The sequence below is a fragment of the Caulobacter sp. 602-1 genome, from assembly GCF_003931565.1.
In the GTDB taxonomy this organism is placed as follows: domain Bacteria; phylum Pseudomonadota; class Alphaproteobacteria; order Caulobacterales; family Caulobacteraceae; genus Caulobacter.
In genome coordinates this window covers 224,929-336,328 of sequence record NZ_RRYI01000006.1, presented here as the reverse complement: position 1 = coordinate 336,328, position 111,400 = coordinate 224,929, and the positions used below count along the sequence as shown (strand labels likewise).

General features: G+C 67.3%; 109 protein-coding genes and 3 tRNA genes (2 of these 112 running past the window's edge). 77 read left to right on the top strand and 35 right to left on the bottom strand.

All coding sequences use genetic code 11. The features are described from left to right. From lon to EIK80_RS18975, 4 genes are all read left to right on the top strand, one after another. Positions 1-662: the final stretch of an endopeptidase La gene (lon, locus tag EIK80_RS18995; RefSeq protein ID WP_125158574.1), read on the top strand. 1,738 nt of this gene lie to the left of the window's left edge; 662 of the gene's 2,400 nt are visible here — the last part of the coding sequence; its start codon lies beyond the left edge, outside the window; its stop codon occupies positions 660-662. A 142-nt stretch (positions 663-804) separates the two neighbouring features. Further along, positions 805-1,083 (top strand): HU family DNA-binding protein, encoded by a 279-nt coding sequence (locus EIK80_RS18990; protein WP_125158573.1) that lies wholly within the window; start codon positions 805-807, stop codon positions 1,081-1,083. Positions 1,084-1,190: 107 nt separating this feature from the next. Beyond that, positions 1,191-1,265: transfer RNA gene (locus EIK80_RS18985), tRNA-Val, on the top strand. 273 nt (positions 1,266-1,538) lie between these two features. Then, positions 1,539-2,750, top strand: a complete 1,212-nt coding sequence (locus EIK80_RS18975) for a glycosyltransferase family 4 protein (protein WP_370450241.1) — start codon at positions 1,539-1,541, stop codon at positions 2,748-2,750. Here the strand turns inward: EIK80_RS18975 and EIK80_RS18970 are convergent. From EIK80_RS18970 to EIK80_RS18960, 3 genes are all read right to left on the bottom strand, one after another. Beyond that, positions 2,747-3,739 carry an LLM class flavin-dependent oxidoreductase gene (locus EIK80_RS18970; protein WP_125158570.1) on the bottom strand — a complete coding sequence of 331 codons (993 nt, stop codon included), beginning with the start codon at positions 3,737-3,739 and terminating at the stop codon, positions 2,747-2,749. The genes EIK80_RS18975 and EIK80_RS18970 overlap by 4 nt on opposite strands. Positions 3,740-3,821: 82 nt before the next feature. Beyond that, positions 3,822-3,898 (bottom strand) — tRNA-Asp (locus EIK80_RS18965). A gap of 71 nt (positions 3,899-3,969) precedes the next feature. After that, a tRNA-Asp gene (locus tag EIK80_RS18960) sits at positions 3,970-4,046 on the bottom strand. A gap of 313 nt (positions 4,047-4,359) precedes the next feature. On the opposite strand from EIK80_RS18960, the gene EIK80_RS18955 reads away from it, so the two are divergent. From EIK80_RS18955 to EIK80_RS18800, 31 genes are all read left to right on the top strand, one after another. Further along, positions 4,360-4,737, top strand: a complete 378-nt coding sequence (locus EIK80_RS18955) for an NADH-quinone oxidoreductase subunit A (protein ID WP_125158569.1) — start codon at positions 4,360-4,362, stop codon at positions 4,735-4,737. Then, positions 4,707-5,309 (top strand): NADH-quinone oxidoreductase subunit B family protein, encoded by a 603-nt coding sequence (locus EIK80_RS18950; RefSeq protein ID WP_125158568.1) that lies wholly within the window; start codon positions 4,707-4,709, stop codon positions 5,307-5,309. Before EIK80_RS18955 ends, EIK80_RS18950 begins: the two co-directional genes overlap by 31 nt. Beyond that, positions 5,306-5,917: an NADH-quinone oxidoreductase subunit C gene (locus tag EIK80_RS18945; protein ID WP_125158567.1), complete on the top strand. Its 612-nt coding sequence runs from the start codon at positions 5,306-5,308 to the stop codon at positions 5,915-5,917. The genes EIK80_RS18950 and EIK80_RS18945 overlap by 4 nt, the downstream gene beginning before the upstream one ends. Positions 5,918-5,920: 3 nt before the next feature. Continuing rightward, on the top strand, positions 5,921-7,171 hold the full coding sequence (locus EIK80_RS18940; protein ID WP_125158566.1) for an NADH-quinone oxidoreductase subunit D: 1,251 nt from the start codon (positions 5,921-5,923) through the stop codon (positions 7,169-7,171). Further along, positions 7,168-7,500, top strand: coding sequence for a nuclear transport factor 2 family protein (locus EIK80_RS18935; RefSeq protein ID WP_125158565.1), 333 nt, complete (start codon positions 7,168-7,170; stop codon positions 7,498-7,500). The genes EIK80_RS18940 and EIK80_RS18935 overlap by 4 nt, the downstream gene beginning before the upstream one ends. Beyond that, positions 7,497-8,186 carry an NADH-quinone oxidoreductase subunit NuoE gene (gene nuoE / locus EIK80_RS18930; RefSeq protein ID WP_125158564.1) on the top strand — a complete coding sequence of 230 codons (690 nt, stop codon included), beginning with the start codon at positions 7,497-7,499 and terminating at the stop codon, positions 8,184-8,186. The genes EIK80_RS18935 and nuoE overlap by 4 nt, the downstream gene beginning before the upstream one ends. Before the next feature lies 1 nt (position 8,187). Then, positions 8,188-8,412 (top strand): hypothetical protein, encoded by a 225-nt coding sequence (locus EIK80_RS18925; RefSeq protein WP_125158563.1) that lies wholly within the window; start codon positions 8,188-8,190, stop codon positions 8,410-8,412. Further along, positions 8,409-8,675: a hypothetical protein gene (locus EIK80_RS18920; RefSeq protein WP_125158562.1), complete on the top strand. Its 267-nt coding sequence runs from the start codon at positions 8,409-8,411 to the stop codon at positions 8,673-8,675. The genes EIK80_RS18925 and EIK80_RS18920 overlap by 4 nt, the downstream gene beginning before the upstream one ends. A gap of 3 nt (positions 8,676-8,678) precedes the next feature. Further along, positions 8,679-9,998, top strand: a complete 1,320-nt coding sequence (gene nuoF / locus EIK80_RS18915) for an NADH-quinone oxidoreductase subunit NuoF (protein ID WP_125158561.1) — start codon at positions 8,679-8,681, stop codon at positions 9,996-9,998. A 6-nt stretch (positions 9,999-10,004) separates the two neighbouring features. Next, entirely contained in the window at positions 10,005-12,065 is a 2,061-nt protein-coding gene (gene nuoG, locus EIK80_RS18910; RefSeq protein WP_125158560.1) for an NADH-quinone oxidoreductase subunit NuoG, read from the top strand. Between the two features lie 3 nt (positions 12,066-12,068). Then, positions 12,069-13,127, top strand: a complete 1,059-nt coding sequence (gene nuoH / locus EIK80_RS18905) for an NADH-quinone oxidoreductase subunit NuoH (protein ID WP_233586884.1) — start codon at positions 12,069-12,071, stop codon at positions 13,125-13,127. Beyond that, positions 13,127-13,366 carry a hypothetical protein gene (locus EIK80_RS18900; RefSeq protein WP_125158558.1) on the top strand — a complete coding sequence of 80 codons (240 nt, stop codon included), beginning with the start codon at positions 13,127-13,129 and terminating at the stop codon, positions 13,364-13,366. The genes nuoH and EIK80_RS18900 overlap by 1 nt, the downstream gene beginning before the upstream one ends. A gap of 72 nt (positions 13,367-13,438) precedes the next feature. After that, on the top strand, positions 13,439-13,930 hold the full coding sequence (gene nuoI / locus EIK80_RS18895) for an NADH-quinone oxidoreductase subunit NuoI (RefSeq protein WP_125158557.1): 492 nt from the start codon (positions 13,439-13,441) through the stop codon (positions 13,928-13,930). Between the two features lie 82 nt (positions 13,931-14,012). Beyond that, positions 14,013-14,630, top strand: coding sequence for an NADH-quinone oxidoreductase subunit J (locus tag EIK80_RS18890; protein WP_125158556.1), 618 nt, complete (start codon positions 14,013-14,015; stop codon positions 14,628-14,630). Next, entirely contained in the window at positions 14,627-14,932 is a 306-nt protein-coding gene (gene nuoK / locus EIK80_RS18885) for an NADH-quinone oxidoreductase subunit NuoK (RefSeq protein ID WP_099577602.1), read from the top strand. The genes EIK80_RS18890 and nuoK overlap by 4 nt, the downstream gene beginning before the upstream one ends. A gap of 8 nt (positions 14,933-14,940) precedes the next feature. After that, positions 14,941-17,010: an NADH-quinone oxidoreductase subunit L gene (gene nuoL / locus EIK80_RS18880; RefSeq protein WP_125158555.1), complete on the top strand. Its 2,070-nt coding sequence runs from the start codon at positions 14,941-14,943 to the stop codon at positions 17,008-17,010. After that, positions 17,007-18,509, top strand: coding sequence for an NADH-quinone oxidoreductase subunit M (locus tag EIK80_RS18875; protein WP_199743540.1), 1,503 nt, complete (start codon positions 17,007-17,009; stop codon positions 18,507-18,509). The genes nuoL and EIK80_RS18875 overlap by 4 nt, the downstream gene beginning before the upstream one ends. Before the next feature lie 7 nt (positions 18,510-18,516). Continuing rightward, on the top strand, positions 18,517-19,962 hold the full coding sequence (gene nuoN, locus EIK80_RS18870) for an NADH-quinone oxidoreductase subunit NuoN (protein WP_125158553.1): 1,446 nt from the start codon (positions 18,517-18,519) through the stop codon (positions 19,960-19,962). Between the two features lies 1 nt (position 19,963). Then, positions 19,964-20,719 (top strand): biotin--[acetyl-CoA-carboxylase] ligase, encoded by a 756-nt coding sequence (locus EIK80_RS18865; RefSeq protein ID WP_125158606.1) that lies wholly within the window; start codon positions 19,964-19,966, stop codon positions 20,717-20,719. Further along, on the top strand, positions 20,716-21,501 hold the full coding sequence (locus EIK80_RS18860; RefSeq protein ID WP_125158552.1) for a type III pantothenate kinase: 786 nt from the start codon (positions 20,716-20,718) through the stop codon (positions 21,499-21,501). The genes EIK80_RS18865 and EIK80_RS18860 overlap by 4 nt, the downstream gene beginning before the upstream one ends. Then, a complete protein-coding gene (locus EIK80_RS18855; RefSeq protein WP_125158551.1) occupies positions 21,501-23,180 on the top strand; it encodes a ribonuclease J in 1,680 nt (559 codons plus the stop codon). Before EIK80_RS18860 ends, EIK80_RS18855 begins: the two co-directional genes overlap by 1 nt. Continuing rightward, a complete protein-coding gene (locus EIK80_RS18850; RefSeq protein ID WP_125158550.1) occupies positions 23,177-24,421 on the top strand; it encodes a radical SAM/SPASM domain-containing protein in 1,245 nt (414 codons plus the stop codon). Before EIK80_RS18855 ends, EIK80_RS18850 begins: the two co-directional genes overlap by 4 nt. Before the next feature lie 10 nt (positions 24,422-24,431). Next, a complete protein-coding gene (gene mce, locus EIK80_RS18845; RefSeq protein ID WP_125158549.1) occupies positions 24,432-24,848 on the top strand; it encodes a methylmalonyl-CoA epimerase in 417 nt (138 codons plus the stop codon). Position 24,849: 1 nt separating this feature from the next. After that, the gene (locus tag EIK80_RS18840) at positions 24,850-25,110 is read left to right on the top strand and encodes a DUF1467 family protein (RefSeq protein WP_125158548.1); all 261 of its coding nucleotides are present in this window, start codon (positions 24,850-24,852) and stop codon (positions 25,108-25,110) included. A 450-nt stretch (positions 25,111-25,560) separates the two neighbouring features. Next, a complete protein-coding gene (gene proS, locus EIK80_RS18830) occupies positions 25,561-26,889 on the top strand; it encodes a proline--tRNA ligase (RefSeq protein WP_125158547.1) in 1,329 nt (442 codons plus the stop codon). Continuing rightward, positions 26,889-28,169, top strand: a complete 1,281-nt coding sequence (locus EIK80_RS18825; RefSeq protein WP_125158546.1) for a lipoprotein-releasing ABC transporter permease subunit — start codon at positions 26,889-26,891, stop codon at positions 28,167-28,169. Before proS ends, EIK80_RS18825 begins: the two co-directional genes overlap by 1 nt. After that, positions 28,162-28,848: an ABC transporter ATP-binding protein gene (locus EIK80_RS18820; protein WP_125158545.1), complete on the top strand. Its 687-nt coding sequence runs from the start codon at positions 28,162-28,164 to the stop codon at positions 28,846-28,848. The genes EIK80_RS18825 and EIK80_RS18820 overlap by 8 nt, the downstream gene beginning before the upstream one ends. 276 nt (positions 28,849-29,124) lie before the next feature. Next, positions 29,125-29,214 carry a cell division inhibitor SidA gene (gene sidA / locus EIK80_RS18815; RefSeq protein WP_099577629.1) on the top strand — a complete coding sequence of 30 codons (90 nt, stop codon included), beginning with the start codon at positions 29,125-29,127 and terminating at the stop codon, positions 29,212-29,214. 35 nt (positions 29,215-29,249) lie between these two features. Beyond that, positions 29,250-32,681, top strand: a complete 3,432-nt coding sequence (gene dnaE, locus EIK80_RS18810; protein WP_125158544.1) for a DNA polymerase III subunit alpha — start codon at positions 29,250-29,252, stop codon at positions 32,679-32,681. A 111-nt stretch (positions 32,682-32,792) separates the two neighbouring features. Beyond that, entirely contained in the window at positions 32,793-33,143 is a 351-nt protein-coding gene (locus tag EIK80_RS18805) for a GFA family protein (RefSeq protein WP_125158543.1), read from the top strand. Positions 33,144-33,410: 267 nt separating this feature from the next. Next, positions 33,411-34,463: an MBL fold metallo-hydrolase gene (locus tag EIK80_RS18800; protein ID WP_125158542.1), complete on the top strand. Its 1,053-nt coding sequence runs from the start codon at positions 33,411-33,413 to the stop codon at positions 34,461-34,463. Between the two features lie 117 nt (positions 34,464-34,580). Here the strand turns inward: EIK80_RS18800 and EIK80_RS18795 are convergent, their stop codons facing one another. Further along, a complete protein-coding gene (locus EIK80_RS18795; RefSeq protein WP_125158541.1) occupies positions 34,581-35,231 on the bottom strand; it encodes a haloacid dehalogenase-like hydrolase in 651 nt (216 codons plus the stop codon). Positions 35,232-35,588: 357 nt separating this feature from the next. Here EIK80_RS18795 and rpsB point away from each other — a divergent pair, with 357 nt between their 5' ends. The 15 genes from rpsB to lpxB all read left to right on the top strand — a co-directional run bounded on the left by rpsB (position 35,589) and on the right by lpxB (position 50,463). Further along, entirely contained in the window at positions 35,589-36,440 is an 852-nt protein-coding gene (rpsB, locus tag EIK80_RS18790; protein WP_125158540.1) for a 30S ribosomal protein S2, read from the top strand. A 111-nt stretch (positions 36,441-36,551) separates the two neighbouring features. Continuing rightward, a complete protein-coding gene (tsf, locus tag EIK80_RS18785; protein ID WP_125158539.1) occupies positions 36,552-37,490 on the top strand; it encodes a translation elongation factor Ts in 939 nt (312 codons plus the stop codon). 190 nt (positions 37,491-37,680) lie between these two features. Next, entirely contained in the window at positions 37,681-38,421 is a 741-nt protein-coding gene (gene pyrH / locus EIK80_RS18780) for a UMP kinase (RefSeq protein WP_125158538.1), read from the top strand. A 27-nt stretch (positions 38,422-38,448) separates the two neighbouring features. After that, positions 38,449-39,015 carry a ribosome recycling factor gene (gene frr, locus EIK80_RS18775; RefSeq protein WP_125158537.1) on the top strand — a complete coding sequence of 189 codons (567 nt, stop codon included), beginning with the start codon at positions 38,449-38,451 and terminating at the stop codon, positions 39,013-39,015. A 51-nt stretch (positions 39,016-39,066) separates the two neighbouring features. Further along, positions 39,067-39,846 carry a polyprenyl diphosphate synthase gene (gene uppS, locus EIK80_RS18770; protein ID WP_125158536.1) on the top strand — a complete coding sequence of 260 codons (780 nt, stop codon included), beginning with the start codon at positions 39,067-39,069 and terminating at the stop codon, positions 39,844-39,846. Next, a complete protein-coding gene (locus tag EIK80_RS18765) occupies positions 39,824-40,651 on the top strand; it encodes a phosphatidate cytidylyltransferase (protein WP_125158535.1) in 828 nt (275 codons plus the stop codon). Before uppS ends, EIK80_RS18765 begins: the two co-directional genes overlap by 23 nt. After that, on the top strand, positions 40,639-41,838 hold the full coding sequence (gene dxr, locus EIK80_RS18760; RefSeq protein ID WP_125158534.1) for a 1-deoxy-D-xylulose-5-phosphate reductoisomerase: 1,200 nt from the start codon (positions 40,639-40,641) through the stop codon (positions 41,836-41,838). Before EIK80_RS18765 ends, dxr begins: the two co-directional genes overlap by 13 nt. Before the next feature lie 21 nt (positions 41,839-41,859). Beyond that, positions 41,860-43,056 (top strand): RIP metalloprotease, encoded by a 1,197-nt coding sequence (locus tag EIK80_RS18755; protein ID WP_125158533.1) that lies wholly within the window; start codon positions 41,860-41,862, stop codon positions 43,054-43,056. Between the two features lie 17 nt (positions 43,057-43,073). Then, positions 43,074-45,437: an outer membrane protein assembly factor BamA gene (gene bamA, locus EIK80_RS18750; protein ID WP_125158532.1), complete on the top strand. Its 2,364-nt coding sequence runs from the start codon at positions 43,074-43,076 to the stop codon at positions 45,435-45,437. Positions 45,438-45,439: 2 nt separating this feature from the next. Continuing rightward, positions 45,440-46,081 (top strand): OmpH family outer membrane protein, encoded by a 642-nt coding sequence (locus tag EIK80_RS18745; protein WP_125158531.1) that lies wholly within the window; start codon positions 45,440-45,442, stop codon positions 46,079-46,081. Positions 46,082-46,131: 50 nt separating this feature from the next. Then, complete coding sequence (gene lpxD / locus EIK80_RS18740; RefSeq protein WP_125158530.1) at positions 46,132-47,157, top strand: UDP-3-O-(3-hydroxymyristoyl)glucosamine N-acyltransferase; 1,026 nt, start codon at positions 46,132-46,134, stop codon at positions 47,155-47,157. Beyond that, entirely contained in the window at positions 47,154-47,633 is a 480-nt protein-coding gene (gene fabZ / locus EIK80_RS18735; protein ID WP_125158529.1) for a 3-hydroxyacyl-ACP dehydratase FabZ, read from the top strand. Before lpxD ends, fabZ begins: the two co-directional genes overlap by 4 nt. Further along, a complete protein-coding gene (gene lpxA, locus EIK80_RS18730) occupies positions 47,630-48,421 on the top strand; it encodes an acyl-ACP--UDP-N-acetylglucosamine O-acyltransferase (RefSeq protein ID WP_125158528.1) in 792 nt (263 codons plus the stop codon). The genes fabZ and lpxA overlap by 4 nt, the downstream gene beginning before the upstream one ends. Before the next feature lie 9 nt (positions 48,422-48,430). Then, entirely contained in the window at positions 48,431-49,273 is an 843-nt protein-coding gene (locus EIK80_RS18725) for an LpxI family protein (protein WP_125158527.1), read from the top strand. Beyond that, positions 49,273-50,463: a lipid-A-disaccharide synthase gene (gene lpxB, locus EIK80_RS18720; RefSeq protein WP_125158526.1), complete on the top strand. Its 1,191-nt coding sequence runs from the start codon at positions 49,273-49,275 to the stop codon at positions 50,461-50,463. The genes EIK80_RS18725 and lpxB overlap by 1 nt, the downstream gene beginning before the upstream one ends. Here lpxB and EIK80_RS18715 read toward each other — a convergent pair. Then, entirely contained in the window at positions 50,422-52,089 is a 1,668-nt protein-coding gene (locus EIK80_RS18715) for an ATP-binding protein (protein WP_125158605.1), read from the bottom strand. The two genes, lpxB and EIK80_RS18715, sit on opposite strands and share 42 nt — an antisense overlap. Before the next feature lie 194 nt (positions 52,090-52,283). Between EIK80_RS18715 and EIK80_RS18710 the strand changes: the two genes are divergently transcribed. Together EIK80_RS18710 and EIK80_RS18705 are read left to right on the top strand one after the other, a co-directional pair. Further along, the gene (locus EIK80_RS18710; RefSeq protein ID WP_125158525.1) at positions 52,284-54,029 is read left to right on the top strand and encodes a flagellar hook-length control protein FliK; all 1,746 of its coding nucleotides are present in this window, start codon (positions 52,284-52,286) and stop codon (positions 54,027-54,029) included. Further along, the gene (locus EIK80_RS18705; RefSeq protein WP_099577655.1) at positions 54,026-54,289 is read left to right on the top strand and encodes an EscU/YscU/HrcU family type III secretion system export apparatus switch protein; all 264 of its coding nucleotides are present in this window, start codon (positions 54,026-54,028) and stop codon (positions 54,287-54,289) included. The genes EIK80_RS18710 and EIK80_RS18705 overlap by 4 nt, the downstream gene beginning before the upstream one ends. Before the next feature lie 57 nt (positions 54,290-54,346). Here EIK80_RS18705 and gltA read toward each other — a convergent pair whose 3' ends face one another. Both gltA and gltX read right to left on the bottom strand, forming a co-directional pair. Next, complete coding sequence (gene gltA, locus EIK80_RS18700) at positions 54,347-55,627, bottom strand: citrate synthase (protein ID WP_125158524.1); 1,281 nt, start codon at positions 55,625-55,627, stop codon at positions 54,347-54,349. Between the two features lie 67 nt (positions 55,628-55,694). Next, the gene (gene gltX / locus EIK80_RS18695; protein WP_125158523.1) at positions 55,695-57,122 is read right to left on the bottom strand and encodes a glutamate--tRNA ligase; all 1,428 of its coding nucleotides are present in this window, start codon (positions 57,120-57,122) and stop codon (positions 55,695-55,697) included. Positions 57,123-57,320: 198 nt separating this feature from the next. Here gltX and EIK80_RS18690 point away from each other — a divergent pair, with 198 nt between their 5' ends. From EIK80_RS18690 to EIK80_RS18680, 3 genes are all read left to right on the top strand, one after another. Next, a complete protein-coding gene (locus tag EIK80_RS18690) occupies positions 57,321-59,468 on the top strand; it encodes a ComEC/Rec2 family competence protein (RefSeq protein ID WP_233586883.1) in 2,148 nt (715 codons plus the stop codon). 31 nt (positions 59,469-59,499) lie between these two features. Next, a complete protein-coding gene (locus tag EIK80_RS18685) occupies positions 59,500-60,255 on the top strand; it encodes an isocitrate lyase/phosphoenolpyruvate mutase family protein (RefSeq protein ID WP_125158521.1) in 756 nt (251 codons plus the stop codon). A gap of 171 nt (positions 60,256-60,426) precedes the next feature. After that, a complete protein-coding gene (locus EIK80_RS18680) occupies positions 60,427-61,341 on the top strand; it encodes a retropepsin-like aspartic protease (protein WP_125158520.1) in 915 nt (304 codons plus the stop codon). A gap of 89 nt (positions 61,342-61,430) precedes the next feature. On the opposite strand, the gene lexA is transcribed toward EIK80_RS18680, so the two are convergent. Next, positions 61,431-62,135: a transcriptional repressor LexA gene (lexA, locus tag EIK80_RS18675; protein ID WP_125158519.1), complete on the bottom strand. Its 705-nt coding sequence runs from the start codon at positions 62,133-62,135 to the stop codon at positions 61,431-61,433. A 218-nt stretch (positions 62,136-62,353) separates the two neighbouring features. Here lexA and EIK80_RS26455 point away from each other — a divergent pair, with 218 nt between their 5' ends. Next, positions 62,354-64,192, top strand: a complete 1,839-nt coding sequence (locus tag EIK80_RS26455) for a hypothetical protein (RefSeq protein ID WP_199743539.1) — start codon at positions 62,354-62,356, stop codon at positions 64,190-64,192. Here EIK80_RS26455 and EIK80_RS18665 read toward each other — a convergent pair. The 5 genes from EIK80_RS18665 to EIK80_RS18645 all read right to left on the bottom strand — a co-directional run bounded on the left by EIK80_RS18665 (position 64,189) and on the right by EIK80_RS18645 (position 68,165). Next, on the bottom strand, positions 64,189-64,995 hold the full coding sequence (locus tag EIK80_RS18665; RefSeq protein ID WP_125158518.1) for a class I SAM-dependent methyltransferase: 807 nt from the start codon (positions 64,993-64,995) through the stop codon (positions 64,189-64,191). The genes EIK80_RS26455 and EIK80_RS18665 overlap by 4 nt on opposite strands. A 77-nt stretch (positions 64,996-65,072) precedes the next feature. Beyond that, the gene (locus EIK80_RS18660; protein ID WP_125158517.1) at positions 65,073-65,639 is read right to left on the bottom strand and encodes a lysophospholipid acyltransferase family protein; all 567 of its coding nucleotides are present in this window, start codon (positions 65,637-65,639) and stop codon (positions 65,073-65,075) included. Between the two features lie 108 nt (positions 65,640-65,747). Further along, the gene (gene trpC / locus EIK80_RS18655; protein ID WP_125158516.1) at positions 65,748-66,536 is read right to left on the bottom strand and encodes an indole-3-glycerol phosphate synthase TrpC; all 789 of its coding nucleotides are present in this window, start codon (positions 66,534-66,536) and stop codon (positions 65,748-65,750) included. Further along, the gene (gene trpD / locus EIK80_RS18650) at positions 66,533-67,558 is read right to left on the bottom strand and encodes an anthranilate phosphoribosyltransferase (RefSeq protein ID WP_125158515.1); all 1,026 of its coding nucleotides are present in this window, start codon (positions 67,556-67,558) and stop codon (positions 66,533-66,535) included. Before trpD ends, trpC begins: the two co-directional genes overlap by 4 nt. A 10-nt stretch (positions 67,559-67,568) precedes the next feature. Beyond that, positions 67,569-68,165: an aminodeoxychorismate/anthranilate synthase component II gene (locus EIK80_RS18645; protein ID WP_125158514.1), complete on the bottom strand. Its 597-nt coding sequence runs from the start codon at positions 68,163-68,165 to the stop codon at positions 67,569-67,571. A 115-nt stretch (positions 68,166-68,280) separates the two neighbouring features. Here EIK80_RS18645 and EIK80_RS18640 point away from each other — a divergent pair, with 115 nt between their 5' ends. Then, on the top strand, positions 68,281-68,490 hold the full coding sequence (locus EIK80_RS18640) for a hypothetical protein (RefSeq protein ID WP_125158513.1): 210 nt from the start codon (positions 68,281-68,283) through the stop codon (positions 68,488-68,490). A 24-nt stretch (positions 68,491-68,514) separates the two neighbouring features. On the opposite strand, the gene trpE is transcribed toward EIK80_RS18640, so the two are convergent. Together trpE and EIK80_RS18630 are read right to left on the bottom strand one after the other, a co-directional pair. Further along, entirely contained in the window at positions 68,515-70,050 is a 1,536-nt protein-coding gene (gene trpE, locus EIK80_RS18635) for an anthranilate synthase component I (RefSeq protein WP_125158512.1), read from the bottom strand. Next, positions 70,050-72,011, bottom strand: a complete 1,962-nt coding sequence (locus EIK80_RS18630) for a peptidylprolyl isomerase (protein WP_125158511.1) — start codon at positions 72,009-72,011, stop codon at positions 70,050-70,052. Before EIK80_RS18630 ends, trpE begins: the two co-directional genes overlap by 1 nt. 139 nt (positions 72,012-72,150) lie before the next feature. Between EIK80_RS18630 and tpiA the strand changes: the two genes are divergently transcribed. Beyond that, complete coding sequence (tpiA, locus tag EIK80_RS18625) at positions 72,151-72,912, top strand: triose-phosphate isomerase (protein WP_125158510.1); 762 nt, start codon at positions 72,151-72,153, stop codon at positions 72,910-72,912. A 132-nt stretch (positions 72,913-73,044) separates the two neighbouring features. Next, positions 73,045-74,883: an aspartate--tRNA ligase gene (gene aspS, locus EIK80_RS18620; RefSeq protein ID WP_199743538.1), complete on the top strand. Its 1,839-nt coding sequence runs from the start codon at positions 73,045-73,047 to the stop codon at positions 74,881-74,883. 87 nt (positions 74,884-74,970) lie between these two features. Here the strand turns inward: aspS and EIK80_RS18615 are convergent, their stop codons facing one another. The 3 genes from EIK80_RS18615 to EIK80_RS18605 form a co-directional block, all read right to left on the bottom strand. Then, entirely contained in the window at positions 74,971-75,843 is an 873-nt protein-coding gene (locus EIK80_RS18615) for a pentapeptide repeat-containing protein (protein WP_125158509.1), read from the bottom strand. A 94-nt stretch (positions 75,844-75,937) separates the two neighbouring features. Next, the gene (locus tag EIK80_RS18610) at positions 75,938-76,429 is read right to left on the bottom strand and encodes a pentapeptide repeat-containing protein (RefSeq protein ID WP_125158508.1); all 492 of its coding nucleotides are present in this window, start codon (positions 76,427-76,429) and stop codon (positions 75,938-75,940) included. 71 nt (positions 76,430-76,500) lie between these two features. Continuing rightward, positions 76,501-79,218 (bottom strand): ribonucleotide reductase, encoded by a 2,718-nt coding sequence (locus tag EIK80_RS18605; protein WP_125158507.1) that lies wholly within the window; start codon positions 79,216-79,218, stop codon positions 76,501-76,503. Between the two features lie 278 nt (positions 79,219-79,496). Here EIK80_RS18605 and EIK80_RS18600 point away from each other — a divergent pair, with 278 nt between their 5' ends. Then, positions 79,497-79,892: an NADH:ubiquinone oxidoreductase subunit NDUFA12 gene (locus EIK80_RS18600; protein WP_125158506.1), complete on the top strand. Its 396-nt coding sequence runs from the start codon at positions 79,497-79,499 to the stop codon at positions 79,890-79,892. Between the two features lie 5 nt (positions 79,893-79,897). Beyond that, positions 79,898-80,575 carry a DUF2155 domain-containing protein gene (locus tag EIK80_RS18595; protein WP_125158505.1) on the top strand — a complete coding sequence of 226 codons (678 nt, stop codon included), beginning with the start codon at positions 79,898-79,900 and terminating at the stop codon, positions 80,573-80,575. Here the strand turns inward: EIK80_RS18595 and aat are convergent. Genes aat through aroQ form a run of 4 tightly spaced genes read right to left on the bottom strand, consistent with a single transcriptional unit; the run spans position 80,512 to position 83,538 of the window. Beyond that, the gene (aat, locus tag EIK80_RS18590; protein WP_125158504.1) at positions 80,512-81,165 is read right to left on the bottom strand and encodes a leucyl/phenylalanyl-tRNA--protein transferase; all 654 of its coding nucleotides are present in this window, start codon (positions 81,163-81,165) and stop codon (positions 80,512-80,514) included. The genes EIK80_RS18595 and aat overlap by 64 nt on opposite strands. 13 nt (positions 81,166-81,178) lie before the next feature. Further along, positions 81,179-82,525 carry an acetyl-CoA carboxylase biotin carboxylase subunit gene (accC, locus tag EIK80_RS18585; RefSeq protein ID WP_125158503.1) on the bottom strand — a complete coding sequence of 449 codons (1,347 nt, stop codon included), beginning with the start codon at positions 82,523-82,525 and terminating at the stop codon, positions 81,179-81,181. Positions 82,526-82,530: 5 nt separating this feature from the next. Further along, positions 82,531-83,037, bottom strand: coding sequence for an acetyl-CoA carboxylase biotin carboxyl carrier protein (gene accB / locus EIK80_RS18580; protein WP_125158502.1), 507 nt, complete (start codon positions 83,035-83,037; stop codon positions 82,531-82,533). Positions 83,038-83,097: 60 nt separating this feature from the next. Next, positions 83,098-83,538: a type II 3-dehydroquinate dehydratase gene (aroQ, locus tag EIK80_RS18575; protein ID WP_125158501.1), complete on the bottom strand. Its 441-nt coding sequence runs from the start codon at positions 83,536-83,538 to the stop codon at positions 83,098-83,100. A 78-nt stretch (positions 83,539-83,616) separates the two neighbouring features. Between aroQ and thiS the strand changes: the two genes are divergently transcribed. Together thiS and EIK80_RS18570 are read left to right on the top strand one after the other, a co-directional pair. After that, on the top strand, positions 83,617-83,817 hold the full coding sequence (gene thiS / locus EIK80_RS26450; protein ID WP_199743537.1) for a sulfur carrier protein ThiS: 201 nt from the start codon (positions 83,617-83,619) through the stop codon (positions 83,815-83,817). A 45-nt stretch (positions 83,818-83,862) separates the two neighbouring features. Continuing rightward, positions 83,863-84,672, top strand: coding sequence for a thiazole synthase (locus EIK80_RS18570; RefSeq protein WP_199743536.1), 810 nt, complete (start codon positions 83,863-83,865; stop codon positions 84,670-84,672). 81 nt (positions 84,673-84,753) lie between these two features. Here EIK80_RS18570 and EIK80_RS18565 read toward each other — a convergent pair whose 3' ends face one another. The 4 genes from EIK80_RS18565 to EIK80_RS18550 form a co-directional block, all read right to left on the bottom strand. Further along, positions 84,754-85,497 carry a DsbA family protein gene (locus tag EIK80_RS18565; protein WP_125158500.1) on the bottom strand — a complete coding sequence of 248 codons (744 nt, stop codon included), beginning with the start codon at positions 85,495-85,497 and terminating at the stop codon, positions 84,754-84,756. Between the two features lie 48 nt (positions 85,498-85,545). Beyond that, positions 85,546-86,961, bottom strand: a complete 1,416-nt coding sequence (locus EIK80_RS18560; protein ID WP_125158499.1) for a M48 family metallopeptidase — start codon at positions 86,959-86,961, stop codon at positions 85,546-85,548. A gap of 142 nt (positions 86,962-87,103) precedes the next feature. Continuing rightward, complete coding sequence (locus tag EIK80_RS18555; protein WP_125158498.1) at positions 87,104-89,833, bottom strand: ribonuclease E/G; 2,730 nt, start codon at positions 89,831-89,833, stop codon at positions 87,104-87,106. Next, positions 89,757-89,975 carry a hypothetical protein gene (locus tag EIK80_RS18550; RefSeq protein WP_125158497.1) on the bottom strand — a complete coding sequence of 73 codons (219 nt, stop codon included), beginning with the start codon at positions 89,973-89,975 and terminating at the stop codon, positions 89,757-89,759. The genes EIK80_RS18555 and EIK80_RS18550 overlap by 77 nt, the downstream gene beginning before the upstream one ends. 439 nt (positions 89,976-90,414) lie before the next feature. Here EIK80_RS18550 and EIK80_RS18545 point away from each other — a divergent pair, with 439 nt between their 5' ends. From EIK80_RS18545 to prfB, 3 genes are all read left to right on the top strand, one after another. Then, positions 90,415-91,611: an N-acetylmuramoyl-L-alanine amidase gene (locus EIK80_RS18545; protein ID WP_125158496.1), complete on the top strand. Its 1,197-nt coding sequence runs from the start codon at positions 90,415-90,417 to the stop codon at positions 91,609-91,611. 171 nt (positions 91,612-91,782) lie between these two features. Further along, the gene (locus EIK80_RS18540) at positions 91,783-94,149 is read left to right on the top strand and encodes a penicillin-binding protein 1A (protein ID WP_199743535.1); all 2,367 of its coding nucleotides are present in this window, start codon (positions 91,783-91,785) and stop codon (positions 94,147-94,149) included. An 83-nt stretch (positions 94,150-94,232) separates the two neighbouring features. Next, positions 94,233-95,355 (top strand): peptide chain release factor 2 gene (gene prfB / locus EIK80_RS18535; RefSeq protein ID WP_125158495.1). Its coding sequence is split into 2 segments (ribosomal slippage): positions 94,233-94,301 and positions 94,303-95,355, totalling 1,122 coding nucleotides; the frame shifts between segments, so codons are not numbered across the junction. Between the two features lie 75 nt (positions 95,356-95,430). Here the strand turns inward: prfB and EIK80_RS18530 are convergent. The 5 genes from EIK80_RS18530 to EIK80_RS26445 all read right to left on the bottom strand — a co-directional run bounded on the left by EIK80_RS18530 (position 95,431) and on the right by EIK80_RS26445 (position 99,313). Then, complete coding sequence (locus EIK80_RS18530; protein ID WP_125158494.1) at positions 95,431-95,919, bottom strand: polymer-forming cytoskeletal protein; 489 nt, start codon at positions 95,917-95,919, stop codon at positions 95,431-95,433. Next, positions 95,900-97,051 (bottom strand): peptidoglycan DD-metalloendopeptidase family protein, encoded by a 1,152-nt coding sequence (locus tag EIK80_RS18525; protein ID WP_125158493.1) that lies wholly within the window; start codon positions 97,049-97,051, stop codon positions 95,900-95,902. Before EIK80_RS18525 ends, EIK80_RS18530 begins: the two co-directional genes overlap by 20 nt. 242 nt (positions 97,052-97,293) lie before the next feature. Then, positions 97,294-97,755: a peroxiredoxin gene (locus tag EIK80_RS18520; protein WP_125158492.1), complete on the bottom strand. Its 462-nt coding sequence runs from the start codon at positions 97,753-97,755 to the stop codon at positions 97,294-97,296. A gap of 76 nt (positions 97,756-97,831) precedes the next feature. Further along, a complete protein-coding gene (tyrS, locus tag EIK80_RS18515) occupies positions 97,832-99,169 on the bottom strand; it encodes a tyrosine--tRNA ligase (protein WP_199743534.1) in 1,338 nt (445 codons plus the stop codon). A 93-nt stretch (positions 99,170-99,262) separates the two neighbouring features. Further along, on the bottom strand, positions 99,263-99,313 hold the full coding sequence (locus EIK80_RS26445) for a hypothetical protein (RefSeq protein ID WP_024265744.1): 51 nt from the start codon (positions 99,311-99,313) through the stop codon (positions 99,263-99,265). 42 nt (positions 99,314-99,355) lie between these two features. On the opposite strand from EIK80_RS26445, the gene EIK80_RS18510 reads away from it, so the two are divergent. Continuing rightward, on the top strand, positions 99,356-100,462 hold the full coding sequence (locus EIK80_RS18510; RefSeq protein WP_125158490.1) for an anhydro-N-acetylmuramic acid kinase: 1,107 nt from the start codon (positions 99,356-99,358) through the stop codon (positions 100,460-100,462). 4 nt (positions 100,463-100,466) lie between these two features. Here the strand turns inward: EIK80_RS18510 and EIK80_RS18505 are convergent, their stop codons facing one another. Beyond that, on the bottom strand, positions 100,467-101,747 hold the full coding sequence (locus tag EIK80_RS18505) for an NAD(P)/FAD-dependent oxidoreductase (RefSeq protein ID WP_125158489.1): 1,281 nt from the start codon (positions 101,745-101,747) through the stop codon (positions 100,467-100,469). Between the two features lie 137 nt (positions 101,748-101,884). Then, a complete protein-coding gene (locus EIK80_RS18500; protein ID WP_125158488.1) occupies positions 101,885-102,535 on the bottom strand; it encodes an alpha/beta hydrolase in 651 nt (216 codons plus the stop codon). 181 nt (positions 102,536-102,716) lie between these two features. Here EIK80_RS18500 and EIK80_RS18495 point away from each other — a divergent pair, with 181 nt between their 5' ends. Genes EIK80_RS18495 through EIK80_RS18455 form a run of 9 tightly spaced genes read left to right on the top strand, consistent with a single transcriptional unit; the run spans position 102,717 to position 109,787 of the window. Then, positions 102,717-103,193, top strand: coding sequence for an Rrf2 family transcriptional regulator (locus EIK80_RS18495; RefSeq protein ID WP_125158487.1), 477 nt, complete (start codon positions 102,717-102,719; stop codon positions 103,191-103,193). Then, positions 103,190-104,329, top strand: coding sequence for a cysteine desulfurase family protein (locus EIK80_RS18490; protein WP_125158486.1), 1,140 nt, complete (start codon positions 103,190-103,192; stop codon positions 104,327-104,329). Before EIK80_RS18495 ends, EIK80_RS18490 begins: the two co-directional genes overlap by 4 nt. After that, entirely contained in the window at positions 104,329-105,798 is a 1,470-nt protein-coding gene (gene sufB / locus EIK80_RS18485) for a Fe-S cluster assembly protein SufB (protein ID WP_125158485.1), read from the top strand. The genes EIK80_RS18490 and sufB overlap by 1 nt, the downstream gene beginning before the upstream one ends. 2 nt (positions 105,799-105,800) lie before the next feature. Next, positions 105,801-106,550 carry a Fe-S cluster assembly ATPase SufC gene (sufC, locus tag EIK80_RS18480; protein WP_125158484.1) on the top strand — a complete coding sequence of 250 codons (750 nt, stop codon included), beginning with the start codon at positions 105,801-105,803 and terminating at the stop codon, positions 106,548-106,550. Beyond that, positions 106,547-107,575, top strand: a complete 1,029-nt coding sequence (sufD, locus tag EIK80_RS18475; RefSeq protein ID WP_125158483.1) for a Fe-S cluster assembly protein SufD — start codon at positions 106,547-106,549, stop codon at positions 107,573-107,575. Before sufC ends, sufD begins: the two co-directional genes overlap by 4 nt. Further along, positions 107,575-108,801 (top strand): aminotransferase class V-fold PLP-dependent enzyme, encoded by a 1,227-nt coding sequence (locus tag EIK80_RS18470; RefSeq protein ID WP_125158482.1) that lies wholly within the window; start codon positions 107,575-107,577, stop codon positions 108,799-108,801. Before sufD ends, EIK80_RS18470 begins: the two co-directional genes overlap by 1 nt. A gap of 7 nt (positions 108,802-108,808) precedes the next feature. Continuing rightward, positions 108,809-109,180, top strand: coding sequence for an SUF system Fe-S cluster assembly protein (locus EIK80_RS18465; RefSeq protein ID WP_125158481.1), 372 nt, complete (start codon positions 108,809-108,811; stop codon positions 109,178-109,180). Positions 109,181-109,194: 14 nt separating this feature from the next. After that, a complete protein-coding gene (locus EIK80_RS18460; protein ID WP_125158480.1) occupies positions 109,195-109,587 on the top strand; it encodes an iron-sulfur cluster assembly accessory protein in 393 nt (130 codons plus the stop codon). After that, positions 109,587-109,787 carry a hypothetical protein gene (locus tag EIK80_RS18455; protein ID WP_125158479.1) on the top strand — a complete coding sequence of 67 codons (201 nt, stop codon included), beginning with the start codon at positions 109,587-109,589 and terminating at the stop codon, positions 109,785-109,787. The genes EIK80_RS18460 and EIK80_RS18455 overlap by 1 nt, the downstream gene beginning before the upstream one ends. Here the strand turns inward: EIK80_RS18455 and EIK80_RS18450 are convergent. Both EIK80_RS18450 and EIK80_RS18445 read right to left on the bottom strand, forming a co-directional pair. Further along, positions 109,784-110,578: a 1-acyl-sn-glycerol-3-phosphate acyltransferase gene (locus tag EIK80_RS18450; RefSeq protein WP_125158478.1), complete on the bottom strand. Its 795-nt coding sequence runs from the start codon at positions 110,576-110,578 to the stop codon at positions 109,784-109,786. The genes EIK80_RS18455 and EIK80_RS18450 overlap by 4 nt on opposite strands. Positions 110,579-110,591: 13 nt before the next feature. Then, complete coding sequence (locus EIK80_RS18445) at positions 110,592-111,152, bottom strand: TetR/AcrR family transcriptional regulator (protein WP_125158477.1); 561 nt, start codon at positions 111,150-111,152, stop codon at positions 110,592-110,594. Positions 111,153-111,252: 100 nt separating this feature from the next. On the opposite strand from EIK80_RS18445, the gene EIK80_RS18440 reads away from it, so the two are divergent. Continuing rightward, positions 111,253-111,400, top strand: partial view of a glycosyltransferase family 9 protein gene (locus EIK80_RS18440; protein ID WP_125158476.1) — the 5' end (the start) only. Its footprint extends 827 nt past the window's final position; 148 of the gene's 975 nt are visible here — the first part of the coding sequence; the start codon lies at positions 111,253-111,255; its stop codon lies beyond the right edge, outside the window.

The window sequence follows — 111,400 nt, the reverse complement described above, 5'->3', positions numbered from 1 at the left end:
GTTACGGCGAGACCGACGAAGTCGACCAGGTCGGCATCGTCACCGGTTTGGCCTGGACGGAATTCGGCGGCGACATCCTGACCATCGAAGCCGTGAAGATGCCGGGCAAGGGTCGCATGCAGATCACCGGCAACCTCAAGGACGTGATGAAGGAGTCGATCTCGGCGGCGAACAGCTATGTCCGCTCGCGGGCGACGCAGTTCGGCATCAAGCCGCCGATCTTCGAGAAGACCGACGTGCACATCCACGTGCCGGATGGCGCCACGCCCAAGGACGGTCCGTCCGCCGGCGCCGCCATGGGTCTGGCCATCGTCTCGGTGCTGACCGGCATCCCGATCCGCAAGGACATCGCCATGACCGGCGAGATCACCCTGCGCGGCCGGGTCACCGCCATCGGCGGCCTGAAGGAGAAGCTGCTGGCGGCCCTGCGCTCCGGCGTTAAGACCGTGCTGATCCCGCAGGAAAACGAGAAGGACCTCGTGGATGTGCCCCAGAGCGTCAAGGACGGCCTGGAAATCATCCCGGTCTCGACCATGGACGAGGTGCTCAAGCACGGTCTCACGGGGCCGCTGACGCCGATCGAATGGAGCGAGGCCGACGAGCCGATTGCTGCGACCGCGAAGAAGGATGAGGGCGACAGCGACGCTGTCCTTACCCACTAAACGCAACTAATCGTTGATAACTTAGGCGGCGCGGGAGATTCCCGCGCCGCTCTCGTTTGACGGGGCTTTTTCAGCCGCCATAATCCCCGCTGAGCCAAGCGCCGTAAGCAATAAACGGGGCTGCTCAGGCTGGGAGAAAAACATGACCACTAAAGCCGAGCTCGTTACGGCGATCGCCGAGAAGGCGGGCATCAACAAGAACCAGGCCAAGGACGCTCTGGAAGCCTTTATCGACGCCGTCACCGACTCGCTGAAGTCGGGCTCCGACGTTCGCCTGGTCGGCTTTGGCACCTTCAAGGCCGTGACGCGCGCCGCCGGCACTGCCCGCAATCCGCGCACGGGCGAGACGGTGAACCGTCCCGCGTCGAAGACCGCGCGCTTCCAGGTCGGCGAAGGCTTGAAGTCCTCGCTGAACGGCTAAAACCAGTTTCTCCGCTTAAGAGGGGCGGGGCGTCGGAGACTGGCGCTCCGCCCCTTCGTTTTGCGCTATGCGTAGGCCTCGGCTCCGGCTAAAAGCGCCGGCCCAGAGGGCAGTTAGCTCAGCGGTAGAGCGTCTCGTTTACACCGAGAGGGTCGGGGGTTCGATCCCCTCACTGCCCACCACCTTGTCTCCCTTGATCATCGGTACAGTCTCCCCGCGTCCGGCCCCGCATTCCTGATGCGCGTGCGCCCGGAGGCGCTGGCCGCCGTCGAGCGTCTCGCAAACGCCGAGTTGCGTAGCGTGAATGCTGAGGTAGAAGTACTGTTGCGAGAAGCTCTTGGGCGACGCGGTGTGCCCCTGAATTCGTCCGGGAACGGCGAGGAACCGCGAATGTCGCAAAAGCTTTATCGTTCCAGGGCCGAATGGGGGGCCTAGAGTTGCGATGAGGAATCGGTGTGACGGATACGAGATCGACCCGGCCGGTCGGCCTGCGCGGTTTTCCCTCCGATATTGCTCCGTCAACTGACGACGCGGTCCGTCTCGTCGACACCACGATGCTGTACGCGCCGCGCAGCGGCGGCGTGCGTCGCTATCTGGCTTCGAAGCGCGCATGGCTGGCCGCAAACCGTCCGGATGTTCGCCATACGCTGGTGGTGCCGGGCGCGCGCGATTCCTATGACGGGCGGGGGCGAGTCTCGATCTATGCCGCGCCGCTGCCGTTTGGAGCCGGCTATCGCTGGCCCGTGGTCAAGGCCGCCTGGATGGACCGTCTGATCCGCCAGCGTCCCGACATCATCGAGGCGGGCGACCCCTATACGCCGGGCTTGGCGGCGCTACGCGCCGGCGACGCGCTCGGCGTGCCGGTCGTCGGTTTCTGCCACACCGATCTGGGCGCCCTGGCGGCTTTGCATATCGGCGAGTGGGCTGAAAAGCCGGTTCAGAAGCGCTGGGCGGCGATCTATCGCCAGTTCGACCAGGCCGTGGCGCCGAGCCGCTTCATCGCCGGCCGGCTGATCGAGGCCGGGGTGCATAACGCCATCGGTCTGCCGTTGGGCGTGGACACCGAGCTTTTCCATCCAGCCCGAGCGGGTCGCGACGCTCTGCGCCGCCGCCTGGGCCTCGCGCCCGATGAGCGGCTATTGGTCTTCGCCGGCCGTCCGGCCCGCGAGAAGCGGCTGGACGTCCTGGTCGGCGCGGTCGAGCGGCTGGGCGCGCCCTACAAGCTGCTGTTCGTCGGCGCGGGCGGCGGCGCCCCCGTCAGCGATCGCGCCCTCTGCCTGGACTATGTCCGCGACCCGGCCGAACTGGCCGGCGTGCTCGCCAGCTGCGACGCCTTCGTCCACGCCAATGACAACGAGCCGTTCGGTCTGATCGTTCTGGAAGCCATGGCCTGCGGTCTGCCCGTAGTCGGCGTCGCCGCCGGCGGGGTGGCCGAGTCGGTCGACCAAGAAGTCGGTCAGCTGGCGACACGGTCCGAACCCGCCGCCTTCGCCGAAGCGATCGAGGCCTTGTTCGCCCGTGACCTGGCCGCCGTGGGCGCCGCCGCTCGCCGCCGGGCCGTCGAACGGCATGGCTGGGACGCGGTGTTCCGTCAGCTTTGCGCCATCTATGGCGGCTTGACGGGGCGCAGCGCCTTCGGCGGCGTGGCCCCTCAAAGGGACCACTAGGCTTTCAGGCTCGCCAGGATAGCGTAGCTGCGCTTGCGGGCGTCGTGGTCGTAGATCTGCGAGGCGAACATCAGCTCGTCGGCCTCCGTCAGCTTCAGCACTTGATCGATCTTGCGCTTCACGGTCTCGGGCGAGCCGATCGCCGAGTATTGGAAAGTGTGATCCAGGCCCGCCAGCTCGGCGGGGGAGGCGTGCTCACGGATATCGTCGACCGGCGGCGGCAGCAGCCCCGGGCGACCGCGTCGCAAAGCCAGGAACTGCTGCTGCGTCGAGGTCGCCAGACGAGTCGCTTCGGCGTCGGTGTCGGCGGCGCAGACGCCGATGCAGACCATGGCGTAGGGCTTGTCCAACACCTCCGACGGCTTGAAGTGGCGACGATAGAGCAGGAGGGCGTCCAGCAAGGAGTCGGGCGCGAAGTGGGCGGCGAAGGCGAACGGCAGGCCCAGGGCAGCGGCCAGCTGCGCGCCCCAGGTCGAGGAGCCCAGCAGCCAGATCGGCACGTCCTGGCCTTCGCCGGGCACGGCGCGGATGCTCTGATCCGGATCGGCCGGCTTGAACCAGTGCTGCAGCTCGACGACGTCCTGGGCGAACGAATCGACCGCCCCGGCGTAGCGGCGCAGGGCCCGCATCGTGGCCTGATCCGTGCCCGGCGCGCGGCCCAGGCCCAGATCGATTCGGCCCGGATAGAGGGCGGCGAGGGTGCCGAACTGTTCGGCGACCATCAGCGGTGCGTGGTTGGGCAGCATGACGCCGCCCGAACCGACCCGAATCGTCGTCGTGCCGCCGGCCACGTAGCCGATAACGACCGCCGTCGCGGCCGAGGCGATTCCGGGCATGTTGTGATGTTCGGCAAGCCAGTAGCGGTGGAAGCCGAGAGATTCGGCGTGTCGCGCCAGATCCAGACTGTTTTCGAGGGCTTGGCCGACGGGCGTTCCTTGCGGAACGGGCGCGAGGTCGAGGACGGAGAACGGCGGGTAAGCGGATGTCATGTCCGCTACATGGCGTGCGAATACGGCAACTCAAGTCGTTGCCGAAGCCATTGTCGATTTGAGAGGAAGAACCACCGGACGGTGGCGCGAATGACGGGACTCGAACCCGCGACCTCCGGCGTGACAGGCCGGCGCTCTAACCAACTGAGCTACATCCGCGTCGTGCGCCTGGGCGCGACGGTCGTCCGTAGACCGAGGGGAGGGTGCGGTCCTACCCCTTTTTCAAGGGGTGGCGCGAATGACGGGACTCGAACCCGCGACCTCCGGCGTGACAGGCCGGCGCTCTAACCAACTGAGCTACATCCGCATATCCCTTCGCCGAAGCGAAAGTGCGACCCGCCCTGCGGCGAGGGGCGTCTGATATGTCGGGCGAAGACTCGTGTCAACGGCCATATCGAAGAAGCGTCAAATAGCCCGCCGGGCCTGGGTGATTTCATGTGGATGGAGCGGAGCGGCAGCGCCGCGCCGGTCCTTTCAGGCATTCGCCAAAGCCTTGGCGCGCAATCGATCGCCGTTAGCGGAAACAGCTCCAGTTGCGATCGTTTCTCAATGTGCTTCGGGGTGTTTGAAGCGCTGGCGACAGTGGGCTACAACCCGCTCGATTCAAGCCAAGGGCTGTCATGACCGCCTTCCTTCTCCAGTACCTGCCGATCGTGATCTTCCTAGGGATCGCGGCGGCCATCGGCATCGTCTTCATTCTGGCGGCCGCCGTGCTCGCGCCGAAGGCGCCGGACCCGGAAAAACTGTCCGCGTACGAATGCGGCTTCAACGCCTTCGACGACGCGCGCATGAAGTTCGACGTCCGGTTCTATCTGGTGTCGATCCTCTTCATCATCTTCGACCTGGAAGTCGCGTTCCTGTTCCCCTGGGCGGTCACGCTGATGAAGCTGCCGCACGACGTGGCCCAGTTCGCCTTCTGGTCGATGATGACCTTCCTGGGCGTGCTGACCGTCGGCTTTATCTACGAATGGAAGAAGGGCGCCCTCGAATGGGAGTGATCGTTCCCGCCAACTCGTCCTCGGTTCCGGCGCTGTCCGGCGGCCGTTCGACGGTCGAGGGTTATGACCCCAAGCTGCATGACCCGTTCTTCGACGGCGTCTCGCAACAGCTGGCCGACAAGGGTTTCATCACGGCTGCGGCCGACGACCTGATCACGTGGGCGCGCACCGGCTCGCTGATGTGGATGACGTTCGGCCTGGCGTGCTGCGCGGTCGAGATGATGCACTCGGCCATGCCGCGCTATGACCTGGAGCGCTTCGGCTTCGCGCCGCGCGCCAGCCCGCGTCAGTCGGACGTGATGATCGTCGCCGGCACCCTGACCAACAAGATGGCTCCGGCTCTGCGCAAGGTCTACGACCAGATGCCAGAGCCCCGCTACGTCATCTCGATGGGCAGCTGCGCCAATGGCGGCGGCTACTACTATTACAGCTACAGCGTCGTACGCGGCTGCGATCGCGTCGTGCCGATCGACATCTACGTGCCGGGCTGTCCGCCGACGGCCGAGGCTCTGGTCTACGGCGTGCTGCAGCTCCAGAAGAAGATCCGTCGCACGGGGACGATCGAGCGATGAGCCAAGACCTCGAGGCCCTGGGCCAGGACATCGTCGCCCGCGCGCCCGGCGTGCTGGGCCATTCGGTGGCGTTCGGCGAGCTGACGATCGTGGCCAAGGCCGCGACTGTGGTCGAGACCCTGACCTTCCTGCGCGACGACGCGGCCTGCCGCTTCCACCAACTGGTCGACCTGACGGGCGTGGACTATCCGGAGCGCGCCGCGCGCTTCGACGTCGTCTATCACCTGCTGTCAATGGTGAAGAACACGCGCATCCGCCTGAAGGTGATGACGGACGAGGACTCGCCGGTTCCCAGCGCCACGCCGGTGTTCCCGGTCGCCGACTGGTTCGAGCGCGAGGCGTTCGACATGTTCGGCATCTTCTTCGAAGGCCATCCGGACCTGCGCCGGATCCTGACCGACTATGGCTTCCACGGCCATCCGCTGCGGAAGGACTTCCCCATGACGGGTTATGTGGAAGTGCGCTACGACGACGAACTCAAGCGCGTCGTCTACGAACCCGTCAAGATCACCGAGTTCCGCGCTTTCGATTTCCTGTCTCCGTGGGAGGGCGCCAAGTACGCCCTGCCGGGCGACGAGAAGGCCGAGAAGCGGGCAGGGGACGCTTAAGTCATGACTGGCACGAACGCGCCCGCCGCGGCGACCGACTTCTTCCGTGACGAGGCCACGGTTCCGGCGATCCCGGAAACGCCCGTCCGCAAGTTCAACATCAACTTCGGCCCGCAGCACCCGGCCGCGCACGGCGTTCTGCGCCTGGTGCTGGAGCTGGACGGCGAAATCGTCGAACGCGTCGATCCGCACATCGGCCTGCTGCATCGCGGCACCGAGAAGCTGATGGAAGCGCGGACCTACCTGCAGAACATCCCGTACTTCGACCGCCTCGACTATGTGGCGCCGATGAACCAGGAGCATGCGCTCTGCCTGGCCATCGAGAAGCTGCTGGGCGTCGAGGTGCCCAAGCGCGGCCAGATCGTGCGCGTGCTGTTCTGCGAGATCGGCCGCATCCTCAATCACCTGCTGAACGTGACGACCCAGGCCATGGACGTCGGCGCTTTGACGCCGCCGCTCTGGGGCTTCGAGGAGCGCGAGAAGCTGATGGTGTTCTACGAGCGCGCCTGCGGCGCTCGCCTGCACGCCAACTATTTCCGTCCGGGCGGCGTCCACCAGGACCTGACCCCCAGCCTCATCGACGACATCGAGACCTGGGCGAAGGCGTTCCCCAAGATCTGCGACGACATCGAAGGCCTGATCACCGACAACCGCATCTTCAAGCAGCGCAACGTCGACATCGGCGTCGTGACCAAGGAAGACGCCTGGGCCTGGGGCTTCTCGGGCGTGATGGTGCGCGGTTCGGGCATCGCCTGGGACCTGCGCCGCAACCAGCCGTACGAGAACTACAACGAGTTCGAGTTCGACATCCCGCTGGGCAAGAACGGCGACTGTTACGACCGTTATCTCTGCCGCATGCAGGAGATGCGTGAGTCCACGAAGATCATCCTGCAGGCCGTCGCCATGCTGCGCGCCACGCCGGGACCGGTGCTGACCGAGGACAACAAGGTCAGCCCGCCGCGTCGCGCCGAGATGAAGCGCTCGATGGAAGCCCTGATCCATCACTTCAAGCTCTACACCGAAGGCTTCAAGACGCCGGAAGGCGAGGTCTACGCGGCGGTCGAGGCGCCCAAGGGCGAGTTCGGCGTCTACCTGGTCAGCAATGGCACGAACAAGCCGTACCGCTGCAAGATCAAGGCGCCGGGCTTCTCGCACCTGGCGGCCATGGACTGGATGAATCGCGGCCACCAGCTGGCCGACGTCTCGGCCATCCTGGGCTCGCTCGACATCGTGTTCGGCGAGGTCGACCGGTGAGCCTGGAAGCGATCGCCCAAGCTCAACTGGACGCCTACAACGCCCAGGACCTGGACGCGCACTGCGCCCACTTCGCAGACGACGTCGTCGTCGCGGGGCTGAACGGCGATGTGGCGCGCACGGGGCTCGACGCCTATCGCGCCTTCTACGCCAAGACCTTCGCCGAATTCCCCAGGAACCAGGCGAAGCTGCTGAACCGCATCGTGGTTGGTTCGAACGTGATCGACCATGAGCATGTCGACCGCGGCAACGGTGACGCGCCGTTCCAGGTCGCCGCCATCTACACCTTCAAGGGCGACAAGATCGTCCGCGTGGATTTCGCCCGATGAGTGTTCGTCGTCTCGCCAAGGAACAGCCGGCCAGCTTCGCCTTTTCCAAGGACAGCCAGGCCAAGGCCGACTGGTGGAAAGCCAAGTATCCCGCCGCCCGCAAGCAGTCGGCGGTGATCCCGATGCTGTGGCTGGCCCAGAAGCAGGAAGGCTGGATTTCCGAGCCGGCGATCCAGGAGATCGCCAAGCAGCTTGAGATGCCGGTCATCCGCGTGCTGGAAGTGGCCACCTTCTACGTGATGTTCCAGCTGCAACCCGTCGGCAAGGTCGCCTTCGTGCAGCTGTGCGGCACCACGCCGTGCCAGCTGCGCGGCGCGCTGGACCTGAAGGCCGTGCTGAAGGCCAAGATCGGCGACGCCAACCACGTCTCGGCCGACGGCAAGTTCAGCTGGGAAGAGGTCGAATGCCTGGGCGCGTGCTGCAACGCGCCGATGGCCGCGATCAATGATTACTATTACGAGGACCTGACGCCGGAGAGCCTGGCCCAGATCTTGGACGACTTCGCGGCCGGCAAGGACCCGAAGCCTGGCAGCTACGACGGCCGCGGCGCCTCGGAGCCGAAGGGCGCGATCCACACCCTGACCGACCCGAAGCTGTACGACGGTTCGTACGCCAAGAAGATCAAGATCCCGAACCTGCCCGAGAAGCCGAAGGCTTCCAAGGCGAAGTCGGAGCCGACCGCCTAACATGACCGCCGACGCCGCCCTGCAGAAGAAGCGCCTGACCGCGATGCTTGTCATCAACGCGGTCTGCTTCGTGCTGGCTGGCGTCGCGATCTATGGCGCGGTGTCGCTGCGGATCGACTGGCTTCGGCTGGTCTTCCTGGGCGCCATCGTCGCGGGCCTGGGCTCGCACGTCTGGTTCATCCTGGGCTGGATGCGCGGATCCAAGGGAGAGGGGGCTTCGTCATGATCGACGACAGCGAACTCAACCTCCGCCGCGCGGCCTACGCCGACACCATCCGGGGCCTCCATCGCCGTGAACGCGGCGTTGGCTTCGTGGCCTGCCTGCTGGGCGCGATCCTGCTGATCTGGGGTCGCACGGTGCAAGGCGCGCCGTTCTGGACGGTCGTCGCCGGTCTCGTCGCGATTGGCGCCGGCTGGCTACTTTTCGCCTATGTCATCATTCGTCGGACGCGCTATGTGCGCGCCCATCCATTCGATCCGCAAAGCTGAGTCATGGTCGGTATCCTCGAAGACAAGGACCGCATCTTCACGAACCTCTACGGTCTCCACGATTGGGGCCTCGAGGGCGCGAAGAAGCGCGGCTGCTGGAATGGCACCAAGGACATCCTGGACGCCGGGCGCGACTGGATCATCGACAACATGAAGAACTCCGGCCTGCGCGGCCGGGGCGGGGCGGGCTTCGGCACCGGCCTGAAGTGGTCGTTCATGCCCAAGGAAGTGAAGGACGGTCGTCCGCACTACCTGGTCGTCAACGCCGACGAATCCGAGCCGGGCACCTGCAAGGATCGGGAGATCATGCGGCATGATCCGCACCTCCTGATCGAAGGCTGCCTAATCGCCTCGCGCGCCATGCTGGCCCACGCCTGCTACATCTACATCCGCGGCGAATACGTCCGTGAGCGCGAAGTGCTGGAAGAAGCCATCAAGCAGGCCTACGAGGCCAAGCTGATCGGCAAGAACAACGTCCACGGCTGGGACTTCGACCTCTACGTTCACCACGGCGCAGGCGCCTATATCTGCGGCGAAGAGACGGCCCTGCTGGAAAGCCTGGAAGGCAAGAAGGGCCAGCCGCGCCTGAAGCCGCCGTTCCCGGCCGGCGCCGGCCTCTACGGCATGCCGACCACGGTCAACAACGTCGAGAGCATCGCCGTCGCAGGCACCATCCTGCGTCGCGGCGCCGCCTGGTTCGCCGGCTTTGGCCGTCCGAACAACGCCGGCACCAAGCTCTTCTGCGTCTCGGGCCACGTGAACCTGCCCTGTAACGTCGAAGAAGCCATGAGCATCCCCTTCCGTCAGCTGATGGAAGACCACTGCGGCGGCATCCGCGGCGGCTGGGGCAACCTGAAGGCCGTCATTCCGGGCGGTTCGTCGGTGCCGATGATCCCGGCCGAGCAGTGCGAAGACCTGCCGATGGACTTCGACGCCCTGCGGAACCTGAAGTCGGGTCTCGGCACGGCCGCCGTCATCGTCATGGACAAGTCGACCGACCTGGTTCGCGCGATCGCCCGCCTCTCGTACTTCTACAAGCACGAGAGCTGCGGCCAGTGCACGCCCTGCCGCGAAGGCACGGGCTGGATGTGGCGCGTCATGGAGCGCATGGCCACCGGCGAGGCCGATCCGAAGGAGATCGACACCCTCCTGGACGTCACGACCCAGGTCGAGGGTCACACCATCTGCGCCCTGGGCGACGCGGCCGCCTGGCCGATCCAGGGCCTGTTCCGCCACTTCCGCCACGAGGTGGAGGAGCGGATCGCTTCCTATCGTAGCGGTCGCCTGCACGTGCAGGGCGCCAAGCTGATCGCGGCGGAGTAACGAATTATGGCTATCGCCAAGGTCAACGGCGTCGAGGTCGAGTTCGAGCCCGGCATGACGGTTCTGCAGGTCGCGGAACTGGCCGGGGAAGAAATCCCGCGCTTCTGCTATCACGAGCGCCTGTCCATCGCCGGCAACTGCCGCATGTGCCTGGTCGAGGTGAAGCCCGGCCCGCCGAAGCCGCAGGCCTCGTGCGCCCTGCCGGCCGCCGAGGGCCAGGAGATCTTCACCAAGACCCCGATGGTCAAGAAGGCCCGCGAAGGGGTGATGGAGTTCCTGCTCATCAACCATCCGCTGGACTGCCCGATCTGCGACCAGGGGGGCGAGTGCGACCTGCAGGACCAGGCCGTCGGCTACGGCCGCGACGACAGTCGCTATGACGAGAACAAGCGCGCGGTCGAAGAAAAGGCCATGGGCCCGCTCATCAAGACCGTGATGACGCGCTGCATTCAGTGCACGCGCTGCGTCCGTTTCATCACCGAAGTCGCCGGCTCGCCGGAGATCGGCCTGATCTCGCGCGGCGAAGACGTTGAAATCACGACCTATCTGGGCGCGGCGGTGACCTCGGAGCTCAGCGCCAACGTCATCGACCTGTGCCCGGTCGGCGCCCTGACCTCCAAGCCCTACGCCTTCGAAGCCCGTCCGTGGGAACTGAAGAAGACCGAGAGCATCGACGTCATGGACGCGCTCGGCTCGTGGATCCGCGTCGACGCCCGCGGCTCGGCCGTGCTTCGCGTGCTGCCGCGCAACAACGACGACGTCAACGAGGAGTGGATTTCCGACAAGACGCGCTACGCGGTCGACGGCCTGGGCCGTCAGCGCCTGGACCGTCCGTACGTCCGCGTCGGCGGCAGCCTGAAGCCGGCCACCTGGGCCGAAGCCTTCGCCGCCATCGCCGCCAAGATCAAGACGACCGCGCCCGAGCGCATCGGTGTCATCGCCGGCGACCTGCAGGACGCCGAGAGCCTGAAGGCGACCAAGGACCTCTTCACCGCCCTGGGCGTGAAGAACCTCGACAGCCGCCAGGACGGCGCCGCCCTGGGCGCTGGCCCGCGCGAGAGCTGGCTGTTCAACTCGACCATCGCCGGCATCGAGAACGCCGATGTCGTGCTGTTCGTCGGGGCCAATCCGCGGATCGAGGCCCCGGTCCTGAACGCCCGCTTCCGCAAGCAGTGGGTCGCCGGCAAGACCCGCTTCGGCGTCATCGGCGAGCAGGCCGACCTGACGTTCGACTACGACTACCTCGGCGCCGGCGCCAAGACCCTCGCCGGCCTGGCCAAGAGCAAGAGCGACTTCGTCGCCGCCCTGAAGGCCGCCGAGCGTCCCGCCATCATCATCGGCCAGGGCGCTCTGGCCCGCGCCGACGGCGCGGCCATCCTCAAGGCCGCCGCAGGCCTCGCCAAGACCGTCAAGGTCGTGCGCGAAGGCTGGAACGGCTGGAACGTCCTGCACACCGCCGCCGCGCGCGTGGCCGGCCTCGACATGGGCTTCGTCCCGGCCGAGGGTGGTCTGGCCACGGCCGACATGCTGAAGCCGGGCGCCTTGGACGTGCTCTTCCTGCTGGGCGCCGACGAGTGCGAGACCGCCGCCTCGGACGCCTTCAAGATCTATCTCGGCACGCACGGCGACAACGGGGCCCACAAGGCCGACGTGATCCTGCCGGGCGCGGCCTACACCGAGAAGAACGGCCTCTACGTGAACCTGGAAGGCCGGGTCCAGATGGGCCGTCGCGCGGTGTTCCCGAAGGGCGAGGCCAAGGAAGACTGGTCGATCCTGCGCGCCCTGTCGGAAGTGCTGGGGCACAAGCTGCCCTACGACAGCCTGGACCAGCTGCGCGCCAAGCTGTTCGCCGACCACCCGACCTTCGGCCAGATCGACTACGCGCCGGGCTCGGTCGCCGTGTCGTTCGATGTCGGCGCGCTCGGCGCTGACGGCGAGGTCTCGGACGCGCCGTTCGAGAGCCCGATCAAGGCTTTCCACCTGACCAACCCCGTCGCGCGCGCCAGCGTGACCATGGCCGAATGCGCGGCCGTGGCGTCCGGCGCCGCCAAGATCGCCGCGGAGTAAATCGTGGGCTCGACTTCTCCGCTTCTCTGGTTTGGCCTGACGACTGGCGGCATCCTGCTGGTCGTGATCTGGGTCCTGCTGAGCCTGGCCTTCCTGCTGCTGGCCGACCGCAAGATCTGGGCCGGCGTCCAGATGCGCAAGGGCCCCAATGTCGTGGGCCCGTTCGGCCTGCTGCAGTCCTTCGCCGACTTCTTCAAGTTCGTGCTGAAGGAGATCGTGATCCCGGCCGGCGCCGACAAGATCATCTTCATCCTGGCGCCGCTGATCAGCCTGGTCCTGGGCTTCGTCGGCTGGGCCGTGGTGCCGTTCGCGCCGGGCTGGGTCGTCTCCAACCTCAATGTCGGCATTCTCTACCTGCTGGCGATGAGCTCGCTGGGCGTCTACGGCATCATCATGGGCGGCTGGGCTTCGAACTCGAAGTATCCGTTCCTGGGCGCGCTGCGTTCGGCGGCCCAGATGGTGTCGTATGAAGTCTCGATCGGCCTGATCATCATCACGGTGATCCTGCTGGCCGGTTCGATGAACCTGTCGACCATCGTCGAGAAACAGTCGGGCTGGTTCTGGAACTGGAACGTCTTCGGCGGCGGCCTGAAGAACATCGTCCTCGTGCCGATCATGGTCGTCTCGATGGGCATGTTCTACATTTCGGCCCTGGCCGAGACGAACCGTCCGCCGTTCGACCTGCCGGAGGCCGAATCCGAACTCGTGGCCGGTTACCAGGTCGAGTACAGCTCGACGCCGTACCTGCTGTTCATGGTGGCCGAGTATTCGAACATCGTCCTGATGTGCGCCATGATCAGCGTGCTGTTCTTCGGCGGCTGGAATCCCGGCTTCCCGACCGACTTCCTGAAGGGCTGGGGCTGGTGGGGCAATCTGTTCCTGGCCTTGGTGTTCTACGCCAAGATCTGCTTCTGGTTCTTCATGATCGCCATGGCGAAGGCCATCGTGCCGCGCTACCGCTACGACCAGCTGATGCGCCTGGGTTGGAAGGTGTTCCTGCCGACCTCGCTGGTGCTGGTGGCTGCGGTCGCCGCCTGGCGCGTGTTCGGTCCGGGGGCCTGATGCGTCGCGCCGCGCTTCTTGCTGTAGGCCTTTCCGGCCTGACCCTGACGGCCTGTGCGGGCGTCGCGGCGACGGATCGGTCCTATTCGCTGGGCGACGGGGTGGTCAGCTATGACGACCTCCGCCGCGAAGGCGACAAGTGCAAGGCCTCGGGCGGCGTTATCCAGGCGAAGCAGGACGGGGGCGACCCCGCTCAGCTGTCGAACTACACCTGCGTGATCCCGCGCGGGGCGAAATAGGGGCGTCACGCCCAAAGTCGAGACGGGGAGGGGCCAACGCGCCTCCTCGGTATAGGTTTTAGGAGAGCTCTGGTGTTCCAGCGCATCACTCAAGCGGCTAAGGGCGCGGCCCTTCTGGACTTCGCCGGCGCGTTCGGCCTGGCCATGAAGTACATGCTCGCGCCGAAGAAGACGGTGATCTACCCGAACGAGCGTGGCCCGCAGTCGCCGCGCTTCCGGGGCGAGCACGCCCTGCGTCGGTACCCGTCAGGCGAGGAGCGCTGCATCGCGTGCAAGCTCTGCGAAGCCATCTGCCCAGCTCAGGCGATCACCATCGAGGCCGAACCGCGCGAGGACGGCAGCCGCCGCACGACCCGCTACGACATCGACATGGTCAAATGCATCTACTGCGGCCTGTGCCAGGAGGCCTGCCCGGTGGACGCCATCGTGGAAGGCCCGAACATCGAGTTCGCGACCGAGACCCGCGAGGAACTCTACTACGACAAGGAACGGCTTCTCGATAATGGCGACCGCTGGGAGCGCCTGATCGCGAAGAATCTGGAGTTGGACGCGCCCTACCGCTAAAGACGGGCGCGAATCCGAAGCAGGCGTTGCGCCGCAAGGCGTCGCGTCATCGAACGTAAGATTTCAGGGGAGCCCTGGGCCAATGCCCTTGCAGGCGATCGCTTTCTATCTGCTGGCTTTCGTGACCATCGCGGCGGGTCTTCTCGTCGTGTCGGCGCGAAATCCCGTGCACTCGGTGCTCTTCCTGATCACCGCCTTCTTCTCGGCCGCCGGCCTCTTCGTCCTGCTGGGCGCGGAGTTCCTGGCGATGCTGCTGGTCGTTGTCTATGTCGGCGCGGTCGCGGTGCTGTTCCTGTTCGTCGTCATGATGCTGGACGTGGACTTCGCCGAGCTCCGGCAGGGCTTCGTGCAGTACCTGCCGTTCGGCGGGGCGATCGCCTTGGTCATCGCCACCGAGATGGTGATGGTCGTGGCCGCGGTCGCCACCAACGGCGCGGCGTCGCGGAACGCGCTGCCGAACGCCTCGCCGGGCGGCGTTCCCAACACCGAGGCGATCGGTCGCGTGCTCTACACCGACTACGTCTTCTTCTTCCAGCTGGCCGGCCTGGTGCTGCTGGTCGCCATGATCGGCGCCATCGTCCTGACCCTGCGCCACAAGCCGGGCGTCAAGCGCCAGGACATCGGCAAGCAAGTCGCCCGTACGCCGAAGACCGGCATGGAACTGGTCCAGATCAAGCCGGGTGAGGGGATCTCCGAATGATCGGCCTGTCGCACTATCTCGTCGTCGCCGCGATCCTGTTCACGATCGGCGTGTTCGGCATCTTCGTGAACCGCAAGAACGTCATCGTCATCCTGATGTCGATCGAACTTATCCTTCTCGCGGTGAACATCAATCTCGTGGCGTTCTCGTCCTTCCTGCACGATGTGGCGGGGCAGATCTTCGCCATGTTCGTGCTGACCGTCGCCGCCGCCGAGGCGGCCGTGGGTCTGGCGATCCTCGTCACCTTCTTCCGAAACCGCGGCGACATCGCGGTTGACGACGCCAGCATGATGAAGGGCTAAGCGACGTCATGCAGACGCTTGTCACCATTCTCGTTTTCGCGCCGATCATCGCCGCGGCCATCGCCGGCCTGTTCGGCCGCCGCATCGGCGACGTGGCCTCGCAGTCGGTCACCACCGGCGCGCTGATCCTGTCCTGCGCGCTGTCCTGGTACACGTTCAGCCAGTGGACCTGGGGGCACATGGAGGCCTTCACCGTCCATCTGCTGCCGTTCATTCACATCGGCGACTTCCAGGCCGACTGGTCGATCCGCATCGACGCCCTGTCGGCGACCATGCTGATCGTGGTCACGACGGTCTCGGCCCTCGTACACATCTATTCCTGGGGCTACATGGCCGAGGACGACAGCAAGCCGCGCTTCTTCGCGTACCTGTCGCTGTTCACCTTCGCCATGCTGTCGCTGGTCACCGCCGCCGACTTCATGCAGCTGTTCTTCGGCTGGGAAGGCGTGGGCCTGGCCTCGTACCTGCTGATCGGCTTCTGGTTCAAGAAACCCTCGGCCAGCGCCGCGGCGATCAAGGCGTTCGTGGTCAACCGGGTTGGCGACTTCGGTTTCGCCCTCGGGATCATGACCACCTTCTGGGCGTTCGGCACCATCCAGTTCGCCGAGCTGTTCCCGATGATCGCCAGCCACGCCGGCAAGACCTGGGAATTCGCCGGCCACACCTGGCCGCTGATGGATATCGCCTGCTTCCTGCTGTTCATCGGCGCGATGGGCAAGTCGGCGCAGTTCTTCCTGCACACCTGGCTGCCGGACGCCATGGAGGGCCCGACCCCGGTCTCGGCCCTGATCCACGCGGCGACCATGGTGACCGCCGGCGTCTACATGCTGTGCCTGCTGTCGCCGATGTTCGAATACGCCCCGGTGGCCAAGAACATCGTCACGGTGATCGGCGCGGTCACGGCCCTGTTCGCCGCCACGGTCGGTCTGACCCAGAACGACATCAAGCGCGTGATCGCCTATTCGACCTGTTCGCAGCTCGGCTACATGTTCTTCGCCGCCGGCGTCGGCGCCTACCAGGCGGCCATGTTCCACCTGTTCACCCACGCCTTCTTCAAGGCGCTGCTGTTCCTGGGCGCCGGCTCGGTGATCCACGGCATGCACCACGAGCAGGACATGCGCCGTTACGGCGCCCTGGCCAAGCTGCTGCCGGTGACCTTCATCGCCATGACGATCGGCACCATCGCCATCACCGGACTGGGCCTGCCGCCGCTGCACCTGGGCTTCGCCGGCTTCTATTCTAAGGACACCATCATCGAAGCGGCGTTCGCCGCGGGCGGCCAGAACGGCATCGCCATGTTCGCCTGGGTGATCGGCGTGCTCGTCGCGGGCCTGACCTCGTTCTACTCGTGGCGCCTGGCCTTCTTCACCTTCAACGGCAAGGCGCGCTGGGGTCATGACGACCATCACGCCCACGGTGACGCCCACGCCGCCCATGGTCACGACGCTCATGCGCACGGGGCGCATGATGACCACGCGCACGACGATCACGGCCATGGTCACGACCACAAGCCGCACGAAAGCCCGTGGGTAATGCTGTTCCCGCTGGTGGTGCTGTCGCTGGGCGCGATCTTCGCCGGCTTCGTGTTCACCGACTACTTCGTCGGTCACCACCAGGAAGAGTTCTGGCGCGGCGCGATCTACAACGCCCCGACCAACCATGTCCTCCACCAGGCGCACGAAGTGGCCGAGTGGGTGAAGTGGAGCCCGCTGATCGCCTCGATCGTCGGCCTGCTGGTCGCGGTTTACGTCTACCTCATCAAGGGCAACGAGCGGTTGGGTCTGAAGCTGGCCGAGCGCAAGGGCCCACTTTACGTCTTCTTCTACAACAAGTGGTTCTTCGACGAACTCTACGACGCCACCTTCGTGCGCTTCGCCAAGTTCCTCGGCGACCTGTTCTGGAAGGGCGGCGACCAGAAGATCATCGACGGCCTCGGCCCGGACGGCGTCAGCAAACTCTCCTATGAGGTGGGTAGGCGCACCGGCAAGCTGCAGACCGGCTATCTCTATCACTACGCGTTTGTCATGCTGCTCGGCGTCGCCGGCCTGCTGACCTTCGCCCTGTACGCCTTCCGTTGAGGGGGACGGAGCTCATGAGCGGCCTTCTCAGCCTTACGACCTTCGCGCCGATCATCGGTGTCGCGGTGATCCTCGCCGCGCGCGCCTTCAGCGGCGCGAGCGAAAAGACCGACACCCTGGCCAAGTGGATCGCGCTCGTGACCACGCTGGTCACGTTTGGCCTGTCGATCGTCCTGACCCTGCAGTTCGACCCGAAGAACCCGGGGTTCCAGTTCGTGGAAGACTTCGCGTGGTTCGCGGGCCTCCACTATCGCATGGGTGTCGACGGCATCTCGGTGCTGTTCGTCCTCTTGACCGCGTTCCTGCTGCCGATCTGCATTATCGCCAGCTGGAAGTCGGTCGAGAAGCGCGTCGTCGAATATCTGATCGCCTTCCTGGTCCTGGAGACCCTGGTGATCGGCGTGTTCTGCGCGCTCGACCTGATCCTGTTCTATCTCTACTTCGAATTCAGCCTGGTCCCGATGTTCCTGATCATCGGCATCTGGGGCGGCAAGCGTCGGATCTACGCGGCCTACAAGTTCTTCCTCTACACGCTGCTGGGTTCGATCCTGATGCTGGCCGCCATCCTGGCCATGATCAATATCGCCGGCACCTCGTCGATACCGGCGCTGATGACCTTCAAGTTCGCGCCGTGGCTGCAGACCTGGCTGTGGCTGGCCTTCTTCGCCTCGTTCGCGGTGAAGATGCCGATGTGGCCGGTGCACACCTGGCTGCCCGACGCCCACGTGGAAGCCCCGACGGCCGGTTCGGTCATCCTGGCTGGCATCCTGCTGAAGCTCGGCGGCTACGGCTTCATGCGCTTCAGCCTGCCGATGTTCCCCAACGCCTCGGAGATGTTCCAGCCGCTGGTGTTCGCGATGTCGGCCATCGCCATCGTCTACACCTCGCTGGTCGCCTTCCGTCAGACCGACATCAAGAAGCTGATCGCCTATTCGTCGATCGCCCACATGGGCTTCGTGACCATGGGCATCTTCTCGGGCAATGCGGCGGGCGAGCAGGGGGCCCTGTTCCAGATGCTGAGCCACGGGGTGATCTCCGGTGCGCTCTTCCTCTGCGTCGGCGTCGTCTACGACCGCATGCACACCCGCGAGATCGCCTTCTACGGCGGCCTGACCAACCGGATGCCGCACTACGCTTTCGTGTTCCTGCTGTTCACCATGGGCAATGTCGGCCTGCCGGGCACCTCGGGCTTCGTCGGTGAAATCCTGACCATGACCGGCGTCTACAAGGCCTCGACCTGGACGGCGATCGTGGCGGCGACCGGCGTGATCCTGTCGGCCATGTACGCCCTCACCCTGTACCGCCGGGTGATGTACGGCGAGATCACCAATCCCGAGCTGAAGACCATCACCGATCTGGACGCGCGCGAGATCGTGCTGTTCGTGCCGCTGATCGCGATGACCCTGCTGCTGGGCGTCTATCCCAATCTCGTGTTCAACCTGACCGCGACGTCCGTCGACGCGCTCGTCGGCGCCTGGCGCGCCGCCGTGGGCGGGTGAGGAGCCTATGACCTTTTCCGCCCACTTCACGCTCGTCCTGCCTGAGATCGTTCTCGCGATCGCGGCGCTCGTCCTGCTGGTCGCCGGCGCCTTCCGGGGCAAGGTCGGGGCCATCTTCACCCTGGCCGCCGTCGCGGCGCTGATCGCGGCCGCCGCCACGGCCGTCCTCGGGCCGCATGGTCGCGCCTTCGGCGGCGTTTACGCGGCCGACGCCGCGGCGACCTACGCCAAGGTGGCCATCTATCTCTCCAGCGCCATCGCCGTGGTGCTAGGCGACCGCTGGCTGGCCCAGCGCGGCGACCAGAAGTTCGAATACGCCGTCCTGGTGATCCTGGCCGCCCTCGGCATGGGCGTCACGGCCTCGGCCGGCGACCTGATCAGCCTCTATGTCGGCGTCGAGCTGCAGTCCCTGGCCCTGTACGTGCTGGCCGCCATGCGCCGCGACGACGCCAAGTCGTCGGAAGCGGGCCTGAAGTACTTCGTGCTGGGCGCGCTGTCGTCGGGCCTGCTGCTCTACGGCAGCTCGCTGATCTACGGCTTCACCGGCTCGACCCACTTCAGCCAGATCGCCCTGGCCGCCGCCCACGGCGGCGCGCACGGCACGGGCCTGCTGTTCGGCCTGGTGTTCCTGATCTGCGGCCTGGCCTTCAAGGTCTCGGCGGCGCCGTTCCACATGTGGACCCCTGACGTCTATGAAGGCGCCCCGACCCCGGTCGTCGGCTTCTTCGCCGCCGCGCCGAAGCTGGCCGCCATGATGATGTTCGCCCGCGTGCTGGGCGACGCCTTCCCGGCCGCCGGCGACCAATGGCGCCAGATCCTGGTGATCGCGGCCCTGCTGTCGATCTTCGTCGGCGCCTTCGCGGGTCTGGCCCAGACCAATCTGAAGCGCCTGTGGGCCTATTCCTCGATCGCCAATGTCGGCTACGCCCTGCTGGGCGTCGCGGCGGGCGGCGAGGTCGGCCTGCATGCGATGCTGGTCTTCATGGTGCTCTACATGGTCGACGTCACCGGCTTCTTCGCCTGCTTGCAGGCGCTGAACCGCGGCGGCAAGCCGATGGAGACGATCGAGGACATGGCCGGTCTCATCAAGGAACGTCCGGGCGTCGCCCTGGCCATGACGGCGTTCTCGCTGTCGGCCCTGGGTCTGCCGCCCTTCTCGGGCTTCTGGTCAAAGTACTATGTGTTCAAGGCCGCCCTGGGCGCGGGCGACGTGGTCCTGCAATGGGCCGCCGTGCTGGGCCTGGTCGGTTCGGTCGTCGCGGCTTTCTATTATCTGCGCCTGATCAAATCGATGTGGTTCGACGCACCGGCCGGCTCGGTCGACGCGCCGTCGCCTTCGGCTCAAGCCGTCGGCATCGCGGCCGCGCTCTTCTCGTTCCCGATCGTGCTCGTGGCCCTGGTCTGGCTGGATCCCGCCGCCAAGGCCGCCGCGGCGGCCTTTGGTCACGCGTGACGTGACGGGCGTTTCGCCCGTCGTCGTCCCACCCATCGTCGTTCTCGACGAGATTGACTCCACCAACGCCGAAGCCCGTCGCCGGGCCGAGGCGGGTGAGGTCGGCCCGGTGTGGCTGGTCGGCCTCCGCCAGACCGCCGGCCGTGGGCGTCGCGGTCGGGCCTGGGAAACGGGCGAGCGCAACCTCGCCGCCACCCTGCTGCTGCGCACTGACAAGCCGCCCGCCGAGGCCGCCCAAGTCTCGTTCGTCGCCGCCCTGGCCGTGGCCGATATGCTGGCCTGCTATGTGCCCGCCTCGCTGGTCAGCCTGAAATGGCCCAACGACCCGCTGCTGGGCGGGCTGAAAGTCAGCGGCATCCTGATCGAGTCCGGCGCCTCGCCCCAGGGCGGGCTGTGGCTGGCCGTCGGCGTCGGGGTCAACCTCGCCCGCAAGCCGATCGACAGCGAGCGTCCCGCCACCGCGATCGCCACCCATCGTGACGTACCGCCGCCGGGCGCCGCCGAGGCCGCCCAGGCCCTGGCCGAGGCCTTCGAGCGCTGGTTCCGTATCTGGACCTCGCTGGGCTTTCCGGCGATCGCCGACGCCTGGACGGCCCGCGCCCACGGCCTGGGCGAGCCTTGCGTCGCGCGCTTGGGAACCGAGACGGTCGAAGGGATCGCCGAGGGGCTGGACGGCGACGGGGCTCTGCGGCTTCGTCTGGATGACGGCAGGATCCGCCGGATCACCGCCGGCGATGTGTTCTTCGGAGGCGCGTGATGCTTCTCGCCATTGAACAGGGCAACACCAACACCATGTTCGCCATTCACGACGGTGCGTCGTGGTTAGCTCAGTGGCGCGCGGCGACCGAGAGCACCCGCACCGCCGACGAGTACGTGGTCTGGCTCTCGCAGCTGCTGTCGATGCAGGGCATCGGCTTCCGGGCCATCGACGCGGTGATCATCTCCAGCGTCGTGCCCCAGTCGATCTTCAACCTGCGCAACCTGTCCCGGCGCTATCTCAACGTCGAGCCGCTGGTGATCGGTGAGAACGCCCGGCTGGGCATCGATGTCCGCATCGAGAAGCCCTCCGAGGCCGGCGCCGACCGTCTGGTCAACGCCATCGGCGCGCACATGGTCTATCCGGGCCCGTTGATCGTGATCGACAGCGGTACGGCTACCACCTTCGACATCGTGGCCGCGGACGGCGCGTTCGAGGGCGGAATCATCTCGCCGGGCATCAATCTTTCGATGCAGGCCTTGCACGAGGCGGCGGCCAAGCTGCCCCGGATCGCCATTCAGCGGCCGGCCGGTAACAGGATCGTGGGCACCGATACGGTGTCGGCCATGCAATCGGGCGTCTTCTGGGGGTATATCTCTCTGATCGAAGGGCTCGTCTCGCGCATCAAGGCCGAGCGCGGCGAGCCCATGACCGTTATCGCCACCGGCGGCGTCGCCTCGTTGTTCGAGGGCGCCACCGACAGCATCGACCACTTCGACCCCGACCTGACGATACGGGGTCTTCTCGAAATCTATCGTCGAAACACCATTTCCGAGACCTGATGAAAAAATCCAAGAGCGACGAGCTCGTCTTCCTGCCGCTAGGCGGGTCGAACGAGATCGGCATGAACTTCAACCTGTACGGCTTCGGCCCGGCGCACGATCGCAAGTGGATCGTCGTCGACCTGGGCGTGACCTTCGGCGACCAGACGACGCCTGGCGTCGAGATCATCCTGCCCGATCCGTCCTATATCGAGCCCTATGCCAAGGACATCATCGGCATCGTCCTGACCCACGCCCACGAAGACCACCTGGGCGCGGTGCACTGGCTGTGGCCGCGCCTGAAGGCGCCGGTCTACGCCACGCCGTTCACCGCCTTCCTGCTGCGCGAGAAGCTGCGGGACGCGGGCATCCTGGATGACGTGCCGATCACCGAGGTGCCGCTGGGCGGCCGCTTCAAGCTGGGTCCGTTTGACCTTGAGCTGATCACCCTGACGCACTCGATCCCCGAGCCGAACGGCCTGGCGATCAAGACGCCGCTGGGCACGATCCTGCACACTGGCGACTGGAAGATCGATCCCGAGCCCCAGTTGGGCGCGCCGACCGATGACGCCGCCCTGCGCCGCCTGGGCGACGAAGGCGTGCTGGCCATGGTCTGCGACAGCACCAACGTCTTCGTCGAGGGCGAGGCGGGTTCGGAAGCGGGTGTCCGTGTGGCGCTGGGCAACCTGATCAAGAGTCTGTCTGGCAAGATCGCCGTGGCTTGCTTCGCCTCGAACGTGGCGCGCATGGACACCGTGATCCGCGCCGCCCAGGCCTGCGGCCGCAAGGTCAGCCTGGCCGGCCGGTCGATGCACCGCATGGCCGCCGCCGCCCGCTCGGTGGGTCTGCTGCAGGGCCTCGAGCCCTTCATCAACGACGACCAGGCCAAGCACCTGCCCGAGAGCGAGGTGCTGTTCCTCTGCACGGGCAGCCAAGGCGAGGCCCGCGCGGCGCTGTCGCGCATCGCCGACGGCAGCCACCCGCACGTCAAGCTGGGGCAGGGCGACCACGTGATCTTCTCGTCGCGGGTCATCCCGGGCAACGAGATCCCGATCCGCAACCTGCAGAACAAGCTGGCCGACCGCGGCGTGCGTCTGCACACCGAGCGCGACACGCCCGGCATCCACGTCTCGGGTCACCCGTGCCGCGAAGAGCTGCGCCAGATGTATGCGTGGGTGCGTCCCACGATCGCGGTGCCGACCCACGGCGAGCGCCGTCACCTGATCGAGCATGCCGCCTTCGCCAAGGACCTTCAGGTTCCGCACGCCATCTCGCCGCGTAACGGCGACATGGTGCGCCTGGCGCCGGGCCATCCGGAGATCATCGACGAGGTGCCGGCCGGGCGCCTCTATGTCGACGGCGGCGTCGTCACGCCCGAGAACGGCGACGCCCTGCGCGAGCGGCGTCACGCGGCGTTCAACGGCATGCTGGCCGTGTCGATCGTGCTGGACGGCCGCAACAAGATCGTCTCGGGCCCGCAGGTCCGCGGCATCGGCCTGACCGGCGACGAGGAGTACAGCCTCGACGACGCGCTGGACGATCTCGCCGAGGAAGCCGAGACCGCCTACAAGAAGCTGACGGGCGACACCCGCGAGCTGGACGAAGCGATCGAAAGCGCCATCTCCCGCGCCGTGAAGAAGGCCGCGTTCCGCATCTGGGAACGCAAGCCGGTCGTGGAAACCACGGTCCTGCGCCTGTGATCTTCCGCCGTAGCCGTTCCGCCGAGCCCCAGACGTCGGCCTCGCCGACCTCGGGCGCCGGCGAGACCGGCTACGCGGGCCAGATCGTCCGCCACCTCTATCGGGAGCTGCTCAAGCGCGAGCCGGATCCCGACGCCCTGGCCGCCTGTGTGGCCTGGATGGAGCGTGGCGCGACGATCGAGGACATCAAGGCCGAGATCGTCGGCTCGCCGGAATATCGCGAGCGGGTCTCGGGGCATCCGATCGCCAAGTTCCCGGCTATCTACCGCCCGGAGCGGATCTCGTACTTCACCCACCGGGGCCGTTTTCGCCCGCTGGCGATCAGCATCGAGACGGTCAATATCTGCAACAACGACTGCGTGATCTGCCCGTACTCGATCCAGACCCGCAAGAAGCAGGGCATGGACATGGCGGTCTTCGCCAAGGTCGTGGCCGATTACGCGGCCCTCGGGGGCGGTCCCGTCACCCTGACGCCGATGGTCGGCGAGGTGCTGTTGGACAAGCAGCTTCTGGACCGCCTGGAGCTGCTGCGCGCCACGCCGGCGATCAGTCGCGTCTCGGCGATCACCAACGCCACCATGGCCTATCTCTATACGGACGAAGAACTGGCCGAGCTGGCCGGCTATTTCGACCGGATCACCGTGTCTGTCTACGGCCTGGACGCCGAAGAGTTCGCGCTGATGACGCGCAAGGACCAGTACGACCAGTTCATGGACTCGCTGGGCCGGCTGATCCGCATCTTCGGCGTCGCCAAGGTGGGGCTTGGGGCGCGGCATCTGCGCGAGCGAACGGCCGACGAGATCGACGCCTGGCTGGCCGATGTCGCCCAGCGCGCCGGCGTCGAAGCCAACCAGCTGTCGCTGCCGGGCACGCGGACCTACGCCAACTGGACGGTGTTCGACACGTCCAAGCCGTTACCGCTGGACGCCGAGTGGATGCCGCCGCAGCGCAACACCGAGCAGTGCGCCCTGCCGCTGATCAGCCTGCAGGTGCTGTCGAGCGGCAAGGTGTCGTTCTGCGGCTGCGCCGACTTCGATGGCAAGACCGCCCTGATGCTGGGCGATATTCGCGAGGCCAGCTTGGCCGAACTGCTGGGCTCCGAGAGGGTCAAGGCGCTCTGGGACTGGCAGGGCTGCGGTGTCCCCGAGCCCTGCAAGGGCTGCAGCTTCTATATGCCCATCAGCCAATTGAACGATCTGCACTCGGCTTTCAGCGATCCGATTGGTACCTTCGGCGGCTAGGAGAATGACCATGATCGGAAAGCTGAACCACGTCGGCGTCGCGACGCCCTCGATCGACGACTCGGTGAAGATGTACCGCGACCTCCTGGGCGCGACCTCGGTGACCGAGAAGTGGGCGATGCCGGAGCAGGGGGTCTGGGTCTGCTTCGTCAACCTGCCCAACAGCCAGATCGAACTGATCGAGCCCTATGGCGAGAACTCGCCGATCCATGGCTTCCTGGCCAAGAATCCCAAGGGCGGCCAACACCACATCTGCTTCGAGGTCGAGAACATCTACGACGCGCGCGACGATCTGGTGGCCAAGGGCGCGACCGTGCTGGGCGAGCCCCGCATCGGCGCCCACGGCACGCTGATCATCTTCGTCCACCCCAAGGACATGGGCGGCCTGCTGGTCGAACTCATGGAAAGCCCGAAGGACGCTCACTGATATGAGCCCGATCACCTGGTTCGCGATCTACCTGACCATCTGGTGGACCGTGCTGTTCGCCGTTCTGCCGCTGGGCTCGCGCAGCTACCACGAGGCTGGCGTCAAGCCGCCGGGCGGCGGCGATCCGGGCGCGCCGATCAATCCGAACCTGAAGCGCAAGTTCATCACCACGACCTGGGTCTCGGCCGTCATCTTCGTGCTGTTCTTCCTCACCATTCACTTCAACCTGATCACCTTGCCGGACCTGCCCGACTGGAAGTAGGGCCGAGGCTGACGTGCGAATGCACAAGCCTTGGGCGTGAGGTGAGCAATCTGCCCTCGAACGCCCAAGCCTTGGGCGAACGCTCTCATTGTGAGCGCTTCCGTCGCATGGTCGTGCCCCAACAGATGTTTGGTTGGTAAGGTGACTTCAGGAGATCGGCCTTGCCGGTCTCGCTCTGTGGCGTCTTCCCCGACGATGACTTGAAAGGCCGCGCGGCGATCCGCGCGGCCTCTCTTTTATTCGCCTGCGGAGCCTTACTTTAGCCCGAAGCGCGACAGCAGAAAGTGGATGCCGGTTTCTGCGGTTGTCGCGCGTCGATTTCTTGGAGGGACGAGCCCACCAGCCCAGTTCAGATCAAAGATCTGAACTGGGCGGGCTCTACCGCGTTGCCAAGCTGTCGGACGAGAGGCTATCTCAGGCCTCCTTGAATTCCCCGGAGTTTCCACGCGCATGCGCTTGTCGCGCTATTTCCTGCCGGTGCTGAAGGAAGCACCGTCCGACGCCCAGATCGTCTCGCACCAGCTGATGCTTCGCGCTGGCATGATCCGCCAGGAAGCGGCGGGCATCTATGCCTGGCTGCCACTGGGCTTGCGCGTGCTGAAGAAGATCGAGCAGATCGTCCGCGAGGAAATGGATCGCGCCGGCGCCATCGAGTTGCTGATGCCGACGCTTCAGCTGGCGGACCTGTGGCGCGAGTCGGGCCGCTATGACGCCTATGGTCCGGAGATGCTGCGCATCACCGACCGCCACGAGCGCGAGCTGCTGTACGGACCCACCAACGAGGAAATGATCACCGAGATCTTCCGCGGCTCGGTGCGCAGCTACCGTGACCTGCCCAAGAATCTCTACCATGTGCAGTGGAAGTTCCGCGACGAGACCCGCCCGCGCTTCGGCGTGATGCGTGGCCGCGAGTTCCTGATGAAGGACGCCTACAGCTTCGACCTCGACGCCGAGGGCGCGCGCAAGGCCTACAACCGCATGTTCGTGGCCTACCTGAACCTGTTTGGGCGCATGGGCCTGAAGGCGGTGCCGATGCGCGCTGACACAGGCCCGATCGGCGGCGACCTCAGCCACGAGTTCATCGTCCTGGCCGAAACCGGCGAAAGCGCCGTCTTCTGCCACAAGGATCTGGTCGAGATGCCGGCCCCCGGTCCGGACGTCGACTGGTATGGCGACCTGCAGCCGCTGGTGAACAAGCGCACGGCGCTCTATGCCGCGACCGAGGAAATGCACGACGAGGCCGCCTTCAACGCGCTGCCCGAGGGTGACCGCCTGTCGGCGCGCGGCATCGAAGTCGGTCACATCTTCTCGTTCGGGACGAAGTATTCCGAGCCGATGAAGGCCGTGGTCACCGGTCCGGACGGCAAGGACGTGCCCGTGCAGATGGGCAGCTATGGCGTCGGCGTCTCGCGCCTGCTGGGCGCGATCATCGAGGCCAGCCACGACGAGGCCGGCATCATCTGGCCGGAAAGCGTCGCGCCGTTCCACGTCGGCATCGTCAACATGCGCCAGGGCGACGCGGCCTGCGACGCGGCCTGCGAGACGGCCTATGCCGCGCTCAAGGCGGCTGGCAAGGACGTCCTCTACGACGACACCGACGCCCGCGGCGGCGCCAAGTTCGCCACCATGGACCTGATCGGCCTGCCGTGGCAGCTGGTCGTCGGTCCCAAGGGCATCGCCGAGGGCGTGGTCGAGATCAAGAATCGCAAGACTGGCGAACGTCACACCGCCTCGCTGGATTCGGTCCTCGAAGGCCTGACCGAGAGCAAGACCGCCTGATGCCAGACGTCCGCGCCGCCGGTCCCTTCAGCCGCTGGGAGCGCTCCGTCGCTCGCCGGTATCTGTTCGCCAAGCGCAAGAACGGCGGCGTGGCGCTGATCGCGGTCATTTCGTTCTGCGCGGTGATGCTGGCGGTCTTCGCCCTCATCACCGTGATGAGCGTGATGAACGGCTTCCGGGCTGAGCTGCTGGGCCGCATCGTCGGCTTCAACGGCCATCTCTACGCCCAGTCGCCTTTGATCAACGGACCGGACCGCGACACCATCATCCGCCGTATCAAGGCGGCTCCAGGCGTCATCCAGGCCGCGCCGATGGTCGAGGCCCAGGCCATGGTCATTGGCCCGACCCAGGTGACCGGTGCCATCGTGCGCGGTGTCACCCCCAACGACCTGCGCCACATGTCGCTGATCGCCAGCAACATCAAGAAGGGTTCGCTGGAAGGCTTCGGCCAGGGCGAGTACGGGGGCGACATTGTCCTGATCGGCGACCGGATGGCCCAGACCCTGGGCGTGCAGCCTGGCGATCCGATCACCCTGATCTCGCCCTCGGGGCCGGCCACGGCGTTTGGCACCTCGACCCGCGAGAAGAACTACATCGTCGGCGGCCTGTTCAGCGTCGGCATGAGCCAGTTCGACGAAGCCTTCATCTATATGCCGCTGGAGCAGGCCCAGCTGTTCTTCGGTCGTGACACATCCGTGGACTATGTCGAGATCAAGGTCGACGACCCCGACAAGGCTAAGGAATATAAGCACGATGTCGAGGTCGCCTCCGGCCCCGGCGCGCTGGTGACCGACTGGCAGGACAAGAACCACAGCTACTTCACCGCCCTGCAGGTCGAGCGGAAGGTGATGCGGCTGATCCTGTTCTGCATCGTCGCCATCGCCACCCTGAACATCATCTCCAGCCTCGTCATGCTGGTGAAGAACAAGGGCAAGGATATCGCCATCCTGCGCACCATGGGCGCCAGCCAGGGCGCGGTGCTGCGCATCTTCGTCATGGCGGGCGCCTCGATCGGCGTGGCCGGCACCTTGTGCGGCCTGGCGCTCGGCGTGGTGTTCTGCGCGTATATCACCCCGATCCAGACCTTCGTGGAGTGGGTCACGGGCACGGCCGTGTTCAGCGCCGACGTCTACATGCTCTCGCATATTCCCGCGAAGATCGACTGGACCGAGGTCGGCGGCATCGTCGCGCTCTCGGCCCTGATGAGCATCCTGGCGACCCTGCCGCCGGCCATGCGCGCCTCGCGTCTCGATCCGGTGGAGGCGCTTCGCTATGAGTAATCCGATCCTGGCCCTGCGCGGGGTCGAGCGCGTCTACAAGACCGAAGCTGGGGCGCTGCCCGTGCTGCGCGGCGTCGACATCGACGTCTATCCGGGGGAGGTCGTCGGCCTGATCGGCCCCTCGGGCTCGGGCAAATCGTCGCTGCTGCACTCCGCGGGCCTGCTGGAGCACCCCGACGCCGGGCTCGTGGCCCTCGAGGGGCGCGACTGCTCCAAGCTTTCCGAGCGCGCCCGAACCCGCATCCGCCTCGGCACGGTCGGCTTCGTCTATCAGTTCCACCACCTGTTGCCCGAGTTCTCGGCGCTCGAGAACGTGGCCATGCCGCTGAACATCGCCGGCAAGAGCCGTCGCGAGGCCGAGGCGCGGGCCAAGGAGCTGCTGGAAGGCCTGGGCCTGGGTCACCGCATGACCCACCAGCCGGCCCAGATGTCTGGCGGCGAACAGCAGCGCGTGGCCATCGCCCGCGCCCTGGCCAACCGTCCCAAGCTGCTGCTGGCCGACGAGCCCACCGGGAATCTCGACCCGGCCACGTCTGCGGCGGTGTTCCAGGCCCTGTACCAGACCTGCCGCGAGCAGGGCGTGGCGGCCCTGATCGCCACGCACAACATGGAGCTGGCCCGCTACATGGACCGCGTGCTGGCCCTCAAGGACGGCCACCTGGAAGCCCGCACCTTCTGATCGGGCGGGATCCGAGTAAGGTTCGCTTCATCGCCGCGAACAACCCCGTTTTGTCGCTGGCCTATGTGGCGCTAGCGTTGGGCCGCCGCCGCTAGAGCGCCGAGTGCCCGCGCGTCGGTTCGCTTTGGATTTCGACATCGTGATCGCCCGGCTGTGACGCCGGGGCTGCGGCTTAGCGTGACGCGGCTCCGGAAAATGCGGTGGAACGTCCGGAACATCTTGTGAACAGAACAAAAGCGGAATATGGAACAAAACAAGAAATCTGTGGAGGCTCCTATGATCCGTATCGCGCGTGAGTCTTTGGCCCTTGTGTCGGTCGCCAGCTTCGTCTGGATGATGTGCACGGTCGCCAATCTGGTGGCCTGAGTCGTATGACGACGGTCGTCTAGCGGAGGTTGGTCATGGCGGACGGGGAAGGACAGGGTTTCGTCCATCTGCGGGTCCGCTCGGCCTACTCGCTGCTGGAAGGGGCGATCAAGGCCGACCAGATCGGCAAGCTGGCCGCCGGGATCGGCATGCCGGCCGCGGCCATCGCGGATCGCGCCAATCTGTTCGGGGCGCTTGAATATTCGTCCTACGCCAAGGACGCGGGGGTCCAGCCGATCATCGGCTGCGCCATTCCGATCACCGGCATCGGCGGCGGTCCGACGGAGCGCTGGGCTCGGGCCCCGACAATCGTGCTGCTGGCCCAGAACGAACGGGGCTATCTGAACCTCTCGGAACTGTCGTCGATCGCCTATCTCGACAGCGCCGAACTGCCCGAGCCGATCGTGCCTTGGGCCAAGGTCGTCGAACACAACGAAGGCCTCATCCTGCTGTCAGGCGGTACGGATGGCCCGGTCGACGCGCTGTTCGCGGCCGGCAAGACAGCTGAGGCCTCCGCGGCCCTGGCCGAGATGCAGCGTGTGTTCGGCGATCGTTTCTATGTCGAGCTTCAGCGCCACGGCCTGCCCAAGCAGGCCGCGGCCGAGCCGGGCCTGGTCAATTGGGCCTATGAGCATGACGCGCCGTTGGTCGCCACCAACGACGTCTATTTCGCCAAGGAGAGCTTCTACGCCGCCCACGATGCTCTGTTGTGCATCTCGGACGGCTCGTTCGTTGGCCAGGATGAGCGCCGGCGCGTGACGCCCGAGCATTGGTTCAAGCCGGCGGCCGATATGCGCAAGCTGTTCTCCGATCTGCCGGAGGCCTGCGACAACACGCTCGATATCGCCCGTCGCTGCGCCTTCATGGTGCACAAGCGCGACCCGATCCTGCCGAGCTTCCCGACCGGCGACGGTCGTGACGAGGCCGAGGAACTGGAGCATCAGGCGCGGGAAGGCCTGAAGGCGCGCTTCGTGGGCCTGACCCTGTCGGCGCCCGAGGAGGAGTACTGGAAGCGGCTCGATTTCGAGCTCGACATCATCAAGAAGATGGGTTTCCCAGGCTACTTCCTGATCGTGTCGGACTTCATCAAGTGGGGCAAGGCGCACGGGATTCCGGTGGGCCCAGGGCGGGGGTCGGGCGCCGGGTCGTTGGTCGCCTGGGTGCTGACCATCACCGACCTGGATCCGCTGCGCTTCGGCCTGCTGTTCGAACGCTTCCTCAATCCCGAGCGGGTCTCCATGCCCGACTTCGACGTCGACTTCTGCCAGGAGCGGCGCGAGGAGGTGATCTCCTACGTGCAGGAGAAGTACGGTCGCGACCGTGTGGCCCAGATCATTACCTTCGGCAGCTTGCAGGCCCGCGCCGTGCTGCGCGACGTCGGCCGGGTCATGCAGCTGCCGCTGGGTCTGGTCGACCGTCTCTGCAAGATGGTGCCCAACAACCCGGCCGCGCCGGTGACCCTGGCCCAGGCGATCGACCTTGAGCCGCGCCTCAAGCAAGCTAAGAAGGAAGACGCCAACGTCTCGGCCTGTCTGGACGTGGCGCTGCAGTTGGAGGGGCTGTTCCGCAACGCCTCGACCCACGCCGCCGGCGTGGTGATCGGCGACCGCCCCCTGACTCAGCTGACCCCGCTTTACAAGGATCCGCGTTCGGACCTGCCCGCCACCCAGTTCAACATGAAGTGGGTCGAGAGCGCCGGCCTGGTGAAATTCGACTTCCTGGGTCTGAAGACCCTGACCGTGCTGGATCGCGCGGTGAAGCACCTGAAGAAGCGCGGCTTCGAGATCGATCTCGGCAAGCTGGCCTTCGACGACAGCAAGACCTACGAACTGCTCGCCTCGGGCCAGACGGTCGGCGTGTTCCAGCTTGAAAGCCAGGGCATGCGCGACACGCTGCGCAAGATGCGTTGCGGCTCGATCGAGGAGATCACCGCGCTGATCTCGCTCTATCGTCCGGGGCCGATGGACAACATCGACACCTTCGTCGACTGCAAGTTCGGCCGTAAACCTGTCGACACGCTGCATCCGTCGCTGGAGACGGTGCTGAAGGAGACCTACGGCGTCATCGTCTACCAGGAACAGGTGATGCAGATCGCCCAGATCCTGGCTGGCTACAGCCTGGGCGAGGCCGACCTTCTGCGTCGCGCCATGGGCAAGAAGAAGAAGGAGGAGATGGATCTCCAGAAGATCCGTTTCGTCTCCGGCGCCAAGGAAAAGAACGTCCCCGAGGAGCAGTCGGGCTCGATCTTCGAACTGGTGGCCAAGTTCGCCGGCTACGGCTTCAACAAGTCACACGCCGCCGCCTACGCCTTCATTTCGTATCAGACGGCCTGGTTGAAGGCGAATACGCCCGTCGAGTTCTTCGCCGCCTCGATGAGCCTCGATCTGTCGAACACCGACAAGCTGGCCGTCTTTCACCAGGACGCCCGCAAGTTCGACATCACGGTGCGGGCGCCGGACGTCAATGTCTCGGGCGCCGACTTCGAGGTCGAGAACGGCGAGGTGCTCTACGCCCTGGGCGCCATTCGCAATGTCGGTCTGGAGGCCATGAAGCATCTGGTGGCCATCCGCGAGGAGGGCGGGCCATTCCGCGACATCTTCGATTTCGTCGAGCGGATCGATCCCAAACAGGTCAACAAACGCGCCATCGAGAACCTGGCCCGGGCCGGGGCCTTCGACCAGATCCACAAGAACCGCGCCCAGATCGTCGCCTCGGCCGACGTGCTGATCGCCCATGCCCAGAGCTGCCACGCCGACCGCCAGGGCGGGCAGGGCGGGCTGTTCGGCTCGGACCCGGGCGCCGGGCGCCCGCGCCTCTCCAAGACCGAGAACTGGAACCAGGTCGATCTGCTGGACGAGGAGCTGTCCGCCGTCGGCTTCTACCTGACCGGGCACCCGCTGGAAGATGTGGTCGGGATGCTGCGTCGTCGCCGCACGTCGATGCTGACCGAGGCCATGGCCCAGGCCGAAGCCGGGATGGAGGCCCTGCGCATGTGCGGCGTCGTCCGTCGCCGCCAGGAGCGCGCCTCGCAGAGCGGCGAGAAGTTCGCCTTCGTCTCCCTCTCGGACCCGACTGGGGAATACGAGGTGCTGTTCCCGCCGGAATCCCTGCGAAAATGTCGCGACGTGCTGGAGCCGGGCAAGGCCGTGGTCATCAAGGTCCGCGCCAAGGCCCGCGACGGCGAGGTTCGCTTCTTCGGCGACGACGCCGAGCCGATCGAGAAGGCCATCGAGAACGTGGTGGCCGGGCTGCGCGTCCACCTGTCGCCATCGGCGACCGAAATCGAGGCGCTCAAGCGGCGCCTCGAACCGGCGCAGGGGCAGAAGGGCGGAGAAGTGACCTTTGTCGCCGCGATCGGCGGCGGGCGCGAGATCGAATTGCGCCTGCCAGGACGCTACACGCTGGACGCCGCCCTGCGCGGGGCGCTGAAGACCGCGCCCGGCGTGGCGCTGCTGGAGGATGTGTAGGAACATATTCCTATTTCGGTGCGATGTCCGGGGTGGCGGACCTCGACGGGATAGCCGCCGCTGGCGGCGTCAAGGCGGTTCAGAACGGGCTGACAGGGGAGGAGAGGGCCGATGGCCAGTCACCAAGGCGGTTGCCAGTGTGGTCGCGTGCGCTACGCGGTCGAGGTCGAGCTGGACGGGGTGATCAGCTGCAACTGTTCGCGCTGCGGCAAGCTTGGCGCGATCCTGGCCTTCGCGCCGGAGAGCGCCTTCGAATTGAAGAGCGGTCAGGACGCCCTGACCGAGTACCAGTTCAACACCCACCAGATTTCCCACCTGTTCTGCGAAACCTGCGGCATCCAGTCGTTCGGGATGGGAACCGCGCCGGACGGTCGCAGGATGGCGGCGATCAATGTTCGCTGCCTTGACGGGGTCGACGTCTTCGCTCTCAAGCCGCGGCCGGTGGACGGCAAGTCGTTTTGACAAACGGGGCGGCCGCGGGCCCACGCCTGCCCCGCGGCCGCTCCCGCGCGACACACGCGACCGGCTCGCTCATGACGGATAGAACGCGCGGAGCGTATGAGGTTGGCTACCGCTTTGGCGATGCCACTACGCCTCGCCTGCCAGTATTCCGATCAGCGGCGGTTGAGGCGGTTCAAGAGGCGCTTTGGGGCTGCACCGGAGCCTGGAGGCGCGTATCTCTGAGAAGGGCCGATCAGAGCGATAGGCTTTCCAACGGTAGGGCCGGTCATGCTGACGCGTCGAATGATTTTGGCCTCGGGTTTGGCCATGGCGGCGCCCCTGCCTGGCGCGGCCGCGCCGCTCATGGTCCCCGAGATCGATCGCCTGACCCTGACGCTGCTCGCCGACAGCACGGTCTCCAGTTTCGCAACGCCGGTCGAGCGTCCGGGCCTGAAGATCCTTCCGCCCGAGCGCGCAGCCTCGTCCTACAAGCTCACCCTGCGCGGCGAATGGGGTTATTCGCTCTTGGCCGACGCGATGAGCGCCGGCGCTCGCCGCCGGGTGATGATCGACTTCGGCTACACACCCGAGACCTTGGCCTCCAACATGGCGCTCCTGGGCGTCGATCCTGGGACGGTCGACGCCATGGTGCTGAGTCACGGCCACTATGACCATTTCGGCGGGCTCGCCGCCCTGGTCGGGCGGGTCAAGCGTGGAACCCCGCTCCATGTTGGCGGCGAGGAAGCGTTCTGCGCCCGGCTGCGAGGCGTAGCGCCGAACGGCCCGAGCTTCGGACAGCTGGAAAAGGCCGATCTGGTCGCGGCGGGAATCGATCTGCGTGTCGCCTCATCGCCGCGAACCATCGCCGACATAGGCTTCACCACGGGCAGGATCCCGTTCGTCTCACCCGAACGGCCGAAGGTGCCGACCGCCATGTTGCCCGGACAGGGCTGTCGCCGAGCCGATCTTGACCCTGATCGTCGCGACCTCGACTTTTTCGTCGACGACGCCGTCCATGAGCTGGGAACCGCCTTTCATCTGAAGGGCAACGGTCTGATCGTGATCGGATCATGCAGCCACCGGGGCATCATCAACACCGTGCGGGCGGCGCAGGCGGTGTCAGGCGTGGATCGAATCCATGCGATCATGGGAGGCTTCCATCTCGTTCCGCCCCAGACATCTCAGCAGGCGCTCGAGACCTTGGCCCTGATGCAGTCGCTCAAGCCGGACTACATCCTGCCGGGGCACTGCACGGGCGAAGCCTTCATCGCCCCCGCCATCGCCCAAATGCCCGATCAGGTCTTCCGCACTGTCGTTGGAAGCCGGATCATCTTCGGGTAGTCGCCAAGCCAGCCCCTTCGCCATGGCCCGCCACGCACGGCCTCATGCTTTCGGCTGGCTCGGGCGCGCAATCGTCCGACACCGAAGCTCTGCGTGAAGCGCTCGCCAGGCGTCACGTCACCAAGCCGCCGCCCGACCGTTGGTCAGCCCGGCCCGGAACAGCCGCCGCTCGGCCTTCTTGCCGCCCTTGACGATCACCGGCTTATCCGCGCCGCGCAAAAGGGGCAGGTCGTCGAGACTGTCGGTATAGGCATAGGTCCAGTGCGCGCCGTGGCCGGCCTCGGCCAGGGCCTGACACTTGCGCTGGTGGCGGCAGTGGACATCGGCGACCCAGCCGCCGCCGCGACGCTTCAGTGAGGTGCCGAGCACCTCGATCGGCTGGCCCAGAGGGCCGATCAGGGCCTGCGCCAGGATGGCCGGCGCGGCCGTGACCACGATGACGCGGTCACCGGCGTCCAGATGCGCCTTCAGCGCGGCGAGGCCGCCGGGGCGCCAGGCCAGGGCGTTGCCGCCGGCGCGGAAGGTTTCACCGAACTTGGCGCAGGAGTCCCGCAAGGCCCGCTCGCCCAGGCCCGCCGTGGCGATCCACAGCAGGATCGAGGCGCCGAGCCGGCGCGTGCGCGGGATCATCACCATCGGCGCGGCGAGCGGGGCCGCGACGAGGACCGCCAGGGCGCGCAGGGGCGAGCGCTTGACCCGTCCCCACAGCCAGAGGCCGGTGGAGTCGCCGTCCAGCAAGGTTCCGTCCAGATCGAAGACCGCGAGCATGACGTCCTCCAGCTATGCCGTGTAGAACGACGACGCCGGAGGGATTACGCCACATCACTATGTCGGGACGGCGACGGCTTTCCGGTCTTCCTGTGGAGGGGCGGCGCATGCTCGCCCGTTTCGGGGATGGATCTTGCGGGCGGCGGGATCACGACGGATCAACCGTGCGGCCAGCGCCGGCCATCGCGGCGAGGGCTTGCTTTTTCTCCGCCGAGAGACTATCTGCCCGGCCATTCCACACGTGGACGTTCGGTTGCGCCGGGGAGACATCCCGGCTTCGCCGTTCCGGTCCCGCTCCAGAATGGTCTGGAACGGGGGTGTCCGCGGAGGTTCAACCGGAAAAAGGATACAGGCCCGATGGCTCTTCCCGAATTCTCCATGCGTCAGCTCCTGGAAGCCGGCGCCCACTTCGGTCACCAGACGCACCGCTGGAACCCGAAGATGGACCGCTACATCTTCGGCTCGCGCTCGAACATCCACATCATCGACCTGTCGCAGACGATCCCGCTGCTGCACCAAGCCCTGGTGAAGGTTCGTGAAGTCGCCGCCGCCGGCGGCCGCGTGCTGTTCGTCGGCACCAAGCGCCAGGCCAGCGACCCGGTCGCCACGGCCGCCAAGCGCTGCGCCCAATACTATGTGAACCACCGTTGGCTCGGCGGCACGCTGACCAACTGGCGCACCGTTTCGGGCTCGATCGCGCGTCTGCGCGAGCTGGAAGGCGTCCTGGCCGGCGAAGGCCAAGGCCGTTCCAAGAAGGAGCTGCTGCAGCTGACGCGCGAGCGCGACAAGCTGGAACTGTCGCTGGGCGGCATCAAGGACATGGGCGGCATCCCCGACATCATGTTCGTGATCGACACCAACAAGGAAGCGATCGCGATCCTGGAAGCCCGCAAGCTGAACATCCCGGTCGTCGCCATTCTCGACACCAACTGCGATCCGGACGGCATCACCTACCCGATCCCGGGTAACGACGACGCCGCTCGCGCCCTGCAGCTGTACTGCGACCTGATCGCCGACGCCGTCCTGGACGGCCTGGCTGCTGGCCAAGCCGGCTCGGGCGTCGACCTGGGCGCCGCCGTGAACCCGACCGAGCCGGCCCTGGCCCGCGCTCTGGCTCCGGAAGCGATCGCTGAAGTCGCCCCGGAAGCCGCTCCGGAAGCGCCGGTTGAAGTCGCCGCCGAAGCGGCTCCGGAGTCGGCCGAGGGCTGATTTCCCGCGCGCCTCTCTCCTGGCCTGGCCGGGGTGGAGAGGCCGTCGCGACCCTGACATGCGACCGGGCTACAAGCCCGGTCGCTAACCGTTTGAATATGGAGATTTTCCATGGCTGAGATCACGGCCGCGCTCGTCAAAGAACTGCGCGAAAAGTCCGGCGTCGGCATGATGGACTGCAAGAAGGCGCTGTCGGAAAACAACGGCGACATCGAAGCATCCATCGACTGGCTGCGCGCCAAGGGCCTCTCGAAGGCCGCCAAGAAGGCCGATCGCGCCGCCGCCGAGGGCCTGGTGGCCGTCGCCACGGCCGATCAAGGCGCGGGTGAAACCGCCACCGCCGTCGAAGTGAACGCCGAAACCGACTTCGTGTCGCGCAACGACCTGTTCCAAGGCGCCGCTCGCCAGATCGCCGGCGCGGCTCTGACCACCGACGGTTCGGTCGACGCCATCACCGCGGCCAAGCTGGCCGGCGGCGAGACCGTGCAGGACCATCTGACGAACCTGATCGCCACGATCGGCGAGAACATGATGGTGCGTCGCGCGGCCAAGCACACCGTCGAGAACGGCGTCGTCGCCTCGTACATCCACAACGCCACCGCGCCGGACCTTGGCCGCATCGGCGTGCTGGTGGCCGTCGAGTCGACCGGCGACAAGGCCGCCCTGCGCGAGCTGGGCCGCAAGATCGCCATGCACGTCGCCGCGACCGCTCCGCTGTCGCTGTCGGCGGACGATCTGGACCCGGCCGCCATCGAGCGTGAAAAGGCCGTGTTCACCGAGCAGGCTCTGGAGTCCGGCAAGCCGCCGGCGGTCGTCGAAAAGATGATCGAAGGCCGCATCCGCAAGTTCCTGGAAGAAGTCGTGCTGCTGAAGCAGGCTTTCGTCATGAACCCGGACCAGACCGTCGAGCAGCTGGTCGCCGAGACCGCCAAGACGCTGGGCGCGCCGATCGCCGTGAAGGGCTTCACCCGTCTGGCCCTGGGCGAAGGCGTGGAAAAGAAGCAGGATGACTTCGCCGCCGAAGTCGCCTCGATGACCGGCCAAGCCTAAGGCTTGCCGTCGGGAGCCTTCGGGCTTCTGGCAAACAATCAGGGCGCGGCGCGTCTAGACGCGCGCCGCGCCCTTTTTGCGCCTGCCGTTTGGCCGTGCTGTCAAAGGCGCGGCCGCGGTTGGCAAAACCCATCCCACTTCTGTAGAACGCACGTAATGTGCGTGCCGACGACTCAGGAATAGCGGTCCCATGTCCGATACCAGCACGCCCCAGAAATACCGCCGCATCCTGCTGAAGGTGTCCGGCGAGGTCCTCATGGGGGACACGCCCTACGGTATCGACACCAACACCGTACAATCCGTTGCCGAAGACGTGGCCGAGATCGTCAAGTCCGGCGTCGAGCTGTGCCTGGTGATCGGCGGCGGCAATATCTTCCGCGGCATGGCGGGCGCGGCCAAGGGCATGGAACGCTCCAGCGCCGACTACATGGGCATGCTGGCCACCGTCATGAACGCCCTGGCCATGCAGGACGCGCTCGAGCGCATCGGCGTCGAGACCCGCGTGCAGTCGGCGATCCCGATGGCCACGGTCTGCGAGCCCTACATCCGCCGTCGCGCCCAGCGTCACCTGGAGAAGGGGCGCGTGGTGATCTTCGCCGCCGGCACCGGCAACCCGTTCTTCACCACCGACACCGCCGCGGCCCTGCGCGCGGCCGAGATGCAGTGCGACGCGCTGTTCAAGGGCACCAGCGTCGATGGCGTCTATACGGCCGATCCCAAGAAGGATCCGGAGGCCGAGCGCTATGATCGCCTGAGCTATATGGACGTGCTGGCCAAGGACCTGCGGGTCATGGACGCCTCGGCCGTCGCGCTGATGCGCGACAGCAATATTCCGATCGTGGTCTTCTCGATCAAGGGACGCGGCAACCTGCTGACCGTCCTGCGAGGCGAGGGGACCCACACCGTGGTCGCCGCCGACCGCGCCGCCTAAGCCTTAAAGACAAGCGAGGAGAGCCTCATGGCCGCCGCCGAGAAACCCGTCCTGGCCCGCTACCGCGACCGCATGGACAAGGCCGTCGCCGCTCTGAAGGAAGAGTTCGGATCCCTGCGCACCGGCCGTGCGTCGGCCAGCCTGCTGGATCAGGTGATGGTCGAGGCCTACGGCTCGACCACGCCCCTGAACGCGGTGGCCTCGGTCAGCGTGCCCGAGCCGCGCCAGATCAATGTCAGCGTCTGGGACCGGGGCGTCGTGGTCTCGGTCGAGAAGGCGATCCGCGCCTCGGGCTTGGGCCTGAACCCGGTCGTTGAAGGTCAGAATCTGCGCATTCCTATTCCGCCGCTGACCGAAGAGCGCCGCAAGGACCTCTCCAAGATCGCCGGCAAGTACGCCGAGCAGCAGAAGATCGCCGTCCGCAACGTCCGCCGCGACGCCAACGACGACCTGAAGAAGGCCGAGAAGGACGGCGCGATCGCCGAGGACGAGCGCAAGAAGATGGAAACCGAGGTCCAGAAGATGACCGACGAGGCCATCAAGCGCGTGGACGAGGCCTTGAAAATCAAAGAACAAGAGATCATGCAGGTCTGATCGCCCCCTCCTGCGAGTTGACGGGGGAGCGACGAGGGAAGGTTGAAGCGAATGCCGGCGACCACCGGTCCGCAGAACGTGTCGGGGCGCGCCGGGGGCGAGGCGACCGATCAACGTCTGCACGTGGCCATTATCATGGATGGCAACGGCCGCTGGGCGAAGCAGCGGGGGATGCCGCGCGTCCTCGGTCATCGCGCCGGGGTCAACGCTCTCAAGCGCACCGTCGAGGGCGCTCAGGCTCAGAACGTTGGCGTTCTGACGGTCTTCGGCTTCTCGACTGAGAACTGGCGTCGGCCGGCGCACGAGGTCTCCGAGCTGATGAACCTGCTCAAGGCCTATGTCGAATCGGACCTCGAGCGCCTGGCCAAGGCGGGTGTGCGCGTCCGCATCATCGGCCGTCGCACGGGACTGTCGGCGGATATCGCCGAGGTGATCGACAGGGCGGAGAAGCGCACCGAGGGCAACACCCGGTTCACGCTGCAGGTGGCCTTCAACTATGGCGGTCAGGCCGACATCACCGACGCGGCCCGCGCCTTCGCCGAGAAGGTCGAGCGGGGCGAAGCCAAGGCCTCGGACCTGACCGAAGAGACCTTCGAGCGCTTCCTGTCGACGGCTTCCGCGCCGGCGCCGGACCTGATCGTGCGCACCAGCGGCGAGCGCCGGATCTCCAACTTCCTCCTCTGGGAGTGCGCCTACGCCGAGCTGGTCTTCCAGGACGTGCTCTGGCCGGACTACGGGCCCGAATCCCTGGCGGCCGCCATCGCAGACTATCGCCGTCGGGACCGACGCTACGGAGGGGTCGCTGCCGATGACGTCGCCGTCGCCGGCTAAGCGTTTCAACTGGGGCAATCTTCGGACGCGCGTGGTTTCCGCCACCGTGCTCGTGCCCACGGTCGTGGCCGCCGTCTGGTTCGGGGGCTACTGGATTCTGGCGTTGGCCCTCCTTTGCGTGGCTCTGCTGGCCCGCGAATGGGGGAAGATCAGCGCGCCCAAGGCTCCTCGAGCGGTCGGCGCCGTGGTCGGCGTCTTCTGCGCGATCGCCGTGATCGCCGGCTTCCTGCACAATTTCTACATCGCCTGGTCGGTGGTGCTGGTCGGCGCCTTCCTGGCGGGCCTGATCGCGCGCGGCGCGGTCGAGCGCCGGGCCGACGCGGCCTATGGCGTGGTCTATATCGCCCCGGCGGTCATCGCTCTGGTGTGGGTTCGCTCCCTGCCGGACGGTCTGTGGTGGACGCTGCTGCTGTTCGTGGTGACCTGGTTCGCCGACATCTTCGCCTATGTGGTCGGCAGCCTGCTGAAGGGGCCGAAGCTGTGGCCCCAGATCTCGCCCAACAAGACCTGGTCGGGCTTCATCGGTGGCCTGGTGGCGGCGACGATCGGCGCGATTCTGGTGGCCTACTTCGCCCACTTGAAGCTGGTCTGGCCCGCGGCGGCCCTGATCGGCCTGCTCGGCGGCCTGGCGACCATGGCCGGAGACCTCTGGGAATCGATCCTGAAGCGCCGCTTCGGCGTGAAGGACAGCGGCGACATCATTCCGGGCCACGGCGGCCTGCTGGATCGCGTCGATGGCCTGATGTTCGCGGCGATCGTCATCGCCGCCGTACGGCTGGTCGACCACGTGGGATGGGCGCATTGACCTTGCCCCGCAAGGTGGTGGTGCTGGGCTCGACCGGATCGATCGGCCTTTCGACCTTGAGCCTTTTCGAGGAATCCGGCGTAGAGGTCGAAATCCTGGCCCTGACGGCCGGTCGCAATGTCGAGCGTCTGATCGAGCAGGCCCGGCGCTGGTCGCCGAAAGTCGCGGTCATCGAGGACGAGAGCAAGCTTGAGACGCTGAGGGACGGCTTGGCCGGAACCGGCGTGCGCGCCGCCGCTGGCGCGGCCGCCGTGGCCGAGGCCGCCGCCATGGGCGCGGACTGGGTGATGTCGGCCATCGTCGGCGCGGCTGGCCTCCCCCCGACCGTCGCGGCGGCTCGCACCGGCGCGATCGTGGCCCTGGCCAACAAGGAAAGCCTCGTCTGCGCGGGTCCGGCCCTGCTGGCCATCGCCAAGGCGGCCGGCGGCTCGGTGATCCCGGTCGATTCCGAGCACTCCGCCATCTTCCAGGTGCTGCAGCCCGATTGCGCACACCGGGTGGCGCGTCTGATCCTGACCGCCTCGGGCGGCCCCTTCCGCACCTGGGACAGGGCCGCCATGGCCGCCGCGACCCCGGAGCAGGCCATCGCCCACCCGAACTGGAGCATGGGCGCCAAGATTTCGGTCGATTCCGCGACGATGATGAACAAGGGCCTCGAGATGATCGAGGCTTCCTACCTGTTCGGAACGCCCGAAGGCCGCATCGACGTCGTGATCCATCCCCAGTCCGTGATCCATAGTCTGGTCGAGTACGCCGATGGCTCGACCCTGGCCCAGCTGGGCCCGCCGGACATGCGCGCCCCGATCGCCTGCGCCTTCGCCTGGCCGGACCGACTGCCCTGGCCGGCGCCGCGCCTGGATCTGGCCGCCTACGGCCAGCTGACCTTCGAATCGCCCGACCTGGATCGCTTCCCGTCGATCGGAATCGCCCGCGAGGCTCTGCGCCTGGGCGGCGGGGCTCCGACGGCGATGAACGCGGCCAATGAGGTCGCCGTCGCCGCTTTCCTTGACCGGCGGATTGGCTTTCTCGATATTGCCGCCGCGGTGGCGGGAACTCTCGAGCGTATGAACAGTCTTGGCAGTCTCGTCGTCACGGAAAGTGACGCTGTCGATAATGCGATGATGATCGACGCCAGCGCTCGCCGCATTGCGGCCGAGGTTGTCGCGCAAAAGCATCGCCGGCTCTGATCCGGGGGACCGGCCAACCTTATGACTGACGTCTTGATCTTCATCCTGTCCACGGCCTTCGTGCTGTCCGTCGTGGTGACCATCCACGAGCTCGGGCACTACTGGGCCGCGCGGGCTTGCGGGGTGGCCATCGATTGTTTCTCGATCGGCTTTGGCCCGCCGCTGCTGTCGTGGACCGACAAGCACGGCGTCGAATGGCGCGTCGCCTCGATCCCCCTGGGCGGCTATGTCCGCTTCTCCGGCGACGAGAACGCCGCCAGCGTGCCCGACCAGGACAATCTGGCCGCCATGCGCGACTCGATCGTACGGCGCGAGGGCGAGGCGGGCGTCTCCAAGTACTTCCATTTCAAGCCGGTCTGGCAGCGGGCGATCATCGCCGTGGCCGGCCCGGTGTCGAACTTCGTCCTGGCCATCCTGATCATGGCCGTCTTCCTGGTGCTGGTGGGCTCGCCGCAGCGCGTGGCCAGCGTCAATGGCGTCGTGCCGGGCGGCGCGGCCGCCGTGGCCGGCTTCAAGAAAGGCGATATCATCGTCGCCGCCGACGGCCGCAAGATCGGCACGTTCCAGGATCTGCAGGGCTATGTCTCGCTGCGCGCCAACCTGCCGATCGACTTCACCGTCAAGCGGGGCCAGCAGCAGGTCCACCTGACCGCCACGCCGCGCCTGGTCGAGATCAACGACAAGATCAGCGGGCGCATGAAGACCGGCCAGCTGGGCATCGAGAACGCCGGGATCACCCAGTTCAAGCGCTCCAGCATCCTGACCGCCATTCCCGACGCCACGGTCGAGGTGTGGGGCATGATCAGGACGATCGGCTTCTATCTGGGCCGCCTCGTCACGGGTCAGTTGCCTGCCGACCAGATCAGCGGCCTGATTGGCATCGGCCATACCGCCGGCGCGGTGACCAAGGCCAGCGCCGCCGGCGCGCCCGATGTGGGCACCATGGCCCTGCGCGTCTTCATCTCGTCCATGCTGCTGATCGCCAGCCTGTCGGTCAGCATCGGCTTCATGAATCTGCTGCCGATCCCGGTCCTCGATGGCGGGCATCTGCTGATGTACGCCTATGAGGCCGTGGCCAAGCGGCCTCTACGGGCGGATTTCCAGGCGGCCGGCTTCCGCGCGGGGCTTGCCTTGATCCTGGGTTTCATGCTGTTCGCGGCGTGGAACGACCTCAACCGCTACGACGTGTTCAAATTCATCGGCGGCCTGTTCACGTGAACGCCCGCTCTTCGTCCATGATTGGTCCCATGAACAAACTTCGCGCCCAAAGCGCCGCGTTCGCCACGGGTATGGCGCTGCTCCTCGGCTCGACGGCCCTGGTGGCTCCGCATCAGGCTTTCGCCCAGGCCGCTCAGACCGGCGTGGTCCAGCGCATCGTCGTTCAGGGCAACGAGCGCATCGAGCAGGGCACGGTTCTGTCCTATCTGCCGATCCAGCCCGGCGACACCGTCGATTCCCAGCGCCTCGACCTGGCGCTGAAGACCCTGGCCCGCACCGACCTGTTCGCCGACGTGAAGATCGAGATGCAGGGCGGCGACCTGGTCGTGAAGGTCGTCGAGAATCCGATCATCAACCAGGTGGTCTTCGAGGGGAACTCGTCCCTGAAGGAAGACAAGCTGAAGGACGAAGTGCAGATTCGCCCGCGCGGCATCTTCACCCGCGCCAAGGTCCAGGCCGACGTTCAGCGGATCATCGAACTGTATCGCCGCTCGGGTCGCATCTCGGCGACCGTGACGCCCAAGGTGGTCGAGCTGCCGCAGAAGCGCGTCGACCTGGTCTTCGAAATCAGCGAAGGCCCCAAGAGCGGCGTGCTGGGGATCAACTTCCTCGGCAACAGCGAGTACTCGGACAACGACCTGCGCGACGTGGTCGTGACCAAGGAAAGCCGCTGGTACAAGATCCTGACCAGCAACGACAATTACGACCCCGACCGGATCGAGTACGACCGCGAACAGCTGCGCAAGCACTACCGTAACCGCGGCTTCTTCGACTTCCGCGTCGTCTCGTCGGTGGCCGAACTGGCGCCGGACAAGAACGGCTTCGCCGTCACCTACACCCTCGACGAAGGCCCGAAGTACAAGTTCGGCAAGGTCACCGTCGAAACCGAACTGAAGAAGCTGGACGGCAACCTGCTGGCCCAGATCCTGCCGATCCGCGCCGGCCAGCTGTACGAGGACGAGCGCATCGAGCAGGCCACCGACGCCCTGACCTTCGCGGCGGGCGCGGCCGGCTTTGCCTTCGTGGACGTGCGTCCGCGCTATGTGCCCAATCGCGAGACCAAGACCGTCGACGTGGTGTTCTCGGTCCGTGAAGGCCCGCGCGTCTATGTCGACCGCATCGACATCGTCGGCAACACCCGCACGCTGGACTACGTCCTGCGCCGCGAACTGGAAGTGGCCGAGGGCGACGCCTATAACCGCGTGCTGGTCGACCGCTCGAAGAACAACATCCGCCGCCTCGGCTTCTTCAAGGAAGTCGATATCGAAGACACCCCGGGCTCGGCCCCGGACCGCACCAACCTGAGGGTGAAGGTCGAGGAGCAGCCGACGGGCGAACTGTCATTCAGCGCCGGTTACAGCTCGGTCGACAAGCTGGTGCTCGACGTCGGTATCACCGAGCGCAACTTCCGCGGCCGCGGCCAGAACCTGCGGGCTCGCGCCTCGGTCGGTTCGCTGCGCCAGCAGGTCGATTTCGGCTTCAGCGAGCCGCGCTTCGCCGGCCGTAACCTGGTTGCGGGCGTCAACCTCTACACCTTCCGCTACGACCTGTCGGACTACGCGGCCTACGACACCAAGTCGGTCGGCGGCGACATCCGCTTCGGCTTCCCGCTGACCAACGACTCGTCGATGAGCCTGCGCTACACGGTCCGTCAGGACGAGGTCAGCGTCGCCGACAGCCTCTGCACCAGCGGTTCTGTCTCGCAGATCCTCTGCCTGCAGCGCGGCGCGTACATCACCTCGCTGATCGGCTACGGCCTGCGCATCGACAAGCGCAACGATCCGATCAATCCGACCCGCGGCTGGTTCGCCGACCTGAACCAGGATCTGGCCGGCATCGGCGGCGACGTGAAGTACCTCAAGACCGAAGCCGACGCCGGCTGGTACTGGGGCTTCAACAAGGATCTGGTGTTCAGCGCCACCGGCTCGGTCGGCTATATCGAGGGCTGGGGCGGCGACAACGTCCGCATCAACGACCGCTTCTATCGCGGCGGCACCTCGTTCCGCGGCTTCGAGATCGCCGGTATCGGTCCGCGTGACATCTCGAGCACCAACAACTCGATGGGCGCCAAGCTTTACGCCATCAGCACCTTCGAGCTGACTGTCCCGACCTTCCTGCCCGAGCAGTACGGCATCAAGGCCGCCCTGTTCAGCGACGTGGGTACGGCGGGTCTGCTGGATGATGTGGATCGTCAGCGTTCGCCCGGCGTGTTCGATCCCAACATCAAGGATAACCTCGGCCTGCGTGCTTCGGCGGGTATCTCGATCGACTGGAAGTCCCCCATGGGCCCCATTCGATTCGATATCAGCCGCATTTTGGCCAAGGAAGACTACGACCGAACCGAAACCTTCCGGTTCTCCACCTCCACAAGGTTCCAATAAACATGTCCAAGTTCCTGTCCGCGGCCGCGTCCAGCGTTGTCGCTCTCGCCCTCGCGACCAGCGCCTCGGCCCAGACGGCTCCGGCCGCCGCCGCTCCCGCGGCTCCGGCTGTCACGCACGGTCCGGCTCTGCCGGGCGTCTGCATCTTCTCGAGCCAGGGCGCTGTCGGCAACTCGATGGTGGGTAAGGCGGTCGATGCTCGCCTGAAGACCATCATCCAGCAGGTCAACGCCGAACTGACCGCCGAGCGCACCGGCCTCGACAACGAAGCCAAGGCCCTCGACGCCAAGAAGGCCACCCTGGCCCAGGACGCCCTGGAGCAGCAGGCCGCCGCTCTGCAGGTCAAGGCCAACGCCTGGCAGCGCAAGGGCCAACTGCGTCAGAAGGAAGTCGAAACCACCGAGCAGAAGGCGCTGCAGCGGGTCTATCAGGAGATGGATACGCCGATCCGCCAAGTCTACCAGGCGCAGAAGTGCAGCATCCTGTTCGATCGTGAATCGGTGATGCTGGCCAACCCGGCGATGGACATCACCGGCGCCGTGGTCGCCGCGCTCGACGCGCGCATCAAGACTCTGACCTTCGATCGCGAACGTCTGGACCAAGGCGTCCCGGGCGCAGCGGCCCTGCAGCCGACCAATAAGTAAGCGAATCGTCTCCTTTAGGATTACCTAGGGGAACTTATTCGTGAGGAGCCATGCCGGACCCCCGTTTCTTCGACAACCTGGGTCCGGCATCGCTTTCCGAGTTGGCCCGGGCCGGCGCCGCCGAGTTGGCGGATGCCGCCCTGGGCGACCGGGCCATCATCCGCGCCGCGCCGCTGGATGACGCCGACGCGCAAGGCGTCGCTTTCTTCTCGGACGCCAAGCGCAAGGACGCTGCCGGGGCCACCCTGGCCGGCGCGTGTTTCGTGCGCCCGGAGCACGGCGATCTTCTTCCCGAGACCTGCGCCGCGCTGATCACCAGACATCCCCAGGCGGCCTGGGCCGCGGCCGTGAGCCGTCTTCACGCGCCGCGCCGTCACGATCCATCCGCCGCCGCCCTTCATCCGGAGGCGGAGCTGGAAGATGGCGTCCTCCTGGCGCCCAACGTGACGATCGGCCAGGGAGCGAGAATTGGGCGCGGCACGCGGATCGGCCCCGGGGCCGTTATCGGTCCGGGCGTGCTGATCGGGCGTGACTGCGTGATCGGCGCCAACGCCGTCATCGGTTTCGCGCTCGTCGGCGACCGGGTTTCGATCTCGGCCGGCGCGGTGCTGGGCGAGGCGGGCTTCGGGGCCGCCGGCGGGCCGCGCGGCATGGTCGACATGCCCCAGCTGGGCCGGGTGGTGATCCAGGACAACGTCACGATCGGCGCCAACAGCTGCGTCGATCGGGGCGCCTTCGCCGACACCATGATTGGCGAGAACACCAAGATCGACAACTTGGTGCATGTCGCGCACAACGTCCGTGTAGGACGTAATTGCGTTCTGGCGGCCTATACGGGGCTGTCGGGAAGCACGATCGTCGGCGACGGTGTCGCTTTCGGCGGCAAGGCCGGCGTCGCCGACCATTTGAACATCGGCTCGGGCGCGAGCATCGGGGCCGCCGCCTCGGTGTTCAAGGACGTGCCGGAAGGTGAAACTTGGACGGGATTCCCGGCGCGGCCGCTCAAGCGGTGGCTTCGGGAGACCGCGTGGCTGTCGCGCATGGCGGGCGGTCGAGGGACGAGGGGCAGACCATGAGCGAGAACACCGAGCAAACGGTGCGGACCGATATCGACATCGCGGAGATCCTGGCGCGCATCCCGCACCGTTATCCGTTCCTGCTGGTGGACCGCGCCGAAGACTACAAGCCTGGCCAGTCGATCGTCGGCATCAAGTGCGTGACGATCAACGAGCCGTTCTTCCAGGGCCATTTCCCGGGCAACCCGGTGATGCCCGGCGTGCTGATCATCGAGGCCCTGGCTCAGACGGGCGCGGTGCTGATGAGCAAGACACTGGAAGTCGACACCGAAGGCAAGACCATCTTCTTCATGTCGATCGACGGCGTGCGCTTCCGCAATCCCGTGCGCCCGGGCGACGTGATCCGGATGGAGGTCGAGGTGGTGCGCGCGCGTTCGTCGATCTTCAAGTTCAAGGGCGTGGCCAAGGTCGGCGACAAGGTGGCCGCCGAGGCCGAGTTCGCCGCGATGGTGGTCGAGACGGGACCCAAGGCATGACCATCCATCCCACCGCCATCATCGCGCCCGAGGCCAAGATCGCCGCAGACGTCGAGATCGGGCCCTATAGCATCGTCGGCCCTGACGTGACCCTGGAGGCGGGCGTGCGGCTGCTGTCGCATGTGGTGGTGGAGGGCGCGACGACGATCGGCGAGAATTGCATCGTCCATCCGTTCGCCAATCTCGGCGGGCCGCCCCAGCATCTGGGCCACAAGGGCGAGCGCACCGAACTGCTGATCGGGCCGCGCAATATCATCCGCGAGCACGTGACCATGCACACGGGCACGGCCTCGGGCCGGGGCGTGACCACCATCGGTTCGGACGGCCTCTACATGGTCGGTTCGCACGTGGCGCACGATTGCATCGTCGGCGACTTCGTGGTGCTGGCCAAGGGTGCGACGCTCGGCGGTCACGTGGCGATCGGCGACTACGTGTTCATGGGCGGCCTGGCCGCCGCGCATCAGTTCTCGCGCATCGGCCGTTACAGCTTTATCGGCGGTTTGGCCGCCGTGACCAAGGACGTCATTCCGTACGGCTCGGTGTGGGGCAACCACGCCCATCTCGAGGGCCTGAATCTGGTCGGCCTCAAGCGCCGGGGCTTCTCGCGCGAGACGATCAACGCCTTGCGCGCGGCCTATCGCCTGATGTTCGCCGACGAAGGCACGTTCCAGGAGCGGCTCGACGACGTAGCCGAAACCCATGCGGCGATCACGGAAGTGATGGAGATCGTTGACTTCATCCGCGCCGACGCCAATCGTCCGCTCTGCCTGCCCGAGCGCGAGATCTAGGACCGGGTGATGCGTAAGCTGGGACTGATCGCCGGCGGCGGGTCGCTGCCCGTCGAACTGGCGGACCATTGCGAGGCCGCTGGCCGCGCCTTCGCCGTCATGCGGCTGCGCGGCTTCGCCGAACCGTCGCTGGCCCGCTATCCCGGCGTCGAGGTCGGCATCGGCGAGTTTGGCAAGGCGTTCAAGGCGTTGCGTGCCGAGGGCTGCGAGGTCGTCTGCTTCGCCGGCGACGTGAAGCGTCCGGATTTCGGCGCGCTGATGCCCGATGCGCGCGGCCTGCTGATCATGCCCAGCCTGATCAAGGCGGCGCGCCAGGGCGACGACGCGCTGCTGCGCCGGGTGCTGGACGAGTTCGAGAAGGAAGGCTTCGAGATCGAGGGCGCGCACGAGGTGGTCGGCGAGATGACCTTGCCGCGCGGTCGCCTGGGCAAGTTCTATCCGCGCGACGAGCACATGGCCGATATCGACAAGGCCCTGCTGGTGGCGCGGGAGATCGGCCGGCTGGACGTGGGGCAGGGCGCCGTTGTCTGCAATGGCCTCGTCCTGGCCGTCGAGGCCCAGGAGGGCACCGACGCCATGCTGCGCCGGGTGGCCGAGCTGCCCCAGGCGATCCGAGGTTCGGCCGAGCGTCCCCGCGGCGTGCTGGCCAAGGCGCCCAAGCCGATCCAGGAGACCAAGGTCGATCTGCCGACTATCGGCGTCGCCACCATCCAGCGCGCCGCCCGCGCCGGCCTGGCCGGAGTGGTTGGCGAGGCCGGCGGCCTGCTGGTCGTTGACCGTAAGGCCGTTATGGCCTGCGCGGACGATCTGGGCCTGTTCGTGCTGGGGGTCGATCCTCGGGAGCAACCCTGATGGCTGCCCCGCCAAACAGACCCCTGAAAGTCATGCTGGTCGCCGCCGAGGCCTCGGGCGACGCGCTGGGGGCCGGCCTGGCCAAGGCGCTGCGAGCGCGTCTGGGCGACAGCGTCACTTTCGTCGGCGTCGGCGGGGCGAAGATGGCCGAGCTGGGCGTCGATAGCCCCTTCGACATCGCTCAGTTGTCGATTCTAGGCATCGTGGAGGGGGTGAAGGCCTATCCGACGGTCAGGGCCCGCCTTAAAGACACGGTGGCTCTGGCGGCTCGCGAAAAGCCCGACGTGGCCATCCTGATCGATAGCTGGGGCTTCAACATCCGCCTGGCTCACGCTCTGCGGAAGCTGGATTCCAGGTTGCCGCTGGTGAAGTACGTCGCGCCGCAGGTCTGGGCCTATCGCGCGGGCCGCGCCCGGAGCCTGGCCAAGGCCTTCGATCTGTTGCTGTCGATCCAGCCGATGGACAAGCCGTATTTCGACGCCGTGGACCTGCCCAGCGTCTTCGTCGGCAACTCGGCCCTGGCCAAGCGTTTCGACGAAGCCGACGGCGCGAGATTGCGCGCGGCGATCGGGGTCTCGTCCTCGGCTCAAATCCTGCTCGTGCTGCCGGGCAGCCGCCCGTCCGAGATCGAGCGCGTTTTGCCAGCCTTCGAGGACGCCGTGCGCCGTCTGAAGGCCGAATGGCCTGAGCTGGAGATCGTCGTCCCCGCCGCCTACACCGTCGCCGAAGCCGTGAAGGCGCGCATCGCCGGCTGGCCGTTCCGGGCGCACGTGATCGAGGACGAACGGCTAAAGGACGACGCCTTTGTCGCCGCCGACGTCGCGCTGGCCTGCAGCGGCACGGTGACGACCGAGTTGGCCCTCGCCGGCCGCCCGATGGTGGTCGGCTACAAGACAGCGCCCCTGACCTACGCCATCCTCAAGCGCCTGATGAAGCCGCGCTGGGTCACGTTGTTCAACATCGCCGCCGCTCGGGAGATCGCGCCCGAGCTGCTTCAGGACGCCTGCGAGGGCGGAGGCCTGGCCCGCGAAGTGTCGCGCCTGCTGGACGATCCGGCGCTGCGCGCCGCGCAGTCGGCCGCGCAGAACGCCGCGCTGGACAAGATGGGCCGAGGCATGCCCGACCCGTCGACAGCCGCGGCCGACGCCCTAGTCGACTTCCTGGAGGCGCGAGGCCAGGCTGCGGCCTGAAACCGCCCGGTCGACCGCGCCTAACAGCTTGGCCACGTCGATCGGCTTGCCGACATGGTCGTCCATGCCCGCCTCGATCAGCAGCTCGATCTGATGGCGCATGGCGTTGGCCGTCAGAGCGATCACCGGGGTGCGCGGACGGCCTTCCTCGGCCTCTAGTCGGCGGATTTCCTTCAACGCCGTCAAGCCGTCCATGACCGGCATGTGGATGTCCATCAACACCACGTCCCAACGCTCGTCGCGCCATGCGGCCAGGGCCTTGGCGCCATTGTCGACGATGAGGGGCTCGATGCCGGCCTGGCTCAGGACCGAGCGCAGAACCAGCTGGTTGGTCGGGTTGTCCTCGGCGGCCAGGATGCGGAGGCCCGGCGCGGTGTCGGGCGCTGTCTCGTCCTCGGGCTGGGCGAACGTGTCGACCTTGGCCAACGGCAGGACGACGGTAAAGGCGCTGCCTTCACCCAGGCGGCTGAACAGGGTGATGTCGCCGTCCATGCGCCGGGCCAGCTCACGGCTGATGGCCAGGCCCAGACCCGCCCCGCCATGGCGGCGGGTGGCGATGTCGTCCAAGAGCACGAAGCGGCCGAACAGACGCTCCTGCTCGTCGGCGGCGACGCCGGGACCGGTGTCCGCGACCGTCACTTCAAGTCGGCCGCCCACGTAGTCAGCCACGATCGACAGGCCGCCGGTTTCAGTGAACTTCACGGCGTTGGACAGCAGATTATGCAGGATCTGTCTCAGCCGGCCGGCGTCGCCCAGATAGGCGCCTTCGGCGGTCGGTGAGATGGTCAGGTCGTGGCTCAAGCCCTTGCCGTAAGCCAGGGCGGCGAAGGTCTGGCCGCAGCCGATCAGCAGTTCGCGCAGGTCGAACGGCTCTGGGCGCAGCTCCAGCTGTCCGGACTCGATGCGGGCCAAGTCCAGCACGTCGTTGAGGATATCCGTCAGGGCCTTGCCGGATTGGCGAACCACGTCCAGGCGTCCGCGCTGGGTCGGAGACAGTTCGTCGGCCTGCATCACTTGCGCCATGCCCAGGATGCCGTTCAGCGGCGTGCGGATCTCGTGGCTCATGGTCGCCAGAAACGACGACTTGGCCTGGTTGGCGCTGGCCGCCTCGGCCTCGCGGGCCTGGGCCAGGGCGGTGGCCGCCGCCATCTGCCGCACGGTCGCCTCGCGGTGCAGGGCGTAGCGCAGCACGTAGGCGAAGAAGCACAGCACCGCGACCAGAGAAAGCGCCAGCTGGACAGGGCCGGTCGATGGAAAGGTCAGAACGGTGATCAGCAGCACTTGCAGCACCACGGCGGCCAGGGCGGCCAGGCCGATCCGGCGAGAGATCACGAACTCGGCCGTGCAGCTCAGCGCGACGGCGCCCATCATGGCTCCTCCGGTCATCACCGAGGCGCGCGTGCCCACCATCACCAAGGCTGACGGCAGGCTGGCGTAGACGAAAGTGTAGACCAAGGTGAAGGCGGCCAGCACGGTCTCGAGGATCGGCGCAGCTTGGCCATGCTTGGCGATGAACCGGCAAAGCAACTGGCTGGCGCCGATCAGCGCCGCGGCGATGGCCAGCCAAGCGGCGCAGAGCCTGGGATCGAGCCAGGCGCAGCTCCCGGCGGCGGCCAGCACGGTCATCGGCACGATGGACAGTAGGTCGCGGCGCCGATGCTCGACGATGCTCAGCCACCGCGTATCCAGAACGCACCTCTTACGCCGGAACCATACTCACCTTAGAGGCGAGACATCGCGATGTTCATACTTCGAAGGTTAACCAGCGATTTACGTCCGGGGGCTAACGTCTTCATAACTGTCGCCGTGGAGCCGTTGTCGTGGCCATAGACCCGACCACGCCCGTGACCCCGATCCTTCCAGCCCCCGCAGCTGGGACGCCGGCCGATTCTGTCGCGACCCTTCAGGCCATGGCGCGCCAGGCGCTCGCCAATTCGACCGCTCAGCTCGGCGAGATCGTCGGTCGTCCGCCCGCCGTTCAATCCAGGCCCGGCGCGTCCGTCGAGCAGGCGGGGCAGGCCGGCGCCCACGACACCAGCCACGCCGCTGACGCGCACGGCGCCAAGGTCGCGCCACCAGCGCTTCAGCAGGCGGCTCTGGCCAAGCCCGAGACTCGGCTGGCGCGCGCCGTGCGCATCGCGGCCGCCGAGGCCGTGCCGCGTCAGACGGGCTTGGCTCCGCTGATGGCCAATATCCGCGCCGTCGTCGAACGCCCCGACACGCCGGCCGAGGTGCGCGAGGCGGGCAGGGCGCTGCTTGCCAAGGCGCCTTCGGCCGCTCAGATCGCCACGCCCCAGGGCCTGCGTCAGGCTATCGAGCGGTCCGGCGTCTTCCTGGAGGCCAGTATGGCCCGCGCCGCCACCACGCCGGCCCTGGAGGGCTCTCCGCGTCTTCAAGAGGCTGGCGACATGAAGGCCGCGTTGCTGGTCTTCCGGGGCGCGCTGTCGGGCTGGCTGGCCAAGGCGCCGCCGCGTCAGACCTTGGAAGCGCCAATCGACGGGCCGGTCTCGATCCCTGCGGCCGGCGAAAGAACCGAGGCCCCATCGCCAGCGTCGCTTCGCGCCGTTCGATCCGTTCCGACGCCGCCGGCGATAACCCAGCGCACCCCGACCGCCGCCAATTCCGCAGCCATCCAACCCGGTCTTGAGGCCGCGCCCAGGCCGCCAACCCACGCGCCGCCGATCCATTCAAGCGAGGTCCCCGATATCGCGCCGGCGGCTCTTCCGGCGAGCGCCAAGGCTCCGGAGCCGCCGCCCGAGGACGATGGCCTCGCGGCGCGCTTCGGCGCCTTCGTGGCCGCGCCCAAGCCGTCCGCGACCGTCCAGACGCCCGTCCGGGCGGCGATGTCGGCGCTGGTTCAGTTGGGCCTGATCGCCGAGGAAGCTCTCGCCGAAGCGCCCGTCGCCGGGGCGGCCGCCGAGCCTAGACCGCTGACGCCAGGGGGCTACGGCGCGGCGCCAGCCGAGGCTTCGCGCTCGAAGACGCCGCCCCCGCCCTACGCCGGCGGCCCGATGGTCGGTCAGAAGCCGGCCACGCCCGAACTGCCCGCTGACCCGTCGCCGGCCGATCTGGTGCGGCGCCTGCTGAAGGGAACCAACGGCGCCCTGGCCCGCCAGGATCTGATGCAGATCGCGTCGCTGCCGGAGGCGCACGAACCCGAGACCGCCGAGGCCCGGCCGCAGCAGGCCGGCCGCCTGAACCTCGACCTGCCGTTCATGACGCCACAGGGCGTGGCTGTCGCTCAGTTCGAGATCAGCCACGACGGCGGGGGCTCGGGGGGCGGCGCGGTCGGTCCGGCCGAACGCACCTACAAGGCGCGCTTCTCGCTAGACCTCGAGCCGCTGGGCCCTGTCCACGCCCTGATCACTCTGACCGGCTCGCACACGCGCGTGTCGCTGTGGGCCGAGCGGGCCGAGACCATCGCGCGCCTTCGCGCTGGCGAGGAGACCCTGGGCGCGGCCTTGCGCCGGGCCGAGTTGTCGCCCGAGGTCGCCGTCCATTCCGGCGCTCCGTCCAGTCCGAGCGCCGGCAGTCCGCTGGGCCATTTCGTGGATCAGGCCTCATGAGCGGGATCACCGGACCCTCGGCTCGGCCGCGCATCGCCGTCGCGCTGCTCTACGAAGACCCCAACGCGCCCAAGGTCGTGGCCTCCGGTCAGGGCTGGCTGGGCGAAAAAATCATTGAGACCGCTCGCGAACACGGCGTGCCGATCGAGGAAGATCCCGTCCTGGCCCAGGCCCTCTCGACCCTGGAGATCGACGAGGAGATCCCCGAGGCCCTCTACCGCGCCGTCGCAGAGGTCCTGAGCTTCCTGCTAAAACGCTAGAAACGAAAAAGGCCCCGCCGAAGCGGGGCCTGATCCGTGTCTCCGAGGGAGAAGCGTCTAGCGCTTTTCGACCGGGACGTAGTCGCGCTGCGTGGCGCCCGTATAGAGCTGACGCGGACGACCGATCTTGCGGGTCGGGTCCTCGAACATCTCCTTCCACTGGCTGATCCAGCCGACGGTGCGGGCCAGGGCGAACAGCACGGTGAACATGTTGGTCGGGAAGCCCATCGCGCGCAGGGTGATGCCCGAATAGAAGTCGATGTTCGGGTACAGCTTACGGTCGATGAAGTACGGATCGCTCAGGGCGACCTTTTCCAGTTCCTGGGCGACCTGCAGCAGCGGGTCGTTGTTGTGGCCCAGTTCCGCCAGCACTTCGTGGGCGGTCTTCTGCATGACCTTCGCGCGCGGGTCGAAGTTCTTGTACACGCGGTGGCCGAAGCCCATCAGCTTGTACTTGCGGTCCTTCACGCCCTGGACGTAGTCCGGGATGTTCTCGACCGAACCGATGGTCTCCAGCATCTCCAGCGCTTCCTGGTTGGCGCCGCCGTGCGACGGGCCCCAAAGGCAGGCGATGCCGGCGGCGATGCAGGCGAACGGGTGCGCGCCCGACGAACCGGCCAGACGGACGGTCGAGGTCGAGGCGTTCTGCTCGTGGTCGGCGTGCAGGATGAAAATCCGGTCCATGGCGCGGGTCAGCACCGGGTTCGGCTTCCAGTCCTCGGCCGGCACGGCGAAGCACATGCGCAGGAAGTTTTCCGAATAGGACAGGTCGTTGCGCGGCGACACGAACGGCTGGCCGACCGTGTACTTGTAGGCGCGGGCGGCGATCGTCGGCATCTTGGCGATCAGGCGATGGGCGCTGATCTCGCGCTCACGAGCGTCGTCGACATTGATGCTATCAGCGTAGAAGGCCGACAGGGCGCCGACGGCGCCGGTCATGACGGCCATCGGGTGGGCGTCGCGGCGGAAGCCCTCGAAGAAACGGTCGAACTGAGCGTGCAACATCGTGTGGTAGGTGATGTTGTGCTCGAACTTGGCGAATTCGTCGGCCGTCGGCAGTTCGCCGTTCAGCAGCAGGTGGCAGACTTCGAGGAACGAGGACTTCTCGGCCAGTTGGTCGATCGGATAGCCGCGGTGCAGCAGAACCCCGGCGTCGCCGTCGATATAGGTGATCTTGCTTTCGCACGACGCGGTCGAGGTGAAGCCCGGATCGAACGTGAAGTGGTCGCTTTCAGCGTAGACTTTCCGAATGTCGAGGACGTCCGGACCCGTGCTGCCCTTGAGGATCGGCAGGTCATAGCTCTTGTCGCCGATCGTCAGCGTGGCTTTATCGGTCATACTTAGACCCCTCCATAAATTGGAACGAGCAGTCCAACTTTCGTTTTCGCAGGTGCGTTATAGCGCCTCATGCGCGCGGCGCCAGGGCGTCGTCAAGGCGCCCCAAGCTCTCTTCGCGCGAGAGGGCGGCCATGGTCTTGTTCAGATCGGGCGCCTGGGCGCCGCCGGTCAGAATCCCGCGCAGGGCCGGACCGAACTTGCCAAAGCCGACGCCTTCGGATTCCGCGAACGTTTTCAACACGGTTTCCAGGGTCGTGGCGTCGAAGGCCGGCGCGGCCGCCAGTTGATCGCGCAGGCGCTTGAGCCGCTCGACGGTTTCTTCGGTGAGCTGCTTTTGGGTTTTCTCTTCCAGCGCGAAGGGCCGTGTCTTCAGTGCGAACGCACAGTGGTCGACCAGCTCCAGGATGGTCTTGGCGCCTTCCTTCACTTCCGGAACGGTGCGGGCGATGCGCTCGCGGGCGTCGGCGGGCAGGGGCTCGCCGCGCTTCCGGGCGGCGTCCAGCGCCAGGTCCGTCAGACGCGCGTCGTCGGCCTTGCGCAGGTGCTGAGCGTTGATGTGGTTCAGCTTGGCCCAATCCAGACGCGCGGGCGCCTTGACCACGTCGGCCACGTCGAACCAGGCGATCGCCTGCTCGTCGTTGAACACCTCGTCGTCGCCATGGCCCCAGCCCAGGCGCGCCAGGTAGTTGCGCATGCCTTCGGGGATATAGCCGAGATCGGCGAACTCGCCGACAGCCTGGGCGCCGTGACGCTTGGAGAGCTTGGCGCCGTCCGGGCCATGGATCAGCGGGATGTGGGCGAAGGCCGGCACGCCCCAGTCCATCGCCTGGTAGATCAGGCTCTGGCGGGCGGCGTTGTTCAGGTGGTCGTCGCCGCGGATCACGTGGGTGACGCCCATGTCGTGGTCGTCGACGACCACGGCCAGGTTGTAGGTCGGGGCGCCGTCAGCGCGAAGCAAAACGAGGTCGTCCAGCTCGATGTTCTTGAAGGTCACCGGGCCCTTCACGAGGTCGTTGACCACGGTCTCGCCGTCAAGCGGGCCCTTGAAGCGGATCACGTGCGGGACCGACAGGTCGCCTTCCGGCGCGTCGCGCCAGGGCGAGCGTATGGCCTTGCCTTCGGCGCGGGCTTTCTCGCGGGCGACTTCCAGTTCCTCGACGGTCATCCAGCAGCGATAGGCGCGACCCTTGGCGAGCAACGCGTGCACGACCTCGACGTGGCGCGGGGCGCGGGTGTGCTGGAACACGACCTCCTCGTCCGATTCCAGGCCCAGCCAGTTCAGCCCCTCGAAGATCGCCGCGACGGCGGCTTCGGTCGAACGCTCGCGATCGGTGTCTTCGACGCGAACAAGGAACTTCCCTCCCGTATGGCGCGCATATAACCAGTTGAACAGCGCCGTGCGGGCGCCGCCGATATGCAGGAAGCCGGTGGGCGAGGGGGCGAAGCGCGTGACGACGCCCGTCGAAGCGGGGCCGGTGGAGGTGGAGTTCGACATGGGCTTCAAAACTGTGGGGCTGGACGCCGAAATGGCGTTGACGAGCACGAACCGCAAGGCGGCTTGGATGGCGCGTCTTAGCACGTGGCTTCGCGCTGGACCTAGTGGTTTTCCGCATCGCGGCGAACTGAGAACGCTCGCCAAAAACGCAAGGGTTTCCGGGTGTTAGGCGTTGAAGCCGTCGAGGCGCCGCCGTCGGTGTCCGCGCCCCGCCTATCGTTGTCCACCGTGAAGGCCGCGCTGCTGGCGGAAGGTCGCGTCAATCTGGATCGGGCGTTCCTGTGGGCGCCGGTGGCGTTTGGTCTCGGCGCGGCGGGCTATCTGGAGGCTCGGGGCGAACCGGCGCTCTGGATGCTGGCGCTGGCGGCAGGATCGTTGGCGGCGACCTGGTGGGCCTGCCAACGCTGGAACGCGCCGGGCGTGCTCGTGGTGCTGGCCAGCCTCGCGGCGTTCGGGGCGGGCGGCGGTCTGGCCGCCAAGGTTCGGAGCGATCGCGTGGCCGCGCCGCTCGTGGTGGGGGAGCGGGTCGTGCGTCGGGTGGACGGTTTCGTCGTCGACGTCGCCAGTCCCGGCGTGGGCGGACCGCGCTTGCTGATCGCGCCGGTGGCGGTCTCGGGCTTGTCGCCGGAACGAACGCCGCGCCGGATCCGCGTCACGATCGGAGAGAACGAGACGCCGGCGCCAGGGCGGGCGGTTCGACTGCGGGCCATGCTGGGACCGCCACCGCCGCCGGCCGCGCCGGGATCCTATGATTTCGCCCGCGACGCCTGGTTCGACTCGATCGGCGGCGTCGGCTTCACGATCGGCGAGCTGGGGGCGGCGCGGCTCGATCCGCCGCCCATGAGCTTGCGCCTGACCATGGCGATCAATTCCTTCCGCTGGACTCTGGCTCAGCGGATTCTGGTGCGGATGGGCCCCAGCAGCGGCGGCATCGGCGCGGCCATGGTCACCGGCCACGAGGCCTGGATCACCGAGGACCAGACCGAGGCCATGCGCGCCTCGGGCCTGGCGCATATCCTCTCCATTTCCGGCCTGCACATGGCCATTGTCGGCGGTTTCGTGTTCGGCGCCGTGCGGCTGGGCGTCGCCGCTTGGCCTTGGCTGGCCTTGCGGGCGCCGGGCAAGAAGATCGCCGCTGTCGCCGGCCTTGCCGCCGTCCTGGGCTATCTCGTCATCTCCGGCGCGCCGCCGCCGGCCGAGCGGGCGGCGATAACGGCCAGCGTCGCCTTCCTGGCCATTCTGTTCGACCGCCGCGCCATCACCCTGCACGGCCTGGCCGTCGCGGCGCTGCTGATCCTGGCGATGAAACCCGAGACCGCCGGAGAGCCGGGCTTTCAGATGTCGTTCGCCGCCACCGCCGCCCTGGTGGCCTTGGCCGAAAGCTGGCCTCAGCCGGTGAAGGAGATCTCGACGCCGTGGTGGATCCGCTGGCCGCAGGCCGGATTGACCTGGCTGGCGGCCTCGGTCGCGGCGAGCCTGGTGGCGGGCCTAGCCACCGCGCCGTTCGCCATGCAGCACTTCAACCGCGTCGCCGTCTGGGGGCTGCCGGCCAACCTGGCGGTCGCGCCGCTCTCGTCGTTCGTGATCATGCCGTTCCTGGCGGTCGGCACGCTGCTGGAGCCGTTCGGCATGGGCGCGCCGTTTCTGGCCGTGGCCGGTTGGGGAGTCGACGCCATGGTGGCGATCGCCAACGGCTTCGCCGACGCCCGCGGCGCCCAGAGGATCGTGGCCAGCGCGCCGCAGCAGGTCCTGGTGGTCGCGCTCCTAGGCCTGATGATCCTGTGCCTCTGGCGCGGCCGGCTGCGGTGGATCGGGGCTCCCCTGGCCCTGGCGGTCGCCCTGTGGCCAAGGCCCGCCGCGCCGGACGCCTGGATCGCCAGCGATGGCGCGACGGTCGCCGTCCGCTCGGGCGACGCGGCGGTATTGCTGCGCGCCGACGCCAAGCGGTTCGGCGCCGAGCTCTGGGCGCGCCGGCGCGGCCTGACGCCGGCGACCTGGAGCCTTTATGCCTGCGACAAACGGATCTGCGCGCCGGAACTGGGCGCGCCCGTGCGCCTGTCGCTGGCGTGGAGTCGCAAGACACCCGACGCCGAAACGCTGGCGGGTCTCTGCGTGCGCAGCGAGGTCGTGGTGATCCGCGCCCCGGCCCCCGCGCGCATGCCGCCATTGTGCGCCGACACCGTGCTGCTGACAGCCGAGGATTTCGCGAGGGGCGGGGCCGCGGAGCTCTATCGTCGGCCCGATGGCTGGCGCATCGTCTGGGCTCAGCCCCTGCGCGGCGACCGGCCGTGGAGTCGTCCAGCGGGGCGCCGCCTGCTGACAGCCGATGTCACCAGCGTCCGCTAAACCTTGGGACGTCATCCAGGAGTGCAGTGACATGTCGGACCCGTTCGCCGCCCGTCGCGCAGCCTTCCGCGCCCTCCACGCCGAGGGCTGTTTCGTCTTGCCGAACCCGTGGGACGTCGGCGGCGCCAAACGTCTGGAAAAGCTCGGGTTCAAGGCCCTGGCCTCGACCAGCGCCGGCATGGCCTGGGCGTTGGGCAAGGACGATGGCCAGGTCAACCGCGATGACGTCGTCGATCACCTGTGCATGCTGTGCGCCGCCACCGACCTGCCGGTGAACGCCGACTTCGAGAACGGCTTCGCTGACACGCCCGAGGGCGTTGGCGAGAGCGTGACCCTGGCCATCGAGGCTGGCGTGGCGGGCCTTTCGATCGAGGACTGGTCGGGCTCGGCGCTCTACGATCTGCCGGTCGCGGTCGAGCGCCTGAAGGCCGCCCGCGCGGCGATCGACGCCTCGGGCCAGGACGTGATCCTGGTGGGGCGCACCGAAGGCTATCTCCGCGGCGTCCGCGATCTCGCCGTGACCCTGGAGCGCCTGAAGGCCTATGCGGCCGCGGGCGCCGACTGCCTTTACGCCCCGGCGGTGACGGATCCCCAGGAGATCAAGGTCATCGTCCAGGCCGTGGCGCCCAAGCCGGTTAATGTCCTGCTCTGGGGACCCGAGATGTCGGTCGAGAGCCTGGGGGCGCTGGGCGTGCGCCGTGTCAGCACCGGCGGTTCGCTCGCGGCGGCGGCCTGGGCGGGCTTCGACGCGGCCGCCAAGCGGCTGGCGCAGGCAGGGCGACTGTAGGCGTCACGCAGGCGGAATTTTGCCACCGCTTGCGAGGAGGTTCGACCGATTTGACCGCCATATCGCGTCATGAAATCAGGGCATAAGGAATGCTCTTCCGCGCGCGTGTGATTGTGCGTGAAACTGGAAGGCGAGCACCTTCTCAACCGAGTTCACCGCGAGATACGCACCGTGAAGTCTTCCCCCATTCTGCTCCTCGTCATGTTTCCAGCGGTTTGCGCCAGCGCGCCCCTCCGCGGCCCGACCACGACGTCTTTTGACTTTTCCAAGACGACGATCGGGGTGGACATCACGGTCAAGGGCAGACCGCTGCACATGATCCTCGACACCGGCGTCGACCCCTCGGTCATCGACCTCGCGACGGCCGAGAGCCTCGGCCTGAAGATCGATCGCGGCGACGCCGGTGAGGCAAGCGGCTTCGGTGACGGCAAGGGCGCGGCGGTTTTCCCGACCGAGATCGAGGGCCTGGCGATCAAGGGCGCCCGCTTCGGCAAGTTCGAAGCCCTGGCGACCGAGATGGGCGGCCTGTCGGGCGCCCTGGGCCGCAAGCTGGACGGCGTGCTGGGCTACAGTTTCCTCAGCGACAAGACGGTCCTGATCGACTACCCGGCCAGCAAGCTTTCGATCCTGTCGCGCGCCAGCGAAGCGACGGCTCTGACGAAGGGGTGCGCCACGCGCTGGACCACGCCGCTGAGGACTGTCGACAGTTTCCCGATCATTCCCGACTTCCGGATGGGGGACGCGAAGGCGCCTGTGAGTCTCGACACCGGCTCCACCGGCTCCATCGGCCTCTTTCAGAGCGCGCTGGATCTGCCAGGCGCGCGAGACGCGCTCGCCGAGGCCGGGACGATCACCCGGACAGGCGCGCGAGGCGAGGCCAAGTCCAAGAGCTACAGCTTCAATGCGCCGGTCGGCTTCGGGCCATTCACCTTGCCGGCCGGACAGATCGTCAGCACCTACTCCGAGGCGGGCTCGACCGACACGCGGGTGGCCAATGTCGGCAACAAGCTCTTGGCGGCGATGAAGCTGAGACTGCTGCTCGACTATCGCGGCAAGACCATGGCCTTCTACGGCGATTGCCCCTAGAACGGCGCAACCGACCGCGATGTCCGGATACGAAAAAGCCCTGATCCTCGGCCGAGGATCAGGGCCTATTCTCTGCGGGCCGGCGCGGCCTAGTGATACCGGCGGATCAGGCCCACCAGCTTGCCCTGCACCTCGACCTGGTCGGGACCGAAGATGCGGGTCTCGTATTTCGGGTTGGCCGCTTCCAGGGCGATCGAGCCGCCCTTCTTGCGCAGGCGCTTGAGGGTGGCTTCCTCGCCGACCAGGGCGACGACGATCTCGCCCGAGGTGGCGGTGTCGCCCTTCTTGATGATCACGTAGTCGCCGTCGAGGATGCCGGCCTCGATCATCGAGTCCCCCTGCACCTCGAGAACATAGTGCTCGCCGTTGCCCAGCATGGATTCGGGCACGGGCAGGCGCTCGCGTTCGTGCTGGATGGCGTCGATCGGCGTGCCGGCGGCGATCTTGCCCAGGATCGGCAGTTCGCGGCTGTCATTGGCCGGCGCGGCGGACGCGGTCGTCGATGGCGGCGCGCCGCCGCCTTCGAACACCTGGGGCCGGAAGGCGCCACGCCCCTTGGGCGGAGCCGCCGTCGTGGCCTGCTGCGGCAGTTTCACCACCTCGAGCGCCCGAGCGCGGTGCGCGAGGCGGCGGATGAAGCCGCGCTCCTCCAGGGCCGTGATCAGCCGGTGGATACCCGACTTCGACGCCAGGTCCAGAGCCTCCTTCATCTCGTCGAAGGAGGGGGAGACGCCGGTCTCCTTGATCCGCTCGTGGATGAACATCAGCAGTTCGTGCTGCTTGCGGGTGAGCATGTCGACCTCGGCTGGAGCGCGGAACAAACCGCAAACCTTGCCAATGTTCTCTAGGCGTTCTTCCTTAATGTCAAGTTGACGATGAGATACGGGCGTGATGTGAGCCTTGGCCGACAAACACGGTCGTGCGGGTCTGCTAAGGTGATCGCGCGGACGGGCGCGAACGCGGCGCATCGGTTCGAGGTCCAATTGGAATGTCGCGATAACGGGTTGATCTTATGACGATAACGCCTTCGATCCGTTTCGACGACCAGGTCGGCATCACCGACGTCGAACGCGCCAACCTGACCCAGGCCATCACCTTGGGACTGTCCAGGTGGAGCGATGTTCTGGCCGGATCGGCGACGGCGAACATCATTGTCGAGATCATGACTTCGACCGCTTCAGGCCGCGCTCAGGGCGGGCCGGCGCAGGTCACGACCGCCGCGCGATTCGCCGGCGGCATGATTCTGGGCGAGGGGACGCTGAGCGCCGAGTTGCGCTCGGGCGGCAATCCGAACACCGTTGGCGATGATCTGAGGCTGCAGTTCTCCATCGACTATCTTCGCAACGAGCTCTGGTTCGACCCGACGCCCGAGACCGCCGACGACATTCCGAACAATCGCACCGACGCCCTGAGCGTGATCGTTCATGAACTGGGGCATGGCCTGGTCTTCAGCGGCTATGGCGAGGCGCTCGATGGTCTCTTCCGTTCTCCGTACGACCTGCGCGTGATCAAGGAGGGCGCCGCGCCGTACTTTTCCGGCCCGAACGTCCTCGCCCTCGTCGGCCACGAAATTCCCCTGACGCCCGGCAACTACACGCACTACGGCACGGTCGCGGCTCCGCCCAGCGGCGGCGATCCGCTGGCGGGGCTGATGAACGGCGTCGCCTATTATCGCGGCGCGCGGTACACGATCGGCGACCTAGACCTGGCGATCGTGGCCGACGCCGGGCTGGGGACGATCCGCGACGACATCTTCGACCAGACCTGGCTGGCCGACATCGATGGCGGCGCCGGCGTCGACGTCTTCCGGGCCGACTATAGCGCTCGGACCGAGAGCCTGCGGGTCGTGCGCGACCTGAATGGCGACATCTTCGTCCCCAGCAGCCTGACCAACCTCGCGGCGGTCCACCTGCGCCATGTCGAGCGGCTGGACGTCAAGCTGGGCGGCGGCGCCGACGCGGTGACCGGCGGCGTCGGCGACGACCGGATCGACGGCGGCGGCGGCGCGGACGTGATGACCTATGCCGCCGCCTCGACGAATTTCGCCTGGGTCCGCAACGCCGACGGTTCCTGGACCGTCCGCGACCTGCGCCCCAGCGGCGGCGAGGGCGTCGACACCCTGATCAATATCGAGAGCGTGAAATTCTCCGACAAGACGGTGTCGCTCACCGTCACGACCGCCCAGATCGCCGTGAGCGCTATCCTCCGCGACGGCGGTGGCGCGACGGCGGCGGATCTCGACGCCAAGATCGCGGCGGGAACCCTGACGCCGGCGGGGGCGATCGCCGAAGTGGTCAAGGCCGCCGACGCCACGACCTCGGTCGCGTCGATGAGCTATCAGTTCTTCACCGGCAAGGTGCCGAGCGAGGTCGGCGTCGACTTCCTGATCTCGCCGACGGGGCCGAACGCCACGAACCTCAACAGCGCCTACTACGCCACGTTCGATGTCGTGAACCGCTACATCAACTTCGCGGTCAATCTGGGCAAGAACGGCGAGGCCAAGGACAGTTTCGCAGCCAGCTATGGATCGCTGAGCCTCTTTGACGCGACCAAGAAGGCCTATGGCGCCATCTTCGGCGGGACGCCGACCGACGCCAAGGTCCATGCGCTGATCGACACCCGGGTGGACTACCTGGCCTACTACGGCGGCGACGGCCCGACCGGTATCGGCACGAAGGCGGCCATGGTCGGATTCCTGCTTGCGGCCGCGGCCACCGAGGATGTTGGCGTGCTGGCCAGGTCCAACGACGCCTGGCTGACGGACCTCTCGGACGGCGCGGCGCCGTTCGCGGTCAACATCCTCGATCCGTCGAACGGCTATTGGAAAACCGACTTCGTCTTCGGCGGCTAAAAGCGTGAGAGCTCGGCGCGCTTGCGGGCGATGATGATGTCCTGGTCCTGCATCGGCTGGCGGCGCCAGACGCCTAGGGCCTGGTTCAGAACATCGAGTCCGAGTGTCTCGTACTGCGCCAGGATCGGCTCCAGGTCATAGCCGATCACCGCCTCCGGCAGGTCCGGCGTCGCGGTCCAGCAGCCCTCCAGGGCGTGGACGAAATCGAAGGCGATCTCGCCGCCGCCCGTGTTGGCGCGCGCCTCCTCGTCGATCAGATACCAGGAGACGATGCTGGTCCCGCCGGGTTTGAGCACCCGGGCGATCTCGCGCGCGAACTGGGCCTGGTCGGCGGCCAGCAGGTGGGTGAACACCGAACCCAGCCAGACATAGTCGAAGCTGGCGTCAGGATAGGGGAAGACGAAGGCGCTGGCCGGTTGCGAGCCGCCCGGATTGTACCGGTCGCTATGCATATCGGCGTGGGTGAATTCGAAGCGCGGGTCGCCAACGGCGATGTTGGCTTTGCACCAGTCGATGGCCTCGGCCATCACGTCGAAGCCGGCGTAGCGGCCCGACGCATCCAGATAGTCGACCAGCGGCGCGGCGGCGCGGCCGATGCCGCAGCCGACATCGAGGAAGGCGTGGTGCGGTTGCAGGCCGGCGGCGACGAACAGCTCCTTGAACTGCTGGCCTACGCGAATGAAGTCGGCGTCGGCGGCGCCGACCAGGTGCCACAGCTCTTGCGGGGCGGCCACGGCGTCGGCGACCGGCGCCTGGGGCGCGGGCGAGAAGGCGCGCCGCAGCTTGGAGAGAAGGGCCCGCATCCGATTCCTTTCAGCGAAAGAGCGGCGCGGACCCTAGCGAGCGACCAAGCTTCAGCCAACCCGGCCGTTGATCCACCCTAGGGGACGGTCTTCAGTTCCGGGCGCCTGGGCGTGACGGGCGCATAGAACGCCGCCAGCGTCGCCAGGTCCTTTTCGTAGTCGCCGCTGGGGATCATCGCCGGACCCAGGCCCACCACCTTGCGCTTGTAGTCCATGAAGCCGGGCACCATCGGCACGCCAGCCTTCAGGGCGATGTTGTAGAAGCCTGTTTTCCAGCCGCCCGCCTTGCCGCGTGTGCCCTCGGGCGCGATCGTCAGCATGAATTCGTCGCGGCGGGCGAACTCGTCGACCATGGCCTGGACCGTATCGCGTGACTGGGAGCGGTCGATCGGCACGCCGCCAAGGTCCTTCATCAGCGTCTCGAAAGGCCAGCGGAACAGCGAGGCCTTGCCCATGAAGCTCAACTTCAAGTTCAGGGCGTCAGCCGCGCCCAGGAAATAGACGAAGTCCCAGTTGCTGGTGTGCGGGGCGGCGATGATGACGAACTTGCGGGTCGTCGTCGGCGCAGAGCCTTCGATCGTCCAGCCCTCGCGCTTGAAAAAGGCGACGAGGGACCAATTCACCACGCGGGCGACCCAATGCATTCGCGCTTCCTCGCGTGGCGTCGCCGGCGTCGCGGCGCGGCGGCTTTCTTGTTGAGGCGACTGTGAGCGGACGAGGCCGAAAACGCCAGATGGCGCGTACCCGATCCTTTAGCCGAGCAGAGCGCGCGTGGCGGCTGTGACGTCGGCCTGACGCATCAGGCTTTCGCCGACCAGCATGGCCTTGGCGCCGGTGGCCTCCATCCGCACCACGTCATCAGGGGTGAAGATGCCGCTCTCGGTGACCAGCAGGGCGTCCTTGGGCGCTTGGGCCGACAGCCGCTCGGTGACGGCCAGGTCGACGACGAAACTCTTCAGGTCGCGGTTGTTGATCCCCACGAGGTCCGAGCCCAGGGCGCCGGCGCGAGCCATCTCGGCCTCGTCGTGGACTTCAACGAGGGCGTCCATGCCCAGCCGCCTGGCCTCGGCCATCAGCTCGGCGGCCAGGACGTCGTCGATCATCGCCAGGATCACCAGGATGGCGTCGGCGCCGAGGGCGCGGCTCTCGGCCACCTGCCAGGGGTCCACCAGGAAGTCCTTGCGGATGCAGGGCAGGGCGGTCGCCGCCCGGGCGTCGATCAGATAGGCGTCGGCGCCCTGGAAGCTGGGTCCGTCGGTCAGCACCGACAGACAGGCCGCGCCGCCAGCCTCATAGTTGCGGGCCAGGGCCGGCGGATCGAAGTCGGCCCGGATCAGGCCCTTGGAGGGCGAGGCCTTCTTGATCTCGGCGATCAGCGACAGCTTGCCGGGCGCGTGGCCCTGAGCGAGCGCCCGCTTGAAGCCGCGCGGCGACGAGGCGTTGCGGGCCGCGGAGTCCAGGGCGGCCTGGGTGCGACGGCGCTTGCGGTCGGTGACCTCGTCGCGCTTGTAGGCGGCGATCTTGGCGAGGATGTCGGTCATGCGGCGGCTTCCGTATTCGTTGCGGCCACCAGGCCGGCGAGGGCGGCCTTGGCGCGGCCGTCGTCGATGACGTCAGCGGCCAGTGCGATGCCCTCGACCAGGGTCTCGACCTTGTCGGCGACCAGGAAGGCGGCGGCGGCGTTCAGCAGCACGATGTCGCGATACGGGCCCTGCTCGCCGTCAAGCAGTCGGGTGAGGGCGGCGGCGTTGAAGTCTGGATCGCCGCCGGTGAGGTCCGACAGCGAGGCGCGGGGCAAGCCGACGGCCTCGGGCGTGATCGTGAAGAGATGCATGCGGCCGTCGCGCCATTCGGCGACCTCGGTCTCGCCCGTGGTGGTCAGTTCGTCCATGCCCGCGCCGTGCACCGACCAGGCCCGTTCGGCGCCCAGGGCGCCAAGGGCCTTGGCGATCGGCTCGACGAAGCGCGGCGCCGAGACGCCCACCACCTGCCGTTTGGCGCCGGCCGGATTGGTCAGCGGGCCCAGCAGGTTGAAGATGGTTCGGAAACCCAGCTGCTGGCGGATCGGCGAGACATGCTTCATCGCCCCGTGGTGGGCCTGGGCGAACAGGAAGCAGATGCCGGCCTCGTCCAGGGCCCGCCGCTGCTGCTCGCGCGTGGCGTCGATATTGACGCCCAGAGCGGTCAGCACGTCGGCCGTGCCGGACTTCGACGTGATGGCGCGGTTGCCGTGCTTGGCGACCTTGAGGCCTCCGCCGGCGGCCACGAAGCCGACGGCGGTGGAGATGTTCAGGGTGTGCAGGCCATCCCCGCCGGTGCCGCAGACGTCGATGACCTCGTAGGGATGCTCCAGCTGGACGGCCGCGCGGCGCATGGCGCGGGCGCAGGCGGCGATCTCGCCCACGGTCTCGCCCCGCAGGCGCATGGCGGTGACGGCGGCGGCGACCTGGGCCGGCGTCGGTTCGCCGCGCAGGCAGGCGGTGAAGAACACCTCGGCGTCCTCTTCGCCCAGGGTCTGGCCGTCGGCCAGCTTAGCCAACAGCGGCTTGAATGCATCGGACATGTTGACCGTCCTAGACCCAGACCGCCGCGTCGCGCTTGACGCCCGCCAGGTCCATGAAATTGGCCAGCATCTGATGGCCGCCCTCGGTGGCGATCGATTCCGGATGGAACTGGACGCCGAACACGGGCCGGGTCTTGTGCTGGACGCCCATGATCTCGCCGTCGTCGGTCCAGGCGGTGACCTCCAACTCGGGCGGCAGGTCCTCCTTGCGGACGGCCAGGCTGTGATACCGGGTGGCGGTGAAGGGGTTGGGCAGTCCCTTGAAGATGCCCTTGTCGTTGTGGCGCACCTTGCTGACCTTGCCGTGCATGACCTGCTTGGCGCGGATCACCTCGCCGCCATAGGCCTGACCTATGGCCTGGTGGCCGAGGCAAACGCCCAGGATCGGCAGGTCTGCCGGCGCGGCGCGCAGCAGCGGCAGGCAGATGCCGGCCTGGTCCGGAGCCTTTGGTCCAGGCGACAGCAACACGGCGGCCGGATGCAGGCCCAGGGCCTCCTGCACCGTTAGGGCGTCGTTACGGTAGACGACCGTCTCGGCGCCCAACTCGTTCAGATAGTGAACGAGGTTGTAGGTGAAGCTGTCGTAGTTATCGATGACGAGGATCATGACGCCGCCTTTCGAAGTGCGGTTCTAGCGCGGGCGAAGCCTTTGTGTAGCGGCATTTTCGCCCGCGGCTTTCAGTTACGGTTACAGCGGAAGCGGTCTGGAGCATCATATGGGAATGGACCCGCGTGATTCCGCCCTGGACCCTGTCGCCGTCGCCTATGTCCGCGCGCTGCTGCGGCCCAAGACGCGCCCCCAGAAGATGGCGCCGGTGCTGGCCGCCGCGGCCTTCGCCGCGCTTTGCGCGCTGGCCTTCGCCACGGTGATGGTGCTGGCGCCGCCGGCGGTCACCCAACACCTGCCGGAGGACCGGCTAGGCGGTCCGTAGGCGCGGAAGAAACAGCCCTAAGGCTCAGCTGAATCGCCAGGCTTCCTCTGCCGCGCGCTTGAGAGCGCGGGACTTGTGCAGGGTCTCGTCATACTCGGCGTCGGGATCGCTGTCGGCCACGATGCCGCCGCCGGCCTGAACGTACATCATGCCGTCCTTGACCAGCGCCGTGCGCAGCACGATGCAGGTGTCGACCGAGCCATCGGCGCCGAAATAGCCCACGGCGCCGGCATAGCCGATGCCGCGCTTTTCGACTTCCAGCTCGTCGATGATCTCCATGGCCCGCACCTTGGGCGCGCCCGAGAGGGTGCCGGCGGGCAGGGCGGCCATCAGCACGTCGACCGGATCCACGCCTTCCGGCGCCGTGCCCTCGACGTTCGAGACGATATGCATCACGTGGCTGTAGCGCTCGATCTTGAAGCTCTCGGTCACCCGGACGTTCGGACCTTTGGGACGCTCGGCCGGGGTGTTTCGACCCTGGTGATTGAGCATGGCCACGCGGCCGACGTCGTTGCGGCCGAGATCCAGCAGCATCAGGTGCTCGGCGCGTTCCTTGGGATCGGCCAGCAGCTCGGCCTCCAGCGCCGCGTCCTGCTCGGGCGTGGCGCCGCGCGGACGGGTGCCGGCGATCGGCCGGATGGTGATCTTGTTGTCGCGCAGGCGGACCAGGATCTCGGGGCTGGAACCCACAAGATTGAAGCCGTCGAGGTTCAGGAAGAACAGGAACGGCGATGGATTGGTCCGGCGCAGCGAGCGGTAGAGGGCGAACGGCGGCAGGTCGAAAGGCGCGCGGAAGCGGTGGCTGGCCACGACCTGGAAGATGTCGCCGGCGGCGATGTAGTCCTTGGCCTTGGCGACGACGTCGGCGTAGTCAGCGCGGCTGACCGGTGTGGTGAACTCCATAGGTTCCCGCGGCGCGCGCGGCGCGTCGTGGGCCAGCGGACGATGCAGGTCGGCCATCACGGTCTCGATCCGCGACCGCGCGGCGGCATAGGCGTCCTGGGCGGAGACGCCGGCCTTCGGGCGCACGGCCGTGGTCAGGATGATCTCCTGGGCGATGGCGTCGAAAACGGCGACGATCGACGGCCGGGTCATGATCCCGTCCGGCAGGCCCAGCGTATCCTCGTTGATATCGGGCAGACGCTCGACCAGGCGCACCAGATCATAGCCCAGAGCCCCGAACACGCCGGCGGCCATGGGCGGCAGACCCTTGGGCAGCTCCATGCGCGAGCGGGCGACCAGATCGCGCAGGCTGTCCAGCGCGCCGCCGGGCTGGGGCGTGTACCGGCCGGCGGCGATGTCGTCGCCCTCGGCGATCTCGGCCTGATCGCCGCGGCAGCGCCACACCAGATCCGGGTTCATGGTCACGATCGAGTAGCGACCGCGCCAGGCCCCGCCTTCGACGCTCTCGAACAGGAAGCTGTAGGGACGCGCCTGGGCGATCTTCAGATAGGCCGAGACCGGAGTCTCGAGGTCGTCGATCAGGCGGGTCCAGACGACCTGCTGCCGTCCGGAATCGTAGATTTCCGAAAAGGCGTCGAACGCGGGCTCCAGACTCATTACTCGGCTTTCTTTCCGGCCTTCGTGGCCTCGGCCTTGGCCAGGGCCTCGGTGTCGACGCCGATGGCCTGACGGGCCAGGGTCAGGTTGCTCTTGGTCTTCAGCAGAACCTTGGCGGCGTTGCGCGAGGCTTCGCCGAGGTCGCGCATCAGGCCTTCGCCGGCCTGGGCGCCCGCCATGGCGGTGATCTGGGCGATGGCGGCGGTCGGAGCCGAACGGATGGCTTCCAGCTTGGCGACGACATAGGCCTCGCCCTGGGGGCCGGCGCGGGTGGCGAAGGCCTCGTTGTTCTTGGCCTGGAAGGCGGCGCTCAGGAACTCGCGGCCCAGGCCCATGTGCGCTTGAGCGTTCTGGCGCGACAGACCCGGGACCTTCTGGACCTTGGACTGCACCGAGGCGGCGACGGCCTCGATCGGCTCACCCTTCTTGACGCGGGCGACCAGTTCGTCGGCCTTGGCCTTCAGGCGCTTGCTCATTTCCTGACCCATCCACACGGCGGTCAGCTGCGGCTTGATCTCGGCCAGCGGCGGCATGGCGGCCGGGATCACCTTCTCGACCTTGACGGCGTAGTATTCGCCCTTGCCAGCCTCGATCAGATCGCTTTCGCCGCCTTGCGACAGGCCAAAGGCGGTCTTGACGATGTCCGGCGTCAGGCCGGCGACGGGCTGCCCCGTCTCGTCCGCGCCTTGGGCGGTGACCGGGGCGGTCGTCAGCACCAGGGCGCCGGCCTTGCTGGCCGCGGCGACCAGATCGGCGCCGCCGTCATGGGCGTCCTGATAGGTCTGGGTCTGGTCATAGGCCTTGGTCTGGGCCGCCTGGGCGCGGACCTCGGCCTCGATCTGCGGACGCACGCTCTCCAGCGAGGCGGTCGAGCCCGGCGTGACCTTGACGATCTTGATGACCGAAACGCCCAGTTCGCCCGTAATCGGGCCGCTGACCTGGCCGGCGGCCAGGCTGAAGGCGGCGTCGGCGACCTTGCGATCCGGAACAGCGGTCTTGGGCTTGTCGGTCAGGACGAGTGGAGTCTTGCCGAACGCCTTGGCGACGGCGGCGGGATCCTCGCCCTTGGCCAGGCGCTGCGAAATCGTGGCGGCCGCCTTGGCGTCCGGAGCGACGATCTGGACGATCGTGCGAGTCTCGGGCTTGGCCAGGCTGTCCTTGCGGAAGTCGTAGGCCTTCTGCACGGCGGCCGGGTCGATGGCGACGGTCGGCTCCAGGGCCTTGGCGCTGACACGCATGATCGACAGCACCCGGGTTTCCGGACGCGTCAGGCGCTCGGCGTTTTCCTTCATGAAGGCGGTCAGCTGCGCGTCGGTCGGCGGAGCCGGACGGGTGACCGAGGCCGGGTTCACGGCGAAGGCGGCGACGTCGCGCTCTTCCAGGACGTAGGCGCCTTGCAGGGCGGCGTAGATGCGCGGGGCCTTCAGGCCGCCGGCGACCGCCGAAAAGAAGTGGGCGTTGGCGATCTCGTCGCGCAGCGAAGCCTCGTAGTTCGCCGGCGTCAGGTTGTTCTGAGCCAGGAGGGCGGCGTACATCTGCGGGTCGAACTTGCCGGTGATCGGGTTGAACGGCCGCTGGGTGGGCGGCAACTGGCTCATCTGCTGGTGCACAACCTCGCCGACCAGCTTGTCGGACGGCTTGACGCCCATGCGCTGGATGGCGGCCGCGATCGATTCCTGCAGGGCCAGCTCCTGGACGATCTGACGGTCGACGCCTTGCTCGACGGCCTGGTCGGGCGTCAAGGTCTGGCCGCTGCGCTCCTCCATGCCCTTGCGGTAGTTGTCGAAGCGCAGCTTGAAGTCCTGGGCGGACAAGGTGCGCGAGCCCGCGGTGATCACGCCCGAGCCCTTGGGGCCCTTGAAGACGTCGCTGATGCCGAAGATGGCGAAGCTGACGATCAGCAAGCCAAACAGCAGCACCGCGAAGGGCGATTTGGCGAAGGAGCGGAAACCGGCGAGCATGCGTTCGAAAACCTTCCAGGCGGATCGCCGCGCGAATGAGCACAGCGGTCGAGAGCAGCGGGTATAGTAGAGCCGCGTGCGCGTGGGCAAGCGGCGTGGGCTTGACTTCCCAAGGGAGCGTGACCCCAAGAAGGCCTTTATGACCCTATCGAACACGACTCCCCGGCCGCTGATCGCCGGAAACTGGAAGATGAACGGTCTTTCGGCCGCTCTGGACGAGGCGCGCGCCGTCGCCGCGGAACTGGATCGCCAGCCCGCCGGCGCCCGCGTGGCCATCTTTCCGCCCGCCACCCTGCTGCACCGCCTCGCCGAGGCCGTCGAGGGGTCGTTCGTCCTGACTGGCGGACAGGATTGCCACGATAAACGCTCCGGGGCGCATACCGGCGATATTTCGGCGGAGATGATCGCCGACGCCGGCGGAACCCTGGTGATCGTCGGCCACTCCGAGCGGCGCACCGACCACGGCGAGACCTGCCAGCACGTCGCGGCCAAGGCCGAAGCGGCCATCGCGGCGGGACTGGAACCCATCGTCTGCGTCGGCGAGAGCCTGGCGCAACGGGAGGCTGGAGAGGCGGTGGCCTTCGTCGTCGGCCAGTTGCGCAATTCCCTGCCGGTCAGCCTGTCCGGCAAGGCCTTCAACGTCGCCTACGAGCCGCTGTGGGCCATCGGCACGGGCCACGTGGCCTCGGTCGACAACATCGTCGAGATGCACGCGGCGATCCGGGCCGAGCTGATCGCGCTGTTCGGCGAGGACGGCCGCGCCGTCCAGATCCTCTACGGCGGCTCGGTGAAGCCCGAGAACGCTCGCGAGATCCTGGCCGCGCCGGAGGTTGGCGGAGCTCTGGTCGGCGGCGCCTCGCTGAAGGCCAAGGACTTCCTGGCCATCATCGAGGCCGCCTAACGCTGAAAAGCTTCCGCGGATGTGTCGCGCGAGCGCGCGATCCATCCCATTGGCCATCCCAGAATCCTTGACATCCCGGCGCCCACGTGCGCCTTACCGCGCCTTGCAAATCACCGCGTATTCAAGACTTTCATGACCTCCATGCACGCCTATCGCACCCACAACTGCGGCGCTCTGCGCGCCTCCGACACCGGTTCCTCGGTGCGCCTGTCGGGCTGGATCCACCGCAAGCGCGACCATGGCGGCCTGGTCTTCATCGACCTGCGCGACCACCACGGGCTGACCCAGCTGGTCCTGCACCCGGAGACCCCGGGCTTCGCGATCGTCGAGCGCCTGCGCGCCGAGAGCGTGATCCGCGTCGACGGCGAGGTGGTCGCCCGCGACGCCAGCGTGGTGAACCCCAACCTGCCGACCGGCGAGATCGAGATCCGCGTCTCGGCCGTCGAGGTGCTGAGCGAAGCCGCCGAACTGCCGCTGCCGGTCTTCGGCGAGCCGGACTACCCGGAAGAGATCCGCCTCAAGCACCGCTATCTCGACCTGCGTCGCGAGACGCTGCACAAGAACATCGTCCTGCGTTCGCGCGTGATCCAGTCGATCCGCAACCGGATGTTCGCGCAAGGCTTCAACGAGTTCCAGACGCCGATCCTGACGGCCAGCTCGCCGGAAGGCGCGCGCGACTTCCTGGTGCCCTCGCGCCTGCACCCCGAGAAGTTCTACGCCCTGCCGCAGGCGCCCCAGCAGTTCAAGCAGCTGCTGATGGTCTCGGGCTTCGACCGCTACTTCCAGATCGCCCCGTGCTTCCGCGACGAGGACCTGCGCGCCGACCGCTCGCTGGAATTCTACCAGCTCGACGTCGAGATGAGCTTCGTCACCCAGGAAGACGTTTTCGCGGCCATCGAGCCGGTGATGCACGGCGTGTTCGAGGAGTTCTCGAACGGCAAGCCGGTCTCGCCGATCGACGGAACCCATACCTTCACCAACGACTTCGGCCAATCGTTCGAGCACAAGGGTTTCGAGCGCCTGACCTACGCCCAGTCGATGGCCTGGTACGGCAGCGACAAGCCGGACCTGCGCAACCCGATCAAGATGGCCGACGTCTCGGAGCACTTCCGCGATGGCGGCTTTGGTCTGTTCGCCAAGATCCTGGGCGCGGACGCCAAGAACCAGGTGTGGGCCATCCCCGCGCCGACCGGCGGCAGCCGCGCCTTCTGCGACCGCATGAACAGCTGGGCGCAGGGCGAAGGCCAGCCTGGCCTGGGCTATGTCTTCTGGTCGGAAGACCAGGGCGGCTGGGGCGGCCCGATCGCCAAGAACCTTGGCGAACCGACGCAAGCCCTGATGGAATCGCTGGGCCTTGGCGCCGGCGACGCCGCGTTCTTCGTGGCCGGCGATCCGGCCGTGTTCGCCAAGTTCGCGGGCCTGGCGCGCACTCGCGTCGGCACGGAGCTGAAGCTGGTCGACGAGAACCAGTTCAAGTTCTGCTGGATCGTCGACTTCCCGATGTTCGAGTGGAACGAGGACGAGAAGAAGGTCGACTTCTCGCACAACCCGTTCTCGATGCCGCAAGGCGGTCTGGAGGCCCTGGAGACCCAGGATCCGCTGACCATCCGCGCCTACCAGTACGACATCGTCTGCAACGGCTACGAACTGTGCTCGGGCGCGATCCGGAACCACAAGCCCGAGATCATGCTCAAGGCCTTCGCCACCGCCGGCTACGGTCCGGAAGTGGTCGAGGAGCAGTTCGGCGGCATGCTGAACGCCTTCCGCTACGGCGCGCCGCCGCACGGCGGCCTGGCGCCGGGCATCGATCGCATCGTCATGCTGCTGGCCGACCAGGTGGCCATCCGCGAGGTCATCGCCTTCCCGCTGAACCAGCAGGGCCAGGACCTGCTGATGAACGCTCCGGCCAACGTGCTCGACAAGCAGCTCAAGGAGCTGCACATCCGCACCGCGCCGCCCATCAAGGTCTAGGCGATCTAGGTCCAGGCGACAGATACAAGAAAGCCCTCCGGTCTCGCGATCGGAGGGCTTTTTCTTGATTGGTGGCTTAAGCGCCGGTCACCACTTCTTGGGCGAAGGCGGGGCAGGGGGCGCGGGCGGGGCCGGCGGGGCCTTGGGGATCTCGCGCAGGAGCAGGAAGCGCCCGCCCTTGATCCCGGAGCAAGACCGAACGCTCAGGCCCGACGGCAGGCGAGTGGAGCCGTCGCCGCAGGCCTCGTCCAGTTGGTCCTGTTCCAGGCCCCGGGCGTTCGACAGATCGGCGGCGCTGAGATTGACCATCGTCAGATCGGCGTTGCGGAAGTCCGCGCCGTTGAAGATGGCGCCGCGCAGGTTCGAGCCCGTCATGTCCGCGTTGCGGAAGCGGGCGCCGTCGAACCGGCCGCCCTGGAAGTTGGCGTGGTTGATGTCGGCGTTCGAAAAATCGGCGTCGCGGGCGTTGGCGCCCGACAGGTTGGCGGCGATCAGCTCGGCGTTGGAAAAACGCGCTTTCTGCAGATTGGCGCCCGTCATCTGGGCGGCGTGCAACTCGGCCGAAGACAGGTCGACACGGGTCAGGGTGGCTTGGTTGAAGTTGGCGCCGCTGCTCTCGATGCCGGACATGCGGGCGTCGGTGAAGTTGGCGCCGGTGAAGTTGGCGCCGCGCATCTCGGCGCCGCGCAGGTCGGCGCGGCTCAGATCGGCCCAGCCGAAGTTCGAGCCGTAGAACATCGCGCCGCGCAGGTCGGAGCCGATCAAGATGGCCTTGACGAACGTGGCGCCGGCGAACTTGGCGTTCATCAGCTTGCGGCCGGCGAGATCACAGTTGGCGCACATCCCGCCGAAGGAGGTCAGCTTGGCGACGTCCTTGTCTTCGATAGAGGCCTGAGCCTGGCCGGTCATGGCCAGGAAGCTCAGGGTCAAGGCGGCGATGGAAGCGCCCAGGCGGGACATCAAGTTCTCCGTTCAGTCCATACGCGACTGTGTGAGTTACGGTTTGAACCGGCGGGCGCCTAGAAGCCACTTAAATTGCGGTAATGACGGGGATTTAACGGCAGAGCGGGATACGCAGATTGCCGGGCAGGTAGGTGGATCCATCGCCGCAGGCCTGGTCCAGCTGGGCCTGGGTGAGACCGACGGCGCGGTCCATTTCGGCGCCCGAGAAGTTGGCGCCAGATAGTCTTGCCCCGGAGAAATTCGCGCCCTGCAGATAGGCGCCGACGAAGCTGGCGTTGGTCAGGTCCGCGCGAGCAAAGCTGGCGCCGGTCAGGACCGCGCCATAGGCGTTGACATCGCGCAGGTCGCCGCCCGTGAAGCGCGTGCGGTTCATGATCGCCGTCGAAAAGTCAGCCTGACGCAGCCGCGCGCCCGCCAGGTTCTTGTTCTTCAACGTCAGGTTCGACAGGTCTGCCTGGAACAGGTTGCAGCGCGGGCAGCTCGCGCCATTGCGGACGGCCGAGATCTGGCTGGCGTTCTGCGCTCCAGCCGAGCTGGCGAAGACCAGCACGGCGAGGGCCGAGAGAAGAGCGATCGGTTTCATTCTGGCGCAGGTCCTACGCGAAAAGGGCGTTCTCACCCTGCCGTAGCAAGCTTAACGCCAACCAAACACGCTCAGGACGAGGCCATCGGTCCCGGGCGGTCCGACTGCGCCCCGCAGGTGTCGCAGACCGTCATGCCGCCGCGCCTGGTCAGCGAGAGGTCTCCGCAGGCCGGGCACATTTCGCCCTCGGCGCCCGGACGGTCCTGGCCTTCCACGCGGCGGCGGCCGAACGAGGCGAAGACCAGGTTGTCGTGCGCGGCGCCGCGCGAAAAGCCCTTGGAAATGAACAGGCTGGCCGGGACAGGTTCGGGCTCGCCATCCTCGATCTCGAGGGTCTTGCCCGCGCCCAGGCCATCGGCGTTGAACTCGCCCGGGTCGCCATTGGCCAGGTCGTCTCGCCCCAGGTACGAAACGCCCAGCTCGCGGAAGACATAGTCCAGGATCGAGGTCGCCGACTTGATCGAGTCGTTGCCGGTCACCGGACCCGCCGGCTCGAACTTGGTGTAGACGAAGGCGTCGACGAATTCGTGCAGCGGCACGCCGTGCTGCAAGCCCAGCGACACGGCGATGGCGAAGTTGTTCATCAGGCTGCGGAAGGCCGCGCCTTCCTTGTGCATGTCGATGAACAGCTCGCCCAGCTCGCCGTCCTCGTATTCGCCAGTGTGCAGATAGACCTTGTGGCCGCCGACGGCCGCCTTCTGGATATAGCCCTTGCGGCGATCGGGCAGGCGGCGGCGCGAGCGGTCGCGCTCGACGATCTTCTCGACCACGCGCTCGGTGACGAGCGGTTCGCGGACCGGCGCGGTCGCGCGCGGGGCCTCGGCGGCGGGCTCTTCGGGCAGGTCCAGCTTGAAGTCGACCGGCGCGCTGGCGCGTTGCAGGCGCAGCGCCCGGATCCCCGAGCGGGCCGCGGCGGCCTGGGCGCGGACGGCGTCGGCGGGACGGCTGTCGAAGGCCACCGGGATGGCCACCGGCGTCGGCAGGCAGGCGAAGGCCTCGACGGCGGCCAGCATGGCGAGGCGATCGGCGAAGGTCGGGGCCTCGACCGATTTGAAAGCCTCGCGCAGCTCCGGGTTCAGCGCCTCGCAGTCACCCAGGGTTCCCGCCCCCAGGGCATGGCGCTGGGCGGCGGCGATCTCGGAGATCGAAAAGTCGGCGAAGGCCAGGGTGTCGAAGTCGCGACGGGCCACGTCCTCGGCCGAAGCCCCCAGCACGTCGCGCAGGAAGCCCGCGCCGACCACGGCCGGGGCGAAGGCGGCGCGCAGGCCGTGGTTCTCGCGCAGGGCGTGCTCGGCCTTCTCGATCTCGTGGGCGGTGAAGCCCCGCGCCTGCAGCATGGCGTGGTCGATCGCCGGGCTCTCGGCCAGCGAGCCGTGGCCCAGGGCGTGACGGCGGGCGGCGTCCAGGTCGACGCCCTCGCTCGAAAGGGCCTCGAAGGCGGCGGCGCTGAAGGTCGGCAGCAGGAAACCGTCGGCGGTCTGGGCCGCCGACACCGGCGACATGGCGCCGGCCGGGCCCACCGGCGCGCCGCCGAGTCGCAAGGTCGCTTCCGGATCCTCGAAAGGCCCCACCAGGGCGGCCGAACGCAGACCGTGCTTGCGCGCCAGGGCATGGGCGGTCGCCAGGGCGGCGGCGGCCTCGGTGGCCAGGGCCGAGCGCAGGGCGGCGGCGCGGACCCGACGCTCGGCCAGGGTCTTGAGCACGCTCTGCTTGTCCTGGGCGAAGGCGGAATCCGGACCCATCACCGCGGCGGCCTCTGCGCTGGCCGACAGCGCCGCGCCGACGGCCAGCGCCCAGAGGGCGGCCGCGCCGTCGCGGCCCTCGACGCCGGTCTGGGCCCAGCCCTGGCTGAGCAGGCAGTCGCCGACGCCGGCTAGACTCAGACGGGCGGGGCGCTCGCCGCGCTCCAGTTCCAGGGCCGTGCCCCACAGGTGGCAGACATAGGTGAACCGCTCGACGTCGAAGCCGTCGGCGTCGAGAAAGGCGCTGGCGTCGATGGCCGCGCCGACCCCCACGCCGCGCGCCAGGATCTCGGCGTCCGTCGGCGACAGGGCCAGGGTGAGGGCGCTCGTTTCCCAGCCGACCTGGGCGGCGAAGGCGGCGGCCTCATCGCCGGCCGCCACGGCCTGGCGCGAGGCCGAGGAAACCATGGCCGATTCCCGCTCGGCCGATACGTCGGCCAGCGCCATGCGCGGCGCATCGGCCGTGGCGATGGCGTCGAGAAGGGTGCGGTCGTCGGCGCCCAGCTCGCGGGCCTTGCGGGCGGCGCGGGCCAGGGCCGGGTTCTTGCGGACGTCAGCGCAGGCGCGCGGGTCGCCCGAGCAGCGGCGGACGGCGTCGGCCACCTGGGCCAGAGCGGCGTCCAGCCGCGCGGCGGCCTGGGCGGCGAGCGCGCGGCCGCGGCGGCGGCCGAGGCTGTCCTTGACGATGGTCTGGAACTCGAACTCGGCGATGTCGGGCAGCAGGCTCAGGCCGGCTTGGCCGCCAGCCGGGGTGGCGATCCCCGACAGCATGGTGGCCAGCAGGGCGTCGCGGAAGGCGCTGGCGTCGGCCTTGTCGCCGAAGAGGCCCCGGGCCAAGCCCGCCTCGGCCACACGCTCGGCGTAGCGCGCGGGACCGCCGCCCAGCGCGGCCTTGGGCTCGATCTCGCCGGCCCAGTCCAGCCAGGCCTCGACGCGAGCGTCGCTCCAGGCGGCCGGGGCCGAGACCACCACGATACTGTCGCTGCGTTCGAGGTCGCGCCATTCCATGGCGGGAACAACTCCGGCGGCTTTGGCGGGCGTGCGCATGGGCGAGTTCCGGGTTCGTCTGGCGATCGCGATATCTTATCAAATTCCTAACGCGTGATTCCGCGCCGGCGGGACGCGCGTAAGGTCGCACCCCAAGCTAGAACCTCGATCGCTGAGCCTCAATAGATGTTGCGGGTGTGGTGGGTCTAATCCACAAGATGTTGAAGTCTTCTCTCGCGGAGCGGCGCTGGACGCTGAGGGCGTGAAACCCTATAGTCCGGCCGCTTCGCCGTGCGTGTCGCGGCCTGCAAAGCCTTATAAATTCAGGTGCGAACGTAGTGCTGAAAGCGATCTTCACGTGGTGGAACGGCGCGACCCTGGGTCAGCGCTTCCATATCGGCCGCCGCGGCGTGTTTGTGGGCAAGGACGACTACGGCAACCGCTACTTCGAGGCCCGCGACAACAGCGACAGCTATGACGCCCGCAAACGCCGTTGGGTGATCTACAGCGGCTACGCCGAAGCCTCCAAGGTCCCGCCGGACTGGAGCGGTTGGCTGCACTACACGTTCGACGAGGTCCCCACCCAGACGCCGCTGAACCGTCGCGACTGGGAGAAGGATCACATCCCGAACCTGACCGGCACGGTGCACGCCTGGCGCCCGAAGGGCTCGCTGGCCCGTGGCGGCGAGCGCGCGGCGGCCACCAGCGACTACGAAGCCTGGAAGCCGGAATAGTCTCGATGGTCCGCCGGGCGTCCCTGGTCGCCAAGGTCATGGTCCTCGGCGCGATCCTGTCCGGTGTGACCGTGACGGGCGCCGCCCTGGCGCGGCAGAACAGCGCCCCGCAGGCGGTGACTCCGCCGGCGGCGACCCAGGCCCCCGCGCCGCCGACGCCGCGCCCCGTGACCCCGGCGCCGACGCCGGGCGAGCCGCGGTCGGCCCAGCCAACCACGGTCACGCCCGCGATCGCCAATCCCAATCCGCCGGCCTCGCCGCCGCGCGCCGTCATCGCCGCGCCTAAGACGGCCGCCACGACCCCGGCCAAGCCGCCCGAGCCCGCCAAGCGCCAGCGCTACACGATCGCCATCCTTCAGGCCCTGGACAAGGTCACGACCGAGACCATGCGGTTCGAGGTCCCGGTCGGCCAGCCGATCCGCTACAAGACCCTCGTCTTCACCGTCCGCGCCTGCGAGACCGCCGCCGCAGACGAGGTGGCGCCGGAGACGGCCGCCTATGTCGTGGTCGACACCCAGCCCAAGGCCCAGGCCGGTCGTCCCGCCCCGCCCGGACGCCAGGTCTACAAGGGGTGGATGTACGCCAGCTCGCCGGGCCTGAACCCGCTGCAGCACCCGGTCTATGACGCCTGGCTGATCGCCTGCAAGCAGGCCGCCCCGGTCGCGCCGCCCGCCAAGCCGTAGAAGTCGCCCTGGACCTTCAGGGCCTTGGCCAGTCGCCGGCGATAGTCCGCGCGGCTGATCTCGATCGTCCCGAACTGCGTCAGGTGCTCGGTCAGGAACTGGGTGTCCAGGAGCTGGTAGCCGCCGGTCAGCAACCGCGCCACCAGGTGGACCAGAGCCACCTTGCTGGCGTCCCGCGCCGTCGAGAACATGCTCTCGCCGAAGAACGCCCCGCCCAGTGACACGCCATAGAGGCCGCCGACCAACTGGTCGCCCAGCCAGGTCTCGACGCTATGGGCCATGCCGCGCGCGTGGAGCTGGCCGTAGAGACGTTGGATGGGGTGGTTGATCCAGGTCTCGACCCGGCCGGGCCGGGACGCCGCGCAATTCTCGACGACCATGTTGAAGGCGGTGTCGACCCGGATCTCGTAGGGCCCGTTGCGGACGGTGCGCGCCAAGCGCTTGGGGATGTGAAAGTCCCCGAGCGGCAGGACGCCCCGCCGCTCGGGATCGATCAGGAAGAGGCTTTCGTCCTCGCGGGCGTCCGCCATGGGGAAGACGCCGCGCGCGTAGCAGGCGATCAGATCGTCGACCGTGAAGGCGTCGTCCATCGCCGGCTCCAGATCAGCTCTCTTGAGCTTTTATCCAGCGTTCCAGCCAGTGGATGTCGTAGTCGCCGGCCAGGATGTCGGGCTGCACCAGGAGATCCTGGAACAGCGGGATCGTGGTTTCGATGCCGCCGACGACCATCTCGCCCAGGCAGCGCTTCAGACGGGCGATGCACTCGGCGCGGTCGCGGCCGTGCACGATCAGCTTGCCGATCAGGCTGTCGTAGTAGGGCGGGATCGCGTAGCCGGTATAGATCGCCGAATCCAGGCGAACGCCCAGACCGCCGGGGGCGTGGAAGTCGGTGATCGTGCCGGGCGAGGGCGTGAAGGTCCGCGCGTTCTCGGCGTTGATCCGGCACTCGATGGCGTGGCCCTCGAAGACGACGTCTTCCTGGGTGAACGACAGCGGCAGGCCGGCGGCGATACGGATCTGTTCCCGCACCAGGTCGATGCCGGTGATGGCTTCGGTGACCGGATGCTCGACCTGCAGGCGGGTGTTCATCTCGATGAAGAAGAACTCGTCGTTCTCCCACAGGAACTCGATGGTTCCGACGCCGAGGTAGCCGATGGCCTTGACGGCGTCGACGACGACCTTGCCGATCTTGGCGCGGCCTTCGGCCGACAGGGCCGGCGAGGGGGCTTCCTCCAGCACCTTCTGGTGGCGGCGCTGCAGCGAGCAGTCGCGTTCGCCCAGGTGCACCACGTTGCCGTGGCTGTCGGCGATGACCTGCAGCTCGATGTGGCGCGGTTTCTGGAGATAGCGCTCCATATAGACCGTATCGTCGCCGAACGCGGCGCGGGCCTCGGCGCGCGCCGTCGAGACGGCCTCGGCCAGGTCTTCACGCGTCTGGGCGACCTTCATGCCGCGCCCGCCGCCGCCGGCGGCGGCCTTGATCAGCACGGGGAAGCCGATCTTCTCGGCGGCCTCGAAGGCCTCTTCCTCGGTCGAGACGCCGCCGTCAGAGCCGGGAACGACCGGGATGCCGGCGTCCTTCACGGCCTGCTTGGCGGTGATCTTGTCGCCCATCATCCGGATGTGCTCGGGCTTGGGACCGATGAAGGTGAAGCCGTGCGCGTTGACGATCTCGGCGAAGCGGGCGTTTTCCGACAAGAAGCCGTAGCCCGGGTGGATGCCCTGAGCGCCGGTGATCTCGGCCGCCGCGATGATCGACGGGATGTTCAGGTAGCTCTTGGCGGCCGGAGCGGGGCCGATGCAGACGCTCTCGTCCGCCAGGCGCACCCACATGGAATTGCGATCCGCTTCGGAGTGAACCGCCACGGTGGCGATGCCCATTTCCTTGCAGGCGCGGTGAACCCGGAGCGCGATCTCGCCCCGGTTCGCGATGAGAATCTTGTCGAACATGAGCGTTACTCGATGACGACGAGCGGCTCGCCGAACTCGACGGGCTGGGCGTCGGCGACCAGAATCTCGACGACCTTGCCGGCCTTCGGGGCCGCGATCGGGTTCATGGTCTTCATGGCTTCGACGATCAGCAGGGTCTGACCGGCCGAGACGGTGTCGCCCACCTTGATGAAGGCGTCGGCGCCGGGTTGCGGCGAGAGATAGGCGGTGCCGACCATCGGCGACTTCACGGCGTCGCCGCGGGCGGCGGCCGGAGCGGCTTCAACGGCGGGCGCGGGCGCGGCGGCGGCCGGGGCGGCGACCGGAGCCGGGGCGTAGGCCGGCGCGGCGGCCTGCACGTAGTTGACCGGCGCGGCGGTCAGTTCGCGCGCCACGCGGATCTTCAGGCCGGCGTGCTCGACTTCGATCTCGGACAGGCCCGTGTCCTTCAGAATGTCCGCCAGCTTGCGGACCAGACGGGCGTCGATGGCCGGAGCTTCGACCGGATCGGCGGGGGCCTTGGGGTTCGACATGGAAGCTTACCTTGTTCTCTTGAGCGCCTCGGCGGCGGAAAACGCCGGGCGTTATCGTTGTTAAACGCGGATCAGGCCGAAAGCGGCCTCGATCGCCAGTTCATAACTCGCCGCGCCGAAGCCCGAGACGATCCCGGTGGCGGCCAGCGAAACGAAGGTGTGGCGGCGGAATTCCTCCCTCGCCGCCGGGTTGGACAGGTGGCACTCGATCACCGGAATGCTCAAGGCCTTGAGCGCATCGAGCAGCGCGATCGAGGTGTGGCCATAGCCGGCCGGATTGATGATCAGCGCCGAGGCCGACTCACGCGCCTCGTGCACCCAATCGATCAGCACCCCCTCATGGTTGGACTGGCGGAAAACCACCGAAACGCCGCGTGAAGCCGCCCGCGCCTCACAGCGCGTCCGGACATCCTCGAGCGTGTCCCTGCCGTAAATCTCGGGCTCGCGGGTCCCCAACAGGTTGAGGTTGGGCCCGCTCAGCACGTGGATCGGTTTTACCATGCGGCTCCGCCGTCGATTCCGAGGGTCTTGTATAGCCGGTTCCGCCGGGTCACAAGCACGGCTCGCTTAGGAGGTGAGATGAGGCTTTTGCTGAACGGGGAAGAGCGGGATGTGGCCGACGTCGTCACGATCGCCGATCTGGTGGGCGCCCTGGGTCTGGACGCCCGCAAGGTGGCGGTCGAGCGCAACCTCGAGATCGCCCCACGCTCGACCTATGCCGACACCCGATTGGCCGACGGCGACCGCATCGAGATCGTGACGTTTATCGGCGGCGGTTGATCCTCCGCATTTGAAACGCCGGCTGACGGGGCGTAAACCGACCCCATGAACGCGCACGTTTCCCCCGACTCCGTCTCGGCTGACACCGAGGAAACCTGGACCGTCGCCGGTCGCACCTTCCGCTCGCGGCTGATCGTCGGCACGGGCAAGTACAAGGACTATGCGACCAACGCCGCAGCCGCGCGCGCGGCTGGGGCCGAGATCGTCACCGTGGCCGTGCGCCGGGTGAACCTGACCGACCCGACCCAGCCGCTGCTGGTCGACTACGTCAAGCCCAGCGAATTCACCTATCTGCCCAACACCGCGGGCTGCTTCACCGGCGAGGACGCCGTGCGCACCCTGCGTCTCGCCCGCGAGGCTGGCGGCTGGGACCTGGTCAAGCTGGAGGTTCTCAGCGATCCCAAGACCCTGTTCCCGGACATGGAAGAGACCCTGCGCTCGCTGAAGCTGCTGGTCGCCGACGGCTTCCAGGTCATGGTCTACTGCTCGGACGACCCGGTCTATGCCCGCAAGCTGGAAGAAGCGGGCGCGGTGGCGATCATGCCGCTGGGCGCGCCGATCGGCTCGGGCCTGGGCATCCAGAACCGGGTGAACCTGCGGATCATCGTCGAGAACGCCAAGGTGCCGGTTCTGGTCGACGCCGGCGTCGGCACGGCCTCGGACGCCGCCATCGGCATGGAGCTGGGCTGCGACGCCATCCTGATGAACACCGCCATCGCCGAGGCCAAGGACCCCATCCGCATGGCCAAGGCCATGAAGCACGCAGTCATCGCCGGGCGTGAGGCCTATCTGGCCGGGCGGATGCAGAAGCGGCTGTACGCGGATCCGAGCTCGCCGTTGGCGGGGCTGATCTGAAGCGCCGTTTTTGCGCTCTAGCCCTTGTCATCCCGGCCGCAGCGAAGCGGACAGCCGGGGTGACAAGGAATTTCAGCTTCCTCAGCCCTTCGCCTTGGCCGCCCGGGTCTGGTCGATGGCCAGCTTCAGGGCGTTGATGTCCGCGCCGGGCACCAGGGTGTCGCCGACGATGAAGGCCGGGGTGCCCGACAGTTGCAGGGTCTTGGCCAGGGTGTCGGTGTCGGCCAGGTGCTGGGTGACCGTTTCGCTCTCGCCGGCGGCCTTGGCCCTGGTCATGTCGATGCCCAGGCCGGCCGCGATCCGCAGGGCGGCGGCGGCGTCGAGCGCGTTCTCGGCCATCAGCGCCTTGTAGAGCTCCAGGCTCTTGCCCTGGTCCTTGGCGCCCAGCGCCAGGCGGGCGGCGGCCTCGCTGTCGTGGCCGAAGATCACGAAATCCTTCAGCACCAGGCGGATATCCGGGTTCTTCTGGACCAGATCGACGATCTCCGGCGCGGCGTGGCGGCAATAGCCGCAGCGATAGTCGAAGAACTCGGTGACGGTGACCGAGCCGTTCGGGTTGATGACGATGTCGCGGGGGTCGCGCTCGATGGCCTGACGGTACTGGCCGATGGCCTTCTGGGCCGAGGCGGCCTGTTGCGAGGCCTGCTTTTCCTGCAGCTTCTGGCTGGCCTCCATCAGCACTTCGGGGTGCTCCAGCAGATAGGCGCGGACCTTTTCGCCGAACCGGTCGCTGGGCTTGGGCGCGGGGCGTTCGCAGCCGGCGAGGGCCAAGCCGGCGACGGCCAGCGGAACAGCGAGAGTCGCGGCGCGACGAAGCAGGGTCATGAAGATCTCGAAATGTGGAAGAAAAAGGATCTGACGGCCGAGGTTGGCCTAGGGGCTGGGGTTGGATGGCCCCACGCTGTCCTTGGCCAGGTCCTTCAGGTCCTGGTTGGACGGGCGCGAGGCCAGGACGATGTCGGTGGCGCGGCGCCAGTCGGGGGTGTTCTTGGTCAACAGCTCGCGGGCCCGCATGGCGAAGACCCGGGCCTCGCGCACCGCGCCGAGCGAGTAGTACTGTTCGGCGGTGGCCAGACGCGCCTCGCCGTCCTTCTTCTGGGTGTCGTAGGCCTGGGCCAGCAGGCGCCAGGTCACCGAATTGTCCGGGTCGTTCAGCAGGCTGCGCTTCAGCTCCTGGACGCCTTCCTCGACTTTCTTGGGGTCGTTCAGGTTGATCAGAGTCTGGCCGAGATTGACCCGCAGCAGGGCAGCGTCGGGCTTCAGCTGCACCGACTTGCGCTGAGGTTCCTCGGCCTGGGCCACGCGGTTGAACTCGAACAGGATCTGCCCCTTCAGCTCCCAGAGGTAGGGATTGTCGGGGTGGTCGGCGATCAGCGGGTCGAGCAGTTGAAGCGCCCGGTCGGGCTCCTTCATCTGATAATAGGCGATGGCGCGGGCGTAGCGGGCGGGAAAGCCGGTGTCGGTCTCCTTGTACTTCATCAAGGCGACCTGAGGGTTCAGGAATCCTTCCAGCTTGGCTTTCATGATCTCGTGCTGGGCAAGGTCTTCGGGCGTGTCGACGGCGCTGTAGTGCGGCTGGCGTTCGACACGGCTGCGCAGCACCTCGATCCGTTCGGACGACAGCGGGTGGCTGCGGAAATATTCGTAGCGTCGGGCCTGATCGAAGACTTCCTGGTAGCGGAAGTTGTCGAAGAACTCGACGAGACCGCGTCCCGACTGGCCCGTGGCCTCCAGGAAACCGGCGCCGGCCTGGTCGGCGCGCGATTCCTGCTCACGGCTGTAGCCCAGCGCGCCTAGCGCCCCGGCGTATTGGGCGTTGCCTAGCAGCACGGCGGCGCCGTCCGCGGACCCGGCCAGAGCCGCCAGCACGCCCAGTCCCATGGTCAGGATCATCGGCTTGAGGCCCGCGCGGGTCATCTCGCCCGACCGGATCGGGTGGCCGCCGGCCAGGTGTCCGGTTTCGTGGGCGATGACGCCGCGCAGCTGGTTGGGATTTTCGGTCTGCAGGATCAGGCCGGTATTGAGGCCCATCTGCAGGCCCTGGGTCGCGAAGGCGTTCAGCGACTTGTCGCCGACGATCAGGATGCGAACCGTCTTGGGATCCAGGCCCGCCGCCGCATAGATCGGGTCGGCGTCGTGATGGAGGATTTCCTCGATCTCGGTGTCCCGGATCAGGGAGGGACCGTCGTCCTGGGCCAGGGCGACCTGGGGGACGCTGGACGCGAGCACGGCCAGCGCGGACAAAGCCACGCCAAGGCGCCTCCCAGCTTGCCCGCTACGCGAGGTCATTGAGTGATCTCCAGATCGCGCCCCCGCGAACCACGACCAGTCTAACTTGGAAGCTGGAGGCGAGGGAACAAGGGTCTCGCTTCCGCTTCATGACGATTTCGGCCCGCGCATCCTGGGATGCGCGGGCCGCCATCAGGTCAGCCTACCGGCGCCACCAGCCCTTGCGAGGCTTTTCGGGCGGGGTGGTGATCTCGGCCGGATCCGGCTCGGCCGGAGCGGCCGGGGTCGTTTCGACGACGGGTTCCGGCGGCGCTTCCACGACCGGCGCGGGCGCGGCCTCGACGACCGGTTCCGGAGCGGGCTCCGGAGTCGGTTCCGGCGGGACCACCGCGACGCTCTCGGTCACGGCTTCGGCGACAGCTTCGACAGCCGCCTCGGGGGCGGCGTCCTCGGCGACGGCCTTCTTGCCGCGCGAGCGGACGCGCTTGGGCTTCTTGGGCGCTTCCTCGGCCTCGGGCAGTTCGACCCAGACGTCGGCGGGCGGGCCCGAGATCACCGGCGGCGCCAGGACCGGGGCTTCGAACGGCTCTGCGGACTCGGCGGGGCTCACGGCCTCGACGGGCGAGGCGTCGGCCACGGCGACCGCGGCTTCGTCGCGGTCACGGCGACCGCGGTCACGGCCGCGACGGCCGCGTTCGCGAGACGGACGTTCCTCGCGCTCGGGACGCTCGACGGCCTCCGACGACTCGGCGCGGGCTTCCGGCGCAGGGCGGCGCGGCTCGCTGGCGCCGCCGACCAGGGCGGCCGGGTCGTGCCAGGTGAAGACGTTCTCGCCGAACGGGACACGCGGACGGATCCAGACGAAGGCGTCGGTCGGACGATCGCCGTCCTCGCGACCGCCACGACGACCGCCACGACGACCACGGCGGCGACGGCGGCGGGCGCCGTCATCATCATCGGCGAACTCGGCGCGATCGTCGGCGTCGAGTTCCAGCTCGTCTTCGTCGCCCTCGGCTTCGGCGGGAGCCTCGCCTTCGGTCTCGCGTTCGTCGCGACGACCCCGGCCACGGCCGCGATCACGACGGCCCCGACGACCCTTGCGGTCGCCGCGATCCTCGTCGCGAACCTGCTTGCGGGCCGAGGCGTCGTCGTCGTCGGTATCTTCGCGCTCGAGGCCGTCTTCGTCCTCGTCGTCGATGATCTCTTCTTCTTCCTCGTCCTCGTCCTCGAAGGCCGTGGGATCGAAGTCGTCGTCTTCGTCGACATATGGAGCCGGGGCGATGGCGATGCGCTCGCCCAGTTCCGTGCGCTCGATTTCCTGGTCGCCGGCGTGCAGGCTGTCGTCGACCACGACGGTGACGTGCAGGCCGTGCGTCTGTTGCAGGCGCTGCAGGTAGTCGCGCTTTTCGTTGAGAATGTAGAGGCCGACCGAGCGGGCGACCTTCAGGATCACCGCGCCGGACCCCTTCAGGGCCTCGGCCTCGACCGCGCGCAGGGCGGCCAGGGCGCTGGACTCCACCGAGCGGACGCGGCCGGTGCCTTCGCAGTGTTCGCAGACGTGGGTGGTGCCTTCCAGGACGCCGGTGCGGCGACGTTGGCGGCTGATCTCCATCAGGCCGAAGCCCGAGATCTTGCCCATCTGGATGCGGGCGCGGTCGTCCTTGAGCGCGTCCTTCAGGACCTTCTCGACCGTGCGGTTGTTCTTGCCTTCATCCATGTCGATGAAGTCGATGACGATCAGGCCGGCCAGATCGCGCAGGCGCAGCTGGCGAGCGGCTTCTTCGGCGGCCTCGACATTGGTCTTGAGGGCCGTGGCCTCGATGTTGCGCTCGCGCGTGGCCTTGCCCGAGTTGACGTCGATGGCGACCAGGGCCTCGGTCTGGTTGATCACCAGATAGCCGCCGGAACGCAGCGGCACGACCGGCGAATAGATCTGGGCCAGGTGGTCCTCGATCTTGTGCTTGACGAACAGCGGGGTCGGGTCGCGGTAGTTGAAGACCTTCTTGGCCTGGCTCGGCATCAGCATGCGCATGAAGTCGCGCGCTTCTTTATAGCCAGCGTCGCCCTCGACCCAGATCCCCTCCAGGTCCTTGTCGTACATGTCGCGAATGGCGCGTTTGACGAGGTCTTCTTCCTCGTAGATCAGCGCCGGGGCGACCGAGTGCAGCGTGTTGTCGCGGATGTTTTCCCACAGACGCAGCAGATATTCGTAGTCGCGCTTGACCTCGGCCTTGGTGCGCTTGGCGCCGGCCGTGCGGACGATCAGGCCCATGCCCTGCGGCACGTCCAGGCTCTGAACGACGCTTTTCAGGCGCTTGCGGTCGGTGATCGCCGTGATCTTGCGGCTGATGCCGCCGCCGCGGGCGGTGTTGGGCATCAGGACGCCGTAGCGGCCGGCCAGCGACAGATAGGTGGTCAGGGCCGCGCCCTTGTTGCCGCGCTCTTCCTTGACGACCTGGACCAGCATGATCTGCCGGCGGCGGATCACTTCCTGGATCTTGTACTTGCGCATCAGCCGGCGCTTGCGGCGCGCCAGCTCTTCTTCGACGTCGTCATCGTCATCGTCGACCGCGTGGCCGCCGTTGACATCGTCCTCGTCGTCGCCGCCCGAGGCGCGACGCGAAACCGGGGTGTCATCGTCGTCGTCGCCCGAATCGTCGCGCATGAGCGCTTCGCGATCGGCGACCGGGATCTGATAGTAGTCCGGGTGGATTTCGTTGAACGCCAGGAAACCGTGACGGTTACCGCCGTACTCGATGAACGCGGCCTGGAGGCTGGGTTCGACGCGGGTCACCTTGGCGAGGTAGATATTTCCTCGAAGCTGTTTGCGGGTTTGGCTCTCGAAATCGAACTCTTCAACCCGGGTTCCGTCCACGACGACCACACGCGTCTCTTCGGCGTGTGCTGCGTCGATCAGCATCTTCTTCGACATAAAGGAAGTCTCCACGGCGCGCGGCGGGCGCGAGGCCCGGGCGCCGATATGAATGAAGGGCGCGCGCGTCGCCGACCGTCGCACCGTCAGCGCGGTTGCGAAGGGTCAGGTGCCAAAGGCGATCGGGTGCGGCGCAGCCCATTGGGGGTTTCGTTTTTCCCTACCGCGCGTGAAGCGCGGACTGGATGGTTTGCCTGTCGCGTCACGAGTGGCGCGAAGAGGCGTCAGTTGTCGCGCCGAGTGGCGCGGATCGGATGGCGCGTCGTCGCCAGGAGGGCGTTTGAGCCCGACGCGAGCCCTAGATCCGGCGTCTCGGTAGGCGTCTTGCCCGCCAGATCGGCCGTGTCTCGAACACTATCTAGTCTGCCGCCTTCGCACCGGAAGAGGTTCAAGACCACTTTCGAGGCTGGGACGGCCCGCACGGAGTCGTGACGATCACGACATTCGTACGCGGCGCGACTGTAGCCACATCGACGCGCAAAAGAAAAGCTTTCGACGGATGATCTGGACTTAACCCTTTGGCTACCGGCTCGGGCCGATATTGACATTCGGTTCACCAGTTTCGGATTACGCGGGCGGGGATGCGCAAGCTTCTTATCAGTTTGGCCCGCATGGGTTGGGTCAGGGCGGCCCTGATCGTCGGCGGTCTCACGACGGCCGGCGTCGCCGTGGCCACGGCCCAGGGGCCCGCCGCGCCCGCCGGCGTGCAGAAGGTCCGTTTTGGCGGCGATCGCCTCGAGACCCGCGTCGTCATCGACCTGGACCGCGCCGCGGCCGGCAAGCTGATCTCCGACGGCATGAGCGACCAGCGCCTGGTCATGGCCCTGCCGAACGTTCTGGTGTCCGGCGATTTGCAAGGGTCCGGCCAGGGGCTGGTCAAGCGCTGGGTGATCGACGAGGTCGCCGGCGGCGCTCGTCTGCGCCTGGACCTGACCGGCAAGGCCGAGGTCCGCCGCCGGTTCCTGCTGCCGCCGGGCGACGGCGCGACCGCCTATCGTTATGTCATCGACCTGAAGGCCGTCGACGGCGCTCCCCCCGTCGCCACTCCCCAGGTTCCGCGCCTGACCTTGGCCAGCGGACCGGTCAAGGCCGCGCCGCTGCGCCTGAAGAAGGTCATCGTCATCGACGCCGGCCATGGCGGCAAGGATCCCGGCTCGCTGGGCGTCAACGTCTTCGAGAAGGACGTGACCCTGGCCGCGGCCAAGGCCCTGAAGGCGCGGCTGGAGCGCACCGGCCGGTTCCAGGTCGTGCTGACGCGCGAGACCGACACCTTCATTCCCCTGGAAGGCCGCGTGCAGATCGCCCGTCGCGCCGACGCCGATCTCTTTATTTCCCTGCATGCCGACTCGGGTCCCGACGTCAGCACGCGCGGCGCTTCGGTCTACACGGTGTCCGACAAGGGCTCCGAGCGTGTTGGCCTCGTCCTCGACAAGGACGACTGGCTGATGAAGGCGAACCTGCCGGGCCGCGATCGCGCCGTCAGCCAGATCCTGCTGGATCTGTCGCAGCGCGCCACCAAGAACCGTTCGGCCGCCTTCGCCCAATTGCTGCTGGCCAGCGTCGGCGAGGAAACCACGCTGCTGCGCCGCAGCCATCGCGACGCCGGCTTCATCGTGCTGCTGGCGCCCGACGTGCCGGCCGTGCTGCTGGAGATGGGCTTCATCACCAATCCCGAAGACGAGGCCTTCCTGACCACCAAGGCCAGCCGCAATCGCCTGGTCGACGCCGTCGGCGACTCGATCGAGGCCTATTTCTCGGCGGGTCTTCGCAAGTCCTGACGCCGGCTGCGGGGACCGGCTTCCCCTTTTGCCCGTCGCCCTCTAATCACAGGGATGATCGTTCGTGCTTCGCGCCGCGAGGTGCGACCGCAAAACCGCTTACGGTTCGGCGACAAGCGATCTAGTGAAGGGTGTGCGGCAGGCGAGGGGGCCTGCCTCGACGGAGGTCGCGTGGATCTGAAACCCACCGAACGATGGATGGCCATCGCGGGCGTGGCGGTGCTTTCGGCCATCGCGGTCGCGGGTTTCGCGATCGCGATCTACGCCGCCTGGCTGTTCCACGACATGCCCGACGCCGGCGAGCTGCAGGACTATCGTCCGCCGACGGCGACGCGCGTCTATGCCTGGGATGGCACGCTGATCGGCGAGTACAGCAAAGAGCGCCGGATCTTCATTCCCTACGATCAGATCCCGCCGCAGCTGGCCCAGGCCTTCCTGGCGGCCGAGGACCGCAACTTCTTCCAGCACGGGGGTGTCGACGTCGGCGGCCTGTCGCGGGCGATGATCAAGAACGTCGGCAACGCCATTCGGGGCAAGCGCCTCGAGGGCGGCTCGACCATCACCCAGCAGGTCGCCAAGAACGTCCTGCTGACCAGCGACGCCACGGTCGGGCGCAAGTTCAAGGAAGCGATCCTGGCCCATCGCCTGGAGCAGTCGCTGACCAAGCAGCAAATCCTCGAGCTGTATCTCAACGAGATCTGGCTGGGTTATCGTTCGTTCGGCGTCGGCGCGGCCGCCTACAATTACTTCGGCAAGGCGCTGCCGGACCTGACCCTGGCCGAATGCGCGTTCCTGGCCTCGCTGCCCAAGGGGCCGGACAACTACCATCCGATCCGCAACAAGGCCAAGGCCATGGCCCGGCGCAACTGGGTGCTGGGCCAGATGGCCGATCAGGGCTGGGTGTCCAAGGCGGAGGCCCGGAAGGCCATGGCCGAGGACCTGGTGGTCCAGGCCGCGCCCAAGCGCGCCGCCTATCGCGACGCCGACTACTTCGTCGAGGAGGTGCGCCAGCGCGGCATGGCCACGCTGGGCCCGCGCCTCAGCGAGGGCGGCTACTATATGCGCACCACGCTGGATCCGCGGCTGCAGACGGCCGCGCGCTCGGCGCTGATGGACGGACTTGAAAAGTACGACCGCCGCCATGGCTGGCGCGGGGCCTGGGGCCACGTCGAATCGACGGACCTGGACTGGGAAAAGACGGCGCTGAGCAAGGCCGCGCCCGCGGAGCGCCGCCAGTGGCGCTCGGCCCTGGTCACCTCGAACGACGGCCACGTCCGCCTCGTCAAGAACGAGGGCGAGGGCCAACTGGTCGGCGAAGACGTCACCTGGGCCAGGAATGGCAAGGGCCTCAAGGCCGGGGACCTGGTGTTCGTCGAGAAGACCGACGCCGGCTATCGCCTGCGCCAGGTTCCGGCGGTCAACGGCGCCCTGGTGGCCATGGAGCCTTATACGGGGCGGATCGTCGCCCTGGTCGGCGGCTACAGCTACTCGCTGTCGAACTTCAACCGCGCGACCCAGGCGATGCGCCAGCCGGGCTCGTCGTTCAAGCCGTTTGTCTACGCCACGGCCCTGGAGAACGGCTACACGCCGGCCAGCGTCATCGTCGACAGCGCCATCACCTTCAAGGGCGCTAACGGCCAGGACTGGAGCCCGGAGAACTACCACAAGGAGTTCTACGGGGCCCAACCGTTGCGCAAGGGGCTGGAGCAGTCGATCAACGCCATGACCGTACGCCTGGCCCAGGGCGTGGGCATGAAGAAGGTCGTCGACTTCGCCCAGCGCGCCGGCGTCACCCGCACCATGGATCCCGTCCTGGCCATGGCCCTTGGGGCAGGCGAGACGACGCCGTTCAAGCTGACCGCCGCCTACGCCGCCTTCGTCAACGGCGGTCGCCGCGTCGAACCGCACCTGATCGAACTGGTGCAGGATCGCGAGGGAAAGGTCATCTTCCGGGCCGACAAGCGCGATTGCGAACGCTGCGACGCCGGCTTCAACGGCGATGAAAGCCCCAGGTTCGCCGCCCCGGGCGAGCAGATCATGGATCCGGTCACCGCCTACCAGATCACCTCGATGCTGCAGGGCGTGGTCCAGCGCGGCACCGCCGCCGCGGTCAGCTCCCTGGGTCGCCCGCTGGCCGGCAAGACCGGCACGACCAACGAGTACCGCAGCGCCTGGTTCGTCGGCTTCTCGCCGAACCTGGTCGTCGGCGTCTTCGTCGGCTTCGACGACAACCGCTCGCTGGGCGAGGGCGAGACGGGCGCCACTGACGCCGTTCCGGTGTTCATGGACTTCATGAAGGTGGCGCTGGACGGGCAGCCGGTCGTCGACTTCAAGCCGCCGAAGAACGCCAAGTTCGCCATGGTGCGCGGCGTCCGCGAGGCGTTCCGTCCGGGCACCGAGCCGAAGGTCGAGGTCGCGCCGACGGGGCCGATCCCGTACGAGCAAATCTCGCCGGGCCTGCCGCAACCGGTCCAGCCGGCGCCTCAGCCGGGCAAGCCGCCGCCGCAGAAGGTCGATCCCCTCAGCGGGCTCTATTAGGGCGGGCTCTACGAACTCTCATTGCGTGGGAGCGCGACGCGCGTTATTTCCCGCGCCCTTCAACATTGTCACGGAGTAACGTGATGCGACCGGATGTCGAGGCCGCCGCGGCTGACATCGAGCAGTCCATTGGACTGCTCAGGAGGCGTCTTTGACTGGGATGTCGCCCTCCGAAAGCTCGATGAGCTGAACGCCCGGGTCGAAGACCCGACCCTGTGGGATCGTCCGAGCGAGGCCCAGGCGGTGTCGCGCGAACGCGCCGCCCTGGCCGCCAAGGTCGAGGCCGTGCAAGGCATCGAGCGCGACCTCAAGGACGCGCTGGAATACGCCGAACTGGCCGAGATGGAGTCCGACGAGGACTCCCTGAACGACGCTCGCGCCCAGCTGAAGGCCATCAAGGAACGCGCGGGTCGCGCCGAACTCGAGGCCCTGCTCTCGGGCGAGGCCGACGGCAACGACGCCTATATCGAGATCAACTCCGGGGCCGGCGGCACCGAGTCCTGCGACTGGGCCGGCATCCTGCTGCGCATGTATACGCGCTGGGCCAACGCCCATGGCATGACGACCGAGCTGATCGAAGAGACCGACGGCGACCAGGCCGGCATCAAGTCCGCGACCCTGCTGGTCAAGGGGCCGAACGCCTATGGCTGGCTGAAGACCGAGGCTGGCGTGCACCGCCTGGTCCGCATCAGCCCGTACGACAGCAGCGCCCGCCGCCACACCTCGTTCGCCTCGGCCTGGGTCTATCCCGTGGTCGACGACACGATCGAGATCGAGATCAACCCGGCCGACGTGCGCACCGACACTTATCGGGCCTCCGGCGCCGGCGGTCAGCACATCAACAAGACCGACTCGGCCGTGCGTCTGACGCACATCCCGACCGGCATCGCCGTGGCCTGTCAGGCCGGGCGCTCGCAGCACCAGAACCGCGAAGAAGCGTGGAAGATGCTGCGCGCCCGTCTCTACGAGGCCGAGCTGCAACGGCGTGAAGCCGCCCAGCAAGCGCTGGAAGACCAGAAGACCGATATCGGCTGGGGTCACCAGATCCGCAGCTACGTCCTGCAGCCCTACCAGATGGTTAAGGACCTGCGGACCAACGTCGAGACCTCCGACACCCAAGGCGTGCTGGACGGGGACTTGGACGCCTTCATGGGCGCGTCTCTGGCCCAACGCGTCGGCGCCACGCGCGGCGCGACGGAAGGCTAAGGTCCGCGCCTCGGAATACGAAAACGCCCCGGAGCGATCCGGGGCGTTCCTGTATCCGAAGCCTATCGCGAAGCGTCAGCCCGAGACGGGCTTGGCTTGGGCGATGGCCAACTGCTCCGGCGGCGGGGCCGGTTGGACGGTCGGGGCGGGGCGCTGGAACTTCAGGCTGCGGCCCTGGAAGAAGGCCCCGGTTTCCATGGCCAGCTGTTCGTGGGTGATATCGCCATCGACGTAGGAGGTGCCGTAGAGGCGAACCTGCTTGGAGGTGATCGCGCCGACCACGCGGCCGCGCACTTCCACCGCCTCGGCATAGACGCCGCCCTCGACATGGCCGGTCTCGCCGACGGTCAGGCGGCCGACGCGAACGTCGCCCTTGACCACGCCGTCGATCTGCAGCTCGCCTTCGCCGGTGACGCTGCCTTCGATGGTCAGGTCGGCCGACAGCAGGGACGCCACCTTCGGCGGCGCGCGGCGGGCTTGCTCGGCGGGAGCCGCCATCGGGGTCGGCAGGGGCTCGATGCGAGCCGAGGTCTTTGAGCCCGACTTAGCTTGCTTGCTGAACATACTCACCAGCCTTCAAGTAACGATTGGGATTCTGGGCCTTACCGTTGACCCAGACTTCGTAGTGGAGGTGCGGACCGGTCGAGCGGCCCGTCGAGCCCATGGCGCCGACGCGGCTGCCGATGGTCACGCGCTGACCGACGCGGACACCGATGGTGGCCAGGTGCGCGTAGCGCGTCTTGAAGCCGCCGCCGTGGTCGATCTCGACCGTGTTGCCATAGCCCGAGCGGACACCGGTGAACGAGATGACGCCGGGGGCCGTGGCCATGATCGGGGTGTAATAGGCGCCCGGGAAGTCGAGGCCCGAATGGAAGGCCGGTCGGTGCGTGAACGGGTCGAAACGGACGCCGTAGCTGGACGACAGGGCCGGATTGCCGGTCGGACGGTAGAAGGGCAGCTTCTTGGCCGCCGCGCCGAGGCTGCGCATGTCCGACATGTCGTTGGCGGCGTGCTGGATGCGGCTGGCGAACTCCTCGTCGACGTCGAGGACGGCGGCGAGGGCGCGCGGATCCTTGGCTTCGATCAGCGGGCCGCCCAGCGATACGCCGCGGCCGGTGAAGTTGCCGGCGTCCAGACCCGCCATGCGCATGGCCAGGCGCAGGCGCTCGGCGCGGCTCTTGGCGAAGCTTTCGGCGGCGTCGATCAGGCGCTCCTGATCCATCCGCGTGGCCTGGATGCGCTGCACGGGGCTGGCGGCCAGCAGGCGTGGCTTGGCGACCGTCAGGGCCTGGGCGGCGCCGGGCACGCCCTTGAAGTCGGAAACCAGGAGGGCGAGGGCGGCGTGGCGCTTCTCGACCGAGGCGGCCAGGTCTTCCAGTGAGCCGTTGGTGGCCGACAACTGGGCCACGGCGCTGTTCAGGCGAGCCTGGCGGTCCGCGTTCAGGCGCTCGTAATAGGCCTTCTGGCGGATCACCTGCTGGTCGGTCGAGCTGACCGCCAGGGCGTTGACCGCCATCGAGGCGGTGCAGACGCCCATCCACAGCGCGGTGATGGCGACGACGGAAGCGCCCAGCAGCTGCTTGTTCGTGGAAAAGACGTAGCCGCGCATCTCGCCGCCGGAGCGGATATAGATGTGCCGTTCGGGAAATAGGGCTTCGAGAGAGTGCCGCAGTCGCTTAAAGCGCTTGATCGCCATCGCCCAAGAAACCCCCCGTTTCAGGTCTGGGCGATATGCTACGAGAAAGCGGAAAGGCGCAAGGCTCTTCGCGCCCCAAGAGAGCGCGACTCGAAAAAAGTAACATTGCGCCTCGATCCTTAACGTTTCCTGACCATCCGGAGCAAACGTTAAGGCTGTATTCCGGCGTGAAGGTCACACGGAGAGGCGCCGATACAACACCTCGGTGGCCGACGGGTTCCTCGGCGGAGCAGAATTAAGGCCTACTTGATGGCCTTGGCGGCGGTCATCACCGCCTTGATGTGCCCGGGCACCTTCACCTTGCGCCAGACTTCGCGGATCACGCCCTCGCGGTCGATCAGGAAGGTCGAGCGGTCGATGCCCATGTACTTGCGACCGTACATGCTCTTTTCGACCCAGGCGCCATAGGCCTCGACAACGTCGCCCAGCGGGTCGGCGGCCAGGGCGATGGTCAGGTCGTGCTTGGCGCGGAACTTGGCGTGCGAGGCGACGCTGTCCTTGGACACGCCGACGATCACCGCGCCCAGCTTCTGGAACTCCTCGACTTCCGACGAGAACTGCAGGGCCTCGGACGTGCAGCCGGCGGTGTCGTCCTTCGGATAGAAGTAGAGGACGACGTTCTTGCCCTTCAGGCTGGCCAGGCTGACGCGGCCGGTGTCGGTCGGCAGGTCGAAATCAGGGGCCTTGTCGCCGGGCTGCAGCATCGAACGCGTCTCCAGGTGGGAAAGGGTCGCCCCGGCCCTTGGCTACGCCAGGGCCGGGAGCACAATCAACCGATAACTAAACGGGCTTCACCAACACGATCTTCTTCTTGCCGGCGGCCAGCTTGACGACGCCTTCGACGAGGTCCGCCGAGGTAATCACCCGGTCCGCGCTGGCCTCGGCCTTGTCGTTGACCTTCAGGCCGCCGCCCTGGGCCAGGCGTCGAGCCTCGCCGCGCGAACCGGCCAGGCCCGCGTCGGCGAACAGGGCCGCCAGCACGACGCCGGCTTCCAGTTCGGCCGCCGGGACCTCGAAGGTCGGCAGGTCGGCCGACAGCGCGCCCTGCTCGAAGGCCTTCTCGGCGGCGTCACGGGCCTTGCGGGCCTCCTCCTCGCCGTGGGCCATGCGGGTGGCCTCGTCGGCCAGCACCTTCTTGGCGTCGTTGATCTGGGCGCCCTCGAGGGCTTCCAGTTCGGCGATCTTCTCCAGCGGCAGGTCGGTGAACAGCTTCAGGAAGCGGCCGACGTCGGCGTCCTCCGTATTACGCCAGAACTGCCAGTAGTCGTAGGGGCTCAGTTGCTCGGCGTTCAGCCACACCGCGCCGGCCATGGTCTTGCCCATCTTGGCGCCCGAGGCGGTGGCCAGCAGCGGCGTCGTCAGGCCGAAGGCGGCCTTGTGGTCGACGCGGCGGGTCAGCTCGACGCCGTTGAGGATGTTGCCCCACTGGTCCGAACCGCCCATCTGCAGCACGCAGCCGTGCGCGCGGTTCAGCTCCAGGAAGTCCACCGCCTGCATCAGCATGTAGTTGAATTCGAGGAAGGTCATCGGCTGTTCGCGCTCAAGCCGCAGCTTGACCGAGTCGAAAGCCAGCATCCGGTTGACCGTGAAGTGCACGCCGTAGTCGCGCAGGAACTGCACGTAGCCGAACTTGCTGAGCCACGCGTCGTTGTCGACCATGATGGCGTCGGTGGGGCCGTCGCCGAAGGTCAGGAACCTGGCGAAGACCTGCTTGATGCCGGCGATGTTGGCGGCGATGTCGGCGTCCGACAGCAGCTTGCGGCTCTCGTCCTTGCCGGTCGGGTCGCCGACCTTGGTCGTGCCGCCGCCCATCAGGACGATCGGCTTGTGACCAGCCTGCTGCAGGCGGCGCAGCATCATGATCTGGATCAGGCTGCCGACGTGCAGGCTCGGGGCCGTGGCGTCGAAGCCGATATAGGCGGTGATGATCCCGCCGGCGGCCGCGGCGTCCAGCTCATCCGGGTGGGTGATCTGATGGATGTAGCCGCGCGCCTCCAGGGTTCGCAGGAACTCCGACTTGAAGGACGGCGCGGCGGACATGGTTCGACTCTCTGATTGACTTGGCGGGCCGTCTAGCACGGCGAGGTCCGCCAAATCGAGGGAATGTGAGGGTTTCATTTCAAACTCCGGGGCGGGAGCCGGAGCGCATGATCGACTGGATGAGAGCGACCCCGGCGAGGCGGGGCGGCGACGTGTCTGGTCAGCCTCCCGCTATGGCAGCGGGCGGTAATAGGGGCGGGCCAGGACGAAAGCGTCGATCATGGGTCTAGCTACCGTTTGCCGCCCGTGGCAGTCAACGTCTCCATGAAGATCCTGGGATTCATGACCGGCACCTCGCTCGACGCGGTCGACATGGCGGTGCTGGAAACCGACGGCGAAGACATCCAGGGCTTCGGCCCGGCGGGCGAGCGCAAGCTGCGCGAGGCGACTCGTGATCTGCTGCTCAAGACCACCGACATCGCCCGCGCCTGGCCGCGCGGCGAACCCGAGCCGGCGATCTTCGACGAGGCGCGCAGAGCCGTGGCCGACGAGCACCTGCACGCGGCCGAGAGTTTCCAGGCCGAGCACGGCCTGTCGTGGAGCGATTTCGACCTGTTGGGCGTGCACGGCCAGACGGTCCTGCACGAGCGGCCGACCGCCGATCGTATCGGACGGACGGTCCAACTGCTGGACGCCGAGCGTATGGCCCAGGTCAGCGGCCGTCCGGTGGCCTTCGACTTCCGCACGGCGGACGTGGCGGCCGGCGGGGAGGGAGCCCCCCTGGCGCCGATCTATCACGCCGCCCGCGCTCGGGCCTCGGGCCTGGCCGCGCCGGTCGCGGCGCTGAATGTCGGCGGAGTGGCCAACATCACCCTGATCGGTCCGGACGGAGCCCTGCTGGCCTTCGACACCGGTCCGGGCAACGGCATGATCGACCTGATGCTGCAGGCGCGCGGCATCGCCCGCTTCGACGAGGACGGCAAGCTGGCCTCGGTCGGCCGCGTGGACGAACGGGCGCTGAACGCTCTGCTGTCGAGCCCGTACTTCGATGCGCCGGTCCCCAAGTCCCTGGACCGCTACGACTTTTCTCTGGAGCCGGTGGCGCACCTGTCGCCTGAGGACGCCGCCGCGACCCTCGTGGCCTTCACCGCCGAGGGGGTATTCCGCGCCTTCGCCCAAGGCGGCGAAACGCCCAACGCCCTGATCGTCTGCGGCGGCGGCCGGCACAATCCGGCGATCATGAAGACCTTGGCCGAGCGTGCGCCGGTCCCCGTGCGGGCCGCCGAGGCGCACGGCTGGCGCGGCGACAGCATCGAGGCCGAGGCGTTCGCCTACCTGGCGGCGCGGACGGCCAGGGGGCTGCCGATCAGCTTCCCGGGGACGACGGGGGTGAAGGCGGCGATGACGGGCGGAAGGATCGTCCAGCCCTAAGGAGTCAGTGCAGCTTCAGCCGTCCCGACACTCTCCGCTGCAGCAGGCGCGCCAGCGCCAGGGTCGCCGTGCGGCCCACGCCCAGGATCGCTCGGTGGTGGTCCAGGTGCAGCGACATGTACGCCCACTTGGCGATCAGCCCTTCGACGAAGAAGTTCGGGCCGCCCAGCCCGCCCATCAGCGCGCCGACGCCCTTGTTGTCGCCCAGCGACACCAGCGAGCCGAAGTCGCGATAGACGAACGGCGCGTCGATCCGGCCCTGGTGCAGCCGCGCGATCAGCGCTCGCTCCAGATAGCTGGCCTGCTGGTGCGCGGCCTGGGCGCGGGCGGGGATGGTCTTGCCGTCCTTCCACGGCGCGGCGGCGCAGTCGCCCAGGGCCCAGACGTCGGGGGCCGAGGTCTCCAGGTGGTCGTTGACCACGAACTGGTTGCCGCGATTGGTCTCCAGCCCAAAGCCGGTATTGGCCTCGGCCGCCTTGACGCCCGCGGCCCAGACGATCAGGTCGGCCGGAATGTCGCCCTGGCTGGTCTCCAGCCGGTCGGCGTGGACGGCCAGCACCTTGGCGCCCGTTCTCACCGCCACGCCCTTGCGCTCGAGGGCCAAGGTCGCCTTGTCGGCGATCTTCGGCGGCAGGCCGTTGAGGATCCTCGGCGCGGCCTCGACCACCGTGATGTCCAGGCGGAAGCGCTGTTCGTCGCCGACGCTGTCCAGCAGCTCGCGATGCGCCTCGATCAACTCGGCCGACAGCTCCACGCCGGTGGCGCCGCCGCCGACGATGGCCACGCGCATGATCTTGTCGGGCGAGAACGAGGCCTTGGTGAAGGCCGCCAGCAGCCGGGCGTGGAAGGCCTCCGCGTCCTCGGTGCGCTCCAGCAGGTGCGCCCGTTCGGCGCCGGGCGTGCCGAAGAGGTTCGAGCCCGAGCCGATCGCCAGCACGCCGAAGGTGAAGGTGATCGTCCGCTCGGGGGCCAGCAACTGGCCGTCCGCGTCGGTGATGGGCTTCAGGGTCAGGCGCTTGGCGGCCGGGTCGAAGGCGGCCAATTCGCCGAGCAGGAAGTTGAAGCCGTTCGAGCGGCCCAGGATCGAATAGGAAATCCCTTCCTGGTGGACGTCCAGCGTGCCGGCCGCCACCTCGTGCAGGGTCGGCTTCCAGATGTGGAAGCTGGAGCGGTCGATCAGCAGCACCCGGCGCTTGCCGTGCCGGCCGCCCAGCCTGCGGCCCAGCCGCGAGGCCAGTTCCAGTCCGCCGGCGCCGCCGCCGACAATGACGATGTCATAGTGCATCACCGCGTCCCTGATATTCATCAATCAGTGAAAACATAGGATCGTGACCGATGTTACGCCATCGCCGCTCCGCCACGTCGCACAAACGAAAAAGGCCTCCCCGGAGGGAGGCCTGGAATTCGAACCGGTAGGCTCGCCTAGATCGGGTTTTCGGCCAGACGCTTGTCGAGATACTCGCTGACGCTCTTCTCGACGCTGGGCAGGTGCTCGGTCCAGAAGTGGCTGGCCTTGTCGATGACCTCGTAGTCGATCGTGATGCCCTTCTGGGTCCGCAGCTTGGTGACCACGCGCTCCACCTCGACGGGCGGGGTGATGGTGTCGGCCGAGCCCGTCAGGAACAGGCCCGAGGCCGGGCAGGGGGCCAGGAAGCTGAAGTCGTACATGTTGGTCGGCGGCGACACCGAGATGAAGCCGTCCGTCTCCGGGCGACGCATCAGGAGCTGCATGCCGATATAGGCGCCGAAGTCGAAGCCGGCGACCCAGGTCTGGCTGGCGGCCGGGTTGCTGGTCTGCAGCCAGTCGAGCGCGGTGGCCGCGTCGGCCAGCTCGCCGATGCCGGCGTCGAACTCGCCCTGGCTGCGGCCGACGCCGCGGAAATTGAAGCGCAAGGTCGCGAAACCGCGCTTCATGAACAGGTGGTACAGTTGAACCGACACCGGGTGGTTCATGTGACCGCCGGCCTTCGGGTGGGGGTGCAGGATCAGCGCGATCGGCGCCGTCTCGGTCTTGCCCGGAGAATAGCGACCTTCGATCCGCCCGGACGCGCCGGTCAAAATCACATCAGGCATGTCGTTCCCTTGAGCTCGCGAGCGGCCTGTCATCCGACGATTGGATCGCCAGAATACTTGACTACTGCGCTTGGTCTTCCTAAATCGCAACCAGTCGCGGGCTTATAGGGCCCGCGCGCGAAGTCGCGGCTTGTAGCACACGCAAAAGCCGATGCGCGCGGAATCTGCAAGGGGTAAGGCGATGCGCCTGAGCACCAAGGGTCGATACGCGGTCATGGCGATGACCGACCTGGCCAAGCGCCAGGACGAAAGCGAGGGTCGCGCCGTGGCCCTGGCCGAGATCGCCGCGCGCCAGCAGATTTCGCTGTCGTACCTGGAGCAGCTGTTCGCGCGCCTGCGCCGCAAGGGCCTGGTGATCAGCGCTCGAGGCCCCGGCGGCGGCTATCGCCTGGCCAAGGGCTCGGGCGAGACCTTCATCTCCGACATCGTGCTGGCGGTCGACGAGCCGCTCCGCGCCACCCGCTGCAATTTCAACAAAGGTCAGGCCAAGGGCTGCATGGCCGGCGGCGAGCGCTGCATGACCCATGGCCTGTGGGAAGAGATGGGCCGTCAAATTCATGGCTATCTGGCCTCGGTCTCGGTGGCCGACGTGCTGAACGGCGAGCTTCGCCCTCAAGGCGGCCCGATGGGCCGTCCGATGGAGATCGCGGCCGAGTGAGCATGTCCCGCGCATCGGTCTATCTCGACTACAACGCCACGGCCCCGATGCGCCCGGAGGCGCGGGAAGCGCTGCTGAGCGCCCTGGAGAGTCCGGCCAATCCCTCGTCGGTCCACGCCGCCGGCCGCGCCGCGCGCGACCTGGTGGAACGCGCCCGCGCCGAGGTCGGGGCCCTGGTCGGCGTGCCGGCCGGCTCGGTGACCTTCGTCAGTGGCGGCACGGAAGCCAACGCCCTGGCTATCGAGAGCGCCAAGATCGCTGGCGTGCAGCGCATCATCATCAGCGCCATCGAGCATGACGCGGTGACCGAGACCGCCAAGGCGTCCGGGCTCCCGCTGGAAGTCATGCCTGTGGATAGCCTGGGGATCGTCGATCTCGACTGGCTGGCGCAAGCGCTTGAAAAGCCGGGCAAGACCCTGGTTTGCCTGATGCTGGCCAACAACGAGACCGGCGTGATCCAGCCTGTGGACAAGGCCTCGGCCCTGGTCCGCGCCGCCGAGGGGCTCCTGCACGTCGACGCCGTCCAGGCGGCCGGCAAGATCGCCGTCGACTTCTCGGCCCTCGGCGCCGACACCCTGGCGCTGTCGGCCCACAAGCTGGGCGGCCCGCAAGGCGTCGGTGCGCTTGTCGCCGGAACCCGCGCCACCGTCAGCCGTCGCCAGCACGGCGGCGGTCAGGAGCGCGGCCGCCGGGCCGGCACCGAGAACGTCGCCGGCATCGCCAGCTTTGGCGCGGCCGCCCGCGTGGCCCGCGACAGCCTTGCCTCAATGGCCGAACAGGCCCATTGGCGCGACGCCCTGGCCCAGCGGCTCAAGGCGCAAGGCGCGGTCGTGCTCGGCGAGGGCGCCGACCGTTTGCCGCAAACCCTGTGTTTCGCCGGCGAGGGCTTCGGCTCCGAGGTCCAGGTCATGAACATGGACCTGGCCGGGGTCATGGTCAGCGCCGGCAGCGCCTGCTCGTCGGGCAAGGTCAAGGCCAGCCGCGTGGTGGAAGCCATGGGCCGGTCCGATCTGGCCCCGTTCGCTCTGCGGGTGAGCGGCGGCTGGGCCAGCACGGAAGACGATTGGAACAAGTGCGGCGACGCCTGGCTCGCCGCCTGGAAGCGTATCGGCGCACGGCGCCGGGAGGTGGCGTAGTGGCCGCGGTCAAGGAAACTGTCGAAACCGTCGCCGCGCTCGAGAAGTACGAGCACGGCTTCACGACCGATATCGCTCAGGAGTTCGCCCCCAAGGGTCTCTCCGAGGACATCGTCCGCTTCATCTCGGCCAAGAAGGACGAGCCGCAATGGATGCTGGACTGGCGGCTGGAAGCCTATCGCCGCTGGCTTGAGCTGGAGGAGCCGACCTGGGCGAAGGTGAACTTCCCCAAGATCGACTACCAGGACAGCTACTACTACGCCGCGCCCTCGACCAAGGAAGGTCCCAAGAGCCTGGACGAGGTCGATCCCGAGATCCTGGCCGTCTACGCCAAGCTGGGCATTCCGCTGAAGGAACAAGAGGTTCTGGCCGGAGTCGAAGGCGCGCCGCGCTACGCCGTGGACGCGGTGTTCGACAGCGTCAGCGTCGTGACCACCTTCAAGAAGGAACTGGCCGCGGTCGGCGTCATCTTCTGCTCGATGAGCGAAGCGATCCGCGAACACCCGGAACTGGTGCGCCAGTACCTGGGCAGCGTGGTGCCGACCTCGGACAACTATTTCGCCTGCCTCAACAGCGCGGTCTTCTCGGACGGCTCGTTCGTCTACATCCCGCCGGGCGTGCGCTGTCCAATGGAGCTGTCGACCTATTTCCGGATCAACGCCAAGGATTCCGGCCAGTTCGAGCGGACCCTGATCATCGCCGACAAGGGCGCCTATTGCTCGTACCTGGAGGGCTGCACGGCCCCGATGCGCGACGAGAACCAGCTGCACGCGGCCGTGGTCGAGCTGGTCCTGCTGGACGACGCCGAGATCAAGTACTCGACCGTGCAGAACTGGTACCCGGGCGATCCCGAGACCGGCAAGGGCGGCATCTACAACTTCGTGACCAAGCGCGCCGACTGCCGCGGCGACCGCTCCAAGGTGTCGTGGACCCAGGTCGAAACCGGCTCGGCCATCACCTGGAAGTATCCGTCCTGCGTGTTGCGCGGCGAGGGGAGTTCGGGCGAGTTCTACTCGATCGCCGTGACCAACGGCCATCAGCAGGCCGACACCGGCACCAAGATGATCCACCTGGGCGCCAACACGAAGTCGCGGATCGTCGCCAAGGGCATCAGCGCCGGCAAGTCGACCAGCACCTATCGCGGCCTCGTTTCGGCCCACCCGAAGGCCAAGGGCGCGCGCAACTTCACCCAGTGCGACAGCTTGCTGATCGGCAAGACCTGCGCGGCCCACACCGTGCCTTACATCGAGGCCCGCAACGGCCAGTCGGTGTTCGAGCACGAGGCCACCACCACGCGGCTGTCGGACGACCAGCTCTTCTACTGCCAGCAACGCGGCCTAAGCCAAGAGGAGGCCGTGGCCCTCTTGGTCAACGGCTTCGTCAAGGACGTGCTGCAGCAACTCCCCATGGAATTCGCCGTCGAAGCCCAGAAGCTGGTGGCGATTTCTCTCGAAGGATCAGTCGGTTAAAGATGCTTTCTATCAAGAACCTTCACGCCCGCGTCGAGGACAAGCCGATCCTGAAGGGCGTTACGCTGGACGTGCCGGCCGGCGAGGTCCACGCGATCATGGGCCCGAACGGGGCCGGCAAGTCGACCCTGTCCTACGTACTGTCCGGCCGCGGCGGCTACGAGGTCACTGAGGGCTCGGCCAGCCTGAACGGCGAGGACCTGCTGGCCCTGGAGCCGAACGAGCGGGCGGCCAAGGGCCTGTTCCTGTCGTTCCAATATCCCCTGGAAATTCCGGGCGTTCCGGCCCTGACCTTCATCCGCACCGCTCTCAACGCTCAGCGCCGCGCGCGGGGCGAGGACGAAATCGCCGCCCCGGCCTTCCTGAAACTGGCCAAGGAGAAGGCCGCGGCGTTGAAGATCGACTTCGAGATGCTCAAGCGCGGCCTGAACGTCGGCTTCTCGGGCGGCGAGAAGAAGCGCATGGAAATCTTCCAGATGTCGATGCTTTCGCCGAAGTTCCTGATTTTGGACGAGACCGACAGCGGCCTCGACATCGACGCGCTGAAGATCGTCTCCGAAGGCGTCAACGCCCTGCGTTCGCCCGAGCGCGGCATGCTGGTCATCACCCACTACCAGCGCCTCTTGGACTACATCAAACCCGACAAGGTCCACGTGCTGGCCGCCGGCCGCATCGTCGCCTCGGGCGGCCCGGAACTGGCCCTGCAGCTGGAAGCCGAGGGCTACGACAAGTATGTGAGCGTGGCGGCGTGACCCTTTCGACCGCCCTCAAGACCGGCGACCTGACCGCGCTGCCCTCGCGGCGCGACGAGGACTGGCGGTGGACCGATCTGCGCGGTTTGCTGCGGGTCCTGCCGCCGGCCGCGCCGGCGCATGACGGCGAGATTCCGGCCGGGCCGTTCGCCGACCTGGCTTCAATCGAGACCGTGTTCGTCAACGGCCGCCGGATGGCTGGCGCCGAGACCGCTTCGGGCGTCGTCGCCCTGCGCTTCGTCGCCCTGGCTGAAAAGGCCTCGCAAGCCGCCAACCACGCCCTTGTGGTCAAGCCGGGCGAGACCCTGGTTCTGCTGGAAAGCCACGAAGGCCGCGCCGCCGGCTACGTGTCCGACGTCACCCTGGACATCGCCGTGGGCGAGGGCGCTTCGGTCGAGCGCATCATCCTGGTCGAGGACGACGCCGAGGCGATCAACGTCGTCACCGCCGAGGTCGACCTGGCGCCCGGCGCGACCTACGCCCAGACCGTCCTGACCTCGGGCGCGCGTCGCCAGCGGATCGAGACGCGGATCAACCATCCTGGCGCCCACGCCCAGGTTCGCCTGGACGGCGTCTATCTGCTGGACGGTCAGCGCCACGCCGACCAGACCACCGTCGTCACCCACGCCGGCGTCGACGGGATCACCAGCCAACTCACCAAGGGGATGGTCGCCGATCAGGCGCGCGGCGTGTTCCAGGGACGCATCGTGGTCTCGCCCGGCGCCGACCAGACCGACGCGCGCATGGGCCACCATGCCCTGATCCTGTCGGACAGGGCCGAGATCGACGCCAAGCCCGAGCTGCTGATCTTCGCCGATGACGTCAGTTGCGCCCACGGCAACACCATCGGCGCCCTGGACGACGAGGCCATCTTCTACGCCCGCCAGCGCGGCATCCCGGAAACGGAAGCCAAGGCCATGCTGACCGTGGCCTTCGTCGGCGAGGTGGTCGAGCGGATCGAGCACGAGGGCGCGCGCGCCATCGCCGCCGCCTGGGTCGCCCGCAAGCTGGGGAGTCCGACCTGATGGCGTTTGATGCTCCGTTCGATGTCGAGGCGATCCGCGCCCAGTTTCCGATCCTGGCCCGCCAGGTCCACGGAAAGCCGCTGATCTATCTCGACAGCGCCGCCAGCGCCCAGAAGCCCGACACGGTGCTGGACGCCATGATGGGCCTGGCCCGCACGTCCTACGCCAACGTCCATCGCGGCCTGCACACCCTGGCCAACGAAACGACCGAAGCCTATGAAAAGGCGCGCGAAACCGTTGCGCGCTTCATCAACGCCGAGCCGACCGAAATCGTCTGGACCAAGAGCGCCACGGAAGCGGTGAACCTGGTCGCGTCGTCGTTCGGCCTCGGCCTGAACGCCGGCGACGAGATCGTGATCTCGGAGATGGAGCACCACGCCAACATCGTGCCGTGGCACTTCCTGCGCGAGCGCAAGGGCGTGGTTCTGAAGTTCATCCCGGTGCTGGACGACGGGCGGCTCGACATCGAGGCCTTGCCGGGCCTGTTGTCCGACAAGACCAAAATGGTCGCCGTCACCCACATGTCGAACGTGCTGGGCACGGTCAACGACGTGGCCGAGATCGTCCGCCTGGCCCACGCGGCCGGCGCCCCGGTTCTGCTGGACGGCTGCCAGGCGATCGTCCACGCCAAGGTCGATGTGAAGGCCCTGGACGTCGATTTCTACGTCTTCTCCGGCCACAAGCTGTACGGCCCGACCGGCATCGGCGTGCTCTATGGCAAGGCCGAACGCCTGGCCGCCCTGCCGCCGTATCAAGGCGGCGGCGAGATGATCGGCTCTGTCTCCATGGACCGGATCACCTATGCCGATCCGCCGCATCGCTTCGAGGCCGGCACCCCGGCGATCCTGGAGGCCGTGGGCCTGGGCGCGGCGATCGAATGGCTGAACGCCCTGGATCGCGACGCCATCTTCGCCCACGAGCACGCTCTGTACGAGCGGGTCGCCGAGCGGCTGCGCGGCGTCAACGGCGTGCGCATCCTGGGCGAGGCGCCCGGCAAGGGCGCGGTGCTGTCGTTCACGGTCGAGGGCGCCCACGCTCACGACATCGCCCAGGTGCTCGATCGGTACGGCGTCGCCGTCCGCGCCGGCACCCATTGCGCCGAGCCCTTGATGCGCCGTTTCGGCGTCACGTCGAGCGCGCGCGCCTCCTTCGCCCTATATAACACCGAGGCGGAGGCCGACGCGTTCGTGGACGCGCTGGCCAAGGCCCGCAGTTTCTTCAGTTGAGCCGCTCATGACCGACGCCGCCGCTTCCGAACCCGCTTTCGCCCAAGTCCCGTCGGCATTGTCGAAGGACGAGCTGAACCGGCTGACCGACCAGCTGATCGAGAAGCTGAAGACGGTCTACGACCCGGAAATCCCGGTCGATATCTATGAGCTGGGCCTGATCTACAAGGTCGACGTCAGCGACGACAAGGACGTGGCCATCGACATGACCCTGACCGCCCCGGGCTGCCCGGTGGCTGGGGAAATGCCGGGCTGGGTGCGCGACGCGGTCATGGAGATCCCGGGTCTGAAGTCGTGCAATGTCGAGCTGGTCTTCGAGCCGCCGTGGGATTCCTCGCGGATGAGCGACGAGGCCAAGCTGCAACTGAACATGTTCTGATTGGTTCGAGAGTCATGGAAACCGCGATCACCGCACGCCCCCGCCGCCCGCGCCCCAAGGTCGTCACCCTGACCGACGCCGCGGCCGCGCGCGTGAAGGAGATCATGGATCGGGCTGACAAACCCTATGCGGGCCTGCGGGTGGGTGTGAAGAACGGCGGCTGCGCTGGCCAGGAATACGTCTTCGAATACGCCGCCGAGAAGGGACCGATCGACGAGGTCGTCGAGGACAAGGGCGTCACCATCCTGATCGAACCCAAGGCGGTGCTGTTCCTGATCGGCACAGAGATCGACTACGAGATCACCAAGCTGTCCTCGAAGTTCGTGTTCCACAATCCCAACGAAACCGACGCCTGCGGCTGCGGCGAGAGCGTCACGATCCAACCGGCGGCGGAGGCCTTGGACTGATGCTGGCTCGAACCCCGTCCTGCGTTGAATGCGGCCTCGCGTGGGGCGCGCCGCGCTTCAAGCACGAGGACGAAGCGCCGCTCTACTGGTCCGACACCGGCCTGCTGTGCTCCTCGACCTGCGCCCAGAGCCACTTCGCCAAGCGCCGGGCCGAGGGCACGTTCGTGGCGATCCCTGCGGAGTGCCCGGTCGAGGTCTAGGCCGAGACCTCCGCCGGCTTCGGCGCCGCGGCCACGTTCTCGCGGCCATTCCACTCCACAAGCACCGACGGCTTCGCGGGCTGGCCCGTCGCCTCCGCGATGAGTTCATTCGTGGCGCCTTCGATCGCCGCTTCCATCCGCGCCATGAAGTCGTCCTTCTCCAGGCCTTGGGGGAGGGCTGGCAGGAACGCGACGGTCGCGGTTCCTGGCGACTTCTTCTTCTCCGTCTGCCGCCAGAAGCAGCCCAGGTTCGTCGCCACCGGCACGACCGGCAGGCCGAAATCCTTGCTCATGTAATAGACGCCCGTGCGGTAGCGGAACCGCTCGCCCGGCGCGGCCAGGTGACCCTCGGGATAGATCAGGATCCGGCGGCCGTCGGCCGCGACCTGGGCGGCGCTTTCGGACAGCGCCTTGCGCGCCTCCGGGCCGCCGCAGCTGTCGACGACGATGGCTCCGAACTTCTTGAGGATCGCCCCGACCAGGGGGAACCTCTCCAGGTGGTCGCCGGTCACGAAGCTCAAGTTGTCGACATGGGCGAACATCACGAAGCCGTCGCCCCAGCTGTGGTGCTTGGCGGCGAGGATGCAGGGACCGTCGGGCAGGTTCTCGCGGCCCTTCAGCTCAACCTTCACATCGGCGAAGAACGCCAGAGCCCACAGCATCCGGCGACTATAGAGCCGCAGGGTGAAGGTCACGGCGTCGCGGCCCGGCGCCAGGGCGGCGAAGGCGGCTGACAGGCCGTAGAAGATCGACAGGACCCAGTAGTAGGCGTTGAAGAGCGCGCTGCGCATCTCTGTGTTTTCCCTAGCGGGCGAAAAGCACGGCCTGGACGGCCGCTGTCATGAGGGGGGCGTGGGCCGAGAGGGCGTCGTCGCCCAGGCGGCCATAGGCCTTGTTCTGGGCGGTCTGGGTGATGACCCCGATGGCCATGGCGGCCAGCACGCGCGGGTCGCCGGGCGGCAGCTGGGCCTCGATCATCGCCCGCTTGATCACGTTCTCGACCAGGGTGACCGGGTCGCGGCCGTCCTCCTGGTAGTACGGCAGAAAGTGGTGCAGCTGCAGCAGGTGGAACGAGAACAGCAGCCAGTCCTCGTCGGCCACGGCGCAGTAGGCGCGCACCAGGGCAGCGGCCTTGGCCTTGATCCCTTCGACGGCGGCGGCCTCGTCCTCGATCAGCGTCGCGAGACGGCGATGGCAGTCCATGAACAGGCCAACCGCCAGTGCGTCCTTGCTCTTCCAGTGGCGGTAGATCGCGCCCTCGGAAACCCCCGCGCGGGCGGCGATGGTCTTGGTGGTGGTCGCGTCGACGCCCTCGACGACGAAGGCCTCCAGGGCGGCGCGTTCGATGCGGGGCTTGGCGCTCATGACGAGAGCATCTCATAGGCGCGTGGAGATGCAAGTGAGCGCTCACTTACAATATCGTGATCGAGATTGACCGCGGGCGGCGGGGCGGCGACACACGGCCATGGTCCAGACGGTTCTGATCTATTCGATGGGCGAGGTCATCGGCGACGGCCTGATCAAACTGCCCTTCATCGCCGGCCTGCGCGCGGCCTTTCCCAAGTCGCAGATCAGCTGGTGCGCGGCCAAGGGCGAGACGGTCTACGCCGGGC

Excerpts from the sequence above, each read along its gene's own strand:
- EIK80_RS18990 (WP_125158573.1), top strand. The coding sequence starts at position 805 with ATGACCACTAAAGCCGAGCTCGTTACGGCGATCGCCGAGAAGGCGGGC.
- EIK80_RS18970 (WP_125158570.1), bottom strand. The coding sequence starts at position 3,739 with ATGACATCCGCTTACCCGCCGTTCTCCGTCCTCGACCTCGCGCCCGTT.
- EIK80_RS18955 (WP_125158569.1), top strand. The coding sequence starts at position 4,360 with ATGACCGCCTTCCTTCTCCAGTACCTGCCGATCGTGATCTTCCTAGGG.
- EIK80_RS18950 (WP_125158568.1), top strand. The coding sequence starts at position 4,707 with ATGGAAGAAGGGCGCCCTCGAATGGGAGTGATCGTTCCCGCCAACTCG.
- EIK80_RS18945 (WP_125158567.1), top strand. The coding sequence starts at position 5,306 with ATGAGCCAAGACCTCGAGGCCCTGGGCCAGGACATCGTCGCCCGCGCG.
- EIK80_RS18940 (WP_125158566.1), top strand. The coding sequence starts at position 5,921 with ATGACTGGCACGAACGCGCCCGCCGCGGCGACCGACTTCTTCCGTGAC.
- nuoE (WP_125158564.1), top strand. The coding sequence starts at position 7,497 with ATGAGTGTTCGTCGTCTCGCCAAGGAACAGCCGGCCAGCTTCGCCTTT.
- EIK80_RS18925 (WP_125158563.1), top strand. The coding sequence starts at position 8,188 with ATGACCGCCGACGCCGCCCTGCAGAAGAAGCGCCTGACCGCGATGCTT.
- EIK80_RS18920 (WP_125158562.1), top strand. The coding sequence starts at position 8,409 with ATGATCGACGACAGCGAACTCAACCTCCGCCGCGCGGCCTACGCCGAC.
- nuoF (WP_125158561.1), top strand. The coding sequence starts at position 8,679 with ATGGTCGGTATCCTCGAAGACAAGGACCGCATCTTCACGAACCTCTAC.
- nuoG (WP_125158560.1), top strand. The coding sequence starts at position 10,005 with ATGGCTATCGCCAAGGTCAACGGCGTCGAGGTCGAGTTCGAGCCCGGC.
- EIK80_RS18900 (WP_125158558.1), top strand. The coding sequence starts at position 13,127 with ATGCGTCGCGCCGCGCTTCTTGCTGTAGGCCTTTCCGGCCTGACCCTG.
- EIK80_RS18890 (WP_125158556.1), top strand. The coding sequence starts at position 14,013 with ATGCCCTTGCAGGCGATCGCTTTCTATCTGCTGGCTTTCGTGACCATC.
- nuoK (WP_099577602.1), top strand. The coding sequence starts at position 14,627 with ATGATCGGCCTGTCGCACTATCTCGTCGTCGCCGCGATCCTGTTCACG.
- nuoL (WP_125158555.1), top strand. The coding sequence starts at position 14,941 with ATGCAGACGCTTGTCACCATTCTCGTTTTCGCGCCGATCATCGCCGCG.
- nuoN (WP_125158553.1), top strand. The coding sequence starts at position 18,517 with ATGACCTTTTCCGCCCACTTCACGCTCGTCCTGCCTGAGATCGTTCTC.
- EIK80_RS18855 (WP_125158551.1), top strand. The coding sequence starts at position 21,501 with ATGAAAAAATCCAAGAGCGACGAGCTCGTCTTCCTGCCGCTAGGCGGG.
- mce (WP_125158549.1), top strand. The coding sequence starts at position 24,432 with ATGATCGGAAAGCTGAACCACGTCGGCGTCGCGACGCCCTCGATCGAC.
- EIK80_RS18840 (WP_125158548.1), top strand. The coding sequence starts at position 24,850 with ATGAGCCCGATCACCTGGTTCGCGATCTACCTGACCATCTGGTGGACC.
- proS (WP_125158547.1), top strand. The coding sequence starts at position 25,561 with ATGCGCTTGTCGCGCTATTTCCTGCCGGTGCTGAAGGAAGCACCGTCC.
- EIK80_RS18825 (WP_125158546.1), top strand. The coding sequence starts at position 26,889 with ATGCCAGACGTCCGCGCCGCCGGTCCCTTCAGCCGCTGGGAGCGCTCC.
- EIK80_RS18820 (WP_125158545.1), top strand. The coding sequence starts at position 28,162 with ATGAGTAATCCGATCCTGGCCCTGCGCGGGGTCGAGCGCGTCTACAAG.
- sidA (WP_099577629.1), top strand. The coding sequence starts at position 29,125 with ATGATCCGTATCGCGCGTGAGTCTTTGGCCCTTGTGTCGGTCGCCAGC.
- dnaE (WP_125158544.1), top strand. The coding sequence starts at position 29,250 with ATGGCGGACGGGGAAGGACAGGGTTTCGTCCATCTGCGGGTCCGCTCG.
- EIK80_RS18805 (WP_125158543.1), top strand. The coding sequence starts at position 32,793 with ATGGCCAGTCACCAAGGCGGTTGCCAGTGTGGTCGCGTGCGCTACGCG.
- EIK80_RS18800 (WP_125158542.1), top strand. The coding sequence starts at position 33,411 with ATGCTGACGCGTCGAATGATTTTGGCCTCGGGTTTGGCCATGGCGGCG.
- EIK80_RS18795 (WP_125158541.1), bottom strand. The coding sequence starts at position 35,231 with ATGCTCGCGGTCTTCGATCTGGACGGAACCTTGCTGGACGGCGACTCC.
- rpsB (WP_125158540.1), top strand. The coding sequence starts at position 35,589 with ATGGCTCTTCCCGAATTCTCCATGCGTCAGCTCCTGGAAGCCGGCGCC.
- tsf (WP_125158539.1), top strand. The coding sequence starts at position 36,552 with ATGGCTGAGATCACGGCCGCGCTCGTCAAAGAACTGCGCGAAAAGTCC.
- pyrH (WP_125158538.1), top strand. The coding sequence starts at position 37,681 with ATGTCCGATACCAGCACGCCCCAGAAATACCGCCGCATCCTGCTGAAG.
- frr (WP_125158537.1), top strand. The coding sequence starts at position 38,449 with ATGGCCGCCGCCGAGAAACCCGTCCTGGCCCGCTACCGCGACCGCATG.
- uppS (WP_125158536.1), top strand. The coding sequence starts at position 39,067 with ATGCCGGCGACCACCGGTCCGCAGAACGTGTCGGGGCGCGCCGGGGGC.
- EIK80_RS18765 (WP_125158535.1), top strand. The coding sequence starts at position 39,824 with ATGACGTCGCCGTCGCCGGCTAAGCGTTTCAACTGGGGCAATCTTCGG.
- dxr (WP_125158534.1), top strand. The coding sequence starts at position 40,639 with ATGGGCGCATTGACCTTGCCCCGCAAGGTGGTGGTGCTGGGCTCGACC.
- EIK80_RS18755 (WP_125158533.1), top strand. The coding sequence starts at position 41,860 with ATGACTGACGTCTTGATCTTCATCCTGTCCACGGCCTTCGTGCTGTCC.
- bamA (WP_125158532.1), top strand. The coding sequence starts at position 43,074 with ATGATTGGTCCCATGAACAAACTTCGCGCCCAAAGCGCCGCGTTCGCC.
- EIK80_RS18745 (WP_125158531.1), top strand. The coding sequence starts at position 45,440 with ATGTCCAAGTTCCTGTCCGCGGCCGCGTCCAGCGTTGTCGCTCTCGCC.
- lpxD (WP_125158530.1), top strand. The coding sequence starts at position 46,132 with ATGCCGGACCCCCGTTTCTTCGACAACCTGGGTCCGGCATCGCTTTCC.
- fabZ (WP_125158529.1), top strand. The coding sequence starts at position 47,154 with ATGAGCGAGAACACCGAGCAAACGGTGCGGACCGATATCGACATCGCG.
- lpxA (WP_125158528.1), top strand. The coding sequence starts at position 47,630 with ATGACCATCCATCCCACCGCCATCATCGCGCCCGAGGCCAAGATCGCC.
- EIK80_RS18725 (WP_125158527.1), top strand. The coding sequence starts at position 48,431 with ATGCGTAAGCTGGGACTGATCGCCGGCGGCGGGTCGCTGCCCGTCGAA.
- lpxB (WP_125158526.1), top strand. The coding sequence starts at position 49,273 with ATGGCTGCCCCGCCAAACAGACCCCTGAAAGTCATGCTGGTCGCCGCC.
- EIK80_RS18715 (WP_125158605.1), bottom strand. The coding sequence starts at position 52,089 with ATGACCGTGCTGGCCGCCGCCGGGAGCTGCGCCTGGCTCGATCCCAGG.
- EIK80_RS18705 (WP_099577655.1), top strand. The coding sequence starts at position 54,026 with ATGAGCGGGATCACCGGACCCTCGGCTCGGCCGCGCATCGCCGTCGCG.
- gltA (WP_125158524.1), bottom strand. The coding sequence starts at position 55,627 with ATGACCGATAAAGCCACGCTGACGATCGGCGACAAGAGCTATGACCTG.
- gltX (WP_125158523.1), bottom strand. The coding sequence starts at position 57,122 with ATGTCGAACTCCACCTCCACCGGCCCCGCTTCGACGGGCGTCGTCACG.
- EIK80_RS18685 (WP_125158521.1), top strand. The coding sequence starts at position 59,500 with ATGTCGGACCCGTTCGCCGCCCGTCGCGCAGCCTTCCGCGCCCTCCAC.
- lexA (WP_125158519.1), bottom strand. The coding sequence starts at position 62,135 with ATGCTCACCCGCAAGCAGCACGAACTGCTGATGTTCATCCACGAGCGG.
- EIK80_RS26455 (WP_199743539.1), top strand. The coding sequence starts at position 62,354 with ATGACGATAACGCCTTCGATCCGTTTCGACGACCAGGTCGGCATCACC.
- EIK80_RS18665 (WP_125158518.1), bottom strand. The coding sequence starts at position 64,995 with ATGCGGGCCCTTCTCTCCAAGCTGCGGCGCGCCTTCTCGCCCGCGCCC.
- EIK80_RS18660 (WP_125158517.1), bottom strand. The coding sequence starts at position 65,639 with ATGCATTGGGTCGCCCGCGTGGTGAATTGGTCCCTCGTCGCCTTTTTC.
- trpC (WP_125158516.1), bottom strand. The coding sequence starts at position 66,536 with ATGACCGACATCCTCGCCAAGATCGCCGCCTACAAGCGCGACGAGGTC.
- trpD (WP_125158515.1), bottom strand. The coding sequence starts at position 67,558 with ATGTCCGATGCATTCAAGCCGCTGTTGGCTAAGCTGGCCGACGGCCAG.
- EIK80_RS18645 (WP_125158514.1), bottom strand. The coding sequence starts at position 68,165 with ATGATCCTCGTCATCGATAACTACGACAGCTTCACCTACAACCTCGTT.
- EIK80_RS18640 (WP_125158513.1), top strand. The coding sequence starts at position 68,281 with ATGGACCCGCGTGATTCCGCCCTGGACCCTGTCGCCGTCGCCTATGTC.
- trpE (WP_125158512.1), bottom strand. The coding sequence starts at position 70,050 with ATGAGTCTGGAGCCCGCGTTCGACGCCTTTTCGGAAATCTACGATTCC.
- EIK80_RS18630 (WP_125158511.1), bottom strand. The coding sequence starts at position 72,011 with ATGCTCGCCGGTTTCCGCTCCTTCGCCAAATCGCCCTTCGCGGTGCTG.
- tpiA (WP_125158510.1), top strand. The coding sequence starts at position 72,151 with ATGACCCTATCGAACACGACTCCCCGGCCGCTGATCGCCGGAAACTGG.
- aspS (WP_199743538.1), top strand. The coding sequence starts at position 73,045 with ATGACCTCCATGCACGCCTATCGCACCCACAACTGCGGCGCTCTGCGC.
- EIK80_RS18615 (WP_125158509.1), bottom strand. The coding sequence starts at position 75,843 with ATGTCCCGCCTGGGCGCTTCCATCGCCGCCTTGACCCTGAGCTTCCTG.
- EIK80_RS18610 (WP_125158508.1), bottom strand. The coding sequence starts at position 76,429 with ATGAAACCGATCGCTCTTCTCTCGGCCCTCGCCGTGCTGGTCTTCGCC.
- EIK80_RS18605 (WP_125158507.1), bottom strand. The coding sequence starts at position 79,218 with ATGCGCACGCCCGCCAAAGCCGCCGGAGTTGTTCCCGCCATGGAATGG.
- EIK80_RS18595 (WP_125158505.1), top strand. The coding sequence starts at position 79,898 with ATGGTCCGCCGGGCGTCCCTGGTCGCCAAGGTCATGGTCCTCGGCGCG.
- aat (WP_125158504.1), bottom strand. The coding sequence starts at position 81,165 with ATGGACGACGCCTTCACGGTCGACGATCTGATCGCCTGCTACGCGCGC.
- accC (WP_125158503.1), bottom strand. The coding sequence starts at position 82,525 with ATGTTCGACAAGATTCTCATCGCGAACCGGGGCGAGATCGCGCTCCGG.
- accB (WP_125158502.1), bottom strand. The coding sequence starts at position 83,037 with ATGTCGAACCCCAAGGCCCCCGCCGATCCGGTCGAAGCTCCGGCCATC.
- aroQ (WP_125158501.1), bottom strand. The coding sequence starts at position 83,538 with ATGGTAAAACCGATCCACGTGCTGAGCGGGCCCAACCTCAACCTGTTG.
- thiS (WP_199743537.1), top strand. The coding sequence starts at position 83,617 with ATGAGGCTTTTGCTGAACGGGGAAGAGCGGGATGTGGCCGACGTCGTC.
- EIK80_RS18570 (WP_199743536.1), top strand. The coding sequence starts at position 83,863 with ATGAACGCGCACGTTTCCCCCGACTCCGTCTCGGCTGACACCGAGGAA.
- EIK80_RS18565 (WP_125158500.1), bottom strand. The coding sequence starts at position 85,497 with ATGACCCTGCTTCGTCGCGCCGCGACTCTCGCTGTTCCGCTGGCCGTC.
- EIK80_RS18560 (WP_125158499.1), bottom strand. The coding sequence starts at position 86,961 with ATGACCTCGCGTAGCGGGCAAGCTGGGAGGCGCCTTGGCGTGGCTTTG.
- EIK80_RS18555 (WP_125158498.1), bottom strand. The coding sequence starts at position 89,833 with ATGTCGAAGAAGATGCTGATCGACGCAGCACACGCCGAAGAGACGCGT.
- EIK80_RS18550 (WP_125158497.1), bottom strand. The coding sequence starts at position 89,975 with ATGGGCTGCGCCGCACCCGATCGCCTTTGGCACCTGACCCTTCGCAAC.
- EIK80_RS18545 (WP_125158496.1), top strand. The coding sequence starts at position 90,415 with ATGCGCAAGCTTCTTATCAGTTTGGCCCGCATGGGTTGGGTCAGGGCG.
- EIK80_RS18530 (WP_125158494.1), bottom strand. The coding sequence starts at position 95,919 with ATGTTCAGCAAGCAAGCTAAGTCGGGCTCAAAGACCTCGGCTCGCATC.
- EIK80_RS18525 (WP_125158493.1), bottom strand. The coding sequence starts at position 97,051 with ATGGCGATCAAGCGCTTTAAGCGACTGCGGCACTCTCTCGAAGCCCTA.
- EIK80_RS18520 (WP_125158492.1), bottom strand. The coding sequence starts at position 97,755 with ATGCTGCAGCCCGGCGACAAGGCCCCTGATTTCGACCTGCCGACCGAC.
- tyrS (WP_199743534.1), bottom strand. The coding sequence starts at position 99,169 with ATGAAACCCTCACATTCCCTCGATTTGGCGGACCTCGCCGTGCTAGAC.
- EIK80_RS18510 (WP_125158490.1), top strand. The coding sequence starts at position 99,356 with ATGAAGATCCTGGGATTCATGACCGGCACCTCGCTCGACGCGGTCGAC.
- EIK80_RS18505 (WP_125158489.1), bottom strand. The coding sequence starts at position 101,747 with ATGCACTATGACATCGTCATTGTCGGCGGCGGCGCCGGCGGACTGGAA.
- EIK80_RS18500 (WP_125158488.1), bottom strand. The coding sequence starts at position 102,535 with ATGCCTGATGTGATTTTGACCGGCGCGTCCGGGCGGATCGAAGGTCGC.
- EIK80_RS18495 (WP_125158487.1), top strand. The coding sequence starts at position 102,717 with ATGCGCCTGAGCACCAAGGGTCGATACGCGGTCATGGCGATGACCGAC.
- sufC (WP_125158484.1), top strand. The coding sequence starts at position 105,801 with ATGCTTTCTATCAAGAACCTTCACGCCCGCGTCGAGGACAAGCCGATC.
- EIK80_RS18470 (WP_125158482.1), top strand. The coding sequence starts at position 107,575 with ATGGCGTTTGATGCTCCGTTCGATGTCGAGGCGATCCGCGCCCAGTTT.
- EIK80_RS18465 (WP_125158481.1), top strand. The coding sequence starts at position 108,809 with ATGACCGACGCCGCCGCTTCCGAACCCGCTTTCGCCCAAGTCCCGTCG.
- EIK80_RS18460 (WP_125158480.1), top strand. The coding sequence starts at position 109,195 with ATGGAAACCGCGATCACCGCACGCCCCCGCCGCCCGCGCCCCAAGGTC.
- EIK80_RS18455 (WP_125158479.1), top strand. The coding sequence starts at position 109,587 with ATGCTGGCTCGAACCCCGTCCTGCGTTGAATGCGGCCTCGCGTGGGGC.
- EIK80_RS18450 (WP_125158478.1), bottom strand. The coding sequence starts at position 110,578 with ATGCGCAGCGCGCTCTTCAACGCCTACTACTGGGTCCTGTCGATCTTC.
- EIK80_RS18445 (WP_125158477.1), bottom strand. The coding sequence starts at position 111,152 with ATGAGCGCCAAGCCCCGCATCGAACGCGCCGCCCTGGAGGCCTTCGTC.